At 62.0% G+C, this 112,330-nt stretch carries 118 protein-coding genes, 4 tRNA genes and 1 pseudogene (2 of these 123 only partly in view); 75 read left to right on the forward strand and 48 right to left on the reverse strand.

All coding sequences use genetic code 11. The annotated features are described in order from the left end of the window. Positions 1–520, reverse strand: the 5' portion of a protein-coding gene (locus V8V93_RS17810) for a response regulator (RefSeq protein ID WP_338667988.1). The gene continues 1,793 nt to the left of window position 1, outside the view; 520 of the gene's 2,313 nt are visible here — the first part of the coding sequence; its start codon is at positions 518–520; its stop codon lies beyond the left edge, outside the window. A 197-nt stretch (positions 521–717) separates the two neighbouring features. On the opposite strand from V8V93_RS17810, the gene V8V93_RS17815 reads away from it, so the two are divergent. The 6 genes from V8V93_RS17815 to V8V93_RS17840 all read left to right on the forward strand — a co-directional run bounded on the left by V8V93_RS17815 (position 718) and on the right by V8V93_RS17840 (position 6,359). Next, positions 718–1,941, forward strand: coding sequence for an alginate lyase family protein (locus tag V8V93_RS17815; RefSeq protein WP_338667989.1), 1,224 nt, complete (start codon positions 718–720; stop codon positions 1,939–1,941). Positions 1,942–1,980: 39 nt separating this feature from the next. Next, positions 1,981–3,603: a DNA repair protein RecN gene (locus V8V93_RS17820; RefSeq protein WP_338667990.1), complete on the forward strand. Its 1,623-nt coding sequence runs from the start codon at positions 1,981–1,983 to the stop codon at positions 3,601–3,603. 128 nt (positions 3,604–3,731) lie between these two features. After that, positions 3,732–4,325 (forward strand): MarC family protein, encoded by a 594-nt coding sequence (locus V8V93_RS17825; RefSeq protein ID WP_338667991.1) that lies wholly within the window; start codon positions 3,732–3,734, stop codon positions 4,323–4,325. 104 nt (positions 4,326–4,429) lie between these two features. After that, positions 4,430–5,122, forward strand: coding sequence for a substrate-binding periplasmic protein (locus V8V93_RS17830; protein WP_338667992.1), 693 nt, complete (start codon positions 4,430–4,432; stop codon positions 5,120–5,122). Positions 5,123–5,169: 47 nt separating this feature from the next. After that, positions 5,170–5,931, forward strand: coding sequence for an acyl-[acyl-carrier-protein] thioesterase (locus V8V93_RS17835; RefSeq protein WP_338667993.1), 762 nt, complete (start codon positions 5,170–5,172; stop codon positions 5,929–5,931). Next, positions 5,928–6,359 (forward strand): GNAT family N-acetyltransferase, encoded by a 432-nt coding sequence (locus V8V93_RS17840; RefSeq protein WP_338667994.1) that lies wholly within the window; start codon positions 5,928–5,930, stop codon positions 6,357–6,359. The genes V8V93_RS17835 and V8V93_RS17840 overlap by 4 nt, the downstream gene beginning before the upstream one ends. On the opposite strand, the gene V8V93_RS17845 is transcribed toward V8V93_RS17840, so the two are convergent. The 6 genes from V8V93_RS17845 to V8V93_RS17870 form a co-directional block, all read right to left on the reverse strand. Next, positions 6,349–7,344 (reverse strand): HD-GYP domain-containing protein, encoded by a 996-nt coding sequence (locus tag V8V93_RS17845; RefSeq protein ID WP_338667995.1) that lies wholly within the window; start codon positions 7,342–7,344, stop codon positions 6,349–6,351. The genes V8V93_RS17840 and V8V93_RS17845 overlap by 11 nt on opposite strands. Before the next feature lie 143 nt (positions 7,345–7,487). Beyond that, positions 7,488–8,351 carry a hypothetical protein gene (locus tag V8V93_RS17850; RefSeq protein WP_338667996.1) on the reverse strand — a complete coding sequence of 288 codons (864 nt, stop codon included), beginning with the start codon at positions 8,349–8,351 and terminating at the stop codon, positions 7,488–7,490. Positions 8,352–8,372: 21 nt separating this feature from the next. Further along, positions 8,373–9,332 carry a tetratricopeptide repeat protein gene (locus V8V93_RS17855; protein WP_338667997.1) on the reverse strand — a complete coding sequence of 320 codons (960 nt, stop codon included), beginning with the start codon at positions 9,330–9,332 and terminating at the stop codon, positions 8,373–8,375. 91 nt (positions 9,333–9,423) lie between these two features. Further along, positions 9,424–10,194 (reverse strand): hypothetical protein, encoded by a 771-nt coding sequence (locus tag V8V93_RS17860; protein WP_338667998.1) that lies wholly within the window; start codon positions 10,192–10,194, stop codon positions 9,424–9,426. After that, a complete protein-coding gene (locus V8V93_RS17865) occupies positions 10,178–10,723 on the reverse strand; it encodes a glycogen-binding domain-containing protein (protein ID WP_338667999.1) in 546 nt (181 codons plus the stop codon). The genes V8V93_RS17860 and V8V93_RS17865 overlap by 17 nt, the downstream gene beginning before the upstream one ends. Positions 10,724–10,746: 23 nt before the next feature. Continuing rightward, positions 10,747–11,304, reverse strand: coding sequence for an RNA polymerase sigma factor (locus V8V93_RS17870; RefSeq protein WP_338668000.1), 558 nt, complete (start codon positions 11,302–11,304; stop codon positions 10,747–10,749). 141 nt (positions 11,305–11,445) lie between these two features. Here V8V93_RS17870 and V8V93_RS17875 point away from each other — a divergent pair, with 141 nt between their 5' ends. From V8V93_RS17875 to V8V93_RS17900, 6 genes are read left to right on the forward strand one after another with little or no spacing between them, the layout of a single operon-like run. After that, positions 11,446–11,967: a nitroreductase family protein gene (locus V8V93_RS17875; protein WP_338668001.1), complete on the forward strand. Its 522-nt coding sequence runs from the start codon at positions 11,446–11,448 to the stop codon at positions 11,965–11,967. After that, positions 11,967–12,587 carry an MBL fold metallo-hydrolase gene (locus V8V93_RS17880; protein WP_338668002.1) on the forward strand — a complete coding sequence of 207 codons (621 nt, stop codon included), beginning with the start codon at positions 11,967–11,969 and terminating at the stop codon, positions 12,585–12,587. The genes V8V93_RS17875 and V8V93_RS17880 overlap by 1 nt, the downstream gene beginning before the upstream one ends. Positions 12,588–12,634: 47 nt before the next feature. Next, entirely contained in the window at positions 12,635–12,832 is a 198-nt protein-coding gene (locus V8V93_RS17885) for a hypothetical protein (RefSeq protein ID WP_338668003.1), read from the forward strand. Continuing rightward, on the forward strand, positions 12,833–13,282 hold the full coding sequence (locus V8V93_RS17890) for a flavodoxin family protein (RefSeq protein WP_338668004.1): 450 nt from the start codon (positions 12,833–12,835) through the stop codon (positions 13,280–13,282). Positions 13,283–13,296: 14 nt separating this feature from the next. Continuing rightward, positions 13,297–13,446 carry a hypothetical protein gene (locus V8V93_RS17895; RefSeq protein ID WP_338668005.1) on the forward strand — a complete coding sequence of 50 codons (150 nt, stop codon included), beginning with the start codon at positions 13,297–13,299 and terminating at the stop codon, positions 13,444–13,446. Between the two features lie 4 nt (positions 13,447–13,450). Further along, on the forward strand, positions 13,451–14,176 hold the full coding sequence (locus V8V93_RS17900; RefSeq protein ID WP_338668006.1) for a ComF family protein: 726 nt from the start codon (positions 13,451–13,453) through the stop codon (positions 14,174–14,176). Between the two features lie 21 nt (positions 14,177–14,197). On the opposite strand, the gene V8V93_RS17905 is transcribed toward V8V93_RS17900, so the two are convergent. Further along, positions 14,198–14,596: a hypothetical protein gene (locus V8V93_RS17905; protein ID WP_338668007.1), complete on the reverse strand. Its 399-nt coding sequence runs from the start codon at positions 14,594–14,596 to the stop codon at positions 14,198–14,200. 280 nt (positions 14,597–14,876) lie between these two features. Here V8V93_RS17905 and rplU point away from each other — a divergent pair, with 280 nt between their 5' ends. From rplU to obgE, 3 genes are all read left to right on the forward strand, one after another. Beyond that, on the forward strand, positions 14,877–15,188 hold the full coding sequence (gene rplU / locus V8V93_RS17910) for a 50S ribosomal protein L21 (protein WP_338668008.1): 312 nt from the start codon (positions 14,877–14,879) through the stop codon (positions 15,186–15,188). A gap of 20 nt (positions 15,189–15,208) precedes the next feature. Further along, positions 15,209–15,478 carry a 50S ribosomal protein L27 gene (gene rpmA / locus V8V93_RS17915; protein ID WP_338668009.1) on the forward strand — a complete coding sequence of 90 codons (270 nt, stop codon included), beginning with the start codon at positions 15,209–15,211 and terminating at the stop codon, positions 15,476–15,478. 108 nt (positions 15,479–15,586) lie between these two features. Beyond that, complete coding sequence (gene obgE, locus V8V93_RS17920) at positions 15,587–16,615, forward strand: GTPase ObgE (RefSeq protein ID WP_338668010.1); 1,029 nt, start codon at positions 15,587–15,589, stop codon at positions 16,613–16,615. A 4-nt stretch (positions 16,616–16,619) separates the two neighbouring features. Here the strand turns inward: obgE and V8V93_RS17925 are convergent, their stop codons facing one another. Further along, positions 16,620–16,994, reverse strand: coding sequence for a carboxymuconolactone decarboxylase family protein (locus tag V8V93_RS17925; RefSeq protein ID WP_338668012.1), 375 nt, complete (start codon positions 16,992–16,994; stop codon positions 16,620–16,622). A gap of 90 nt (positions 16,995–17,084) precedes the next feature. Between V8V93_RS17925 and V8V93_RS17930 the strand changes: the two genes are divergently transcribed. Further along, complete coding sequence (locus V8V93_RS17930; RefSeq protein ID WP_338668013.1) at positions 17,085–17,963, forward strand: LysR family transcriptional regulator; 879 nt, start codon at positions 17,085–17,087, stop codon at positions 17,961–17,963. Between the two features lie 95 nt (positions 17,964–18,058). Here V8V93_RS17930 and V8V93_RS17935 read toward each other — a convergent pair whose 3' ends face one another. Further along, the gene (locus V8V93_RS17935; RefSeq protein ID WP_338668014.1) at positions 18,059–19,774 is read right to left on the reverse strand and encodes a hypothetical protein; all 1,716 of its coding nucleotides are present in this window, start codon (positions 19,772–19,774) and stop codon (positions 18,059–18,061) included. A 229-nt stretch (positions 19,775–20,003) separates the two neighbouring features. On the opposite strand from V8V93_RS17935, the gene proB reads away from it, so the two are divergent. From proB to V8V93_RS17950, 3 genes are read left to right on the forward strand one after another with little or no spacing between them, the layout of a single operon-like run. Further along, on the forward strand, positions 20,004–21,164 hold the full coding sequence (gene proB, locus V8V93_RS17940) for a glutamate 5-kinase (RefSeq protein WP_338668015.1): 1,161 nt from the start codon (positions 20,004–20,006) through the stop codon (positions 21,162–21,164). After that, positions 21,164–22,360 (forward strand): MFS transporter, encoded by a 1,197-nt coding sequence (locus V8V93_RS17945; protein WP_338668016.1) that lies wholly within the window; start codon positions 21,164–21,166, stop codon positions 22,358–22,360. The genes proB and V8V93_RS17945 overlap by 1 nt, the downstream gene beginning before the upstream one ends. Before the next feature lie 6 nt (positions 22,361–22,366). Beyond that, positions 22,367–22,513, forward strand: coding sequence for a hypothetical protein (locus tag V8V93_RS17950; protein ID WP_338668018.1), 147 nt, complete (start codon positions 22,367–22,369; stop codon positions 22,511–22,513). Positions 22,514–22,546: 33 nt separating this feature from the next. Here V8V93_RS17950 and V8V93_RS17955 read toward each other — a convergent pair whose 3' ends face one another. After that, positions 22,547–22,891 carry a helix-turn-helix transcriptional regulator gene (locus V8V93_RS17955; protein WP_338668019.1) on the reverse strand — a complete coding sequence of 115 codons (345 nt, stop codon included), beginning with the start codon at positions 22,889–22,891 and terminating at the stop codon, positions 22,547–22,549. 91 nt (positions 22,892–22,982) lie between these two features. Here V8V93_RS17955 and V8V93_RS17960 point away from each other — a divergent pair, with 91 nt between their 5' ends. Beyond that, positions 22,983–23,195: a hypothetical protein gene (locus V8V93_RS17960; RefSeq protein ID WP_338668020.1), complete on the forward strand. Its 213-nt coding sequence runs from the start codon at positions 22,983–22,985 to the stop codon at positions 23,193–23,195. Positions 23,196–23,415: 220 nt separating this feature from the next. Here the strand turns inward: V8V93_RS17960 and V8V93_RS17965 are convergent, their stop codons facing one another. Continuing rightward, entirely contained in the window at positions 23,416–24,267 is an 852-nt protein-coding gene (locus tag V8V93_RS17965; protein WP_338668021.1) for a uridine kinase, read from the reverse strand. A gap of 99 nt (positions 24,268–24,366) precedes the next feature. Continuing rightward, positions 24,367–25,560, reverse strand: coding sequence for a putative sulfate/molybdate transporter (locus tag V8V93_RS17970; protein WP_338668022.1), 1,194 nt, complete (start codon positions 25,558–25,560; stop codon positions 24,367–24,369). Between the two features lie 235 nt (positions 25,561–25,795). Between V8V93_RS17970 and argB the strand changes: the two genes are divergently transcribed. Beyond that, complete coding sequence (gene argB / locus V8V93_RS17975; protein WP_338670204.1) at positions 25,796–26,671, forward strand: acetylglutamate kinase; 876 nt, start codon at positions 25,796–25,798, stop codon at positions 26,669–26,671. Positions 26,672–26,680: 9 nt separating this feature from the next. Then, positions 26,681–27,934 carry a gephyrin-like molybdotransferase Glp gene (gene glp, locus V8V93_RS17980; RefSeq protein ID WP_338668023.1) on the forward strand — a complete coding sequence of 418 codons (1,254 nt, stop codon included), beginning with the start codon at positions 26,681–26,683 and terminating at the stop codon, positions 27,932–27,934. Positions 27,935–27,958: 24 nt separating this feature from the next. On the opposite strand, the gene V8V93_RS17985 is transcribed toward glp, so the two are convergent. The 3 genes from V8V93_RS17985 to V8V93_RS17995 form a co-directional block, all read right to left on the reverse strand. Further along, positions 27,959–28,921 (reverse strand): discoidin domain-containing protein, encoded by a 963-nt coding sequence (locus V8V93_RS17985; protein WP_338668024.1) that lies wholly within the window; start codon positions 28,919–28,921, stop codon positions 27,959–27,961. A gap of 154 nt (positions 28,922–29,075) precedes the next feature. Then, the gene (gene ahcY, locus V8V93_RS17990; RefSeq protein ID WP_338668025.1) at positions 29,076–30,506 is read right to left on the reverse strand and encodes an adenosylhomocysteinase; all 1,431 of its coding nucleotides are present in this window, start codon (positions 30,504–30,506) and stop codon (positions 29,076–29,078) included. Positions 30,507–30,529: 23 nt separating this feature from the next. Continuing rightward, positions 30,530–31,441, reverse strand: a complete 912-nt coding sequence (locus V8V93_RS17995) for an ArsR/SmtB family transcription factor (protein ID WP_338668026.1) — start codon at positions 31,439–31,441, stop codon at positions 30,530–30,532. Between the two features lie 164 nt (positions 31,442–31,605). Here V8V93_RS17995 and V8V93_RS18000 point away from each other — a divergent pair, with 164 nt between their 5' ends. The 7 genes from V8V93_RS18000 to V8V93_RS18030 all read left to right on the forward strand — a co-directional run bounded on the left by V8V93_RS18000 (position 31,606) and on the right by V8V93_RS18030 (position 35,356). Further along, on the forward strand, positions 31,606–32,415 hold the full coding sequence (locus tag V8V93_RS18000; RefSeq protein ID WP_338668027.1) for a PEGA domain-containing protein: 810 nt from the start codon (positions 31,606–31,608) through the stop codon (positions 32,413–32,415). Between the two features lie 523 nt (positions 32,416–32,938). Next, entirely contained in the window at positions 32,939–33,826 is an 888-nt protein-coding gene (locus V8V93_RS18005; protein ID WP_338668028.1) for a universal stress protein, read from the forward strand. Positions 33,827–33,834: 8 nt separating this feature from the next. After that, positions 33,835–34,257 (forward strand): PEGA domain-containing protein, encoded by a 423-nt coding sequence (locus tag V8V93_RS18010; protein WP_338668029.1) that lies wholly within the window; start codon positions 33,835–33,837, stop codon positions 34,255–34,257. A gap of 3 nt (positions 34,258–34,260) precedes the next feature. Next, positions 34,261–34,746 carry a DUF721 domain-containing protein gene (locus tag V8V93_RS18015; RefSeq protein WP_338668030.1) on the forward strand — a complete coding sequence of 162 codons (486 nt, stop codon included), beginning with the start codon at positions 34,261–34,263 and terminating at the stop codon, positions 34,744–34,746. Positions 34,747–34,784: 38 nt separating this feature from the next. Continuing rightward, on the forward strand, positions 34,785–35,135 hold the full coding sequence (locus V8V93_RS18020; RefSeq protein ID WP_338668031.1) for a hypothetical protein: 351 nt from the start codon (positions 34,785–34,787) through the stop codon (positions 35,133–35,135). 59 nt (positions 35,136–35,194) lie between these two features. After that, a tRNA-Gln gene (locus V8V93_RS18025) sits at positions 35,195–35,269 on the forward strand. Positions 35,270–35,278: 9 nt separating this feature from the next. Next, positions 35,279–35,356 (forward strand) — tRNA-Glu (locus tag V8V93_RS18030). 52 nt (positions 35,357–35,408) lie between these two features. Here the strand turns inward: V8V93_RS18030 and V8V93_RS18035 are convergent. The 3 genes from V8V93_RS18035 to V8V93_RS18045 form a co-directional block, all read right to left on the reverse strand. After that, a complete protein-coding gene (locus V8V93_RS18035; protein WP_207264527.1) occupies positions 35,409–36,491 on the reverse strand; it encodes a tyrosine-type recombinase/integrase in 1,083 nt (360 codons plus the stop codon). 39 nt (positions 36,492–36,530) lie between these two features. Continuing rightward, positions 36,531–36,776 (reverse strand): helix-turn-helix domain-containing protein, encoded by a 246-nt coding sequence (locus tag V8V93_RS18040; RefSeq protein ID WP_207264526.1) that lies wholly within the window; start codon positions 36,774–36,776, stop codon positions 36,531–36,533. Between the two features lie 282 nt (positions 36,777–37,058). Beyond that, on the reverse strand, positions 37,059–38,015 hold the full coding sequence (locus tag V8V93_RS18045; RefSeq protein WP_207264525.1) for an integrase domain-containing protein: 957 nt from the start codon (positions 38,013–38,015) through the stop codon (positions 37,059–37,061). Between the two features lie 821 nt (positions 38,016–38,836). On the opposite strand from V8V93_RS18045, the gene V8V93_RS18050 reads away from it, so the two are divergent. Both V8V93_RS18050 and V8V93_RS18055 read left to right on the forward strand, forming a co-directional pair. Beyond that, positions 38,837–39,325 carry a helix-turn-helix domain-containing protein gene (locus V8V93_RS18050; protein WP_207264524.1) on the forward strand — a complete coding sequence of 163 codons (489 nt, stop codon included), beginning with the start codon at positions 38,837–38,839 and terminating at the stop codon, positions 39,323–39,325. Beyond that, complete coding sequence (locus tag V8V93_RS18055; protein ID WP_338668032.1) at positions 39,322–40,050, forward strand: DNA-methyltransferase; 729 nt, start codon at positions 39,322–39,324, stop codon at positions 40,048–40,050. Before V8V93_RS18050 ends, V8V93_RS18055 begins: the two co-directional genes overlap by 4 nt. A 156-nt stretch (positions 40,051–40,206) precedes the next feature. Here the strand turns inward: V8V93_RS18055 and V8V93_RS18060 are convergent, their stop codons facing one another. Continuing rightward, positions 40,207–41,268, reverse strand: a complete 1,062-nt coding sequence (locus V8V93_RS18060) for a TOBE domain-containing protein (protein WP_207264522.1) — start codon at positions 41,266–41,268, stop codon at positions 40,207–40,209. A 188-nt stretch (positions 41,269–41,456) separates the two neighbouring features. Here V8V93_RS18060 and V8V93_RS18065 point away from each other — a divergent pair, with 188 nt between their 5' ends. After that, complete coding sequence (locus tag V8V93_RS18065) at positions 41,457–42,398, forward strand: sulfite exporter TauE/SafE family protein (protein ID WP_207264520.1); 942 nt, start codon at positions 41,457–41,459, stop codon at positions 42,396–42,398. 376 nt (positions 42,399–42,774) lie between these two features. Here the strand turns inward: V8V93_RS18065 and V8V93_RS18070 are convergent, their stop codons facing one another. Then, positions 42,775–43,095, reverse strand: a complete 321-nt coding sequence (locus tag V8V93_RS18070) for a DsrE family protein (protein ID WP_338670205.1) — start codon at positions 43,093–43,095, stop codon at positions 42,775–42,777. A 151-nt stretch (positions 43,096–43,246) separates the two neighbouring features. Between V8V93_RS18070 and V8V93_RS18075 the strand changes: the two genes are divergently transcribed. From V8V93_RS18075 to V8V93_RS18140, 15 genes and pseudogenes are all read left to right on the forward strand, one after another. Continuing rightward, complete coding sequence (locus V8V93_RS18075; RefSeq protein ID WP_207264518.1) at positions 43,247–43,534, forward strand: ArsR/SmtB family transcription factor; 288 nt, start codon at positions 43,247–43,249, stop codon at positions 43,532–43,534. 213 nt (positions 43,535–43,747) lie between these two features. Continuing rightward, complete coding sequence (locus tag V8V93_RS18080; RefSeq protein WP_338668033.1) at positions 43,748–44,509, forward strand: sulfite exporter TauE/SafE family protein; 762 nt, start codon at positions 43,748–43,750, stop codon at positions 44,507–44,509. Between the two features lie 52 nt (positions 44,510–44,561). Continuing rightward, a complete protein-coding gene (locus V8V93_RS18085) occupies positions 44,562–45,542 on the forward strand; it encodes an ABC transporter ATP-binding protein (protein ID WP_338668034.1) in 981 nt (326 codons plus the stop codon). Then, a complete protein-coding gene (locus V8V93_RS18090; protein WP_207264509.1) occupies positions 45,539–46,276 on the forward strand; it encodes an ABC transporter permease in 738 nt (245 codons plus the stop codon). Before V8V93_RS18085 ends, V8V93_RS18090 begins: the two co-directional genes overlap by 4 nt. Further along, positions 46,269–46,817: an RNA polymerase sigma factor gene (locus V8V93_RS18095; RefSeq protein ID WP_207264506.1), complete on the forward strand. Its 549-nt coding sequence runs from the start codon at positions 46,269–46,271 to the stop codon at positions 46,815–46,817. The genes V8V93_RS18090 and V8V93_RS18095 overlap by 8 nt, the downstream gene beginning before the upstream one ends. A gap of 67 nt (positions 46,818–46,884) precedes the next feature. After that, positions 46,885–46,947: pseudogene (locus V8V93_RS19535) on the forward strand (zf-HC2 domain-containing protein); the annotation flags it as partial. Between the two features lie 12 nt (positions 46,948–46,959). Next, positions 46,960–47,358, forward strand: coding sequence for an anti-sigma factor family protein (locus V8V93_RS18100; RefSeq protein WP_338668036.1), 399 nt, complete (start codon positions 46,960–46,962; stop codon positions 47,356–47,358). 3 nt (positions 47,359–47,361) lie between these two features. Further along, the gene (locus V8V93_RS18105) at positions 47,362–47,859 is read left to right on the forward strand and encodes a periplasmic heavy metal sensor (protein WP_207264502.1); all 498 of its coding nucleotides are present in this window, start codon (positions 47,362–47,364) and stop codon (positions 47,857–47,859) included. 47 nt (positions 47,860–47,906) lie between these two features. Continuing rightward, positions 47,907–49,862: an ATP-binding cassette domain-containing protein gene (locus V8V93_RS18110; RefSeq protein WP_338668037.1), complete on the forward strand. Its 1,956-nt coding sequence runs from the start codon at positions 47,907–47,909 to the stop codon at positions 49,860–49,862. Between the two features lie 95 nt (positions 49,863–49,957). After that, complete coding sequence (locus V8V93_RS18115; RefSeq protein ID WP_338668038.1) at positions 49,958–50,632, forward strand: outer membrane lipoprotein-sorting protein; 675 nt, start codon at positions 49,958–49,960, stop codon at positions 50,630–50,632. A gap of 14 nt (positions 50,633–50,646) precedes the next feature. After that, entirely contained in the window at positions 50,647–52,029 is a 1,383-nt protein-coding gene (locus tag V8V93_RS18120) for a hypothetical protein (protein WP_207264476.1), read from the forward strand. Between the two features lie 144 nt (positions 52,030–52,173). Further along, positions 52,174–52,248, forward strand: a tRNA-Glu gene (locus V8V93_RS18125). A 600-nt stretch (positions 52,249–52,848) separates the two neighbouring features. After that, positions 52,849–53,070: a hypothetical protein gene (locus V8V93_RS18130; RefSeq protein ID WP_338668039.1), complete on the forward strand. Its 222-nt coding sequence runs from the start codon at positions 52,849–52,851 to the stop codon at positions 53,068–53,070. 22 nt (positions 53,071–53,092) lie between these two features. Continuing rightward, positions 53,093–56,146 carry a formate dehydrogenase-N subunit alpha gene (fdnG, locus tag V8V93_RS18135; RefSeq protein WP_338668040.1) on the forward strand — a complete coding sequence of 1,018 codons (3,054 nt, stop codon included), beginning with the start codon at positions 53,093–53,095 and terminating at the stop codon, positions 56,144–56,146. 10 nt (positions 56,147–56,156) lie between these two features. Continuing rightward, positions 56,157–56,882 (forward strand): 4Fe-4S dicluster domain-containing protein, encoded by a 726-nt coding sequence (locus V8V93_RS18140; protein ID WP_338668041.1) that lies wholly within the window; start codon positions 56,157–56,159, stop codon positions 56,880–56,882. 248 nt (positions 56,883–57,130) lie between these two features. Here V8V93_RS18140 and V8V93_RS18145 read toward each other — a convergent pair whose 3' ends face one another. From V8V93_RS18145 to V8V93_RS18170, 6 genes are all read right to left on the reverse strand, one after another. Next, positions 57,131–58,522 carry an NAD-dependent succinate-semialdehyde dehydrogenase gene (locus V8V93_RS18145; RefSeq protein WP_338668042.1) on the reverse strand — a complete coding sequence of 464 codons (1,392 nt, stop codon included), beginning with the start codon at positions 58,520–58,522 and terminating at the stop codon, positions 57,131–57,133. A gap of 400 nt (positions 58,523–58,922) precedes the next feature. After that, the gene (locus V8V93_RS18150) at positions 58,923–61,451 is read right to left on the reverse strand and encodes a plasma-membrane proton-efflux P-type ATPase (protein ID WP_338668043.1); all 2,529 of its coding nucleotides are present in this window, start codon (positions 61,449–61,451) and stop codon (positions 58,923–58,925) included. 317 nt (positions 61,452–61,768) lie between these two features. Then, entirely contained in the window at positions 61,769–62,809 is a 1,041-nt protein-coding gene (locus V8V93_RS18155) for an ABC transporter ATP-binding protein (protein ID WP_338668044.1), read from the reverse strand. Next, on the reverse strand, positions 62,796–64,439 hold the full coding sequence (locus V8V93_RS18160; RefSeq protein ID WP_338668046.1) for an ABC transporter permease: 1,644 nt from the start codon (positions 64,437–64,439) through the stop codon (positions 62,796–62,798). Before V8V93_RS18160 ends, V8V93_RS18155 begins: the two co-directional genes overlap by 14 nt. Before the next feature lie 69 nt (positions 64,440–64,508). After that, positions 64,509–65,513, reverse strand: a complete 1,005-nt coding sequence (locus V8V93_RS18165; protein WP_338668047.1) for an ABC transporter substrate-binding protein — start codon at positions 65,511–65,513, stop codon at positions 64,509–64,511. Positions 65,514–65,657: 144 nt separating this feature from the next. Next, a complete protein-coding gene (locus tag V8V93_RS18170; RefSeq protein WP_338668048.1) occupies positions 65,658–65,957 on the reverse strand; it encodes a putative quinol monooxygenase in 300 nt (99 codons plus the stop codon). 400 nt (positions 65,958–66,357) lie between these two features. On the opposite strand from V8V93_RS18170, the gene V8V93_RS18175 reads away from it, so the two are divergent. The 5 genes from V8V93_RS18175 to V8V93_RS18195 all read left to right on the forward strand — a co-directional run bounded on the left by V8V93_RS18175 (position 66,358) and on the right by V8V93_RS18195 (position 69,519). Continuing rightward, on the forward strand, positions 66,358–66,957 hold the full coding sequence (locus V8V93_RS18175) for an RNA polymerase sigma factor (RefSeq protein WP_338668049.1): 600 nt from the start codon (positions 66,358–66,360) through the stop codon (positions 66,955–66,957). Then, entirely contained in the window at positions 66,947–67,258 is a 312-nt protein-coding gene (locus tag V8V93_RS18180) for a hypothetical protein (protein ID WP_338668050.1), read from the forward strand. The genes V8V93_RS18175 and V8V93_RS18180 overlap by 11 nt, the downstream gene beginning before the upstream one ends. 10 nt (positions 67,259–67,268) lie before the next feature. Next, entirely contained in the window at positions 67,269–67,691 is a 423-nt protein-coding gene (locus V8V93_RS18185; RefSeq protein WP_338668051.1) for a hypothetical protein, read from the forward strand. 229 nt (positions 67,692–67,920) lie between these two features. Then, positions 67,921–68,014, forward strand: a tRNA-Sec gene (locus tag V8V93_RS18190). A gap of 134 nt (positions 68,015–68,148) precedes the next feature. After that, positions 68,149–69,519, forward strand: coding sequence for a site-specific integrase (locus V8V93_RS18195; protein ID WP_338668052.1), 1,371 nt, complete (start codon positions 68,149–68,151; stop codon positions 69,517–69,519). Between the two features lie 413 nt (positions 69,520–69,932). On the opposite strand, the gene V8V93_RS18200 is transcribed toward V8V93_RS18195, so the two are convergent. From V8V93_RS18200 to V8V93_RS18265, 14 genes are all read right to left on the reverse strand, one after another. Then, a complete protein-coding gene (locus V8V93_RS18200) occupies positions 69,933–70,352 on the reverse strand; it encodes a hypothetical protein (RefSeq protein WP_338668053.1) in 420 nt (139 codons plus the stop codon). A 60-nt stretch (positions 70,353–70,412) separates the two neighbouring features. Then, positions 70,413–70,910 (reverse strand): BRO-N domain-containing protein, encoded by a 498-nt coding sequence (locus tag V8V93_RS18205; RefSeq protein WP_338668054.1) that lies wholly within the window; start codon positions 70,908–70,910, stop codon positions 70,413–70,415. A 216-nt stretch (positions 70,911–71,126) separates the two neighbouring features. Further along, positions 71,127–71,297: a hypothetical protein gene (locus V8V93_RS18210; RefSeq protein WP_338668055.1), complete on the reverse strand. Its 171-nt coding sequence runs from the start codon at positions 71,295–71,297 to the stop codon at positions 71,127–71,129. Next, positions 71,297–71,476 (reverse strand): hypothetical protein, encoded by a 180-nt coding sequence (locus V8V93_RS18215; RefSeq protein ID WP_338668056.1) that lies wholly within the window; start codon positions 71,474–71,476, stop codon positions 71,297–71,299. The genes V8V93_RS18210 and V8V93_RS18215 overlap by 1 nt, the downstream gene beginning before the upstream one ends. 4 nt (positions 71,477–71,480) lie before the next feature. Then, positions 71,481–71,627: a hypothetical protein gene (locus V8V93_RS18220; RefSeq protein ID WP_338668057.1), complete on the reverse strand. Its 147-nt coding sequence runs from the start codon at positions 71,625–71,627 to the stop codon at positions 71,481–71,483. A gap of 35 nt (positions 71,628–71,662) precedes the next feature. Continuing rightward, positions 71,663–72,430: a phage antirepressor N-terminal domain-containing protein gene (locus V8V93_RS18225; RefSeq protein ID WP_338670206.1), complete on the reverse strand. Its 768-nt coding sequence runs from the start codon at positions 72,428–72,430 to the stop codon at positions 71,663–71,665. Between the two features lie 65 nt (positions 72,431–72,495). Beyond that, the gene (locus V8V93_RS18230; RefSeq protein ID WP_338668058.1) at positions 72,496–72,639 is read right to left on the reverse strand and encodes a BRO family protein; all 144 of its coding nucleotides are present in this window, start codon (positions 72,637–72,639) and stop codon (positions 72,496–72,498) included. A 544-nt stretch (positions 72,640–73,183) separates the two neighbouring features. Continuing rightward, positions 73,184–73,915, reverse strand: a complete 732-nt coding sequence (locus V8V93_RS18235) for a hypothetical protein (RefSeq protein WP_338668059.1) — start codon at positions 73,913–73,915, stop codon at positions 73,184–73,186. 63 nt (positions 73,916–73,978) lie between these two features. After that, the gene (locus V8V93_RS18240) at positions 73,979–74,422 is read right to left on the reverse strand and encodes a hypothetical protein (protein ID WP_338668060.1); all 444 of its coding nucleotides are present in this window, start codon (positions 74,420–74,422) and stop codon (positions 73,979–73,981) included. A gap of 1 nt (position 74,423) precedes the next feature. After that, positions 74,424–74,801, reverse strand: coding sequence for a hypothetical protein (locus tag V8V93_RS18245; RefSeq protein WP_338668061.1), 378 nt, complete (start codon positions 74,799–74,801; stop codon positions 74,424–74,426). Continuing rightward, a complete protein-coding gene (locus V8V93_RS18250) occupies positions 74,752–75,033 on the reverse strand; it encodes a hypothetical protein (RefSeq protein ID WP_319583473.1) in 282 nt (93 codons plus the stop codon). Before V8V93_RS18250 ends, V8V93_RS18245 begins: the two co-directional genes overlap by 50 nt. 206 nt (positions 75,034–75,239) lie before the next feature. Continuing rightward, entirely contained in the window at positions 75,240–75,503 is a 264-nt protein-coding gene (locus V8V93_RS18255; protein ID WP_338668062.1) for a hypothetical protein, read from the reverse strand. 11 nt (positions 75,504–75,514) lie between these two features. Further along, on the reverse strand, positions 75,515–75,742 hold the full coding sequence (locus V8V93_RS18260; RefSeq protein WP_338668063.1) for a hypothetical protein: 228 nt from the start codon (positions 75,740–75,742) through the stop codon (positions 75,515–75,517). 431 nt (positions 75,743–76,173) lie between these two features. Further along, a complete protein-coding gene (locus tag V8V93_RS18265; RefSeq protein ID WP_338668064.1) occupies positions 76,174–76,542 on the reverse strand; it encodes a hypothetical protein in 369 nt (122 codons plus the stop codon). 180 nt (positions 76,543–76,722) lie between these two features. Between V8V93_RS18265 and V8V93_RS18270 the strand changes: the two genes are divergently transcribed. Further along, positions 76,723–77,394 (forward strand): recombinase family protein, encoded by a 672-nt coding sequence (locus V8V93_RS18270; RefSeq protein ID WP_338668065.1) that lies wholly within the window; start codon positions 76,723–76,725, stop codon positions 77,392–77,394. Positions 77,395–77,431: 37 nt separating this feature from the next. Here the strand turns inward: V8V93_RS18270 and V8V93_RS18275 are convergent, their stop codons facing one another. The 5 genes from V8V93_RS18275 to V8V93_RS18295 form a co-directional block, all read right to left on the reverse strand. Continuing rightward, positions 77,432–78,058, reverse strand: coding sequence for a hypothetical protein (locus V8V93_RS18275; protein WP_338668066.1), 627 nt, complete (start codon positions 78,056–78,058; stop codon positions 77,432–77,434). Between the two features lie 44 nt (positions 78,059–78,102). Further along, on the reverse strand, positions 78,103–79,158 hold the full coding sequence (locus V8V93_RS18280) for a hypothetical protein (RefSeq protein ID WP_338668067.1): 1,056 nt from the start codon (positions 79,156–79,158) through the stop codon (positions 78,103–78,105). 613 nt (positions 79,159–79,771) lie between these two features. Further along, entirely contained in the window at positions 79,772–80,479 is a 708-nt protein-coding gene (locus V8V93_RS18285; protein WP_338668068.1) for a hypothetical protein, read from the reverse strand. A gap of 812 nt (positions 80,480–81,291) precedes the next feature. After that, a complete protein-coding gene (locus V8V93_RS18290) occupies positions 81,292–83,415 on the reverse strand; it encodes a Tex family protein (RefSeq protein ID WP_338668069.1) in 2,124 nt (707 codons plus the stop codon). Positions 83,416–83,916: 501 nt separating this feature from the next. Beyond that, the gene (locus V8V93_RS18295) at positions 83,917–84,282 is read right to left on the reverse strand and encodes a CGGC domain-containing protein (protein WP_338668070.1); all 366 of its coding nucleotides are present in this window, start codon (positions 84,280–84,282) and stop codon (positions 83,917–83,919) included. A gap of 397 nt (positions 84,283–84,679) precedes the next feature. Between V8V93_RS18295 and V8V93_RS18300 the strand changes: the two genes are divergently transcribed. The 22 genes from V8V93_RS18300 to V8V93_RS18405 all read left to right on the forward strand — a co-directional run bounded on the left by V8V93_RS18300 (position 84,680) and on the right by V8V93_RS18405 (position 109,819). Further along, positions 84,680–84,868, forward strand: coding sequence for a hypothetical protein (locus V8V93_RS18300; protein WP_319583426.1), 189 nt, complete (start codon positions 84,680–84,682; stop codon positions 84,866–84,868). A gap of 565 nt (positions 84,869–85,433) precedes the next feature. Continuing rightward, positions 85,434–87,014, forward strand: coding sequence for a sulfate respiration complex hexadecaheme cytochrome HmcA (hmcA, locus tag V8V93_RS18305; RefSeq protein ID WP_338668071.1), 1,581 nt, complete (start codon positions 85,434–85,436; stop codon positions 87,012–87,014). A 15-nt stretch (positions 87,015–87,029) separates the two neighbouring features. Next, a complete protein-coding gene (gene hmcB / locus V8V93_RS18310) occupies positions 87,030–88,085 on the forward strand; it encodes a sulfate respiration complex iron-sulfur protein HmcB (protein ID WP_338668072.1) in 1,056 nt (351 codons plus the stop codon). Continuing rightward, positions 88,086–89,261, forward strand: coding sequence for a sulfate respiration complex protein HmcC (hmcC, locus tag V8V93_RS18315; protein WP_338668073.1), 1,176 nt, complete (start codon positions 88,086–88,088; stop codon positions 89,259–89,261). It abuts the gene before it with no gap. A gap of 9 nt (positions 89,262–89,270) precedes the next feature. Next, positions 89,271–89,402 carry a sulfate respiration complex protein HmcD gene (gene hmcD, locus V8V93_RS18320; RefSeq protein ID WP_071544730.1) on the forward strand — a complete coding sequence of 44 codons (132 nt, stop codon included), beginning with the start codon at positions 89,271–89,273 and terminating at the stop codon, positions 89,400–89,402. 54 nt (positions 89,403–89,456) lie between these two features. Further along, the gene (gene hmcE, locus V8V93_RS18325) at positions 89,457–90,134 is read left to right on the forward strand and encodes a sulfate respiration complex protein HmcE (protein ID WP_338668076.1); all 678 of its coding nucleotides are present in this window, start codon (positions 89,457–89,459) and stop codon (positions 90,132–90,134) included. A 33-nt stretch (positions 90,135–90,167) separates the two neighbouring features. Next, entirely contained in the window at positions 90,168–91,559 is a 1,392-nt protein-coding gene (gene hmcF / locus V8V93_RS18330) for a sulfate respiration complex iron-sulfur protein HmcF (protein WP_338668077.1), read from the forward strand. Positions 91,560–91,594: 35 nt separating this feature from the next. Continuing rightward, positions 91,595–92,488 (forward strand): universal stress protein, encoded by an 894-nt coding sequence (locus V8V93_RS18335; RefSeq protein ID WP_338668078.1) that lies wholly within the window; start codon positions 91,595–91,597, stop codon positions 92,486–92,488. 134 nt (positions 92,489–92,622) lie between these two features. After that, positions 92,623–92,976: a DVU0259 family response regulator domain-containing protein gene (gene divK / locus V8V93_RS18340; RefSeq protein WP_338668079.1), complete on the forward strand. Its 354-nt coding sequence runs from the start codon at positions 92,623–92,625 to the stop codon at positions 92,974–92,976. A gap of 144 nt (positions 92,977–93,120) precedes the next feature. Next, entirely contained in the window at positions 93,121–93,477 is a 357-nt protein-coding gene (gene divK / locus V8V93_RS18345) for a DVU0259 family response regulator domain-containing protein (protein WP_071544735.1), read from the forward strand. An 85-nt stretch (positions 93,478–93,562) separates the two neighbouring features. Then, the gene (locus tag V8V93_RS18350; protein WP_338668080.1) at positions 93,563–95,488 is read left to right on the forward strand and encodes a response regulator; all 1,926 of its coding nucleotides are present in this window, start codon (positions 93,563–93,565) and stop codon (positions 95,486–95,488) included. A 132-nt stretch (positions 95,489–95,620) separates the two neighbouring features. Further along, complete coding sequence (locus V8V93_RS18355; RefSeq protein WP_338668081.1) at positions 95,621–96,064, forward strand: RrF2 family transcriptional regulator; 444 nt, start codon at positions 95,621–95,623, stop codon at positions 96,062–96,064. A 36-nt stretch (positions 96,065–96,100) separates the two neighbouring features. Then, positions 96,101–98,365 carry a PAS domain-containing protein gene (locus tag V8V93_RS18360; protein ID WP_338668082.1) on the forward strand — a complete coding sequence of 755 codons (2,265 nt, stop codon included), beginning with the start codon at positions 96,101–96,103 and terminating at the stop codon, positions 98,363–98,365. Between the two features lie 209 nt (positions 98,366–98,574). Next, positions 98,575–99,147, forward strand: a complete 573-nt coding sequence (locus V8V93_RS18365) for a NapC/NirT family cytochrome c (protein WP_338668083.1) — start codon at positions 98,575–98,577, stop codon at positions 99,145–99,147. An 11-nt stretch (positions 99,148–99,158) separates the two neighbouring features. Continuing rightward, the gene (locus tag V8V93_RS18370; RefSeq protein ID WP_338668084.1) at positions 99,159–100,544 is read left to right on the forward strand and encodes a multiheme c-type cytochrome; all 1,386 of its coding nucleotides are present in this window, start codon (positions 99,159–99,161) and stop codon (positions 100,542–100,544) included. Between the two features lie 179 nt (positions 100,545–100,723). Further along, positions 100,724–103,066 carry a diguanylate cyclase gene (locus tag V8V93_RS18375; protein ID WP_338668085.1) on the forward strand — a complete coding sequence of 781 codons (2,343 nt, stop codon included), beginning with the start codon at positions 100,724–100,726 and terminating at the stop codon, positions 103,064–103,066. A 73-nt stretch (positions 103,067–103,139) separates the two neighbouring features. Then, positions 103,140–104,828, forward strand: a complete 1,689-nt coding sequence (locus V8V93_RS18380; RefSeq protein WP_338668086.1) for an FAD-dependent oxidoreductase — start codon at positions 103,140–103,142, stop codon at positions 104,826–104,828. A 309-nt stretch (positions 104,829–105,137) separates the two neighbouring features. Next, positions 105,138–105,731, forward strand: coding sequence for a TetR/AcrR family transcriptional regulator (locus tag V8V93_RS18385; RefSeq protein WP_338668087.1), 594 nt, complete (start codon positions 105,138–105,140; stop codon positions 105,729–105,731). A gap of 44 nt (positions 105,732–105,775) precedes the next feature. Further along, a complete protein-coding gene (locus tag V8V93_RS18390) occupies positions 105,776–106,783 on the forward strand; it encodes a TRAP transporter substrate-binding protein (RefSeq protein WP_338668088.1) in 1,008 nt (335 codons plus the stop codon). A gap of 176 nt (positions 106,784–106,959) precedes the next feature. Further along, a complete protein-coding gene (locus V8V93_RS18395) occupies positions 106,960–107,958 on the forward strand; it encodes a TRAP transporter substrate-binding protein (RefSeq protein WP_338668089.1) in 999 nt (332 codons plus the stop codon). A gap of 59 nt (positions 107,959–108,017) precedes the next feature. Continuing rightward, positions 108,018–108,503, forward strand: coding sequence for a TRAP transporter small permease (locus tag V8V93_RS18400; RefSeq protein WP_338668090.1), 486 nt, complete (start codon positions 108,018–108,020; stop codon positions 108,501–108,503). A 2-nt stretch (positions 108,504–108,505) separates the two neighbouring features. Next, positions 108,506–109,819, forward strand: a complete 1,314-nt coding sequence (locus V8V93_RS18405; protein WP_338668092.1) for a TRAP transporter large permease — start codon at positions 108,506–108,508, stop codon at positions 109,817–109,819. Positions 109,820–109,897: 78 nt separating this feature from the next. On the opposite strand, the gene V8V93_RS18410 is transcribed toward V8V93_RS18405, so the two are convergent. Together V8V93_RS18410 and V8V93_RS18415 are read right to left on the reverse strand one after the other, a co-directional pair. Then, positions 109,898–111,943, reverse strand: a complete 2,046-nt coding sequence (locus tag V8V93_RS18410) for a methyl-accepting chemotaxis protein (RefSeq protein WP_338668093.1) — start codon at positions 111,941–111,943, stop codon at positions 109,898–109,900. 118 nt (positions 111,944–112,061) lie between these two features. Continuing rightward, positions 112,062–112,330, reverse strand: partial view of an acetate--CoA ligase family protein gene (locus V8V93_RS18415; RefSeq protein WP_338668094.1) — the 3' end only. The gene runs 2,146 nt beyond the window's last position; only the last 269 of its 2,415 coding nucleotides appear in the window; its start codon lies beyond the right edge, outside the window; its stop codon occupies positions 112,062–112,064.

Below are 112,330 nucleotides of genomic sequence, written 5' to 3' on the forward strand. Positions count from 1 at the left end.
GGACCAGCCGCTCGGGGTTGGCCTCCGGGCGGACCGAGGCCCAGGTGTGGTATTCGGACCACCGGAAATCCGGGGTGATGGCCGTGATCTGGTCAATGTAGGGATATTGCAGGGCCGTGTTGGCCGCGTCCTGGTAATAGACCCAGACCGTGCCGGGCAGCCGTTCATGCAGCGTGCGCAACAGGTCGCCCATGTTCCGGTGGCAGAAGAGCCGGTACCGGGCGTCCGGGTCGTCGATCCGGTCCGGGGGCCAGGAATAGCTCATCACGCCCTCGGGCAGCCTCCCCTCGCGGAAGGCCTTGAGATTCGGCAGGCTCAGGAAGAACCCGTCCTCGCCCACGGCGAACCCCTCGCGCGCGAGCCAGGCGCTGATCAGGGCCGGGTCGCGCGGCGTGATCTGGAACAGCTCCAGGGTATGGCACGCCAGGTAGTGCAGGGTGTCCTTGACGCGGTCCAGCTCGCAGGCGATGACCCTGGCCACGATCCCCAGCCGCGTCCGTATGCGTTGCAGTTCGAGCATCAACCGTCCCTCCGCGCGGCGGCCCCCCGTCCCTTGCGGCAATCCTCCACGCTGCCTCCAAACTACCCCCGGCCCGGCCCCGGCGACATTATTATTCGGACCGCGCCGCATGCCCCCTTTCCCCCGGAGGCGCGGTAAGGTATACGGAATCATCGTCCGGCATCCGCTCCCCGGTCCGGGCCACACGAGGCAATGCCATGATCCGACGTCCCTTCCCCTGCCGAACCACCCTGCTGGCCGTGCTGCTGGTGTCCTGCCTGACGGCCCCGGCCCTGGCGGGCGTAAACCTGCCGCGGACCATCGTGCTCTCGCCCGAGGCGCTCTACCGTTCTCGGCAGCGGGTCCTGGCCCGCGAAAGGACCGTGCGCGCGGCCATGGCCGCGCTCAAGGCCGATGCGGACGCGGCCATGAAGGTCCCGGTGGAGCCGGTCACCGCCAAGCCGCGAAGCGGTTCGGGCCTGCCGGTCCGGGACTACCGCTCCCTGGCCCCCTACTGGTGGCCCGACCCCGCATCGCGCACCGGACTGCCCTACGTGCGGCGCGACGGCGAGCGCAACCCCGAGGCCGACTCGGAGCGCTATGACCGGGGGCGGCTCACGCGCATGGCCAGGGCGGTGCGCACCCTGGCCCTGGCCTGGTATTTCACCGGCAACGAACTCTATGCGGCCAGGGCCTCGGCCCACGTGCGGGCCTGGTTCTGCGACCCGGCCACGCGCATGGTCCCGAGCCTGGAGCACGCCCAGAGGCGCCCCGGCCACGACCAGGGCAACCGGACCGGGATCATCGAGACCGCGGCGCTCATCCCCGTGTGCGACGCCATCCGGCTCCTAGAGCCGTCCAAGGCCTGGACCCGCGCGGACTCGCGCAGGACGCGGGAGTGGTTCGGCCAATACCTGGGCTGGCTCCTGCGCAGCGAGCACGGCCGGGCCGAAGCCGCCGCCCTCAACAACCACGGCACCTGGTTCGACGCCCAGGTGGCGGCTTTCGCCCTGTTCCGCGAAGACCGGGAACTGGCCCGCGAGGTGGCCGGGCTGGCCGGCAATCGGCGCATCGCCACCCAGATCCTGCCCGACGGGTCCATGCCCCGCGAGCTGGCGCGCACCCGGCCGCGCCACTGCGTCTTCTTCAACCTGGATGCGTTCATGGTCCTCGCCTCGGTGGGGGAGCGGTGCGGCCTGGACCTGTGGCACTGGGCCTCGCCCACGGGCCAGTCCATCCGCAGGGCCCTGGACCGGAACGGGCCGCACCTGGACCCGGCCGACCCCCTGCCCGGAACCCGCGCGGCCGACTTCGACCCCTACCCGTACGTTCCCCTTTTCCGCCGTGCGGCTCTGGTGTATAACGACACACGGTATCTCGACTATTTGGTCCCGCTGGACGAGGAGACCCTCGCCCGCGAGACGTCCTTCATCGCGTACTGACTTTAACTATCGATCCCCGGCCCCCGGAGGCACCACCACATGCTCGAACTGCTGCGCATCCGAAACCTGGCCCTCATAGAGGACGCGGAACTGGAGTTCTCGCCCGGCTTGAACGCCCTGACCGGCGAAACCGGCGCGGGCAAGTCCTTCATCATGCGGGCCGTGGACTTCCTCATGGGCGAGCGCATGGACAAGAAGCTCGTCCGCCCCGGCGCGGACAAGGCCACGGTGGAGGCGCTCTTCGTCCTGCCCGAAGGCGAAACCGTGATCCGGCGCGAACTGTCCGCCGAGACCGGCCGCAGCCGGGTGTACGTCAACGACACCCTGTCCTCCCAGCCGACCATCCGCGACATGGCCGCCCGGCTGGTCATCCACACCTCCCAGCACGGGCAGCAGAAACTGCTCTCCCCGGCCTTCCAGTCCGAGATCCTCGACTCCTTCCTGCCGGACCAGTCGCTGCTGGCCGCACGTAGCGACCAGCTCGCCGTGCTCAACGATGTACTTGAACGCAAACGGCGCCTGTCCGAAAAGTTCGACGATCTGCAAAAACAACGGGAGTTCCTCGAATTCCAGAAAAAGGAAATCGAGACCGTGGACCCGCAGCCGGACGAGGAAAACGAGCTCGAAGAGCGCAAGAAGATCCTCAAGGACCGCGAGCGGGCGGGCGAATGCCTGCAGAACGCCCTGGACATCCTGCACGGCGAGGTCGGCCTGCTCGACGCCATGACGCTCCTCAACCGTGAAATGGAGATCGTCGCCCGACTCTTTCCCGGCTTCGAGGAGGACCGCGAGGCCATCGAGGACCTGCGCATGCGCCTGCACGACATGGACTCCCGGCTGCGGCGCGGCCCCTCGGATTTCGACGACGACGATCCCATGTCGCTGGATGACATCGAGGCGCGGCTGTTCGAACTGGCCAAGCTCAAGCGCAAGCTGCGGCGCGGCCTGGACGAAATCGTTGACATGAAGGCCGAAATCGACGAAAGCCTCTCCTTCCTCGACGCCTGCGCCCTGGACATGAAGAACCTGAGCCGCGAGGAGGACCAGGCGGCCGCCGCCCTCAAACAGACCCTGGCGAGCCTCAACAAGGCCCGCAAGAAAGCCGCCGGGGAGCTGGCCATCCGCATCGTGGACGAGTTGACCGACCTGGGCTTTTCCGAGCACGTCAAGGTCCACTTCGAATTCGACGCGCGCGAGCTCTACCCCGGCTGCGACGACATGCGCGGCCGGCTCATGTGGGTGCCCAACCCGGGCCAGCCGGCCCAGCCGCTCGACAAGATCGCCTCGGGCGGCGAGCTCTCCCGGTTCCTGCTCGCCCTGGTGACCATGCGCGGCCACGGCAACGCGGACGGCGAGGAAAAGGACGCCCGGCCCTCGCTCATCTTCGACGAGGTGGACGCGGGCATCGGCGGCCTGACGCTCAACTCCGTGGGCAGGAAGCTGCGCGCCCTGGCCGACCGCCAGCAGATGCTGCTCATCACCCACTGGCCGCAGCTCGCCCGCATGGCCGACCGCCACTTCCTGATCAAAAAGGAGGTCGTGGACAACGCCACCTATACCCGGTGCGAGCGGCTTGACGCCGATGAAATCAAATGCGAACTGGCCCGCATGGCCGGAGGCGGCGAACAGGGCGCGGCCCTGGCCGAGAAATTATGTAAGTAGGGGATGATGCCTCCGGCGCTGGGGGAAGGGGAGGGAAAACCCTTTGGAAAGGGTTGTTTCCTCCCTTCCCCAGCCCTCCATCCCTCCTTTTCCTAAACTTTTTGGGTGCGTTTCGCGCGGGGGATGTTGTGACCAACCTTTTCATTTCGCTCTACATAAAGTGGTTCTTCCTGTTGACGCCGTTCTTCGTGCTGTCCGTGTTCCTGTCCATGACCGAAGAAATGGACAAGCCGGAGCAGCATCGGCTGGCCATTCGGACGACCATGGCGGTGCTGGTCATTTCACTGGTGCTTTATTTCGCGGGCAATCCGATCTTTTCCACCTTGGGGATCACCCTGGACGGGTTCCGGGTGGGGTCCGGGGCGCTGCTGTTCCTGTCGGCGGTCTCGCTGGTCTCGGGCAAACGGCAGCGGCCCGAGCCGGACGACGATTCCGACGTCGCGGTGGTCCCGCTGGCCATGCCCATCACCGTGGGCCCGGCGACCATCGGTACCCTGCTCATCCTCGGCGCGGAGCTGTCCGGGGCCGAAGAGAAGCTGACCGGTGCGGGCGCCCTGGTCTGCGCCTGCCTGTCCGTGGGCGTCATCCTCTTTTCCGCATCCAGCCTGAAACGGATCATCGGGCGCATGGGCCTCAACGTGCTGACCAAGATCACCGGCCTGGTCCTGTCGGCCATGGCCGCCCAGATCGCGTTCACCGGCATACGCAACTTCCTGTCCTGATACCGGACGGATGCGGACCGATCGGCGCTGACTCCGTGCGCCTTCGCGCCGTCCCGCGCGGGCCCATGGACCTCCGCCCGGAATCGGTGTATGCTTACAATCGCATGCGTATCGTCCTGCTCTGCATAATGGCCCTGCTCCTGGGCTCCCCGGCCCTGGCCGGTGAGTCCCTGGTCCTGGGCTACGGCGGCGGGGCCCTGTCCCTCGGCTCGCTCAAGGTGCTCAAGGAGGCCTATGGCCGAATCGGCGTCCAGGTCCGGGGCAAGCGGCTGCCCGCGGCCCGCTCCCTGGAGATGGCCGAGGACGGCCTGGTGGACGGCGAGGTCAACCGCATCAAGACCATCGAGGAGCAATACCCCCACCTCATACGCATCGACGTGCCCGTCAACCTGCTGGAGGGGGTCGTCCTGACCTGCAACACCCGCATGGAACACGTCTCACCGGAGGCCATCCGCGACCTCCACCTGGGCATCAAGATCGGCAACCGCTACGCCGAGATGCTCACCGACGGCATGCCCAGCGTGACCAAACTGCCCCAGGAGAAGAAGCTGATGGCCCTGCTCCTGGAGGGGCGGCTGGACGCCCTGCTCGTGGACCGGGCATGGGCCGAGGCCGAGATGGCCAAGCCGGGCATGGGCTGCCTGCGCATCAACGAACCGCCCCTGGTGGTCGTCCCGCTCTACCACTACCTGAACCGCCGCCACGCCGCCCTCGCGCCCCTGATCACCGGCGAACTCAGGGCCATGCGCCAGTGCGGGGAGATCGACCGCATCCTGGGCCTGGACAAATCGCCCTGACGCGGCCCCTTTACACCCGGCGCAAACTCCCCTAGAAATTGGTTGCTATGACAACCGAATCCCCCCTGACCTTCGAACACGGCTACGACATCCGCTCCTACGAACCGCGCCCGGACGGCCGCGTGTCCGTGACCGCCATCTGCAACCAGTTGCAGGACGTGGCCTCGCGCCATGCCGACACCCTCGGCTTCGGCCACCGCGACCTGGAACAGAGCGGCCACTTCTGGATCCTGGCCCGTCTGCACCTCATGGTCGACCGGCTGCCCGGCTTCGGCGGGCGGACCGACATCCTGACCTGGCCCTCGGGCAACGAGCGGCTGGTGGCCCTGCGCGACTTCCTGGTCCTCGACCAGGACGGCCCCATGGGCCGGGCGACCACCTCCTGGGTGACCATGAACACCAGGACCCACCGCCCGGACCCGCCCCAGACCGTGCTCCACGAGCGGTTCATCCCGGACCGTGAGCACGCCCTGACCTTTCCCACCAAGGCCGTGACCCGGCTCAAGCAGGGCGAGCACCGCGCGACCATCACGGCCAGGCGTTCGGACATGGACATCAACGGCCATGTGAACAATGTGAAATACCTGGAATACTGCTTCGAGGCCGTGCCCGCCGAGTGGATCGCCGACAACCGCTGCCACGGTGTGGACATCCAATTCCGCAGCGAGTCCTTTCCCGGCGACGAGTTGGTCTCGGAATGCGCCAAGGCCGAACCGGACCAGTCCATGGACACCTTCCTGCACGGCCTGACCCGCGTCTCGGACAACAAGGAGATCGTGCGCATGCGCTCCTGGTGGAAGCGGCCATGACCACGGACATCGTTCTGACCTTCGCGACCGAGGGCATCGACTGGGCGGAGGCCGCGTCCGTCTTCGAACGGGCGCCGCTGGGCACGCGCGAGCCGGACGTCCTGCGCCGGACCTTCGAAAACAGCGACCTGACCTGTTTCGCCTGGGACGGCGCACGGCTGGTGGGCATCGCCCGCGCCCTGAGCGACCTCACGGTCCATTCGGTCATCTACGACCTGTGCATGCTCCCTGAATGCCAGGGCAAGGGGCTGGGAACACGGATGATGGAGGCCATGCTGGAGCGCCTCGGCACGCCGGGAGTGGTTCTGTGGTCCGTGCCGGGCAAGGAGCCGTTTTACGCGCGCCTGGGGTTCAAGCCCATGCTCACGGCCATGGCCCGTTTCGAGGACCCCGAGCGGTCCGCGGCTGGCGGCTACATCAGTCTGTGACGCGCTCGTCCATGACCTTGGCCAGCAGCGCGGTCAGGGCATGGTCGTACCGCTTGCCGTCCCCGGAGAGCAGGCGCACGGCCTCGGCCATATCCCGGGCCGAGCGGTGGGGCCGGTCGCCGACGATGGCCGAAAAGGAGTCGGCCACGGCGCAGAGCCTGCCCATGGTGGTGATGTTCTTGTCGAACCGCCGCGCCGGGTAGCCCGAACCGTCCAGCCGCTCGTGGTGCTGGTCCATGCACTCCAGGATGACCGGGTCCTGTATCTTGAGCCGCCGTACCATGTTCAGCCCGGCCTCGATGTGCCGCTCGATGGACTCCCGGTCCCGCCTGACCAAAAACTGCTCCTTGTCGCGGATGAATTTCGGGACCATGACCATGCCCATATCGTGGAGCAGGAGCCCGAGGATCAGGCTGATGAGCACGGTCTTCTCCACCTTGCCGCCGGTCAGGCGCAGGTACAGGGCCAGGCCGATGAGCATGGTGTTCACCGAGTGCACGGCCAGGTCGTAGTCCCGCTCCAGGGTGTGGGTCAGGAAGGCCACCCGGCTGGGGTCGATCCAGACGTACTCGGCCAGGATGGCGACGTCCTTGCGCAACGCTTCGAAGGTGTCCTCGCGCGGCTGGTTCAGAAAATCCGCCATGCGGTTGCGGAAAGCGATGAAAAATATCTCCGCCACCTCCTGGGGCTGAAACCCCTCCTCCACCAGCAGCAGGCCGAGCTTCCTGCTCAGGTGCTCGGCATATATGCGGTAGTCGTCGCGCAACAGGTAGAGCAGCCCCTCCTCGGCGAAGCGGGCCACCTCGGCCTGCCCCTCGCGGGAGAGCCGCTCCCCGCCGCGCAGGTAGCGGCCGGTGCGGCCCACGGCCGGGTCGAAGACGTAGAGATCCACCGGGGGCCTGAACTTGGGGAAACTCGCCAGGATATTGGGACTGATCTGCAGATAGGTCTCGGAAAGGGAGCCGGGATCGGTGTGTTCAGCCATGCAGTTACCTTGTTTGGGTCCGTCAACGGAAGTTCTATACCCCGATTTTCTCCAGTTTTGAAGGGTTCAAACGCGCCGGAAGGCCAAAAAAAGGCGGGCCCCGGTACCGGGACCCACCGTCATGGCATGGTGCGCACCGAAGGCTACTTGTTGTGCCCCTTGCCGCCCCCGTTGGAATTGCCGGAGCCGCCCTTGCCGTTGCCGTTGCCGTTGCCGCCCCCGTTGGAGTTGCCGGAGTTGCCGCGGCCGGACGAATCATTACCCTTGGAGGAACCGGAATTCTTGGCGCCGCTCTTGGCCTTGTCCGAGGCCCGGCTCAGGCCCACGGCCTTGGAGCCCTTGCCGCCGCTCACGCCCGGGGTCTTGGACACGCCGGTCTTGACGTTGCGGCCGGTGGCCTTGCCCGCCTGGGCGGATACGGAGGCCATGGCCTTGCCCACGCCGCGGCTCTTGGTCTCGGCCCTCGTCCGGTGCTGGAACTGATTCCTGTGCCCGAGGCCGAGGGTGCTCGGGTGCACACCCAGCTCCTGGGCGATGACGCCCCAACCCATGTCCTCGGCGCGCATGGAGGCGATGGTATCCACGGACACGGAGGCGGCATCGGCCACGGCCTGTTCGGCGTCGGCCTGGGCCTTGTCCAGTTCGGCCTGGGCCGCGTCGAGCTGGGCCTGGGCCACGGCCTCGGCGTCCTCGTCCGCGGCGGCCTGGGCATCGGCCACGGCCTGTTCCGCGTCGGCCACCGCCTGTTCGGCATCAGACACGGCCTGTTCGGCGTCGGCCACGGTCTGGGCCGAAGCGGCAGCCGCGGCTTCGGCCAGGGCCTCGGCCTTGGCGGCCTGGGCCGGGCTGGTAAAGGCCGGGGCGTCCGCTTCCGTGTCGCCGGTCACGTCGCCGGTGGCGTCACCGGTGGGGGCATCCGTCTGCGCCATGGCGCGCGGGACCGCGACCACCAGGGCCAGGACCAGAATGGCAAACCAAAAATTCAATCTATTCAGCATGGTATGCATAGCATATTCTCCTAAGTTAGATTACCGAACTTCGGTAATAAAGCTCACCGACTGGTCCAGGGCGAACGTCTTGTCGCCCACCTGGACGTTCTCGGCGGTTCCAAACCAGCTCAGAGGCAGCCTGCTCCGATCGACGTCCGGATGCGCGTTGAGCATATAGTCGCGGATGGCGGCGGCCCGGGCCTTGGCCAAGGGAGCGTTCCCCTTGACGTAGGCGACTATGTCCACCACCAGCCCCTTGTTGACCTGCATCAATGCGCTGAGCACTTCCAACGAAGCCCAGCCGTCGGCATCCAGGACGCTGGTTCCGGGCTTGAACGCCATGCTCAGCAGCGTGACGTTGCGCTTCCCGATAATGAAATTGCGGTAGGTGAAGTCCCCGTGCAGATTGAGTTGCTCCGTGGCCGTCATGGCCATGCTCCCGTCGGGATAATACTCAAGGAACCGCTTCCATGCCGCGATCTCATCGCTTGTCTTGTCAAGTCCCCTCAAGGCCCGCGCCCTGTTGTACAGCGCTTCCGGGTTGTACGGGTCCAGCTTCAGGACCACGTCGTACTGCTTGAGGGCCTGTGCCCACTGTCCCCGGTCCGCGTAGCCGTGTCCCAGGTAGAGGTGGGCGGAAATATGGTTCGGGTCCAGGCTGATGGCCTTTTCGTAGGCCGCCCTTTCCCTGTCGAAATCCATCATGGCCCAGTAGGCCACCCCGGTCCAAAAGACGTAGTCCGCGTCCTCCGGGGAGAGCCGCACGGCCTTCTGCAGATAGGGAAGGCCCTGCTTGGGCTCGTTCAGGGCCAGATAGTACCGGCCCACGTAATACGCCGAGGCAGCGTCGTCGGGGTTTTCCTTGAGCTGCTCGCCCATGACCTTGATCCCTTCCTCGTATTGTTCCTGCTCCAGATAATACGGCCCCAGCACCTTGGCGCAACCCGCCGCGGCGGACAGGACGGACAAGAGCAACAGCAATGCAATGAACTTCTTCACTCAAACGCTCCCATGGGTTTCCGGACCTCTCGGCCCCTCAATGCGATATACCGGGAATATGGACCCAGGGTCACATACAAATCAAGAAATGTTAATGAGAGAGGGTGCGGCCGGTGAGGCTGCGGCTGGTGAAGCCGAGGCGGATGGAGGCGTCGCCCAGAGTCCCGCCGTCGGCCAGCACGGCGGCCGCGCCGGCGGCGATGTCCCGGTCCGGGAGCCCCCGCTGTCGGGCGATGAGCACCAGGCGGATAAAGTAGCGCCACTCCGGGGTCAGGGAGCCCGCGCCGAACCCGGCCTCAAGCACCTTGCGGGTCAGCCCGTAGTCGAACTTGGCCTGGCCCAGGAGGGAGACCATCTCCGCGCCGGTCAGGAAGGCGTCGGCCGGCTGCCCGGAAAACTCGTCGACGTAGGCCTTGACGTCCTCGCGCAGGGCCCCTTTGGACACGCCCTCGCCCAGCGCCACCAGGACGCGGGGGTCGATCTCGGCGCGCGGGCCGGGCAGGAGCTCGGCCACGAAGAGATAGTCGGCGATGCGGGTCTGCAGGGCGCGGACGATGAGCGGCGGCCGGACGCGCTTGGACAGCCCTTCCACCAGCTTGTCTTCCAGGGGGGCCAGGGGGAGCTTGAGGCCGCAGGCCTCGATGAGCGGCTGGAGCAGGCTTGCCCCGTCCGCCTCGGACAGGTCGCCCGCGGCCACGGAGGAGCGGACGCGGTCCACGGTTTCGGAATAGACGCCGCACTCGCGGGCGCGGTCCGCGAGGGTGGAGAGGCTTGCATCCCCGGCTCCTGCCGGGCGTGCCGGGAAGGACAGGCACAGCACCAGCAGGAGGGCCAGGGTCTGGAGGCTATAGCGTCTGTTCATGTTCCCCATTCACGAAAACTATCGAATTCCGGTTGCCGAACCCGTCGTCGCTGGTCATGGGCGCATCGGGATCGGGCACGAGCTGCTTTCCGTTCACCAGGAACAGGTACTCGTGGTCGCCCGGAGGGAGTTGGGCTTCGAGTATCCATGCCTGCGCATCCGGACTGTACCACATGACCGAGCGGTCCGCCCGCCAATTGTTGAAGGACCCGATGACCGAGACCTTGCGGGCGTGCATGCCCGCATCGTGCAGGACGAAGCGCACGGAGGCAAGCCTCGGGCCGTTGTCTTCCAAAGGCCCCCGGGTGGTCACGAAGACCAGGGCCAACAGGGCCACGGCCAGGGTCATGGCCGGAATGGCGGTGATCGGCCGGACGGTCAGGACCCTCGGGCGCAGGAGCCACAGGCGCAACCGCGTCCACAGGGCCGGCCGTTTGGGTTCCAGCCGGGCCATGATCCGATCGGCCAGGTCCGCGGGCGGCTCGACCTCGGGCTCGGTCTGCACGGCGTGGATGATGATATCTTCCATACGCGTCTTGTTTCGTTTTTCCATCATGGGTTGTTTCCCCCGTCGAATTGCTGCCGGACCATGTCCAGCCCTCTGCTCAGGCGCATCTTGGCCGCGCTCACGCCGATCCCCAAGGTCTTGGCGATTTCCTGCATGCTGAAATCGTAGCGGTACCTGAGGAGGAGCGCCTCGCGATATTTCGGGTCGAGGTCCATCACGGCCGCAAAGGCCTTGGCCCCATCGAGCCGGTCGTTCATGACCCGGGACTCGTCCCATCTATCCTGTTCGCGGACCATGACCGAGGCATCCTCCACGAACACGTGCCTGTCCCGGCCCTCCTTGCGGAGCCAATCCCGAGCCACGTTCAGGGCCAGCGTATACAGCCATGGGAAAAACCGCCTGCGCTGGTTGAAGGACTCGAGCTTCTCGTAGGCCCGGACAAAGGCCTCCTGGGCGAGGTCGGCCGAGATGTCCTCGTCGCCCGTCATGCGGAGCATGAGATTGTACACGGGCCGCTGGTACTCGCGTACCAGGGTGCCGTAGAGCTGGACGTCGCCCAGCAATATGGTCCGTACTATTTCCGCTTCGCGTTTATCTTTCATTTCCCTTCCGGCGGGCCCAAAGGGGACCGCAACTCATCTGCAACATACTATACGCATCCGCGCCGGTTCGGGTCACAGCCTCTTGCCCGGAGTTTCGTACTAGGCTATCAATATACATGTATACACAAGGAGAAAACAACCATGGATTCCCGCGACAACCCGGTGCTCCAGGCCATCCGCGAGCGCCGCTCCATCCGCAAGTTCACCGAAGAGCCGGTGGACAAACAGACCCTGACCGCCATCCTCGAAGCCGGGCAGTGGGCCCCCAGCGGCATGAACAACCAGCCCTGGCGCTTCCTGGTCGTCACCCGCGACGACCCGCGCATGGAAAAGCTGGCCGTGTGCACCAAATATACGCCCATCGTCCGCGCCTCGGCGGCCTGCATCTGCGTGTTCCTGGACAAGGGCGCCCTGTACGACGAGATGAAGGACCACCAGGGGGCCGGGGCGTGCCTCCAGAACATGCTCCTGGCCATCCACGCCCTCGGCCTGGGCGCGGTCTGGATCGGCCAGATCGTCAACGACCAGACGGCCGCCCTGTCCGCCCTGGGATTGGACGTGGCCGCCCTTGAACTCCAGGCCGTCCTCGCCCTGGGGCATCCCGACCAGAAAGGCGCCGCCAAGCGCAAACCCCTCTCCGAACTCATGCTGGAGGACTTTTGATGGACATAGCGACCTTCCCGCTGGGCGCCTTGCAGACCAACTGCTACGTCTTGAGCAACGGCCGCGAGGCCGTGGTCGTGGACCCCGGCGGCGACCCCGCGCCGCTGCTGCAACACCTCGAAGCCGAGGGGTTGTCCCTGACCGCCATCCTGAATACGCACCTGCACTTCGACCACACCGCGGGCAACAAGGCGCTCGCCGAGGCCACGGGCGCGCCGATCCTGGCCAACGACGCGGACGGCTACCTCCTGGACACCTGGCTGGGCAGGGGCGGCGAGATGGGCCTGCCGCCGCTCGACCTCTACGAATGGACGAACCTGGAGCCGGGCGAGACGACCTTTGCCGGGGCGCCGTGCACCGTGTTCCACACGCCGGGGCACTCGCCGGGCAGCCTGACCTTCTATTTCCCGGACGCCGGGGCGGCCTTCGTGGGCGACCTGATCTTCTACCGGTCCATCGGGCGCACGGACTTTCCCGGCGGCGACATCGAGGCCCTCAAACGCTCGGTCCGGGAGCACGTCTTCACCCTGCCGCCCGAGACCCGGCTGCTGTCCGGGCACGGCCCGGAGACCACGGTCGCGGACGAGCGCAACCACAACCCGTTTCTCGGGGGATTCTGATCATGAGCGAACCGGTTCGCATCGATATCCGCGACAAATGTTGAGGGGTGGGACTGGAGGTAGGTTGGTACCTCCGTTTCGCCAGGACGGACCGCATCGAGGCCCTGGTCTCCCTCAAGGGGGCGGCCCAGGTGCGTCATGAGGAACACGTCTTTCCGGACTGGGCCTTCGAGATCGAAGAGCGCGAGGACCACGCCCGGGCGGTCATGACCCGCAAGCAACCCGTGTACGACAAGGAGCCCTGAATGGACCACGCCGCCGTCTTCGCCTGTTCCCACCGCCGGGGGGGCAACTCCGACCACGCCGCCGAGCTGTTGGCCGAGGGCGTGCGCCGGGCGGGCGGCGAGGCCGAGGTGCTCCACGTACGCAACTTCGAGGTCATGCACTGCCTGGCCTGCGGCTACTGCGACGCCCCGGAGCGGACCGGGCGCGAACGCTGCGTGCTCGGCCCCACGGACCAGGCCTGGGACCTGTTCGCCCACTGCCTGTCCGCCCGGACCATCCTGTTCGCCTCGCCCATCTACTTCTACCACCTGCCCTCGCGGTTCAAGGCCTGGATCGACCGGGGCCAGCAGTTCTGGCGGGCCCGGCTCTACAGCGAACCGTGGATCGCGGGCCTGCCCAAGCGCACGGCCCACGCGGTGCTCCTGGCGGGCCAGCCCTCGGGCGAGAAGCTCTTTGACGGGCCCGGCTGACGCTCAAGTATTTCGTGCATAATTTCAACATGACCCTGGCCGACCCCCTGGTCTTCCGCGGGGTGGACTCGCGCAGCGACCTGCGGACCAAAAACGATTTCGAGACGCGCATCGCCGAGCTGGGGGCCGTGGCCTGGAAAGCGGCGACGGACCGGGCGGACTGAGCCCGTGTTCCGGCCGGTCCTGACCCTCGCCCGGAGGCTCGGCCTGCGCGCCGGGCGCTGCGCGGTCTGCGGCACGGTGGTGCCCGACGGCGGCAGCCCCCTGTGCGCAGCCTGCGCCGGGGCGCTGCCCCTGCGGACCGGCGGCCTGTGCCCCGCCTGCGGCGAGATGTCCGGCCGGAAGGAGGACCCTCCCTCCCTGTGCCCGGAGTGCCGGGCCGACCCGCCGCCCTGGGACGAGCTCTATTTCCACGGGCAATACGCCGGGGCCATGCGCCGCCTGATCATCGGCTACAAGTTCCACAACCGGTTCGAACGCAGTCGGCTCCTGGGCACGCTCGGGGTGAGCGCCTTCACCGCCCGGCGCGGACGCGTGCCCGACGCGGTGGTCCCGGTGCCCCTGCACGACCGGCGGCTGGTCTGGCGCGGCTTCAACCAGAGCCTGGAGATCGCCCGCGGCCTGGCCCGGCACGTGGACAGCCCCCTGCTGATCCACGGGCTGACGCGCACGCGCAACACCCCGCCCCAGACCCGGTTCGGGCTGAAGGAACGGCAGGCCAACATCAAGGGGGCCTTTGCGGCGGATTCGGCCCTGGTCAAGGGCAGGCGGCTGCTGTTGGTCGACGACGTGTACACCACGGGCTCGACCCTGCGGGAATGTGCCCGGACCCTGAAGCGGGCGGGCTGCGCCGGGGTGGACGTCCTGGTCCTGGCCCGGACCGTGCTGGAGTAGCCCGGCCCGCGGACGTCCCGGCTAGTACCGATATTTCAGGCGCCACCCGAACTCCACGGAGTCGAACGGTTTTTCCGCCTTGAACTTGTTGTAGTAATGGATTTTTTTATTGGTCTTCGCGGTCCGGACCCGAAGTGGAACGGTGGCGACCACCGCATTACCCCTGACCAGCCGGAGCTTCATCCGGGCGTCACGGATCCGGCCCACCCCCTGGAAGAGCGCGTCCCCGCGAATGACGTATGCCCCGTTGATCCTGCGTTCCAGGCGGTACCTATACCGCACCGACGTGCCGTCTCTGAAGCTCTCTTCCCGTGTGTGGATGTCCGGCCCGGTCAGCTCGCCGGTGGGCACCGCCTTGATCCCGCATCCGGCCAGCAACGAACGGCCCGCCAGGAGCAGGACGCTTCGCACCTTCCCCATATAGATAACCCTATGCTTTTCTTGTAGTAAAACAGCAGTAGTGTATACATGTCGACGTGCCGGGACAAGCCTGAACACGCCCCCCGGATTCGAACGGGCTCTGGCAGGGGTACGGCGCCGGTCCCGCACCGGCCGGGACTTGCGGACCAACCCAGAAGGGATGTATTGTCCGGAGCGGGGGAAAAAGGGCAAAAAAAAGCGAAAAAACCGGGTTCGGGGCTTGACTTCCACCGGGGGTTGCGGCTAGGTTGCCTCCTCTTACGAATTGGAGGTTCTAACTATGTTCGCTATTATCGAGACCGGCGGGAAACAATACCGCGTTGAAGAAGGTCTTGAACTCAATGTAGATTTGCTGAAGGCTGATGCCGGCGACGCGCTGAGCATCGATTCCGTTCTCCTGGTCGACAAGGACGGCGACACCAAGATCGGTGCCCCGTACGTCGATGGAGCAAAGGTCGAGTGCGAAGTCCTGGGCCATCTCCGCGGCGACAAGGTCGTGGTCTTCCACAAGCTGTCCAAAAAGGACGCCCGCAAGACCCAGGGTCACCGCCAGGATTACACCAAACTGAAAGTCAATTCCATCACGGCCTAGCGCCTGGAAGGGAGGATAACATGGCTCATAAGAAAGCTGGTGGTAGCTCCAGAAACGGTCGCGACAGCGCCGGTCAGCGGCGTGGCGTGAAGCGCTTTGGCGGTCAGGAAGTGGTTGCCGGCAACATCCTCGTGCGGCAGCTCGGTACCAAATTTCACCCCGGCGACGGCGTCGGCGTGGGCAAGGACTACACCCTGTTCGCCCTGGTCGACGGCGTGGTCAAATTCGAGAAGTTCACCCGCAAGAAGGTCGTCAAGACCCGTGTGAGCGTGACGCCCGCCGAGGCCTAGTTCTCGATTACGCAAGCATAGTTGCCGGGCAGGGAGACGTCATGCTCCCTGCCCGTTTTTTGCGTTGAGGGGACAGCGGCCAACTCGGCGAAAGAGTAGGGAAAGAGCATGAAATTCGTGGATGAAGCGACCATCAAGGTGGCGTCCGGCAAGGGCGGCAACGGCTGCGCCAGCCTGCGGCGCGAGGCCAACGTGCCCAAGGGCGGCCCGGACGGCGGCGACGGCGGCAAGGGCGGCGACGTGATCTTTCGCGGCTCCGGCCGGTTGATGTCGCTCTACGACTTCCGCCTCAAGCGCCACTACACGGCCAGAAACGGCCAGTCCGGCATGGGCCGCGACCGCTACGGCAAGGCCGCCGACGACCTGATCGTCGATCTGCCCGTGGGTACGCTCATCTTCGAGATCATCGAGGAGGAGGACGGGACCGTCCACGAGGAGCTGGTCGCCGACCTGGTGGAGGACGGCACCGAGATCGTCATCTGCAAGGGCGGGGACGGCGGACGCGGCAACCTGCACTTCAAGTCCTCGGTCAACCGCACCCCGCGCTACGCCGAACCCGGCTTTCCGGGTGAGGAGAAGCAGCTCCGGCTGGAACTCAAGATCCTGGCCGACGTGGGGCTGCTCGGCCTGCCTTCGGCGGGCAAGTCCACTTTCATCGCCAAGGTCTCGGCCGCCCGGCCCAAGATCGCGGCCTACCCGTTCACCACGCTGGTGCCCAATCTCGGGGTCATCGAGAACGACGACTTCACCCGCATGGTCATCGCCGACATCCCCGGTCTGATCGAGGGGGCGAGCGAAGGGCGCGGCCTGGGCATCACCTTCCTCAAACACGTGGAGCGGACCCGCTTTCTGGTCCACATCCTGGCCGCCGAGGACGTCAACCGCGACGACCCGGCCGACGGCTACGACCTGCTCAACCAGGAGCTGCGGGAGTACAACGCCGAAATGGCCCTCAAGCCGCAGATCAAGGTCATCAACAAGATCGACACCCTGTCCGAAGAGGAACTGGCCGACATGAAGGCCAAGGTCGCGGCTTCCGGGCAAACGGTCTACTTCATTTCCGCCCTGACCGGCGAGGGCGTGGACGAGCTGCTGGCCGCCATGTGGTCGCAGCTCGCCCAACTCGACGCCGAATAGCCCCCTACTTTCGCTCGGCGAAGACCGCCTTGGCGGCGAAGATCGCGTTCAGCGCTGCCGGGAACCCCGCGTAGACCGCCACCTGCATGAAGGTCTCGACGATCTCCTCGCGCGTCCAGCCCACGTTCAGCGCGCCGTGGATGTGCACCTTGAGCTGCGGCTCGCACGCCCCCTTGGCGGCCAGGGCCGAGATGGTGATCAGCTCCCGATCCTTGAGGCTCAGGCCCGGCCGGGCATAGATGTCCCCGAAGCCGAATTCGAGCATGAGCCGTCCGAAGTCCGGGGCGATGTCCGCCAAGGCCGCCACCACCTTGTCTCCCTGTTCCCCGTCCACGCGGCCGAGCATCTCCAAACCTCGTTCATAGCGTTCGTTGTCCATGACAACCTCCTTTTTCTTGACTATGGCCCCGGAGCCGTGACACGTCCAATATTGCTTTTCACGTGCTGTGATATGGTGTAGATATCAGCTATGAACAGCCGTCAGATGCGCTATTTCCTGGCCGTGGCCGAGACTCTGCACTTCCGCCGGGCAGCCGAATCGCTGCACATGACCCAGCCGCCGTTGTCCATGCAGATCGCAGCCTTCGAAGAGGAATTGGGCGTGGCCCTGTTTGTCCGCGACCGGCGGTCCGTGGTCCTGACCGAGGCGGGCGAGAGCCTGCTCGCGGACGTGCGCCGCATCCTGGGCGAGATGGAGGCGGCCGAACGGCGCGCGAAAGACACGGGATTGGGGCGCGTGGGCAGGCTGCGCGTGGGCTTCATCGGCCCGGCCATCGACGGCCCGCTGGGGGCTGACCTCAAGGCCTTTGGCGAGAGCCACCCCGGCATAACCCTGGAGTTGTCCGAAAAGTCCACGCCGGAGCTGGTGGAGGGAGTGCGCGGAAAGCGGCTGGATGCGGCCGTGGTCCGGCTGTCCGGGCAGAGGCCGGACAGGCTCGAACACCACGTCTACCACCGGGAAACCTATGTCCTGGCCGTACCCGCCGGGCATCGTCTGGCCGGGGTGGCGGCCATTGAGCCGATGATGTTGGACGACGAGCCGCTGATCATGTTCCCCCGCCCCCTGAACCCGGTGTTGTACGACCAGTGGACCGCCCTGCTCTCCGGAGCTGGGGCGCGCCTTCGCGTGGCCCAGGAGGTCCTGACCAAGCACGCCACCGTGGCCCTGGTGGCGGCGGGCCTGGGCGTGTCGCCCGTGCCCCGCTCCACGGCGGACACCGGGCGCAGGGACGTGGCCTTCGTGCCCTTTGCCGCCCGGACGCCGGAGCTCACGTTCCATCTCATCGCCCGCCCCGAGCCTCACGGCGCGGCCCTGAAGACCTTTATCGATCAACTCGTTGGGAAGTAGCCGCGCCCGGCAGGGCACGACCTCGCAGGGGATACCCCCCGAAACGCGGGAAACGGCATACCCACGGATCTGTTCAGGAGCGAAAAACCAATCTATTACAGTCTTTTGATCCCGAAACCGCTGCCCTTGTTGCCCAGGTTTCCGCGGCCGCGCACGTTCCGGTACATCTCGTAGACGCCGTCCATGGTCAGGTCGATCTCCGCGCCCAAGGAGCGCAGGGCGGCGCGCGGGTCCGGGTCGGCCTCGTCTATGCCGCCCTTATAGAACACGTTGGCCCCGTCCGGGCCGCTGTTGTTCAGCCGGTCGTAGTCGACCAGGGTCATGAGGGTGTCCGGGCCGTGCTCGTCGGGCTGGAGGAACTCCCGGGTCTCTTGGGACTCCTTGGCCACAGTCTTGCCGTTTTCGAAAATCTCGGTGGTGTGGGAGGAGCTCTGCAGGACCGCCGGGCGGTCGCCTTCGGTCAGTCCGCCCCCGGTGCGGAAGGGTAGGCGGTCGTCGACACCGCGATTCGGGGCGTTCCGGGCCCGTTGGCTGTCCTGCTTGCGCATGACCATTTCGCCGTCCTCGTAGAGTTCGGTGGTCCAGTCCACGGCAAAGGGCTTATTGCGGTGGCCGTACTCGGCCATGTCGGCGGCAAAGCTGTACTGCCCCTTGGCGGCGGACCGGCCTATCCCCTCAATGAAGAATTCAGGCGCGGAGGAGCTTTCCGCCAGCTTCTTGCCCAGCAGCTCCGGAGCACTCTGCGGCTCGGGAGTGAGATATTCATCGGCGCTCATGCCCAGGAGCTCCAGGACGCTGGGCCGCTTCATGAGGCCCTGCCCATCGAACTCGTCCAAGCGGAAGGAACCGGAGCCGTGCTTGACCAACTCTCCCTCCTTGTACCAGCTGACGTCCACGGTCTGGTACTGCTTGCCGTCCTTGCCGCCCGTCCCGTTCTCCGATTCGTCGGTGACCGTCCCCTCGAACAGGAGATTTCCGTCACGGTCGAACTCCTGGCTGACCACGGAAAGCTGAGCGTCGTGGTAAAGCTCGCGGGTGGACATGGGACCCTGCCCATCCACATACTCGGCGGCGTTACGGTTGGACTGCTGGACGAACTCGCCCGCCTGGTCGATGACGAGGCTCTTGGAGAGCTGCTTGTTGTCGTAGAATTCCTGGATGTCAGCGTGATAGCTCAGGTTGTGCGACTCCACGGTCAGCGCGCGGACCAGACTGTCCGTGTCGTTGCCCATCTTGCCGGTCATGCGCGAAAGGTCGTTGCCGGACAAGCTGATGGTTCCCCCTGCGGGATTCTTGGTACGTAGGAACATCTCGTCGCCCAGGGTACGCTCGATCTGCCCGTTCTTGAACCAGGTGACCGAGCGGTTCATGACCGCGCCGGACCAGCCGTTCTTGGTCTCAAGCCGGGCCATCTCCGCATGGATGGTCTGGGAGACCTTGCCGTTCTTGTCATAGTAGCTGGTGTCGAGCACGGCCCGGCCGTCGGCCATGGTCCCATCCACCGACTTGACCAGCTTGTCCCCGTCGTACTCGCGCACGGTCAGGGTTTCGCCGTCAACGTCGATGATCTCGGTATGCCCGTTCTTGAGGGTGCGTTCGGAGTGGTTAGAGCCGGACAGGCCGTAGGACAACCCCCAGGGCGAGTCCCCGCTCTTGCCGGTGGTTTCCTGGCCGCCCAGGCCTACGGAGTCGGCAACCTCGGCACGGGCCTTACGTCTGGCCTCATCGCTGATGGAAACCACGTCCAACGAGGTGGATGAGCCCGTCTTTCCGGTGGAGTCGGCCCTGTCCCGGTTTACGGAATAAGCCATAGCGGTCGAAGTGCCACTGACTGGATCGATCATGTCTGCTCCTTATCTCGTTCCGGGCGGATACGGCTTGGTTCACTGCATCATATCGGCATCCGCTCATACATCTTTATATCGACCAGACTGTTAAATGACATTTTAATTATGAATAACGCCGGAAGGCTTGAACGATACGGAATCCCGCTCAAGTCCTTTCTTGCAGGCCGGAACCAGTTGGAGTACCGTGCGCCCCATGACGAAATCGCGCATCTCCAGAGACTCCCTGCTCGACAACGTCCGGCGGGTAGTGGTCAAGGTCGGCTCGGCCGTACTGGCCACCCGGGACGGCCTGAACGGCACGGCCATCAACCGGCTGGCGGACCAACTGGCGACATTGTCCGACCGGGGACTGGACGTGGTTCTGGTCTCCTCAGGCGCCGTGGCCGCGGGCAGGCAACGCATCTTCGAGCGGACCCGCAAGAAGCACCGCAACGGCAAGGACATGGTTTCCCGGCAGGCGGCCTCGGCCGTGGGCCAGGGGCGGCTCATGCACGACTACGACGAGGCCTTTGCCCGGCACGGCAAGGTCACGGCCCAGGTCCTGCTGACCCGCAACGGGCTCAAGCTCCGCGACCGCTTCCTGAACGCGCGCAACACCCTGGAGAGGCTCCTGGAATGGGGCGTCATCCCGATCATCAACGAGAACGACACCGTGTCCACGCGGGAACTCGAATTCGGGGACAACGACACCCTGGCCGCCATGTGCCTGGGGCTCATCGGCGCGGACCTGTTCGTCAACCTGACCTCCGCCGACGGGGTCTTCGACAGGAACCCGGACGGCAACCCCGACGCCAGGCCCATCCCGCTCATCGAGGACATCGCGGCCCTGGACCTGGAAACCATGTGCGACGGCAAGACCAACGTGGGCACGGGCGGCATGTATTCCAAGCTGCGCGCAGCCCGGCGGGCGGCCCAGTTGGGCGTACCCACCCTGATCGCCTCGGGCAAGGGCGCGTTCGACATCCCCGCGTCCCTGGACGGCGGCGACACGGGAACGCTCATCCTGCCCGACGACCGCGTGGTCTCCAGCAAGAAATTCTGGCTGGCCTACCGCGACGACCCCTGCGGAGCCATCCTGGTGGACGGCGGCGCGGCCAAGGCCTTGCTGACCAAAGGCACGTCGCTGCTGCCCATCGGCATTACCGGGGTGGAGGGCTGCTTCGGACGCGGTGCGCTCATCTTCATCAAGACCGAGGACGGCGACGAACTCGGCGTGGGCCAGACCAACTACTCGGCCGACGAATTGACGCAGATCAAGGGCAAGCGCACGGACGAACTGGCGGCCATCATCGGCCCCACGGTCTCCGACGAGGCCGTGCACCGCGACAACATGCTCCTGGACGCGGCCATCTGATGCGCAGGCTCTACCTCGACCGCAATCTCCAGTACGTCTTCGGCGTCACGCTCATGGCCGTGCTCGGCGTGTCGTCCATCATCCCGGCCCTGCCGGACATCATGAAGGGCCTGCACTTAAGCCCGGTGCAGATCGGCCTGGTCATCTCCGCCTTTACCCTGCCCGGCGTGCTCTTCTCGCCGCTGGTCGGGATCATGGCCGACCGCGTGGGCCGCAAGGTGCTCCTGGTGCCTTCGCTGTTCGTGTTCAGCGGCTTCGGCTTCGCCTGCTTCTTTGCTCGGACCATGGACCAGCTCCTGATCCTGCGTTTCTTCCAGGGCGTGGGCGCGGCCCCGCTGGGCGTACTCTACTCGACCATGATCGGCGACCTGTACCATGGGGTGGAACGCGGCCAGGCCATGGGCTACAACGCCTCGATCCTGGCCATGGGCACGGCCGGATACCCGGCCATCGGCGGCGTCCTGGCCCTGCTCGGCTGGAACTATCCCTTCCTGTTGCCCTTGCTGGCCGTGCCCCTGGGGCTGGCCATTCTTTTTTTCATGAATACCCCGGAGCCCGACAAGTCCGGCAGCCTCAAGGAATATTTCGCGGAAGCGCTCAGGCGGATGAAAACGCGCGAGGCCATGGCCCTGTTCGCCACCACCCTGCTCACCTTCGTCATCCTGTACGGCCCGCTGATCACCTACCTGCCCATCCTGCTCAGCCACCGCTTCTCGGCCTCGTCCGCGACCATCGGGCTGGTCTTCCTGGCCGCGTCGGGCTTCACCGGGCTGGCCTCGTTCCAGCTCGGCAAACTGACCCAGCGCTTCGGGCAGAAAACCCTGCTCTCGGCCGCAGCCGTGTTCTACGGTCTGTGCATGCTCTTCACCCCGCACGCGCCGTCCCTGCTCCTGACCATCCCGCCGGTCATCTGCTTCGGCCTGGCCCAGGGGCTGAATATCCCCACGGTCATGACCATGCTGACGACCATCGCGCCCATGGAACAACGCGGCGCGTTCATGGCCGCCAACGGACTGCTGCTGCGGCTGGCCCAGACCGTGGCCCCGATGATCATGGGCGGGCTCTACGCCCTGGGCGGCATGAACGCCGTGTTCTGGGGCGGATTCGTCTGCGCCGTGGCCATCCTGATCCTGGCGCGCTTCTACATCGTCAACATCAACCCGACCCCTAATCGGGTGGACCCCGCACACCGATAAGACAGTATGACTACCCTCCGCTCCCGCCTGCAACACAGGCTCAATCCCCTGCATGTCTATTGCAGGCTCCGCTCCCTGGGCATGGCCCATCGGGCAGCCGTCATGGTCTCCAGTTGCTGGGAACGCGCCCTGTACCGGCACATCCTGTCCTGATCCGCCCCGCGACCCGCCGGGGCCGCCCGGCCGCTACGATTCCCTGTACCGCCGGATAAAGGCGTCCAGCCGGTCGCGCTGCTTCTCCATGTGCAGAATCCACGCCTCAAGGACCTCAAGTCCTTCGTCCGTGACCGAATAGACCCGCTTGGCAGGGCCGTCCCCCTCACTGTCCCAACTCGAAACGACCAGCCCGTCCTCGTCCATCTGACGCAGGTGGCGGTAGATCATGCCCGGAGGGGCGTCCCCGCGCAGGAACCCGTAGTCCCCGATGGTCTGGATGAGCTGGTATCCATAGGAAGGCCCGGCCTTGAGGGCCATGAGCAGGGAGGGCTGTACGTAACGCTGCGGCTTGGAGCCGCCCACTTTTTTCGACATGAGTGCAATGTCCTTCTTGACTATAGGTGCTTTAAGGATATATATTCAGTATAGACCAATGTCCATCAGGGCACAACCCAAGGAGGCAATCATGAAGATTTTCGTACGTGAACGCATGCGGTCCGAGGAAGGAACCAAGAAGCCGAGATTTCGCGTGGTCGGCGTGCAGGGCGGCGATCTGAAGATCTACGCCAAGCGCATCCGCAAGTGCGAACTCAACGCTCTGGCCGAGCACACCGGGGCGGAGATCATCTACATCACCCGCGACGGCGAAGGGAGTGAAGGCAAGCGCGCCGCGGCGTGAAGCGGCTTCCGATAACGGGCCACCCGAATCGCTCCAATGCAAGAGAAAAAGCCCCTGGCTCAACACTGAGCCAGGGTTTTTTTGTGCCCCCCGCCCCGCGAAGCGGCAATAAAAAGCTTAGGAAGGATGGGGGGATGGGGGTCCGGGGGTCCGAAGAGGAAAGGGAACCTTTTCTCAAAGGGTTCCCTTTCCCCTTCCCGGCCGCCGGAGGCATCTCTATCTAGTCCTTGTAGATAATCGTGCCTACATGTTCGCCGTCCAGGGCGGCATGAAGGTGCTCGGGGTGGCGCAGGACGTCGATGATCTGGAACGACTTGAGGGTCTTGGCGTTCTTGAGGAAGGTCAGGACCGGGCGTTCGACGATGAGGTCGTCGAGGTCGAGCTTGAGCAACTCGTCCACATGGATCCTGTCGAAGAACTTGAGGCCGTCGCGGCTCTTGGACTTCTTGGGGTCGCTCTCGAACATGCCCTTCTCGTCCTTGAGATAGATGAGCGAGCGGGCGCCGATGTTCTCGGCCAGGAGGAAGGCCCCGGAGTCGGTGCGGTGCGGCGGGATGGAGCCGTGCTCGGCCGGATGCTCGAAAAAGCCGTAAGGCGGGATGCCGGTGGTGATGGGCAGGTAGCCGAGTTGGCAGTACATGTGCAGTTGTTCCAGGTGATCGCCGTGCCCGATCAGTGCGCCGCCGTGCTTGGCCAGCAGGACCGAGAGCATCTCGGCGTTCTGGGCCGAGACCTTGTCGCCGAGCTTGGACAGCACGCCGGTGGGCATGCCCAGGTCCACGCCGATGGAATAGACGTGGCGGGCCCGGGTACCGCCGCCGCACATGAGCAGGATCTTGTGCTTTTCCTTGGCCTTAACCAATTCCTTGAGAATGGGAAACAGCGCCTTGGCCCCGCGATCCATGATGGACTGCCCGCCAATCTTGAGCACGTTCACGTCCGGCTGCATGCGGAAATACTCGCCCGCCTCGGTGCTCCTGAGCACAGCGCGGTCCACCAGGGATTCGCCCATGAGCGGGGTGTCGATATGCAGCCTTCCCTTGGCGTCCTTTTCCTTTATCAGCTTGCCCATGCGGATTTCCTCCCGGTCGGTTCTCGGATTCTCAAGCATTGTACCCGACAAGAAAAAAATGGCAAGCCGATTAGAATTGAGCCGAGTCGAGCATCATGCCTAGATGGAAATCCTGCCCCGGACGATGATCCAGTTCATGCAGATGCCCACGCCGAAGGCCCAGGCCAGGTTGGAAGCCATGGTGATGCCGAGCATGACCATCATGACGAACAGACCGGAGCGGGTCTGGATGTCCTGGATGGTCAGGGCCAGTTGGGCCCCGGCAAAGAAGAGGAGCATGCCGAGCACACCCATGGGCAGCAGGTGCAGGATGTTGATGGCCTGGGAGCCCAGGAGCACGGCCAGGGCCACGAAGAGCACACCGATGATCACGTTGGAGCCCGCCGTGCGCGCCCCGAAGGCGTAGTGCGCGGCCAGGCCGCCCGCGCCGTGACAGACCGGCATGCCGCCCACCAGGGCCGCGAAGACGTTGGCCAACCCCATGGAGACGCACAGGGCGCGGTCCGTGACCCGGCGGCTCTCGTTGCCGAAGTATTCGAAGCTCAGGTCCCGGCTGGCGATGACCGCGTTGCCCATGGTCATGGGAATCTGCGGCGCCACCAGGGCGAGCAGGGCGAAGCTGAAGTCCGGCAAGGTCGGGATGCCGAAGGGCAGGATCTCGGGCAGATGCAGGCCGATCTGGATCTCGGTGAGTTCGCGCCAGGCCCCGAACAGGGTGCCGAAGACCGCCCCGGCCGCGACCACGACCAATCCGGCCGGGAAGCGGTTGCTGCGCAACAGCAGCAGGGCGATGAGCCCGAAGAGCACGCCGGAGACGATGGACATGGACACCGGCCCCAAGGACTGGACCAGCAGGAACGGCTCCGGAACCCCGTCCATGAGCTGGAGCGGGTTCTTGCCCACGATGAGGAAGACGCCCTTGGACAGAAGCAGGATACCGGTGGACAGCTGCACGCCCCGGATGACCGCCTTGGGCACCAGGCGCGCCACCCGGTCCACCAGGCCGGTGGTCCCGAGAAACAGGAGGATTACGGCCAGGAGGATGCCCGAGGCGGTGATCATCTGCGGCGACAGGGCCAGGCCGATGGCGTAGGCCGAGATGACCTTCATGGGCTGTACCGCGATGGGCACCCGGTAGTAAAACCCGGCCAGGAGGTACATGAGTCCCACGGTCAGGAACAGCCCGGTGGCGGACAGCCCGTTGATCATGATCATGCCGAAGGCCAGCGGCAGCAGGGTCCCCAGGTCGCCCATGGAGCCGGCCCATTCCATCCTGTTGAAGCTCAGTCGCATATGGTTATCCTCTGGTTAATTTCCTCGGACTTTAGGAGGATTTAACAGAATCCGGACAATGCCTGCAACAGCAATCTGTTGACTTCGCGGCAATTCCTCGGCTTCGCACCCAAATGCCCCACTCAAGGCCGCAATTGACTTCCTGCCGTATTTCCACGACAATTCGGCCTTATTCCGGCATATTTCCGGCAACCAGGAGCCAGGCATGAAACACGAGTCCATCAGCAAGCGGGACATGAAGCGGTACCAGCTTCAGGCCAAATCCATCATCGAGACCCTGCCGTTCATCACCGAATTCTACGGCAAGACCATCGTCATCAAGTACGGCGGCAACGCCATGATAGACGAGGACCTGAAGCACGCCTTCGCCCTGAACATCCTCCTGCTCAAGTACATAGGCATCAACCCGGTGGTCGTGCACGGCGGCGGCCCGCAGATCGGCAAGATGCTGAAAGCGCTGAATATCGAGTCCCATTTCCGCGAGGGGTACCGGGTCACGGACCAGGCCACCATGGACGTGGTCGAGATGGTCCTGGTCGGCAAGGTCAACAAGGAGATCGTCAACCTGATCAACCTGCACGGCGGCCAGGCCGTGGGGTTGTCCGGCAAGGACGGGCGGCTGATCACCGCCGAACCCAAGGAGCTGGCCGTCGAGAAGAAGGACGCCCCGCCCGAGATCATCGACCTGGGCAAAGTGGGCGAGGTCACCTCGGTCAACACCAAGCTCATCCACTCGCTGCTGAACGACGGGTTCATCCCGGTCATCGCGCCCGTGGGCGTGGACGAGGCGGGCGCGACCTACAACATCAACGCCGACTCCGTGGCCGGGGCCGTGGCCACCGCGCTCGGGGCCAAGCGGCTGTACCTCTTGACCGACGTGCCCGGCCTGCTCGACGCCGAGGGCGAGTTGATAACCTCCCTGACCGCCAAGGAGGCTTTCGAGGCCATCCGCTCGGGCGTGGTCACCGGCGGCATGATCCCGAAGATCACCTGCTGCCTGGAGGCCGTGGCCGGAGTGGAGAAATCGGCCATCATCGACGGCCGGGTCGAGAACTGCATCCTCCTCGAACTGTTCACCAAATCCGGTGTCGGCACCGAGATCATCTACTAGGTCGAAAGCATGGAACACGGATTTTTCACCATCATCGCCCGCTCCGAGTTCGAGACCCTGCTGCGCGGCTTCGCGCCGCTCGGCCCCGAGACCGTGGACCTGGCCGAAGCGGCCGGACGCGTCCTGGCCCAAGGCCTGATCGCGCCGCACGACTGGCCCCTGCTCAACCGCTCCTGCATGGACGGGTTCGCACTCAATGCCCGCGACGCGTTCGGGGCCGGAGAGTCCAACCCCGGCTACCTGGAGTGCGTGGCCGCCCTGCCCATCGACAAATTGCCGGACACCGCCCTGACCCCCGGCGAGTGCGCGCGCATCGCCACCGGCGGCGTGCTGCCCGAGGGCGCGGACGCCGTGGTCATGGTCGAGCACACCCAGGCCATGCAGGACGAGACCGTGGGCGGGACCATCGAGATACGCAAGTCCGTGGCTCCGGGCGAGAACGTCATGCAGCGCGGCGAAGACGCCCGCAAGGATGCCGAAGCCCTGCCCGCCGGGACGGTCCTGCGCCCCCAGGAGATCGGTATGGCCGCGGCCCTGGGCTTCGAGGAACTTTCCCTGCGCAAACGGCCCCGAGTGGGCATCCTGTCCACGGGCGACGAACTGATCGAAGTCGGCCGGACCCCCAGGCCGGGCCAGGTGCGCGACGTAAACACCCACACCGTGGCCGCCCTGGTGGAACAGGCGGGCGGCGTGCCCGCACCCTACGGCATCATCAAGGACGACCTCCAAAGCCTGAGCCGGGCGCTCGAAAAGGCCATCGCCGAAAACGACATGGTCCTGTTGTCCGGGGGCAGCTCCATCGGCGTGCGCGACCTCACGGTCCGGGCCATCGAGGCCATGGAGGACGCGGATATCCTGGCCCACGGGGTGGCCATCAGCCCCGGCAAGCCGACCATCCTCGGCCGCGTGGGCAACAAGCCCGTGCTCGGCCTGCCGGGCCAGGTGACCTCGGCCCTGGTCGTGGTGCACGTCCTGGTCCTGCCGCTGATCCGGCACCTCATGGGCGACGCGCGGGCCTTTTCGCCGACCCGGCGCTGCCTGCGCAAGGCCGAGCTGGCCCGCAACGTGGCCTCCAAGCCGGGCCGCGAGGACTATGTGCGCATCCGCCTGGAGGAGCGCGACGGACACCCCCCCCTGGCCCACCCGGTGCTCGGCAAGTCCGGCCTGCTGCGGACCATGGTCCAGGCCCACGGCCTGGCCGTTATCCCGGCCGAGTCAGAGGGGCTCTACGCCTCGGAGTTGATTGATATTTGGATTGTCTAACAGCTTGATCTAGCTGTTATTCGATTAGAAATCTTCTTCCTGTCCGTCGAGTTCGAGGATCTTCCAGCCTTCGCGCCCCTTCATGAGCACGAAAACCGAATCGTCCTCCAGGCTTTTGTCCAGCTTGCCCACCTGCACGCGGTAGCTCCCGAACACACGGACCTCGGCCACGTCCTTGTCCATGTAGACCAGCTCGAAACCGAGCCCGGACGGGTCCACCTTGGCCGAACGAAACAGCTTGAAGGTCCCGCGCTGGCGCTGAACCTCCTTGAAGACCTCGAACTGGAAGTCGAACCGGTCGCGCACGTGGGGCGCGAACAGCAGATAGAAGTCGTCGTCCAGGGAGGCCTGCCTGACGTAGAAGTCCCGGAGCAGCGCCTTGATCTCCTCGGGCACGGGGTTGATCGTATCCGCGGGCGGCACCTGCGGCACGAACTGCCCGTCCGCCGCGTCCTTGCCGGCGTCCCCGTCTTGCGGTGCGGACATCAGCGTCAGGTACAGCTTGACCTCGGACACGGCCAGCTTCATCCGCGCCAGGGGCACGCCCTCGGGGAACACCGAATCGACCACGATGCGCAGCGACTTGGCAGGCTTGCCGGGGCACTTGATGACCTGCTCGCCCTTCTCGTCGCGCAGCCAGAAGGGAAACTCCGAACCGTCGGGATAGACCACCCGGCCCGACCGGATGCGCCGGAACTTCTCGAACTGTCCTTCGCCCTGGTGCCCGTTGTAGATGCCCAGGCCCGTGATCCGCACCGGCATATCGAAGGAAAACTCCATCCACTGCCCCTCGCCCGAGGAAATGCTCCCCCCGGCCCAGGCCGTGGACGGGTCCCCGTCCATCAGGTTCCCCGGCGCATATTCGAAGGCCAGGTCCACCTTGAAGCTGGACACCCGGACGTTCACGTTCAGGGCCCACGCCGGGCCGGTCCACAGAAGGACAGCCAGCATAAGCGGCAGGATTTCGTACCAGCGGGTGTTCACCATGACGGACTACCTATCACATCAGCCCCCGGCCCGTCCGCATAAACATGGGGGTAAAACGGCACGGCCTGCGAAAGGATTATGGAGGCCCGCCGCGTCACAAAAAAAGGGGAGCCCGAATGGCTCCCCCCTCTTCATTACGGATGCAATCGTTCAACTAGTAGCGGTAGTGGTCGGGCTTGAACGGACCTTCCACGTCCACGCCGATGTAGTCGGCCTGCGCCTTGGTCAGCTTTTCGAGCTTGACGCCGAGGCGGGCCAGGTGGAGGCGGGCCACTTCCTCGTCCAGCTTCTTGGGCAGGATCATGACCTTGGGCTCATAGTCGTTCTTGGCCAGGTCGATCTGGGCCAGGGCCTGGTTGGTGAAGGAGTTGGACATGACGAAGCTCGGGTGGCCGGTGGCGCAGCCGAGGTTGACCAGGCGGCCTTCGGCCAGGACGATGATGGACTTGCCGGACGGCAGGGTCCACTTGTCCACCTGGGGCTTGACCTCCTTGCGCACGCAGCCGGGGGTCTTCTCCAGGTAGACCATCTCGATCTCGGAGTCGAAATGGCCGATGTTGCACAGGATGGCCTCGTCCTTCATGGCCTCCATGTGCTTGCCGGTGACCACGTGGTAGTTGCCGGTGCAGGTGACGAAGATGTCGCCTCGGGAGGCGGCGTCGTCCATGGTGGTCACCTCGTACCCTTCCATGGCGGCCTGCAGGGCGCAGATGGGGTCGACCTCGGTGATCAGCACGCGCGCGCCGAAGCCGCGCATGGACTGGGCGCAGCCCTTGCCCACGTCGCCGTAGCCGACCACGACCACGACCTTGCCCGCGACCATCACGTCGGTGGCGCGCTTGATGCCGTCGGCCAGGGACTCGCGGCAGCCGTACAGGTTGTCGAACTTGGACTTGGTCACCGAGTCGTTGACGTTGATGGCCGGGAAGAGCAGTTCGCCCGCGCGCTGCATCTCGTAGAGGCGATGCACGCCGGTAGTGGTCTCCTCGGACACGCCGCGGACCTTCTTGGAGATCGCGGTCCACTTGGTCGGGTTGGCCTTCACCGAGGCGGCCAGGCGGTCCATGATGATCTGGAACTCGTGGACGTCGTATTCCTTGTCCGCGATGGACGGATCGGCCTCGACCTTGACGCCCTGGTGGATGAGCAGGGTGGCGTCGCCGCCGTCGTCCACGATCAGATCCGGGCCGGAGCCGTCGGGCCAGGTCAGGGCCTGCTCGGTGCACCACCAGTAGTCCTCAAGGGTCTCGCCCTTCCAGGCGAAGACCTTGGCCATGCCGGAGTCGGCAATGGCCGCGGCGGCGTGGTCCTGGGTGGAAAAAATGTTGCAGGACGCCCAGCGGATGTCCGCGCCCAGCGCGTGCAGGCACTTGATGAGCATGGCGGTCTGGATGGTCATGTGCAGGGAGCCCGTGACCTTCAGCCCCTTGAGCGGCTTTTCCTCGCCGTATTTCTCGATGATGGCCATGAGGCCGGGCATCTCTCGCTCGGACAACTGCATCTCCGTGTGGCCCCACTCGGCCAGGGACATGTCGGCCACCTTGCTTTCGCACTTCGGATCGACGGGCATGACGTTCTTGGACATAAATACCTCCAAATAAGGGATTGTTATCGTTTTTCGGCCTCGTAAAGGACCACCACGAGGCCCATGTTGACCGTAAATTCCGTAACCGACCGGATATCGAAGCGGGCCTCCTCCAGCCAGAGGCACATGCTCTCGCGGGGGATGCCGAGGCGGCGGTCGCCGTACTCCGAACGCATGAGCTCGTTCTCGTGCTGGTCGAACTCGGCGATGATCAGCCGTCCGCCGATCTTGAGCACGCGCCCCGCCTCGCGGATGGCGTCCAGCGGCATGGCCAGGTGGTGCAGGACCAGGGACATGACCGTGCAGTCCGCCTCCCAGTCGCGCAGGGGCAGGTGGGTCATCTCGCCGATGCGCAGGCTCATGTGCCCGTCGCCGGAGAACCGTTCCTCGGCCAGTTCCAGCATCTTGGGCGAGTTGTCCACGCCGATGACCGACCGCGACGAACGGGCCAGGATCTCGAGCATGTCGCCCGTGCCGCAGCCGATGTCCGCGGCGCAGTCGCACTCGGGCAGCCTCGCCTGGATCTCGCGGCCCAGGTCCAGGTCGCCCAGAACCTCGGCGGTCATGCGATCCCATTCGGGTGCGATGTCGTCGAAGAACTGGCGGGTGGCCACCGTGCGCTCCAGAATGACCTTCTCGGCCCGGTTGCGGTCCCGCTTGAGCTCGGGCTCGCCGGACATGAGCTCGCGCACGCCGTTCAGGAACGCCCGGCCGGGCCCGTCGTCGCTGGCCCGGTAAAAGGCCCACAGCCCCTCCCGGCGTACGCCCACCAGCCCGGACTCGGACAAAATCTTGAGGTGTCGCGAAATCCGCGACTGCCCCATCTCCATGACCTGGACGATTTCACCCACGTTGAGCTCGTATTCCAGCAGGACATTGACCAGACGCGCCCGAGTTTCATCTGACAACGCTTTGCAATATTTGATTATTTCCATTCGCTTCGCTCTATATCAGGATATCTTGATATACGGAACAACACCTACCTACATAAGAAGCGCCGACCGGTCAAGCCCAGGCAAGGGCGGTATTTTTTCCGATATCTCATTGAACAATGGAATCTTCTTCCGTATAGCCAAGAAAAATTCTGTGAGGAGTACCTATGAAGTCCCTGCATCCGCTTATTTTTTTGGTCTGTATCGTCCTGTCCGCCTGCTCCGCCGCCACCCAGAACATCCCGGTCAGTTCCAATCCCGACGGGGCGCAGGTTCTGGCCGACGGACAGGCCGTGGGCACCACGCCGTGCAACGTCACCCTGGAAAAGACCCAGCCGCACATCCTGACCGTCAAGAAGGACGGCTTCAAGCAGGTGGACGTGCAGATCACCCGCAAATACGACACCGCGGGTGTGACGCGCGACGCCACCCAGTCCGGACTGTGGCAGAGCTCCAACGGGGCCGACGCCGAAGGGGCCGTGGCCAACGCCCTGATGAGCGTCGGGGCCGAAGAGGAGTCCGGCGACGCCTATGTGCTCTCCCCCGCCTCGGTGGTGGTCCGGCTTCAACCCGCCAACGGTCAGGCCGCCCAACCCGTGGCCCAGGCCGACGCGCCCGTGACCATCTCCGCGGACCAGCTCGACCCGGCCGACCAAAAGCGTCTGAAACAGAACCAGGCCGGAAACGTCTCAACCACCGAGCCCGCCTCACTGGGCAGCGCCGTGGCCGATGACCCGGCCAAGGAGGTCGAGGCCGTGCTCGAAGGCGCCGCAGTGGCCGCCCCCACCGTGGGCACGGACAAGAAATGGGACACCAGCCACACCTCCACCAAGCACGAAGGGGACGGCTCGTACACCAAGACCACCACCAGCACCTCGGCCAGCGTCGGCGTTCACGTCAATCCCGTGGAGGCCGGGCTCGAAGCGATCAAGTTCCTCGAAGGCGACGAAGGCTCCGACAGCCAGTCCTCCGAATAGCCGATTCCGTTCAACTCCAGGAAAAAAGGGGCCCGCGCAAGCGAGGCCCTTTTTCGTCTCGGCCTCCGGCGTGCCCTCGCCGGGCGGGCGTCTCCGACGGCTGGGGCGCTGCCCAGACCCCGCCAGGGGAACCCTTTGAAAAGGGTTCCCCCTGGACCCCCTCCCAAACTTTTTGGCGCCGCTTCGCGGGGTGCGTCCGCGATACGCCGCGCCTCTTCCTACACATTGTCTTGCCCGCACATCCCTCGCGTAGAAGCCCCCCCGCCTCGACCCGCCGCACGCGCGCATGCGCATACACAAAGTTTAGGAAGGGAGAGGGGATGGGGGTCCGGGGGAAGGGTTTCCCGCTCCCCTTCCCCCGGCCGCCGGAGGCATCCCCCCCGCCCCTTTTTTTTGCAAACGTTGCGCGGCTTGGATTATGCTTGCCCTGGCCGGAGGATTTTTGCGATAGTATGCTAGGACATTCGCCAAGCCGGTTGGCGAAGCGCTGCTGGAATTCCACCGGCCGGACAAGGAGCAGGACATGTTCAAGAAGATATTGTTGGCGGCGACACCGCAGATTGATACGCAGACCGCGCCCCGGGCGGCCTTTGATCTGGCCCGTTCCCGGAACGCGGAGGTGATTTTGTTCCACAGCCTGCCCCTGGAGCGGGACGCGTGGTGTTCCTTCGACGACCCGGAGGACCGCGACAGGATGCTCGCCTCGACCGAGGCCAGGATCGCGGAATTCTACAAGGACGAGCTCAAGGACATTCCCCATTCCATCCGGGTGGCCACGGGCAGCGCGCACGAACAGATGCTCAAGATCATCCACGCCGAGGGCGTCGACCTCATCGTCATGGGCCACCACACCCAGCCGCCGCACCGGGCGGACCGCATGTGGGGCGTGGTGGACACGACCATCCGCAAGGTCTGCGCCAACGTGTTCTGCCCGGTCATGGTGGTCACCAATCCCGTGCCCGCCGGGGCGGAGATCAAGCGCATCGTCATGGCCACGGACTTTTCCACGCCCTCGGATTCGGCCCTGTGCTACGCGGTGCAGATGGCCGCGTCCTTCGGCGCGCACCTGGACATCTTCCATGTCCTCGACGTGGGCCAGGTCTCGCCCAATCCGGCGTATTACATGCAATCCATGGACGTCTTCATCGACAAGGCCATCGGCCGCATGCGCAGCCGGTACGCCAGGGCGCTGGACGGCATCAGCCATGAATTCCACTGCTGGGAGGGTGTGCCGTACGTGGAGATCCTCAAGCAGGCCCGCTGGCAGGAGGCGGACGTGGTCATCATGGCCCAGTACTCGTCCAGCGAGGACCATGCCAAGCCCTCGGTGGGCTCGACCACCATCCAGGTGGCGCTCTCGCCGGGCTGCCCGGCCGTGCTGGTCAACTACCGCGCCCGCACGTGCATCTAGGAGGAGCCATGGCCCGTTCCATCGCCGTCCTCGCCTGCCTCACCGGCCTGCTGCTGATCGGCGCCTGCGGCGTGCCCAAGCAGAATATCCCGGTGTCCACCGATCCGCTGGGCGCGGCCGTGTACGCGGACGGCGAGAAGGCCTGCGCGTCCACGCCCTGCTCGGTCAGCCTGGACCGCAAGTCCGACCACCTGCTGACCATCGTCAAGGACGGCTACGAGCAGGAGGAGGTCGTGCTGCGCCGCCGGTTCCAGCCCGACAAGGCCATCCGCGACGGGGTCATCTCCGGGATGATCCTGGGCGGCGGTCCGGAGGGCGTGGCCTCGCGGACGGCCAAGGAGGTGGACGAGCAGGAGCGCAGCGGCGAGGCCTACGTGCTCGAACCGTCCATCGTGACCATCAAACTGACGCCCAAGGGCTCGGGAATCTGATTCATGGCCTACAGACGCACTACGGACCGCACCGGACGGCGGCGCAAAGCCCAGCGCGTGGGCGAGGCCCTGCCCGACCTGCTCAAGGGGCTGGACCGGGCGGGCGGCCGCGACCTGGTCCGCTTGTGGCGGTCCTGGGACGAGTTGCTCGGCGACGTGGCCCGCATGGCCCGGCCCCTGGGGCACCGCGGCGGGCGATTGGTCCTGGCTGCGGACGATCCCATCGTCATGCAGGAGGCCCAGTTTCTCGGCCCGATGATCCTGGAACGGGTCAATGGATTTTTGGGTAAGGAAGTCTTTGACAAAGTAGTATTCGAACTGCTAAACGGCAGAGTTCCTTTGGACGGAGAGATCCGGCCGGAGGCTCCTAAGCCTCCGAGGAAACTTAAAAAACCTGAGAAGTTAGGCAGCTTAAATGAAAAGCTGGACCCGGATTCGCCGGTTGGCAGATGTTACCGGGCATACCAGCGCATGTTTGACGACTCATAAACGAATTCCGCCTCAGGGCATTTTTTAAGGAGTACACCATGAGTGAAGAAGTAAAAGAGATTTCCTTTGACGAGCTTGGCCTGACCAAGCCGCTGGAGAAGATGACCGCCAAGGAGTTGCGGGCCCTGTGCATCGACAAGCTCCCCATGATCACCGGCGCTTCCGGCAAGGAAAAGGACGAACTGGTCGCTGAGATCAAGGAAGTCTTCGGTATCGTCGACGAGGAGCAGGTCTCCCCGTACAAGAAGCAGATCCACGAGATCAAGCGGCAGATCCGCGCCCTGCGCGTGCAGAAGAGCGAGACCGAGGGCCGCGCCCAGCGCGACCGCCTGCGCCGCCAGATCACCAAACTGAAGAAGCGCACCCGCCGGCTCGCCCGCGCCGTGTAATTTCTGCAAAAAAGAAGTTGACATAAAGAGGCTCAACCCTTAAATCAACTTCTCGCTGCTGGGCTGTCGTTCAATTGGCAGGACGACGGGTTCTGGCTCCGTTAATCAAGGTTCGAGTCCTTGCAGCCCAGCCAACTTATTGCGTCCCCATCGTCTAGCCTGGTCCAGGACGGCGGCCTTTCACGCCGTTAACAGGGGTTCAAATCCCCTTGGGGACGCCAAGGAAATACAAGGCCTTACGCACACCGCGTAAGGCCTTTTCCTTTCCACGTGTCACCCGCAAGTGTCATTTTTCCGGACTCGGCCTCCGACCGCATCGACCAATGCTGCATCCAGGGCATCCACGGCACCGGTGGTCTTCTTCGTCCGGAGGATGTAGCGCTGGGTCGTGGCGATGGACTTGTGCCGAAGCAGATGCTTCACTTCCATGATGGTCGCACCGTTGTCGATAGCCACTCGGGCCGCCAGGTGACGGATGCCATGAAAGCCGAACGGCTTCACCCCGGCTTCGGCGCACAACCGCTTCAGCCACCGATTGTTCGGGTCCAGAAGACCGTTGAACCGATTGCCGAAGACCAGATCCTCGGCGCCGGACACCAGCTTCCATTCGGCCAGCTTGGCTCGAAGCCCTGCGGACATGGGGAGCTCATCGAATTCCGCGTTTCCGCTTCGCCGCTTCCTTGTCCAGTAGCCGACAAGCCCTGATCCGAAGTCGACCTCGCTCCACTTGAGTTTCCAAAGCTCGCTCCTGCGCGGCGCGGTATGGAAGGCCAGCAACAGCAGTTGCCTACGACGAGGTCCCGCCAGGTGCACCACCTTGCGGAAATCGTCCAGCGGCGGGACGTAGCGCGGGTGGCGATCCTCGGGGAACCTGTCCACATGCTGGAAGGGATTGTCCCTGTCCAGATTGAGGTACTTGATTCCCCACACCCAGGCAGCGGCGAGATTCTTGCGATCCTTGTTCGCCGAATTCCCGGTTACCGTCCTGGAGACCATGGCCAGATGCTCCAGAGCCACGTGAAGACTGATTCGCCCAACCAGCGACCGGTCGTCCCTGAGGAAAGCCCCCAGCCGCTGGAAAGCCAACCGTTTTTCGTTGTAGGTCTTCCGGCACATCGTGGCCTCGACGTGATCGAGGTAACGATTCGCCCATTCCGTCACGGTCAGAGCCCGGCCAATCACATCGGCCTTGGCAGGGTTTCTCTGGTCGGCCACCTTCAATGCCTTGACGGTTTCGCCTTCCCAATCCCCTGCCTGTCTCTTGGTTTCAAAGAACTTCGTGCGCCTGATGATCGGACCATGTGTCGGGGTGAAACGCACCACACCCCTCCACCGTTTTCCTTCCTTGTAGGGCATATTTTCTCCTGCAGGAAAGGTCGCTTACCATCATTGAAGTTACCAAATGCCATGACGATCCGTCAAATCGGACCGGCTTCCGCCTTCGTCCGAGATTGGCGCCTTTTCTGCATGGCCGAGCTGTCCCCTGGCGATGTACGCCTTGAGCAGCTCATGGTGAAATCGGATGCCCCGTTTACCGATCCGAAAAGCCCCCAGCGCGGCAAGCATGGCCGGAGTCCTGACCAGGCTTTCCGAACAATTCAGAATTCGGGCGACATCCTTGACCTTCAATGCGTTCGACATGCGACCTAAACCAAAGGGTTAAACACCTGTCCCGCTGCGGGACTCCCAGCCAACCCTTAAGTCTGATCACACCGGCACCTTTGACCTCAAGGAATCGAGATAGGGTATTTTCACTTTTTTCGATGAGTCGCTCATGAGGGGCGAAAGTCCTCCCCGCCCATCGGCCACAAGCCGACGGGCGGGGAGGACGGTGTTACCTGAAGATGAATCGCTCAGGCGATTCATCTTCAGGTAACCTCACGCCCAAAAAGGGAAGCCCCACCGAAAAGGGCGGGGCTTCTTCTAACGGGAACTGCCAAGGTAGGCATCGGATACGTCACGGCGGCCAGGGGAATGGCCTGCAGTGACTTCGATGTCGTCACGGGCTTCGGCGTCGAGCCGGGGCCATTCGTCCCCAGCCGTGTCCCGCGCGGTCTTTTGGAAGGCTTCCACGGATTCGTGCTGGTTGGGCGGCTGGAAACCCGTGTGCTCGACGTACATGCGATGAAACCGCTCATGACGGTTGCTGTGCAGCGTCCACCCGCTTTCCTTCTTGGTGAAGCCGCAAAGCCTAGCCGCGTAGGACAGCTTTTCCTGCCATTTGTCGCCCATCCCGCTCGGCATGAGATTATGAATCCCCGGCCTGTCGGATTGACTGACGTATGGCAGAGCTCTCTCAAGAGCATCCTGCTGCCGATCGGAGAGATTGTGCAGCGTCCTAGGGCGCCCACCCTTCGAGCCATACTGGATGTGAAGAGTGCGGGCTTCCTTGTCCCAATCGTTGATCAGATCGACTTTCGCCGATTCTTCTCGTCGGAGCCCCAGTTCGTACTGAAGTCGGATCTGAGCGGCACACCGGGGACCGTGCTCATATGAGGATTCAGCTTCCAGTTTGGCGATTGCCCCCAAGACAAATTCAGGGGCAACCGCCTTGCTGTTGGCGTTGGCAATGGTCCCGCGTTTCACGCCGAACACGTCGTTGGTCGGGCTGATGCGGGTGTTGCCGTAAGTTTCGCACAGGTGACGGGCTGCCGAAAAAATTTCAGCTATGCGCCCGTCACCCACGCCCTGTTCTTTCATCTTGGCGGCCACGGCCGCAAAATGCTTGTTGGAAATGTTGGTCCATTTGCGGACTCCAAACCCGGCTTCACGCAACCGGCCTGCGAAGGCTTTGGCATTCTGCCGGATTCTGTGCTGTTTCGAGCGCGGGCCGGACAGGGTTGCCCTGTTCGCGCCCAGTACCAGACTGATGGATTTCATATGGATCTCCTTCCTGAAGTTCGGGGCAGCGCCCCGGGACAAAGCAGATCGGACCTTCCCCGCTTGCCGGGAAATGACCTGCCTATGGCGCGAATGCGCCACACAACAACCGACACGGAACAAATCAATGTCCATTTCCCACAGAAGGAAAAATCCTGAGAATCCATTCAATAAGGGGTGCCACCACGCAAGCTCATTTGTCCTGCGCATAAGCGATGGCCGTGGGGGGAATTACGACAACGGCAGATTTCTAGATACCTGTCGTTTGTCCGGCGGGGTGCTGTGTTTCAGCCTGGCGTTAGGATGTGAAAGTGTGCCGTTTGGAAATGAACGGCAGCGAAGTGTTAGATGTTACGGCGTGTTAGTGCCTACTTAAGCGTTCATCAGTTTAGACTTCGTCAAAACTTATGAACGCGCCTTAGGTGCGTCATACCTCCTTTTGGTGACCAATTTATCCGGTGGATATGCCCTACCATATGACGCCACGAAACCTTCGCGCAAGCTCCGGCGGCACGATTTCTTTCCCTCCCGCCGATTTTCCACGAGCGTGACGCAAGCAGCCGCCGGAGCAAGGCCAGGCCCTTCGGGCACCCGGCGAGCCGGGCGGCCTTGCCCCGACGGCTTTGCTTGCGTCGTGATTACCGCAGGCGACGGCGAGAGGGATGGCGGGTTCGACTCCGGCTCAAGGGATATCCTCAGGTCCCTGCTCACGCATCCACCCCAAAAAAGCAACAAATCCCTTGCTGCTGATTATCAACTTATTTATTAACAGTGTTAAACAACTAGTTGCTTAACACTGTTAACAAGGTGGTTGATTAACCATGGCCGAAGATGACGACGTTGACCTCACCCCTGTGAAGACCCCGGAACAATTGTTGAAAGAAGAAGTCGGGCTTTATCTGAAGATTGTCCGGGAGAATCGGCACAAGCCCCTCAGATGGGTCGCCCAGAAATTGGGGTGCTCCAGCTCGTTCATATCCCAGATCGAAAAGGGGGACGCTTCGATTCCACTGGATCGGGTACTCGACTTCTCCCTTGCCTATGACCTTCCTGTTCCGGAGTTCGTTCGAATCGTTCTCGTCACCATGCACAACGACACGTATAGAGCGCTGATGAGCATACTGGAGAATGACCCGGAAATGGCTAATGCCGCCAACAGTTGCCACACGATTGCAAATCCCAAAGAACGAGCCAAGCGGCGCAAAGCTCTCAACCCTGGGCTGAGTTCAAAATCGCTTCAACGAATGCGGGAATTCATCTTGGAAAACCAAAAGCCGACGTATGGAAAGCCGGTGGCAGGTGATTCGTGATTGATTTACGGAAACAAGACCATCTGGGGGTAACCTCGTCGTCCGAAGACGGCGACATCCACAACGATGATGCGTTCCTTTTTTTGGAGAATTGTCCTTCCCACCGGTACGAGGCCATAATCACCGACCCGCCTTTCGAGATCGGTATCGCCGGCAAGGATTGGGATTGCAAAAAGCTTCGGATCGACGTTCTAGCCTACCAATTCCATCGCGTTCTGAAACCTGGCGGCAATGTCTTTGTGTTCTGCTCGGATTTCCAATTCGGCGATTGGTATCGAGAGCTTTCCCGCTATTTTACCAAGTTGCGCAAATATGCCTGGTGCAAACCGGATTCACGAGGCACCAACAAGGGGATGTTTCAGGAGAGCTTCGAACTCGGGCTGCATGTGTGCTCAGAAAATTCATATTTCGACAAGGAAGGCCGCTATAAAAATTATGTGGTCGCTGGAAAAACATCAGGGAATGAACGGATGATGCCTGACCCCGATGAGGAATGGTCAACCAAGAAGGGCGAAAAGACCCTTCACCCAACGCAAAAAAAATTGTCGGTAATTGAGACTCTGGTTACCGCATTGAGCAAAGAAGACGACACCATTCTTGATCCCTTTGCCGGCACCGGGACGCTTGGGGTCGCAGCCAAAAATTTGGGCAGAAAATTCGAGATGGTCGAGTACGGCTTCCGAAACCACATTGCGGCATGGGACAGGATTCTAGGGGAAGAGTGAGTCCCTTTTGTCTTTACCCGCAAATGCCAATTCAACGTGCGGCGCAACGTCTCTTAAGAGTCCAGTTTATTTTAAGCAGACTTCAAGGGGTGGCTCCCAGAAAAGCCCTTGTAGTCTTGTATAATACAAATCGAGGAAACCATCGGCAGGAGGTCATCAGTCAACGTGAAGCACCACGGCGGAACAATTAAACAATGCCCATGCACAGTCTCCAACATTTAATTCAAAGGGTGAGCTTGGGGAGGAAGTGACAAGGGCGCATATTTCAGTTGTTTCAGAAATCTTGACGATATATTCCGTGTTGACCTCTCCATTGGTTATTCTGGTCACCACTCCCCTGAGTCTGTTTTCCGTGCTGCATTTCGGAGATGCTTCACCGCCATGCAAGATTACCAGCGGAGCCTTTACCTCGGCTGTGATCAATCTGCCTAAGCTCAAGCCAAGCCGCTCCAAACTGTCATTCGTGATTACGGTGATGATGGAGTTCCCTTCTAGGGTTTCCATAACGACGCGTGTTTGTATGTCGCCCCTCAAGATTTCTGACACTTTTCCAAAAAAACTATTTCGTGCGCTTGTTTTGCGGCCGGATTCCTTTTCCAGAAAACGCTGAGCAACAGCTTGAATTTCATCCTTGGAGAACGCGACATAGGACGAGGTGAGATTGGGGGTGGAGTGCCCCAGCATCATCTGCACAGCGGGCAAGGGGATGTTGCTTTGCATCAACTCCACGCCTCTCGCCTTGCGGATGGCTTCCGGACCGCCCAGCCGCTTTGGAAACCCACATTCCAAAGCCCGTTCATAAAATTTGCGCCGAACAAAACCAGGGTCCAAATCAAGCAGTCTTTCTGACTCCTTGTGAGATTTCAAGGTTTCGATCTTCCCCCTGATCTCGTCGGCAAGAGATCGTGAAATATGAACTTCCCTCGGTTCCGCTCTCTCATTCCCATTCGAACGAAAAATCACCAGATGGCGAGCCCAATCGAGATCGGTATGTATGTTGATCGATAATACTTCGCTCAACTTTGCGCCCGTATACCTGACCAGAAGGAAAATGAGCAAAACGCTTAGTCTGGACAAACGAACATCGTCGCGTTTTGATTTTCCAGCCCACTCCCGGAAAGAATCCTCCAATCGATTCAGTTGGGAGTGGCTCAGGCACTCCTCTCCTTCCGCAATGGAAAGAATCCGTCCATCATCACTTCGGTTGAAACCTGTCATTACTAAGAGCCTTTGATTGCTGAGAGTTGCTGCTTGCCCCTGAAAATACCATGGCAGCTTGAAGAAAGCCCGACGATAATCATTCGACCTCGCTCACATTGGTATTGACTTGCCGAAACTTTACTGTCACGAATATAGACACTTCCGTGACTGTTGACAAATGTTATCACAAAAAGGCGGTCGATTCCATGTACTTCCAAACTGCTGATATCGAAGTCGCGCTCTGGATTCCACCTTTTGTGGCGTTCGTCATTTCTTTTTTCACCTCAATGGGCGGCGTTTCCGGTGCCTTTCTGCTCTTGCCGTTTCAGATGTCCTTCATCGGGTATACGAATCCATCCGTCAGCGCCACCAACCAGGTGTTCAATGTCGTTGCCATCCCAAGCGGAGTATATCGTTACTGGCGCGAGGGGCGAATGGTGTGGCCGCTGACATGGATCGTCGTCCTCGGCACGCTGCCAGGTGTCTTTATCGGCGCCATGGTCAGGGTGCATTATTTGCCGGACCCGAAGCATTTCAAGCTGTTTACCGCCTGTGTGCTCCTATATATCGGGTTTAAAATGGTGAGGGACGTGCTGGGGAACTCAAATGGCGGGGCCAAGAGGGAAAGCGAAGCACGCTTTCGGGAAATGGTCAAACGAAACACTAGTCCGAAGGGGGCGGCGCCCGCGCCCGCCACGACAGTCACTTGTTTCAATCTAAAGCGACTCGGGTTCACGTTCTACGGGGAAGCCTATGACGTTTCATTCTGGGGAATTTTTCTTCTCAGTTTCATTGTCGGCATAGTGGGGGGGATTTACGGGATAGGAGGGGGATCAATAATCGCCCCGTTCTTTATTACTTTTTTCGAGCTTCCAGTCTATATCGTCGCAGGTGCCGCACTGATGGGAACCTTTGTCACATCGGTTGCAGGCGTCGCTTTTTACCAAGCCATCGCACCTTTCTACCCAAACCTTTCCGTGGCTCCCGACTGGCTGTTGGGAATACTGTTCGGAGCGGGAGGAATGGCGGGGATGTATCTTGGGGCTCGATGCCAAAAGTTTGTGCCAGCCAAGGCCATCAAGTGGATGCTGTCTGGCGTCATGGTGTTTACTGCGATCAAATACATTCTAAACTTTTTTGGATATTGACCAATATAAACCGGCAATCCGTTTCTCCCCGGGAGGCGATGCTATGTGTACAAAGAGAAACGCTGACGACATTCTCAAGCAAATTGGCGAAAGCCACGATCCCGATCACATTCGGCGGCTTCTTGAAGAAATTAATGCATGCAACAAATGCCCGGAGAACCATCTGTGCCAGGATGGTCAAAAGTCGGATTGCCGTTGTCATCTAAGTTTTCAGATTGAGCTTAAGAATTACATCTATGCGATGACAAACAAAAAGTAGTATAACCTGTTGCGGTAGAACACGATGCAATTAAGTGCCCACCACATTTAAAATGTGAGGGAACTGAATTTTCTGAAACATGGCGACGCCTTTTTCAAGGCTCCTTCTATATTTCATCTAGTAGTTGAGAATCCTGTCTGCCTTTATCATTTCCGCATACAGGAATTTCAGGCTGGACAACTTGACGTATTCGCTTTCATCCACACCGTGGATGCTCAGGCACTTCCCTCAGGCTACCAGCACGCCCTCACTCAGGGCGAACATCTTCGCCTGTTCGGCGATCGGGAATGTATCCGAATCGCCCGCATACAAATCAACGGCGCTGGCGTTCAGGAACAACGTGACGTCCTCGCCCTCATTCAACAGGAAGTTGCCGAAACGGACAGTGTTCCATTTCACTTCCGGGTCGTTGCTGGAAAGAATGATCAAGACTTGTATAGAGACTCCTTCTATTTGACATTGCCTAAGTATAGATTATTTCCATTCCAAGTTGAACAAAAACCTCGGCGAGACCATTGTTGGGAATGGTGGACTTTACACCATTTTTAAATAAGTATATGCATAGATTCTTTATCACATCGAGGAACCAATGGTCAATTTTGAAAAACAAGCCAGTATGTTCAAAGTCCTCTCGGTCGGCACTCGCATACGGATACTGGAGCTGCTGAAAGGCGGCCCTTTGTGCGTAAACGCCTTGGCGAAGAGGCTGGGCGTCACTCCTTCAGCCGTATCCCAGAACCTGCGCATCCTGAGGGATGCGGACCTCGTTGTTGCGGACAAGCAGGGCTATTTCGTGCATTACGGGATTAACCGGCAGACCATGACGGAATTGCGGTCCCTCGCGAACGGGGTGTTCAGCATGCCAAATTTGTTGTGAAATGGTATGAATAGACAGCCTGTGGAGAAACCCGCAACTCGTGCCGAAAGATTGCCTGGGAAGCAATTCGTTCGGGACCCGCAGATATTCCGAAGCCGGCGCGACTCGACTTTTCCCGATCAACAGATTGAAGCGATACACCAGCCAGGGTGGGCGCTCGGAGTCCCCGGCCAGCTGCGAACAATCGCCTGAACACATCGTCAAGGACCGCATATGAGCCTACCCGTTGTCTTGCTTGCAGGCGTATTTTTCATCTCACTCCTGCTGACCATGGTCGGTCTCGGCGGCGGGCTTGTCTTCTCGCCGCTGTTCGTGCTTCTGGGCATGGCGAAGGGCGAGGCGGCCGCCGCATCCCTGTTCCTGAACCTCACGGCTGCGGGATCGGCGGCGTACGCCTATTCGCGAAAGGGGATGGTCGATTTCTCCCTTTCGATCCCGCTGATCCTGTTTTCCGCAGCGGCCGCGCCGATCGGCGCTTACCTGAACACCCGGATCGAAACGAAACCGTTCCTGATGATCATGGCCGTCATTCTCTTTCTGGCGGCGGTGCGCATGCTGTTTTCGCCCAAGGGCGACGACCGGACGGTGGAGCGGGCAAGAACAACCAAAATTATCGGCGGGGCGATTATCGGCGCGGTCATCGGCCTGATGGCCGGGTTGCTGGGAATCGGAGGCGGGGTCTTCATCGTCCCCTTGCTTATCTTCTTCTTGAAAATTCCGACCAAGACGGCTGCCGCTTCATCCACCTTCATCGTCTGCTTTTCCTCACTCACCGGCTTCCTGGGATACGCATCCATGGGGGAGGTCGATTGGTATTTCCTGTTACCTGCGGCGGTGGTCGCCTTTCTCGGCGGTCAGGCCGGAGCGAGGCTGATGAGTACCAGGCTGACGGGCCGGACGGTCAGGCTCCTGTTCAGCCTGCTCCTGTTCGGATTGTGCGCCAAGCTGTTACATCAGGGTTTTTATGGGGTTTGATGAATACGCCGAAACAGATCAAAACAAGAATCGGTTCGGGAGGTCCATCCTGATGATGAACGAAGCAATAGCGGTCGAAGGCCTGAGCAAGCGGTTTGAAGGAGTGCAGGCCGTGGACGGCGTGTCATTCGCCGTGGAGCGGGGAGAGCTGTTCGGATTTCTCGGGCCGAACGGGGCTGGAAAGACCACGACCATCAACATGCTCACCGGGTTGGCCCGCCCGGATTCCGGGAACATTCGACTCTGCGGCGTCGATTGCACCCAAAACCCGAGGGTCGCCCAGCACCTGATCGGCGTTGTCCCCGACGAGAGCAACCTCTACCCCGAGCTGACCGGGTTCGAGAACCTGTGTTTCTGCGCATCGCTGTATGGCATCCGGAAGGACGAGCGCCGGGAGCAGGCAAAGGCGCTGTTGCGCGATTTCGATCTCGTCAAGGCTGCCGACCGAAAGTTCGGCGGGTACTCCAAGGGGATGAAGCGGAAGCTCACCATCGCGGCGGGCATCATCCACCGGCCGGACATCCTGTTTCTCGACGAACCCACCACGGGCATCGACGTGGCCAGCGGACGCCAGATACGCCAGCTCGTGGCCGACCTGCATCAGGCCGGGACGACCATCTTCCTGACCACCCACTACATCGAGGAGGCCGAACGGCTCTGCGACCGCATCGCCTTCATCGTTGCCGGGCGCATCGTCGGCGTTGACTCGGTGGAACACCTGATCCAGCCCCTGCAAGGACGGCATGTCCTCGAAATCACCTGCCAGGAGGCCTTGACGGAAAAGGTTCGTGAAGGGTTGAGCCAGGCCTTCCCCTCGCTGGTTATCTCGCCCCCCGAGCAACAGTCGATCCGTGTGGAATCGGACTCCCCCGTGCATGTGGGGCCGTTGGTGCGCCGAATCGAGGAACAGGGATTCACGGTCACGGAAGCGCGTCGGATACGCCTCTCGCTTGAGGATGTTTTCGTGCAGATAACGGGCATAGAATCCGGTGCCATGCATCACGAGAAGGAGATGAAGGGGGGAAAGAAATGAACAAGCTGATCGCCTTCTGGAATATCTTGGCAAAAGACATGCGCACCTACTATCTGAAACCGCCGAACGTGAGCTGGGGCATCATCTTCCCCCTGGCGTGGACAGCCATGTTCTTCATCCGCTCCGGGAGCGGGCTGGAAAGCATTCCGCAGCTACTCCCCGGCGTGGTGGCCATCTCCATCCTGTTCGGCACCACCTCCATGCTCGCGGTCACGGTGACCTTCGAGAAGAAAAACCGCTCCTTCGAACGGCTGTTGCTGGCACCCATGTCATTTGAGCTCCTGATGCTTGCCAAGACGAGCGGGGCGATCTTTTTCGGCGTGTGCAACGCCTTTGTACCCGTGATCATGGCCCTGTTCCTGACCGACCTCGCCCAGATCGCCTGGGCGCAGTTCATCCCCGCAGTGATCCTCATCGCGGTGGCCTCCACGTTCCAGGGACTGTTCATCGCGGTGGCCGTCAGCGAGGTGTTCGAGGCGCAGACCTTTTCCAACTTCTTCCGTTTTCCCATGATCTTCCTGTGCGGGCTCTTCTTCCCCATCGAGAGGCTGCCCGCCCTGCTCCAGCCCGTGTCCTACGTACTGCCCCTGACTTACGGGGCCGACGTCCTGCATGGTGCTGTCCATGGCGGCCACATTCTGCCATGGTATCTGGACTTGCCTGTACTCGGCCTGTTCTGTGCGGCGCTGTTCTGGGCGAGCCTTCGAAACATCCGGAGGCGGTGGATTGCCTGATAGGTCCCGATCGCAACTCCCGGACGAAGTCCTGTTGGAGGCCTCGGGCAACGGGGACCGGCAGGCCTTCGGGGAACTCGTCCGACGCCACCAGTCCTGGGCCTGGGGCGTTGCCTGCCGTTTTCTCGGCTCCGGGAACGATGCCGAAGACATCGTCCAGGCCGCCTTCATCAGGCTGCTCGGCGCGTCTGGCCGCTATCGCCGTACCGCGCGTTTCAAGACCTTCTTCCACGTCATCATCTCCCGGCTCTGCCTGGATCATGCCAAAAGAAAAAAAACGGAACAGGCGGACGACTATCCGGAATTGGCCGATTCGTCTCCCGGGCAGGAGGAGGCGTTGATAATGAACCAGAACGCGGCCCGCGTGCGCCGGGCATTGGACGCTCTCCCTCCCAGGCCTCGCATGGCCGTCGTGCTTCGGTACTATGAAGGGCTCGGTTATGATGAAATGGCCGTTGTTCTTGAAACGTCACGGAAGGGCGTCGAGCGGCTGCTGTCCAGGGGACGCGAGGCCTTGCGGGATAAACTGGGATCACGATGAACTTTTTTCGGTCTAAGCCGGGGGTTTTCCGGACTTGGATCGTTTAATGGAAATGAGGTCGACACACATGCATTGCCGAAATTGCCATACACGTCTTTCCGCCTACCTGGACGGGGAACTGCCCGAACGGGAGATGCGGGATATGGAACGTCATCTGGACGGGTGTGCGTCATGCCGGGAGCGTCTTGCCGGGTTGGAGGCATTGGATGCGCCTCTTGCTTCCCTGAGCATTCCGGAGATGCCGGGCGATCTGGGATACCGGATCATGGCCCGGGCTTCGCGGGAGTATTTCGACACCCCGAAAAAGGGAGGCTTCCGGGTGATCGCCCGCAGGTGGCTGGGGTCGACGGCCACGGCGTCAGCCTTGGCGGCAGGCCTGCTTCTGGGCGGCCTGCTCGGGTGGAACAGCCACGGCAATCCGGTTTCGGAACGGACTATGATGCAGACGGAGAAAACGGTCTTCGCGTCCCTGAGCGCCGCTCCCGGCGGGTCGATCGAAGCCGCAGTGCTGGCCGGATTCAGCGACGGGGGGAGGTTGTAAACCATGCATTATTTGAAGCGGTCTTTGCTGGCCCTGTCGGTAGGATTGAACGTCGCTTTCATCCTGTTCTGGGGGATGCAGCATTTTTCCGGGCAGAATCAGACACCGCTGGAAAAGTCCCGCCCTTCTGGTGACCAGTTTTTTGCAGCGAGGTATGAAGGCGTGCAGGTGACTCCCGAACAATGGAAGGCACTGGAGCCCTATGCCTTGGCCTTCAAGACCAACACCGACCGCATCCGCCGGGAAACGATGCAGTTGCGAAAGCAGTTGCTTGAGTTGCTGGACAAACCCGTTGCCGATGAAGAGGTGATCCGAGTCATTCAGCAAAAGATTCTTGCGAACCAGGGCGACATGAAAGACGAGGTTCTTCGTCTCCTGCTCCATGAGAAAAGCGTGTTGCGGCCGGATCAGTTTTCCGGGTTGATCCAGGCGATTCGGGATTACGGAGGCCGCAGGCCCGGATTTGGGATAATGACCGGAGGAAAACCGGAACGGGATTAACGGCATGGCCGGGGAATGCCCTTGGGCCATGCATACAGGAGAAAACCATGTCGCTGATCGAACTGAACGGCATTTCGAAAAAATACCTGACGGGGGAGGTCGAAACCGAAGCCCTGAAACAGGTCACCGTCTCTATCGAGAAAGGGAAACTCGTCACGTTCGTCGGGCCTTCGGGCAGCGGCAAGACCACGCTGCTGAACATCATCGGCTGCATGGACAAGCCGTCGTCCGGGGAGGTCCGGGTGACCGGCGCCAGGGTGGACACACTGGGCAAGAAGGAGGCGGCGAATTTTCGCGGCAAGCATCTCGGCTTCATCTTCCAGTCGTTCAATCTCATCCCGGTCCTGAGCGTGTATGAGAACATAGAGTACCCTCTGCTCATGATCACCAGGACTTCGGCGAGCGAACGGCGGGAACGCGTGATGGCCGTTCTGGAGGCCGTCGGCATGACGGACCAGAAGGACAAGCGGCCGGACCAGATTTCGGGCGGACAGAAACAGCGCGTGGCCGTGGCCCGGGCGCTGGTGACCAACCCGGAGGTGGTGCTGGCGGATGAGCCCACCGCCAACCTCGACCATGATACGGCCCACAAGATCATCGATCTGATGAAAAAGATGCGGGACACCTACGGGACCACCTTCGTCTTCTCCACCACGACCCGCGCATCGTCGAACACGCCGATGTGGTGCACGGCATTGAGGACGGCAGGCTGCTTGCCGGAAATCCGCTTATCCAGGGAGGCAACGACCATGCTTAACATATTCAAGATCGCCCTGCGCAATCTGGCGCGCTACAAACGGCGTACCGCCCTCACTTCCCTGCTCATCGTCATCGGCGTGTGCATGGTGGTCATGTTCTCGGGCCTCGCCGGATCGTTCAAGTCCATGATGATCGGCATCATCACGGATTCGGTTATCGGGCACATGCAAATCCATCGCAAAGGCTATTTTTCATCCATCGACACCATGCCCCTCAACCTGAACATGAAGGGGCAGGCGTACAAGAAAATCGCGGAAACCCTCGACGCCACCCCCGGCGTGGAGGCGTATGCGCCCAGGCTGAAGCTCGGCGCGGTCCTCAGCAACTATATGGAAAGCACCAACGTCAGGCTTTCGGCCATCGACCCGAAACGGGAAATGGCCGTCTGCACGGCATTGGCCGGCAGGATGAAGCAGGGAGCCCCCGGCTCCGGCGAAGACCTGCTCGAAAAGGGTCAGGTCGTCATTCCCGAAAAGGTGGCCAAGAGCCTGGGGATGAAGCCCGGCGACTCCGTGGTGCTGGTCGCCACCAACAAGGACGGCTCGGTAAACGGCATGGAATTTCAGCTTGCCGGAATCATCGAAGACCTCATGGGACCGGGCGGAAAAGACGCCTACATGCACATCGAGGACGCCCGCAGCCTCCTGCGCACCGAACCGGGCGAGGTCACCGAGATCGTGGTCAGGGTTTCCAGCTTCAACAAGCTGAAGTCCATCGCCGGGTCGCTCACGGCAACGCTTGGCGGATTCACGAACAAGAAGGGGCAGCCCGCCTTCGAGCTGCACACCTGGGACAAGCTGTCGCCGTTCTCCAATATCGCGAACATGATCGACCTGATGCTGGTCACGGTGAAGATCGTCATGGTCGCCATCGTCCTCATCAGCGTGCTCAACGTGATGCTGATGTCGGTCTTCGAGCGTGTGCGGGAAATCGGGACCATCGCCGCCATGGGAACCTCCCCCGGAACGATCATGTCGCTTTTCGTGGCCGAGGGCGTGCTCCTGGGCGTGCTGGGGACGGCGCTCGGCCTGATCCTGGGCGTGGGCGGTCTGCTGGCCTTCAAGGCGGCTGGAGTGGCCTTCTCCTTCGGGCGGATGGATAACCTAATCGTGCGTCCGGACATCAACCCCGGCGAAATGCTCTTCCTGTCGGCCATCGTCCTGGTGGCCTCCGCCCTGGCGGCGCTGCAACCCGCGTGGAAGGCAAGCCGGATGGAACCCGTCGATGCGCTCGGCCACGTATAACCGCATGAGGATACCGCACATGTACTCTTTGAAATATGTCCTGTTCGTTGCTGCCGTCTGCCTTGTTTTTTGGCGGCGGCAATCAGGCTTCCGCCATGGATGCAGGGGAAGTGCTCCTGGCCGTGGACCGCAACCTGGCCCCGGTCAGCTACGAATCCTACCGCAAGCTCATCAACATCGAGCCGGACGGGAGCAAAAGGGAATATGTCCTCTACACCATCAAGAAAGGCCAGGACATGGTGGCCTCCGTCTTCCTGGAGCCTTCCAGCGACAAGGGGCGCGGGACCTTGCGCCTAGGCGACAACATGTGGCTCCACATTCCGAGCGTGGCCAAACCGGTCAGGATAACCAGCCTCCAATCGGTGACGGGTGGCATCTTCAACAATGCCGATATCATGCGCCTAGACTATAGTGCCGAATATACGCCCGAATCCTTGGAGGAAAGCGGTGACGCCTATTTGCTTCGCCTGAAGGCGAAGACCAACGAGGTTGCCTATGACAGGCTGGAGATGCTGGTGGCCAAGGACCGGTTGGTTCCGACGGAGATCAAGTGTCTCGCGGCGTCCGGGATGCTGATCAAAACCCTGCATTTCAAGAAGATGACCGACTTCGGCGACGGATTCGTCCGCCCGGCCATTGTCGAGACGGACAGCCCGCTCCACAAGGGGTACCTCTCGGTGATGATCTTCGCCCGGATGAAGGCCAGGGACTTCTCGGATGAAGTCTTCACCCTCAACTACCTGCCGCGGATAGAAACCCTTCGTCAGTGATGGCGGGAAGCAGAATGATGAAAGCCGGTACATGGCTCGGGCCGTTCTTCTGCTTGGCGCTCATCCTGGCTGCCTCGGCTTCGGCCCTTGCCCAGGATGAGCCCCTGTACGATGCGGATTTTGATATTCCCGCGATGGAAGAAAAGCTCTTCGAGTTCTGGGGGCAGGCCGAGCTTCGGATGTACGAACGTCTTATGAATAGGAATTCTGCGGTGTACGAGCAACGCTTCTTCGATTCCCCGAAGGACGAACTCCAGGCGGACATGCTGTTCCAGATCAAGCCCGAAATGTCCCTGAAATACGAGACGTTCGGATTCTATGCCCGTCCACGTGCCGACGTCGGGTGGAGCCAGTTGCCCCTGTCGGCGGCCAGCGAGCCTGACGAGCCGTCGGAACGCTTTTTCAAGGAAGACAAGCATTGGGCCGGTCAAGTCATGCTCGAGGAAGGCGTGGCCTCCTGGAGGCCGGACCCCCGGTTCACGCTGGAGGCCGGGAAAAAGGTCCTCAAATGGGGCAAGGGATATGCTTGGAACCCCGTGAGCTTCGCCAGCCGTCCGAAGGATGTGGACGACCCGGACCAGAGCCGCGAGGGCTACGTCATGGGCGTCGCCGATGCGATCTTCAGCTTCGACGGCCCGTTGCAGACATTGGCGTTCACCCCGGTGGTCGTCCCCGTATGGGAGCGGGTGAACACGGGGCTGGCAACGGACGAAAGCGTTCTCTACGGGAGCAAACTCTACTTCCTGCTGGCCGATGTGGACCTAGACGTCATGGCCATGGGCGGCGACCATTACGATACGTCCCTCGGCATCGACTTCGCCACGAATATCACCGACAATTTCGCCATCCACGGCGAAACGGCGGTCCGGTTGGGCCATGAGCAGACTGTTTTCAATAGTGACGGGACCAGCAGCATCCACGAACACGACGCCTGGAGCTTCCTCCTGGGCGCACGCTACCTGACCGAGGACGAGACGACCTATCTCCTTGAATACTATCACAACGGAGAGGGGTATACCGCCTCGCAACTGAAAACCTACTACGATTACGTGCACACGGCCTACGACACCTATCAGGCCACGGGGAACGCCGCCGACCTGAACAAAAGCAAAAAGGTATCGTCCGATTACAACCGGAGCAGCGTCGGGCAGGACTACCTGTATTTCCGAGTCTCCCAAAAGGAGCCTTTCAACATCCTCTATCTGACGACAACGGCGACCGTCATCATGAACCTCGGGGACCGAAGCCTCTCCCTCAACCCCGAAGCGTCCTACATGCTCACGTCCAACTTCGAATTGAGGCCCCGGCTCATCCTGCCGCTCGGTTCCTCCGACACCGAGTTCGGCAACAAGCTCAACGCAGCCAGGGGCGAACTCCGGTGCGTGTACTATTTCTGAGTCGAACACCGAACGATTGGGCGAGCACCAATTCCTCCCGCTTCTCCTTCCGGCAAATTTTGCGTGTCACCCAAGTGTCATTTTCAGCGGCAACTATGGTTTTTGTGGTAAATATGGCGTTTTCAACCCATTGAAATAACGGAAGTAAGCGACCTTCCGGTTGATTGTTTACGGCCTTTCACGCCGTTAACAGGGGTTCAAATCCCCTTGGGGACGCCAAGGAAACCAAAGGCCTTACGCCGCAAGCGTAAGGCCTTTTTCTTTTCACGTATGCGGGCCTCCCGGCCCCTGCTCCCCCACACCGCCTTCCCGCATGTTCGCCGCACGACCCGTCATTATGCCCGTACAGGCATAATTGTGCGAAATCATTGTACTGTTTTGTTCCTTTGCGTCCGCCGCCCCCTCCGCTTAGGTTCATAATGGCGCGGAAGCCCGACCGGACGCTTGCGGAGAATCGGCAGCACCCGTTGCGGGGGTGCGGTCCCTTGCAGGCCGGGTTTCCACCGGGACCGGGAAGGCCTCCCGGAACGGACGCAAGCCGGGGGAAGGCATGCACGAAATCGGAACCATATATCCCGCCGGGCCGGGGCTGTCGGCCCGGCGAGGCTGAGGGAAGCGGCTTGGACACCGGGTCCGGTTCCCCTTGGCCGATGCCTGCGGGGGCATTCTCTAGCCGCCGTACGCCATCGGCTCTCACGAACGGCACCCTGTGCCGCCCCGTCTCCCTTCTCCCCGCCCGCCTCCCAGCCCTGCGCCCTTCACATGCTTCGAGAGCAACCCGCATTTGCGGGATTCGCCATACCGACGATGGAGGAATCGATGTCCGAGTCAACCCGTAACACGCCGCCATCCGGCCCTGTGGCCGCCTGTGTCCCGTTCTCGGGGCTCGGGCAGGCCATGCGGGCGGTCGAGGCCGTAGCCCTGTTCTACGTCCCGCGCTGGGAAGGTGCCCCCGCCGCCATGCGGCTGCGGTCCCTATACGCCGGGGAGTACGGCTACGCCCTGCAATGCCGCCTGTGCCGGGAAACAAGGGCCGGATGACCACCAAACCAAAGGAGTGGATATGAGCGTCAACAGAAGAAGCTTTCTCAAACTGGCCGCAGTGACCGCCGTGTCGTCGGCGTTCGGCGGGCTGGGGTTCGAAACCGTGGCCGAAGCAAAGGCCGTGGACCGGATTGCCATGCTGCAGCCCAAATGGAGCAAGCAGACCACCTCGGTATGCTGTTACTGCGCCGTGGGTTGCGGCCTGATCGTCAACACCGACCTCAAGACCAAGCGGGCCGTCAACGTCGAGGGTGACCCGGACCATCCTATCAACGAAGGCGCGAACTGCGCCAAGGGCGCGGCCATCTGGCAGTTGGCCGAAAACAAGGAACGTCCGCCGCGGCCCATGTACCGCGCCCCCTACTCCTCCGAATGGAAGGAGGTCTCCTGGGACTGGGCGCTGGGCGAGATCGCGAAAAGGGTCAAGAAGACGCGCGACGAAAGCTTCACCGAAAAGAACGCCAAGGGGCAGGTGGTCAACCGCTGCAACGGGCTGGCCTCGGTCGGTTCGGCGGCCATCGACAACGAGGAGTGCTGGACCTTCCAGGCCATGCTCCGCGCGTTGGGCCTGGTCTGGATCGAACATCAGGCGCGCATATGCCACAGCTCCACCGTGGCGGCCCTGGCCGAGAGCTTCGGCCGCGGGGCCATGACCAACCACTGGAACGACATCGCCAACAGCGACGTCATCCTGGTCATGGGCAGCAACGCCGCCGAGAACCATCCCATCTCCTTCAAGTGGGTGACCAAGGCCATGACCAGAGGGGCCAAGCTCATCCACGTGGACCCGCGCTTCACCCGCACCTCGGCCAAGGCCGACCTCTACTGCCAGTTGCGCGCCGGAACCGACATCGCCGTGCTCGGCGGGCTGATCAAGTACATCCTGGACAACGACCTGATCCAGCGCGACTACGTGGTCAGCCACACCAACGCGACCTTCGTCGTGGGCAACGACTTCACCTTCAACGACGGCCTGTTCAGCGGCTACACCAAGAACGGCGACGACGCGGACTATGCCGGTTCGTACGACAAGTCCCAGTGGGCCTTTGAAAAGGACGACAAGGGGCTGCCCAAGAAGGACCCGACCCTCAAGCACCCCCGCTGCGTCTACAACCTGCTCAAGAACCACTACGCGCGGTACGACGTGGACAAGGTGGTCGCCACCTCGGGCATCGACAAGGCGGGCCTGCTCGAATTCTACAAACTCTTCGCGGCCACGGGCAAACCGGAAAAGGCCGGGACGATCATGTACGCCATGGGCTGGACCCAGCACACCGTGGGCACGCAGTACATCCGGACCATGGCCATGGTCCAACTGTTGCTCGGCAACATCGGCGTGGCCGGCGGCGGGGTCAACGCCCTGCGCGGCGAGTCCAACGTCCAGGGCTCCACGGACCACTGCCTGCTGTGGCACATCCTGCCCGGCTACCTGGCCACCCCCAACGCGTCCCTGAACACCTACGAGCAGTACGTCACCACCAAGGCCAAGCCGTATCTGGAGGGGGCCAAGGACCCCAAGAGCGCGGCCTGGTGGCAGTACTATCCCAAGTACATGGCCAGCTTCCTCAAGGCCATGTACCCCGAGGCCTCCCTCGACGACGCCTACACCTGGCTGCCCAAGGCCGAGGACGGGACCACCTACACCTGGCTCCAGCTCTTCGAGCACATGGACAAGAAGGCCTTCACCGGCTTCTTCGCCTGGGGCATGAACCCGGCCTGCGGCGGCGCCAACGCGAGCAAGAACCGCAGGGCCATGGCCAACCTGGACTGGATGGTCAACGTCAACATCTTCGACAACGAGACCGGCTCCTTCTGGCGCGGCCCGGGCATGGACCCCAAGAAGGTCAAGACCGAGGTCTTCTTCCTGCCGTGCTGCGTATCCATCGAGAAGGAAGGGTCGGTGACCAACTCCGGCCGGTGGATGCAGTGGCGCTACCAGGGGCCGACCCCCAGGGGCGAGTCCAAGTCCGACGGCCACATCATGACCGAGCTCTTCGAGGCCATCCGGAAGCTGTACGCGGCGGAAGGCGGGGCCTACCCCGAGCCGATCAAGGGGTTGGGCATTGAGCAGTGGAAGAAGGACGGGCAGTACGACTCCAACAACGTGGCCAAGCTCATCAACGGCTACTTCCTCAAGGATGTGACCATCAAGGGCAAGACCTACAAAAAGGGGACCCTGGTGCCGAGTTTCGCGTTCCTCCAGGACGACGGCTCCACCTCCTCGGGCAACTGGCTGTACTGCAACTCGTACACCGAGAACGGCAACATGGCCGCGCGCCGGAGCACGGAGCAGACCCCGGAGCAGGCCAAGATCGGGCTGTTCCCCAACTGGTCGTGGTGCTGGCCGGTCAACCGGCGGATCATCTACAACCGGGCCTCCTGCGACAACACGGGCAAGCCCTATGCCCCGCAGCGGCCGGTCATCGCCTGGAACGGCAAGAAGTGGATCGGCGACGTGCCCGACGGCGGCTGGGCGCCCGGCACCAAGTACGCCTTCATCATGGAGCCGCACGGCCACGGCCACGTCTTCGGACCGGGCCGGGCGGACGGCCCCTTCCCCGAGCACTACGAGCCCATGGAGACCCTGTTCACGTCGCACGGGTTTTCGAGCCAGTTGAACAACCCGACGGCCCTGCGCTTCACGCACGAGGCCATGGCCGTGGCCGACCCGAAGTACCCGTACGTGGCCACGACCTACCGCGTGACCGACCACTGGCAGACCGGCCTGATGACGCGCCACGTCCCGTGGCTGCTTGAGACCCAGCCGCAGATGTTCGTCGAGATGAGCGAGGAACTGGCCAAGGAGAAGGACATCAAGAACGGCGAAAAGGTCACGGTCGAATCCATCCGGGGCTCGGTCTGGGCCATCGCCATCGTGACCAAGCGGATGCACCCGCTCACGATCATGGGCAAGACCGTGTACCAGATCGGCATGCCGTGGTGCTTCGGTTGGCAGATGCCCCACGACGGCAGCGGGGGCGACTCGTCCAACCTGCTGACCCCGTCGGTCGGCGACCCCAACACCGGCATCCCCGAAACCAAGGTCTTCGTGGCCAACGTCCACAAGATGTAAGGAGAACGCAATGAACGGTAAATCATTCCTGGTCGACCTGACCCGCTGCACCGCATGCCGGGGCTGTCAGGTCGCCTGCAAGCAATGGAAAAAGCTCCCCGCCGAGAAGACCACCAACTGGGGCTCGTACCAGAACCCCAAGGACCTGTCCTCCAAGACCATCCGGCTCGTCCGCTTCTCCGAGATCATGGACAACGGCACCCTGCGCTGGCTGTTCTTCCCGGAACAATGCCGCCACTGCGTGGACGCCCCCTGCTCCACCGTGCCCGACAACCCCAAGGCCATCATCCACGACCCGGAGACCGGAGCCGTGGTCTACACCGAACTGACGGCCAAGGAGGACGGCGAGGCCATCCGCATGGCCTGCCCGTACGACATCCCCAGGATCGACCCCGAGACCAAGGTCGTGAACAAGTGCGACATGTGCATCGACCGCGTCCGGGCGGGCAAGCTCCCGGCCTGCGTCCAGGCCTGTCCCACCGGGACCATGAACTTCGGCGACCGCGAGGACATGCTCAAGCTGGCCCAGGAGCGGCTGTCCGCGGCCAAGAAGAAGTTCCCCAAGGCCGAGCTGGTCGACCCGGACGAGACCCGCGTCATCTTCCTGGCCGCCGTCGACCCGGCGAGCTACTACGAATACCTGTCGTCCGACGCCTCCGACGTCATGCCGGACTCGCTGACCAGGAAGCAGTTCCTGGCCAAGCTCGGCAAGCCGATCCGGAGCATGAACTCCTAGACAACCCCCGTGCCCCGCTCAAGGGGCGTGGACCCTCAGTACCGTCGGCCCGGCCTCACCTGCCGGGCCGACACCTTTTTTGATCCGGAGGGCCAGCCCCAAGCGGCCCCGTTCGCGGGGGTACGGGGGGAGGAGCCTCCCGCCGTGCGCACCGTCCCGGCCGGCCGTGGGGTCCGGCCGCTTCGATCCCGACAAAAAAAGGGCGGCCCCGCGAACGGGACCGCCCTGTGTCGTTACATCGGAATCGGCTAGAACGCGCCGTCGATACCGGTCACGCCGACCACCTTGTGGTTGACGAACTCCTTCAGGCCGAGGTCGAGCAATTCGCGGCCGTAGCCGGAATTGCGGACGCCGCCGAAGGGGATGTCGGCCTTGACCATGGTCGGACGGTTGACGAAGACCATGCCGGTGGAGACCCTGCGGGCCACTTCCTCGCCGTGCTTCAGGTCCGAGGAGAAGACCGAGCCGCCCAGGCCGAACGGGGTGTCGTTGGCGATGGCCACGGCGTCGTCCTCGTCCTTGGCGCGGAAGAGCATGGACACCGGGCCGAAGAACTCCCAGTAGCGGGCCGGGTTGTCCAGCGCCACGTTCTCCAGGATGGTGGGCTGCACGAACGCGCCCGTCTCCGGGACCTTGGGGCCCACTTCGGTGGCCGTGGCCCCGTGCTTCACGGCCTCGGCTATCTTTTCCTTGAGCTGGTCGGCCGCTTCCTGGGAGGACAGCGGAGCCAGAGTGGTCTCGGGATCGAAGGGGTCGCCGGCCTTGAGGCCCTCAACGCCCTTGATGTACTTCTCGCGGTAACGGTCGTACAGCTCGTCCACGATGATCATGCGCTTGGACGAGCAGCAGACCTGCCCGCCGTTCCAGTGGCGGCCGAACACGCCCCACTTCACGGTCTTGTCCAGGTCGGCGTCGGCCAGGACCACGAAGGCGTCGTTGCCGCCCAGCTCCAGGGTGGACTTCTTCAGGGCCTTGGCCGCCTGGGTGGCGACCACCTGGCCCGCCCGCTCGGAGCCGGTCAGGGCCACGCCGCGCACGCGCGGGTCGTTGATGATCAGTTCGAGCTGGTCGCGGGTGGCGTAGAGGTTGGTGAACGCACCGTCCGGCAGTCCGGCCTCGCGCATCAGCTTCTCCGTGGCCGCCGCGGACTGGGGCACGATGGAGGCGTGCTTGAGCAGCAGGGTGTTGCCCGCGGATAGCTGGGGAGCGATGATGCGGGCCACCTGGTAGTACGGGAAGTTCCACGGCTCGATGGCCAGCAGCACACCGAGCGGCTCGGCCAGGAGCATGTACTCGCCTTCGGTGGTCGGGTCCACGTCCAGCTTGCGCGGGGCCATCTGGGTCTCGGCGTGCTTGGCGTAATAGTCGAAGATGTCGGCGGACAGGTCCACCTCGGCCTCGGCCTCGGCCGTGACCTTGCCCATCTCCAGCGTCAGCAGCCGAGCGTACTCGGCCTTGTCCCTGCGCAGGATCTCGGCGGCCTTGTGCATGACGGCGGCGCGCTCGGCAAACGAGCTTTCCCTCCAGGATTCGAAGGCGTTCTGGGCATTGTCCAGGGCCTGGCGGACTTCGTCGTCGGTGGCGAAGTTGAAGGTGGCAACGGTTTCTCCGGAATACGGATTGATGGTGGCGTAACTCATGGTGTGACTCCTTGGGGGCTTGGCGCCCGGTATCGGCAACGTGCCCCGGATTTGCGTGGTTGAGGGAGGCGGGCCGCCCGGCCCGCGTCACCTGTTCAAATCCCGTCGTCGGCACGGTGCCCTGATGCTGTCCGGGCGGTCTGCCCGGGGCGGGTAAACTACATTGCTTGAGGCGGATTCCGCCCGATGCCCGTGGATCGGTGCATTCGGCTTCAGGTATGTAGTTGGCATTAAAAGATACAAGCAACTTGGGACATTAATACCATAATAATAATCATTGTCAATAAGAATTCACCAAATTTTGGACAACTTTTCCACGACCCGGCCGAGGAGGGGACGCCCCGCTCTCCCCCCCCCCCTCGATCAGGTCGCAATGGGCCCGCTCCCGGCCGGTTCCCGGTCAGCGGCCCCGGCGGCCGTCCGGGCAGACCCCGGCGTGCAGGGATTCCCGCACCCGGCACAGGAAGGCCCGGTTGTGCGACGAGCCCTCGCCCATATGGTGGTAGATGGCCATCTTGACGTAGTCGGTCAGGAAGGCCCAGACCAGGGAATAGGCCCAGACCAGCCCGATGGCCGCCCAGTCGATGGGGGCGATGAGCCCGAATCCGTAGGCGGCCAGGAAGGTGCCCAGGAGCTTGGTGCCCACGGCGGACCAGATCATCACCGGCGCGGGATACGGCCGCTTCCAGAAATACCCCCGGCTGCGTGAGACGAACAGGGTCAGGTGCCCGGACACGGCCATCTTCAAGAAGATGTAGGTCTGGACCTCGGCGATGGTCAGGTGCAGCCAGTTCAGTCCCAGATAGAGCATCAGAAAGCTGCCGCACATCCCGGTCACACCCATGGCCACCGAGACCGACAGGACCCGGTGCATGTCCCAGCGGACCGGATTGGGATCCAGCCAGGTGCGGTCGTAGGCGATGGTGATAATCGGCACGTCGTTGAGGAAGGCCAGCAGGATGATCATGATGGCCGTGATCGGGTAGAAATTGAAGACGATCATGGCCACGACCACGAAGATCATGATCCGGATGGTCTCGGTTATGCGGTAGATGGCGTAGCTGTCCATGCGCTCGAAGATCCGCCGAGCCTCCTCCACCGCGTTGATGATCACCGAGATGCCCGGCGCGGTCAGGACCAGGTCCGCGGCCATGCGCGCGGCGTCCGTGGCCCCGCTCACCGCGATGCCCATGTCGGCCTGCTTCAGGGCGGGCGCGTCGTTGACGCCGTCGCCGGTCATGCCCACGATATGGTTACGCGACTGCAACAGCTTGACGATGTTGAACTTGTGCTCCGGGAAGACCTGGGCAAAGCCGTCGGACTGCTCCACCTCCTCGGCGGCCTCCAGGGGCTTGGCTCCGTCCTCGCCGTCCGCCTTGAGCCACTTCCCGGCCACGGCGATGTTCTGCCCCAGGTTGAGCTGCCCGGAGATTTCCTTGGCGATGGCCAGGTTGTCGCCGGTGACCATCTTGACCTCGATGCCGTGCTTCCCGGCCTGTTCGATGGTCTCCCGCGAGTCCTCGCGCGGCGGGTCGAACAAAGGCAGGATGCCCAGGAAACGCCAGTCCCCGCCCGCGTCGCTGCGGGCAACGCCGATGGTCCGGTAGCCCTTGACCGCGAAGCCGTGAGAGGCCTCCTCGGCCTTGGCGCGGACCTCGTCGTCCACCCCGGCCAGGTCCAGGATGACCTGGAGCGCGCCCTTGCTGACCTTGAACTCCGCGCCGTCAGGCCCCTTGACCGAGGCCTCGGTGCGCTTGCCCACCGGGTCGAAGGGGACGAACTTTTCCTGGGTGTAGGTTGCCAGGACGCCCTTGTCCGCGAGCCCGTCCATGACGGCGATGTCGATAGCGTCCTCGTTCTCGGCCTTGGACGCCAGGCTCCCGGCCAGGATGAGCTCGGCCGCGTCCTTGGCCTCGAAGACCACGGGGTCGCCGAGCTTGAGCTTGTTCTGGGTCAGGGTGCCGGTCTTGTCCGAGCAGAGGATGTCCATGCCGGCCATCTCCTCAATGGACTCCAGGCGCGAGACGATGGCCTTGTGCTTGGACAGGGCCAGCGCGCCCACGGCCATGGTCACCGAGAGCACGGCGGGCATGGCCACCGGGATGGAGGCCACGGTCAGGATCAGGGCGAACTGGACCAGCTCCAGGAACGGGGTGCCCCGGAAAAGCTGGACCACGATAAGCACGGCCACCAGGGCCAGGCTGAGAAAGATCAGGTAGTCGCCGATCTTGATGACCGCCTTCTGGAAGTGGGACACGGCCTTGGCGTCGGACACCAGGCGGGCGGTCTTGCCGAAGAAGGTCTCCCCGCCCGTGGCCGTGACCACGGCCTCCATCTCGCCCTGCTTGGCCACGGACCCGGAGTAGGCGAGGTTGCCGAGGCCCTTCTGCACGGGCAGGGACTCGCCGGTCAGGGCAGACTGGTCCACGCTGAGAAAGTCGCCGTCGATCAACCGGCAGTCGGCCGGAATGATGTCGCCCATGCGCAGACGAATGACGTCGCCGGGCACGAGGTCGCGGGCCTCGACGCTCTGCCACTTGCCGTCGCGCAGCACCCGGCCCTTGAGGGCCAGTTTGCTCTTGAGCGCGTCCACGGCGTTGCCGGCCTGGTACTCCTGCCAGAACCCGACCACCGCGTTGAACACGAGCAAGGCCAGGATGATGAAGAAATCGGCCCAGTGGCGCACGGCCAGGGAAAGTATGGCGGCCACCTCGATCATCCAGGGGATCGGCCCCCAGAAATAGCCGAGAAACTTCATCAGGGGGCTGACCTTGTGCTCTTCCAGGGCGTTTGGCCCGTATTTCGCCAGCCGCCTGGCGGCCTCGTCGCCGCTCAATCCCTGCGCGGAACCGTCCAGCTCCTTGAAGACCTCTTCGGGGCTGCGATAATCCTGTTCCTTTCCGTTCGTATCCGTAGTCTGTGTGGTCATGGCGAGTCCTCCGCAACGAAAACATCGGCGTTGAGAGCGTGTTTTGCTGCCGCCCCGTCCGGGAGTACCCGCCCGCGACGCGGGCCGCGGGCTCCTGCCTCCCGGTTCCGGCGAGAGTGCAGCGACAGCGATACCTGCCAAGATAACACAAACGGCGCGTTTTGGGAAAGGGGCAACCGCTTCCAGTCGGTATGTCGAGAGGAAACCGGCGCTGATGCGGCAAGGCCTCCATTTAACGGGCGATCGGCGTCGAGCGCGACACGCGGACAGCGGCCGTCACCCAATCGCCACAATTCCGGGCGCAGGACGGGACGGGGTCAGACCGATTCCGGGAGCAGTTGGGCGCGCACCCGTGCGCCGAGGGCAAGGCGCTGCTCGAAGGCCGGGCAGTGCGCTTCCACCAACGGGAAGGAGGGGGCCGGTTCGAGGCGCAGGAGATAGCGCACGTAGGGGCCCATGAACAGGCTTTCGGCCACGGTGAAGGGACCGTCCTCGTCCGGGAAGGGACGGATGCGCTCCGGGCGCAGGACCAGCAGGCCGCCGCGCCCGGTCCCGGGCATGGGGCCGAAGAGTTCCTCCAGGCGCGCGCCCTGCTCCCCGACAAAGCAGTTGGCGCTGCCTAGGAACCCGGCGGCAAAGGGCGAGGCCGGGTTGCGGTACAGGTCCTCGGGCGCGCCTGCCTGTTCCAGCCGCGCGTCGCGCAGGAGCACGATGCGGTCGGCCAGGGCGAACGCCTCCTCCTTGTCGTGGGTGACGAAGACCGTGGTGATGCCGAGCCGGGCGCGCAGCTCGGCCAACTCGAAGCGCATGGCCTCGCGCAGCCGGGCGTCCAGGTTGGAGAACGGCTCGTCCAGCAGGAGCGCGTCCGGGCCGGTGACCAGGGCGCGGGCCAGGGCCACCCGCTGCTGCTCCCCGCCCGAGAGCTCGTGCACTCGGCGATCGCCGTAGCCTTCCAGCCGGACCATGGACAGGGCGTCGCGGACCGCCTCCCGGATCGCGGCCTCGCGCATCCCTCCCCGGCTGCGTAGGCCGTAGGCCACATTGTCCCGCACGCCCATGTGCGGGAACAAGGCGTAGTTCTGGAAGACGAAGCCGAGGTTGCGCCGTTGCGGCGTGAGCCCGCGCATGTCGCGGCCCCGGATGCGGACGGTCCCCGCGTCCGGTTGCTCCAGCCCGGCGATGAGCCGCAGGGTGGTGGACTTGCCGCACCCGGACGGGCCGAGCAGACAGCACAACTCGCCGGGCGCAAAGCGCACGGTCAGATTTTCCACGGCCGGGACCCCGGCGTAGGTCTTGCTCACGCCGGTCAGCTCGATGTCGGCCCCGGCCGGAGATACAATTGGGTTAGCGGATGTCATGGCGTTTCCCGTTTCGCGTTGCAGCCAGCATGATGAGCGCGGCCCCCGCACCCGCCATAGCCAGCATGAGGGTGGAGAAGGCCGCGGCCTGACCCACTTCGCCCCGGACCACGGCCTCGAACACGTCCACGGACAGAAGGCGTGTGCCCGGCGTGATGATGAAGATGATCGACCCCAAGGCCTGGACCGAGGTGACAAAGGCGTACAGCCCTCCCGCGAGCATGGCCGTGCGCACCGAGGGCAGGATCACTTTGAGAAAGGTGCGCAGCCGTGAGGCCCCCAGGCAGAACGAGGCTTCCTCCTGGGCGCGGTCCTGCCGGGCCAGGACAGAAGCCCCGGCGCGCAGCCCCATGGGCAGCTTGCGGACGACCAGGTTGAGAACCACGATGGCCCAGGTGCCGGTCAGGATGAGCGGCGGACGGTTGAAGGCCAGGGCGTAGCCCACGCCGATGAAGGTGCCGGGCACGGCGAAAGGCAGGGTGGCCAGGACGTCCAGAGCCCGCGCGCCGGGGATGCGTACCCTCTTTATAAGGTAGGCGAGGATCTGCCCGCCCAGGGCGGACACCGCGCCCACGGCCAAGGAAAAGACCAGGGTGTTGCGGGCGCTGGCGAAGCCGCGCGTGAACACGGCCTCGAAATACATGAGCGTGGGCGCGACCCCGGCCCCGGCGTTGCGGGTGAAGGCGGCCAGGAGCACGGCCCCGAGCAGGGCGAGCATGAACAGGGAAAAGAGCAGGCAGCCGAGCCAGACCGCCCGGCCCGGCCAGCCCAGGTCGAGCCGGGCCACCGGGCGCGACTGGTCCATGACCCGATCCCGGCCGAAGCGCGATTCGAGTACGCCGTAGCCCGAATAGGCCAGCAGGCAGAAGGCCAGCAGGACCACGTTCAGGGCCGAGGCCGTGGCCGGGTCGTAGCGCCCGATGAGCTGGGTGTACGAGGCCGAGGCCAGGGTGTCGAAGGGCCCGCCGACCACCAGCGGGGTGCCGAAGTCGGACATGGAGTGCATGAAGTTGAGCAGGAACCCGGCCACGCCCAGCGGCGAGGCCAGGGCCAGGGTGATGGTCCGCAGCACCCGCCACGGCCCGGCCCCCAGGCTCCCGGCGGCCTCCTCCAGGGCCGGGTCGATGGTCCGCAGGGCGGCCAGGGAGAGGAGAAAGGCCGTGGTGGTCTGGTCCACGCTCTGGAGCACGAGCACGCTCTTCCAGCTATACACGTCCCAGGAGATGTGCAGCCACCGATAGGTTATCAGTCCGTTGCGCCCGAAGAGAAAGATGTAGGCGATGGAGGTCACGAAGCCGGGCAGTATGATGGGCAGCAGCGCGGTCGCGGCCATGAGTTTCCGCAACGGCGCGGCGGTCTTGGCCACGACCACGGCCAGGGCCCCGCCCATGAGCGAGGCGAACAGCGACCCGGCCAGGGCCACGCCCAGGCTCGACCCGACCACGGTCCCCAGGCGCGGCCCGGCCCACAGCCGGGCGTAGGCCGAGAGCCCCCATTCCCCGCCGGGGCGCACGCTTTCGAGCAAGACGGTCAGGGCCGGGTAGCCCACCAGCAGGATGAGCACGGCAAAGGCCGCGCAGGAGATCAGGTACCCCCTGTTTCGGAGGGGCGGTGCGCTCGGCTCGGGCATGGCCGGTTCAGTCCTCGGCGGAAGCGGGAACGGGCCTCGGGCTGCCAGCCCGAGGCCCGCGCATCCCTTCTATTGATACTTGGGGAACAGCTTGTTGAACTCGGCGACCACCCGCTCGCGCTCGTTGCCCCAGCGCAGGATGTCGTAGGCCACCAGGTTGAGATCGGACAGCTTGGGCACGCCGGGCAAGGGCTCCACGTCCGTGGTAGGTACCCGAGGCGAGGCCTGCATGAGGACCTTCTGCCCCGCGGGGCTCAGGCACCAGTCCACGAACTTCTTGGCGTTCTCCGGGTGCTTGGCGCCCGCGATGATCGACACCGGCGAGGGCCAGGCCAGGACGCCGTCGGACGGGTAGATCACGGCCAGCGGCGCGTTCGGGTTCTTGCCCGCCAGGATGTGCGGGTCCGGGGCGATGCCCACGGAGAACTCGCCGGACAGGGCCATCTTGCCCGGAGCCGAGCCGCTCTTGGTCAGGAAGGGGATGTTGGCGTAGAGCTTCTCCAGGAACGGCCAGCCCGCCTTCTCCCCCTTCATCTGGAGCACGCCCGAGACCGTGGTGTAGGCCGTGCCCGAGGTGTTCAGGTTGGAGGCAGAGACCTCGTCGCGGTAGTCCGGGGAGGTCAGGGCCGCCCAGGTCATGGGCAGGGCCAACCCCTTGCCGGTCAGCCGGTCGGTGTTGGCCAGGAACCCGACCACCACCAGGGAGACGCCGGTCCAGTAGCCGTCCGGGTCCTTGAAGGCCTTGTCCACGCGGCTCGCGTTGGGGGCCTTGAACGGTGCGGTCAGCCCTTCCTTCTTGGCCTGGATAAAGGCGTCGGACCCGCCGCCGAACCAGACGTCCGCGCCGGGGTTGGCCTTTTCGGCGCGCAGCCGGGTGAGCACCTCGCCCGACGACATGGTCAGGAACTCCACCTTGATGCCGGTGGCCGCCTCGAACTGTTGGGCGATGACCTCGGGGCCGCCGTAGGCCACGTACATGGTCAGCTTCTTTTCCTCGGCCCGGGCCGTGCCCGCCACCAGGCAGACCGCCACGGCCAGGGCCGTGAACCAGCCCGCGTATTTCAGTGTGCGCATTTCGTACTCCAACTCCTTGAGGTTCATACAGGACTTTTCCACCTGTCAGCAGATCCTATAGGAAGTGGGGAGCTCCGAAAAATCGTTAGCAGCTATACACGGCGCTCGACGCATAGACACAAACTATTCGTCGAACAACGCACTCTATCCGGCCGCGTCGACCGCCTCCCAGAGAGTGACCTCGGTGGGGCAGGCCGTCAGGCTTGCCGTGGCCTCGTGCATGGCCGCCATGTGCGGGGCGCGGCTGTGGGCATCCAGATGGGCCGGGCTCTCCCATATCTCATAGAAGAGGAACGCGTCACCGCGGCCCGAGCGGTGCAGGTCGTAGCGCAGGCAGCCGGATTCGGCGCGGACCTCGTCCACCACCTTGCGCAGTTCCTTTTCCAGAAGGGCCTCGCAGCCCTCCTTGGCCACGATCACCGCCGTCACATAGGTCTTTGCCATCTTCTCGACTCCTTATGATTGCGCCGGGTCTCGCCCCGGCGGACCGGGCCAGGGTAGCCCACGCCGGGCGGCCGGGCAACCGGCGGATGAACCTTTTCCGCGCCGGGCTGAAAATCATGTAACCGCAGCAGGACGCGCGGCGATGTTACCACTGTGGGCGGTGCGTTTCCCGCCCCGCGGGTTTCCGGGCGGACCGGTGCCGGACGCGGCGCTCCCTCCCCCGGCCGGAGGCCCCGCTGTTTCGATCCGTCAATCCCAACGGCAAGGGGCACCGTCTCCCGCCCCACCCTGGCAAAGGATCGATCTCCCGGGGCCGCGCTTTGCGCGGCCCCACTTGTGGCCCCGGGCCGCATGAGGCATGCTGCGGACAGTGACGGCACTTCAACGATAACAGGGTCAGATGCCCGTACACCTGGACGACGCAGAGGTCATCGACCGCATCCTCGATGGCGACCGGGACGCATTCGCGCTCCTGCTCAAGCGGCACGAGAGCCATGTCTCCCGGCTGGTATCCGCGCATGTGCCCGCCGACCAGGTGGCCGAGGTGGCGCACGAGGCGTTCATCCGGGCGTACAAAGGGCTGCCGGGCTACCGGCCGGTCAAGCCGTTCCGCAACTGGCTGACCACCGTGACCTTGCGCTGCTGCAAGGACTATTGGCGCAAGGCATACCGGAACAAGGAAGCTCCGGTATGCGACCTGAGCGAGGACGGGCAGCGCTGGCTGGAAACGGCCATGGCCGGGGCCTCGACGGAAGCGTTCGAAACCCTGGTCCGGCGACACGAACTGGGCGAGATACTGAAGGCTGTCCTGGCCAGGCTCTCGCCCCTCGACCGAATGGTCATGACGTTATGCTATCTGGAGGAGCGGCCGACCAGGGAAACGGCGGGAATGCTCGGCATCAGCGTGCCCAACGTCAAAGTGCGCGCCTTCCGGGCCAAACGTAAACTCATCGGTTTTCTCAAACGCTACGGCATCCAAGGAGAGGAGCATGAAGCGTAGACCCACCATCCGGACTTTTCGCACCCTGCTCTCCGGGATTCATGCATCCCGGCCGGGCTGGCAACCCGATCAAACCTGGCGCGACGCCGTCCTGGGCGAGGCGGCCCGGCTGCACGCCTCGGCCATGAGCCCGGGCCTGAACCTGGACCGTCTGGCCCCCCGCTTCACCCTGGCGGCCGCGGCCGTATCCGGGATCAGCCTGCTCACCGCCTTCTGGATCCTCGACGACCTGACCACCCAGATCCTCACGGTCCTGACCAGTCAGGCCCTCCATTTCGGCGCGCCGGGCCTCGGCATATAAGGAGCACCCCATGCGGAATTGGAAGATCTGGACCGCCTTCATGGCGGTGTTCCTGGCAGGTGCCCTGTCCGGCGTGGCCGGAACCGGCCTGTTCCTCCGGCTCCACTTCGCCCCGCCCCGGGACCGCGAGGCATTTCGTGCGCAGATGGCCGAGCGGCTGTCCTCCACCCTGTCCCACGAGTTGGACCTGACCGGCGAGGCGGCCAAGGCCGTGCGGGCCGATGTCGTCGCCACCCTGGACCGCCTCGAGGCGGTGCACGCGGAGCTCCGCCCCAAGGCCCAGGCCATCATTACCGACGGCATCAGGCGGGTGAAGAGCCACCTGACCGAGACCCAGCAGGCCGAGCTCGACGAGTTGATCAAGCGCAACCGGGAGAAGCCCTTCAGCCTCTTCCGCCTGCCGCCCCCGCCTCCGCCGTCCCCGTTTCCATAGGCCGGTGCAAAACCACGCCCAAACACAACTCCCTTGTCGCCCCCGGACAAACTTGATAGGGGTCTGTTTCCAGTAGGCATCTGCCTGGCGGCCCCGGAGAGAACGCGCCCTGCGCCCGCTCCTTCCGGCCCTCCGCAGGCGAGTGGAGGGAGCAGGGACCGCGTATATCCGAACGCCGCCCCTCTCCCCCGCCCAACGCCCCAACCGGCGTGCCTGCGCGACAATTCGAGGAAGCGTTTCGGCACCGGTGTGTCGCTTGGTCTTCAAAACCAATGTGTGGCAGTGATGTCACGGGCAGGTTCGACTCCTGTACGCTTCCGCCAAATTTATCAATAATTTTAAGCACTTACGTGACTTAAACAGGGTCAGCACCCTCGAAATGGTCCATTTTTGCACCGCAAATTTGGACCATTTTTGGTCCACAAGACCATGAGTTTCGACTCAGAGGAGGGTGTAAATGTCCCATCTCATCCAGCACGGCGGGAACTACTTTTTCCGCTACCGCTTCTCCCCCAATCTGGAATCAGTCCTCGGCTTGTCCGTCTTCAAATTGAGTTTGAAAACAGGCAGCAAACGGGATGCCCAACGAAGGGCAAAAAGGCTCAACAAAATGCTTCAAGCTCTGCTTGATCCTGCCCACCCTCCCATGATCTCTGGAGACGATCTGAGGCGAATTCTCACGAACATCATCGATCAAGCTGAGGCAAACACTGCTTCTGGCAAATCGAAAGAGTCACCAGACACATCACCAAAGTTGTCCGACTTGATTACCGAGTACATGGAAACAATGATTTCCAAGAAGACCAGAGGCACCCAAGATAAATACGGATACGCGCTTCAAGAATTCATTGAAACAGTCGGCAACAAGCCAATCAGCTTGATTGGGCACAAGGACGCACGACTCTACGCCGAGACGCTGGGCAAGGTACCGCCAAACTACAGAAAGCACTTCGTTGGCAAGACAATCCGGGAAGTTGCTGCACTCTACCACAAGAGATTTACCTCAGCCCGAACCATCAACGACAAAGTAGGGGTGCTGGGTCGCTTCTTCACTTGGTGCATCAACCAAGGCCACATCGAAACGAATTACGCACAGGGCAAGAAAGTTCAGGGCGGCAAACCGGGATTCTCGACGCATGAGCCGTACACGCTGAACGACCTCCGAGAGATGTTCTCACACTCTCTTTATGTCGATGACAGACAATGGAAAGCTTTCAAGTTCTGGTTGCCACTACTCGGCCTTTTCACAGGCGCAAGGCTCGCTGAACTCTGCCAAGCATACTGCAAGGACATCGTCCAAATCGACGGCATCTGGTGCCTTCATATCCGACCAAGCCAAAAAGACGAAAACACCCGCCTGAAAACACGCAACGCAAACAGGATCGTGCCTCTTCACCCTGTTTTAGTCTCCGATCTCGGCTTTATTGAGTTCGTGAACCAAGTACGGAGGACAAGGGCTAAACGGATATTCCCAGACTGCAAACCGTATCGGGGAAAATACGGCAAAGACGCCTCCGCATGGTTCAATGACCGATTCAAGCCAAAGATCAAAATCACTCCCCCGCGCCCCGGCTTCAAGAAGGATTTCCACTCATTCCGAGTGACCTTCATTAACACCGCAAAACAGGCTGGTGCAGATATTCGCATGATCGAGGAAACGGCCGGGCATTCTGACTCCACAGGCCAGCGACAACAAAGCATGAGCGGCGACTACTACGCTTGTCCCTACAATATACGAACGAGATATGAAGGCGTGATCCTGAAAATCTCGTATGACATCGACTTTGCTCCTCTGGCTAGTAGCCACTGGAGCCTCCGTAAGCGGTGACCGCCTCAGTTGGCGATTGCATATCCACATCAACCTCTACCCAAAGGACTTACTCCGATGAATATCTCTATTCGCATTGAACCGGCTGACTATGTATCTCGTGTTGACTCCGTTCTGCTCGACCAAGAACGCGACCTCTTTTACTGTTCCGAGACCGGCGAAACGATCACCATGAACGATGACGGGCTGACTTGCTCTGTTGTGAAGCACTAGTCCTAATACGTGCCAAAAAGAAACGCCCCGTTAAGGGGCGTTTTTTGTTGTGGCGGTTACCTGTCACTATTCCGCATGGTGGTTGCACTCATTGGGGCATTTCCAGTATCCACTGGGAAGGCGGCACCCATTCGATAGTACATTTAATCCAGTGCATGATACGGGAACGGAGTACCAAGCAAGAGACATGTCGTGACCGCTTATGAATCCGCCCCGGCTTGAGGAACCACCCCCTGTATTGAGGCCGTCACCGGAGCAAAAAGCATCACCATCTCGTCGGTCATCTTGGTGAACCCATTCATGCCCTCCCAGATGTGTACTTTTGAGTGGGCGTCATCGACCGGCTCGAACTCGACACGGATGAAATTGTTTGCGCTCCACCATGCAGTCTTAGTCTGAGGGTCGATGTTCGTAGGCATGGGCCGGAGCGTGTTGAGCGGAGGAACGGCTCCGTCCGCGATCCCGGCCAGAAGCCTATTGTAGGCTTCGTTGTACGGCTCGTCCACAGTCAGGATTCGATACTTGAACGGCTCGGCCTTGAGTTGGTGCGTCGTGATAGTCCCTGCTCCACATGCCGTCATAGAGAGGGCCAAGAGAATGAGTGCGATGATCCGTTTCATGTTAGTCTCCGGTAGTTTTGAATATTTGCTCGATCAGAGTCTCAGCTTGAGCATGATCCTTTAGCTCATTGAGAGTGTCTTGGTCCAGCTACCAAGAATATAGGGAAATTTTGTCAGAGCGGTCTTCCGTGCCTCCAGTGCCGCGATCCGCTCGTCACGCTGCTTGATGGTGTCCTGAGCCAGCAGCACGGCACGGGCCATGATCTCAGCCGGGGTTTCGTCGGCCTTGGCGACCATGTAGCCACCCTTCTTGCGGATGCTGGGCAGGACTTCCGAGGTGATCCACTTCTTGAACGCCTTGGCTTCGGGCTTGCGGGAGCGGAGGATTAGCGAATACAGGCCGGATTCGTTGATGACCTGCATATCCTGCATCCCAGAGGGGGTGTTCACAGTATGAACACCCTTCTCGTCGTCATCGAGACCGGCTACACCACGGCGGCTATTTTTGATCTCCAGAACGTCGCACACATCCTTGGCAACAAACCAAGGCTCGTCGTTCTTGTCCATCAGGGTGCGGAGGTCGTTACCACCCGCATATTTGAAAATAGTCGTTTCCATTTTATTTTCCTTGCTTGTCTTTGCTTGTGAGAGGAGAGCCTTTCTTGAAGGCTCTCCACATTTGGCCGTAGTGCTTGAACGGGTTGTCGTCGTTCCACTTGTCCTGGATGCAGTCCCAGCACTCGCAGAGCAGGTAACCGGCATAAAGGAACGGCAGGACAACCACACCGCCAACACAGGCCAGCCTGAACAGGGTCTTGTTTTTGGGAGGCTGGATCACAGCATCCCGCCCTTTTTGAAGGCCTTCCAGATGTCTTTGTAGACTTCCGTGATCGGCTCACGCTTCCAGAATTCGGAAGCAGCCACACAGAGCCAGTAGATCGGCATGATGATGGCGAGGCCGACGAGTGACAGCCTGAAAGCGCCTTTGTTTTCGGGAAAATCCATTATTCGTCATCCTCCTCTTTGCATCGGGCAACGACCTCGTTGAAAAGGTCTTCAATGAACGGGTCGTTGCTGTCGTAGAGGGCTGACCAAAGTTGGTTCAGTTCCCCATAGCTCTCGACGGTGACGGAGAAGGTGATCGGGGTGAATCCGGCCTTCTCCCTTTCCGATTTGACGATCATTTCGCTACCCCCGCTCCGTTTCTTCTTCGAGCCGCTTGCTGACGTGCTCGAACAGGCCGTCGAGCGTTTCGCACTCGAATTCGTTGAGTTCGGCCCAGAGGTCTTCCAAGTCGCGCAGACTCTCGACGGTGATCGTGAAGGATGTCGGCACGAAACCGACATCCTGTTTCTTGGTGGTGACGTGCATTATGCGGCTTTCTGCTGCTGGGCTTTCCAGTCGTAGGCCAGACGCTCACACAGGGACCGGCCCTTGGCGGTCAGGTAGAAGCTGTGCGGATTCACAGTTCCCACGGGGTTGTGATAGTCCGTGGTCAGGCCTGTGTTCTTGGCATAGTCGGTGGGAAGACTGCGGTTTTCGCCGTAGACATTGCTGGTCTCCAAAACGCCTCCGTCAACCAGCAGAGCAATGAGTGCCTTGCGCCCGACACCGACTTCGCGAGCCACGTTGGTGAGCAGGAACTTCTGGCCCTCTTCGGTGATGCTGTCGTAGGCCTCGACCTTCGGCTTCATGGCCTTGTTGTCGATGACCACGGCCTCCAACTGGACCTGCAACGGGGCCAGGGCCTTCTGGATGGTCTCCTGCATCATCGCCATCATGTCGGTCGGATCGGTGGCCGCACGGGCGTTCTTGCGGAACCACGCATCCAGCACGGCGAAGGCTTCGGTTTGGTACTTAACGAGGGCCGGTTTGATTTCGGGCTTGACCCGGTTGGCGTTGATGCCGAAGAGCCAGCCAGACATCTTGTCGATGTGAAGCATCGTCATCTGGCGATTCGCGCCATTACGCACTACCGTGACGATATCTTCACAACAGGCCGACAACACCTCATCCTCCTTGATCTTTCGGCTCTGGCCTGTCCAACTCACGCCGATAGCCTCGCAAATATGGCGCGGAGACACATACTTCTCGCCATTTTCCAGCACGGCCACCAGAATCGGGGCACCGAAAACCATCACCTCTTCGTGGCGGATCACCGCCGGGACATTATTCTTGGGCTAATTTAAACAGTGGGGTGGGATCAGGGATACAGGTCTGATTCGTTGATGATGGTGGTCGTGGGGTTACCACGATTACCCTGTTTAATAGACAGGGTATTCTTTTCGTCATCATCCAAGTACCTTACGGACTGGGCCTGATCTTTGATGCCCAGAACGTCGCACACATCCTTGGCGACGAACCACGGCTCACCGGCATCGTCCGTCAGGGTGCGGACGCCTGTCGCTCAAATTTCGATTCTAAGGAGTTTTTGGATCTTCGTAGCAGAGATTTATCATGGTCGTGCCACAAGGCCGTTTACGGGGCAATTCTGAGCGAAATCCGGGCATGCTGGCGGCAGCCCTGAATCCATTTTTGTGCGGGATGCTGATATGTGTCTGTTGCTCCTCTCTGGGAGCAACCTATTTGGTAGCTGGGATAATCTGTCTTTTTGCGTGGAAGACTGTTTTGTGTGCTGGGTCTTGTCTGTTTCCTGTTCCCAGAGAAACTGTCGGAGACGAACGGTGCGAAGCACCTTCGGCACGAATGTGCCGAAAAACAGCTTTTAAATACTTCAAACTACCTTTTCCCAGAAAAGGTATCAGAAGCGTCTATTTTCTCTTTATTATTTTTCATTTTAAATGACATTTACTTTGTAATTTACTCTTCAATGTAAAATATAATATAAATATATAATAAATAGACGCTTGTGATACCCTCTCTAGAATGCATCAAAAGCGGTTTCTCACTTTCACAATCCGATCATGGTTCCAGTGTCTCTTGACCGTCGCAATGCCATACCCAGAACGCTCGGCAACCGCCTTCTGCGTTGGCTTGCTTCCCTCCTCAAGGAGAGATTCGACGGCCAATTCCATGTCTGGGATCGTGCCGTGTTCGACTTCGCGTTTCCGTTGCGCCCCTCTGGCCTTCCCTGCCTTGATGACTGACTGCTCTTTGTTGGTCTTGGCGATCTCACAGTACGCCGAAACCAAGTCGCCGGGGTAGAACCCCCTCTGGCTGACACCAAGGACCACGCCATAACCAAGAAGCGGATTCGGGAACCAATCCGACAACCTCTTTGCCCCTGTGAGCCTTCGGAAATGGTCTTGGCACCGCATGTACTGGCTCCAGTGCGCCGAAGCCTCTACAGCCCGATTCTGGGCGATTTCAAGAGGATGCTGATTGGTGATCTCTCCGACGACTTCGCCGCCCCTCGCTTCGACCTCGGCCAGCAGATAAACGAAGTAAACGTCATCACCATTTTGGACTTTGAGAGTTGGTTCCGGGACACAAGGCTGGGTTGGCTGGGCAGATTCGTCGTACACGAGAATGAAAGCCCGATGGACAGGCCCGACGTTGGCTTCCAGTTCCCTCTCCTCGGCAAGCTCCTCGGAGTCAAAGGCATGTTCAAGGGTGGATTGGGTCGCCAGCATGCAAAGTCGCTTCAAGTCATCGTCAGACATCGGGGATTCCTTCAAAAACACCCCAGCATGCACCGAAGCACATGCTGGGGCGGGTGGATTTGGTTAACGAATCGAGGCAGCGTAATGCGCTGCGGCCTGAGCTTCAAGTCTGTCGGCCAACTCAGGGTCGATGCTGCGGATTCGTTTTTGCTCGGTCACGTCCCGATTGATCCACGGATTGCCGCCCCATCCAGTGTCGATCTTCATTCCCTGTGCCTCCATCGCCCTCCGAGCGGCAACGGGGTCTTTCTTGTAGAGTGCGCCGATCTCGGTCATGGACATCTTTTTGGCCTCGGTCGTGGCCTTTTGCTCTTTAACCTGGGCCTCGACCTTCTGGACAGCGTCCACGAGCTTGTCGATGGTCTGGACCTGACGGGAAAGAGAATTCACATCTCCCATGGTCGCCTTGAGATGAATCCGGGTATCGGCTGCATCCAGCTTGATTGTGGAGACTTCGGCGGCGAGCTTGGTGACCATCGCCTTCAATTCAGAAAGTTGCTTTTCCATATTATTTCCCCTCCGGGAAGAGAAGTTTGTATGCCGCCCGATAGACGGCAGAGTGATTACCGCCGAAGCGGCGTTTCAGTGCTTCAATGAGCTTCCCGACTTGGTCGAGGTTCATTGAGGCGGGGACACAAAAAAGGCGAAGTATCCCTGAAAGCAGGAGCACTTCGCCTTGGTTGATCATTTGGATCAACTCGGCTGGATCATCTGGTAGGTCTACTGGTCTCAGGTGGACATCGACAGGGTCGTAGTCTTGCGCGTTCTGGACAAGATCATGGTCAACCGAGACACACTGCCAGACGAACATCGGGGGCTGATTCTTGATTACGAGTTCATTGCAGTCCTTCTGCAATTTCCGCAATTTCATCGTCATTTCCGACATGAGTCTGGCCCTCCTTGAGCATTGCGATTTGGGCTTCCAATTCCTCGATGGAGCGAACAGTCTTGATCTTCTCCATCATCGAGAACATCTCGCGCAGGACGTAGGTGTACTTGCTTCCGTCGTTCACGGGGATTTCGGCATTTCGCATCAGCCTGTAGATTTTCCCGACCTCGGCTGCTACATTATCCAGTGTGGATAGGTCGGGTCTGTAGCGGGTTTTCTTCGTGGGCATTGTGTTTGCTCCTGTGTGCTGGGATGGGGCAAAACCGGGGGTAAGGGGTCAAAAATTTTGGGCGACACGCGGTGCCCTGCTTCCTGCGGCTCCTTACCACGAGGGGGAGTAACGGCGATTGTCTTGCGGTTCTAGGCTTCTCGATCAAGCGAACCATGCACGACCACAGCTACTCTTGCCCCCAGCACTATCTATACTGCTGGTGCCTACTCGGCTTTCCCAAGCAATTCGTTCAGCGACCTCTGAGACCGCTTTCTTTCGGCTTCATGCAGATACGCCCTGACCTGATGTTCGAAGGTTTGGGGGTTATCAATGTAGAAACCAGCCAACCCCTTTTCCCATAGGGGTAACATCTCATTCAGAGCAGCCAGAACAAGGCGGCTAAACGGTGCGCCGGTCTGTTCGGCAACCCTGCTTACCCTGTTGTACATCTGGGTGGGCAAGGTAATGTGTTTGCTCGTACTTTCCATAGGTGATCCTCCTAGTGATCGAGTTTCTCAGCTTGCATGCCGAAGGCCATCGCAGCGACAGCACCTTTGTGCGGGTCGTCTGCTGTGACGGCATCAAGTGTCTTTTTCATGTCGAGAATTGCCAGATTCACAACCGCGTTCTTCGAGACTCCATAAGTCATCGCAAAACCGTCGATAAACTGGATCGTTTCCGGCTTAAGCCGGTACGTCTTGTTCCTTGGCCTGTGTAGACTGTTCATAATACCTCCAGTCAGTTTGCAGAGTGCAATACTCCGAGCCAAATGAAGAAGGGCAGCCCTCTTGTAGGACTGCCCTTTCTCGTACCCGGAGCACCGCATGGAATTTTCGTTTGTTACATAAGCTTTATACTCTTGAGGCCTCCGCTTTTCCACGGGGCGGGAATCACACTGCCCAGATTGTGTTGGCAACCGTGGCTTTGCGAGGCAAAAAAATATTTTCATTTCCCCGGCGATTTGCCCCGTAAAATACTGACTCGACTGGGGCGATCGGAAGGCCGTTTTCGTCTCGGCCACACAATACTACTCGCACCAGCAACAGTTTTTTCCACGGGACAAACACAAAAAAGCCCTAGAACCGTTGCGGCTCTAGGGGAAAAAAATTTGAATTAGGGGGGGGCTTTGCGGCCTCTGGGCGTAGTCACCCAACTCCATCAAGGCTTGTAGGGAATCCCAAAATCAACGGCCAGAGCCTTCTCAATGCTCTTCATATTCGACTGCCGCTTGTCTTCTGCGGTTGCCTCTGGCTGTTGATCGACTACGGAAGCGCCTTCTGTATGAGCCTTGGCTAAGTCCACCGCCTCCCGATATGTCTTTGCGATCATCAGCCGCACGACTTCCGATTGCGATGTATTCGGAGACGCGGCCTTCACCGCCTCCATGATCTGCCGGAACTGCCCTGCCGCCTCACCTCCCAGCGTCACTTTGAGAGTACGCCCACCGGCTTCCTTGATACTCTCGCGATGCTTCTTTTGACGAGCAGCGGCTTTCTGTCTCTGTTCCCGTTTGGTCTGCCTTGCCACTTTGTTCACTCCGTTACGGCTCACGTATTAATTGACATCACGCATCACACAATTACCAGCGTTACGAATCACGGTCAACAATGCGTTACGGATCACGCTTGACAAATACTTCAAACAGAGCTTATCAAATCTCCTAACGAACGTAAGCGAATTTGGTAACAGCCAACAAGGACGATTCCCATGAACGGCAACTTCATATCCTACCTCAGAGTCTCGACGCAAAAGCAAGGTCGCTCAGGTCTGGGCATTGAGGCTCAACGCGAAGCCGTGACCAACTATCTCAACGGAGGCAACTGGGAGCTTCTTGGAGAGTTTGTGGAAGTCGAATCCGGCAAGAAGGCTGACCGCAAGGAGCTTGCCAAGGCTCTTGAGCGTTGCCAGCTCACAGGGGCCACTCTCGTTATCGCCAAGCTCGACCGGCTTTCTCGTGATGCTCACTTTCTGCTCGGCCTTGAAAAGAGCCGTGTGAGCTTTGTCTGCGCCGATATGCCGGATGCGAACAATTTCACCGTAGGCATCATGGCACTCGTCGCCCAGCAGGAACGCGAGATGATCTCCAAACGGACTAGGGAAGCTCTGGCTGCAGCGAAGGCTCGTGGCGTCAAGCTGGGCTGTCCTAACGGGGCTGCTCACCTTCGCCAGTACGGCAATGAGCTTGGGGTGAAGGCAATAAAGGCCAATGCCGATGCACTCGCCGAGTCTCTGCGGGCTACGGTGGAGAAGATCAAAGAAGGTGGGACAACATCTTTTTCTGGGATCGCGAAGGAGTTGAACGCCCAGAAGATCAAAACCGCACGTGGCGGAAAGTGGCACCCTTCCAGCGTAAAGAGGTTGCTGGAGCGACTGGGGTAAGCGTCATTCACAATCTCTCTTTGGAGATGGACAGCAGCTAAACAACAACTTGGAAAGCAGCATCATCAATTTTCATAATCCGTGCTCTTGGGTTCCAATACAGTTTGCCTAGCGTTTTGAGTTCATGCGTCATGATGCTTTCTGGAGATACACTTCTTCCTGTTATACTTGCTATTGCATAATCTCTTTCATCAGCCACAATTGTCCCATATTGAAAAATATCACATGCGTAGTAATGGTGTTCATATCTGCCAAATCCAAATAGACACGATTCGCCAACACTTTGCAGCACAATATCCAAGTCAGAATTGTTCGCTTTCAGCTTACCCGTCCAGTTTCTGGATAAGTAAAGATGGCAACATCTGATAGATATATCTACAAGCTCACCGACTCTACATAGAGAATGCCACTCTTTATGGCACTCGACGTATCTTGAATACTGTTCTCTTTCGTACTTTAAAAAGCCTTCATATCCACCTTTGTCACCAAAATAGTATTGAAACCTTTCGCTTGATGGGTTGTCAGCATCCCAGTATTCAATCTGATTTTCTAGGTAACTTTTCCATGTTTGTGGAGATTGTTCATTGAAACTCTTCAACTTCCATTTACTACCAAGCTCCGTAGACAATTCCTCCCAGACAACTTTTTTTGATTCCAGTGCCATGTCTCCTCCACTGTTGTGCTTTTACTTCACACCCATACGACCAATCACGTGGAATGCGTCTTCTCATGTTCCACTATCGATTCCATTATCCTCCGAAACTTATCTGCAATCTCTGGAATGCAATCATGGTTCTTGGGCATTGTGAAATAGACCATTTGCTCTTCTTCCTTCAGGTGTGCCAACGAGTCGTTTTCGGGGGCATCAGTTACGCATACAACTATCCCGCACCCACCAGCTAGTCGGCGGCACAATGTCTCAGCCAATTTCCCTTGCGTTTTTCCATCATGAATAACCAGTAATCTGCCCGGATAGAGCAGTTTGTATTTTTCGAGGCGGGAATTCATGAGGTCCCATCCTTCTGTCTTGAAGTCATAGTCATTAAGGATAGCGGAGAACGCATCCAGTACACGCCCATGCAACTCATACTCATTCGTATTCAAGTCTGAAAATGACACCAGGTGGTAGGTGATGTTTCGCCACACTTTCCAGCCAATTGCCTCTGGGGTTAACTCATCTTCGGAATAGATCAGGTGAAGAAATCTTGCGCCGATCTGGGACAGGGACTGCTTGCCTTCCGCAGCCTCAAGGATGTGCATATCTATTAATTTTGGCAGGCAGTATGTGTGAGCCGAGACGTTAATAGCGGATGTCCCTTTAACGTCGAAATTGTGATACACATACATTTTTCTCACAGCTTCAATGTCATACGAGGTCAACTCTCGAACCGTCTTTAGTAAATGGAGTTTTTCATTTTTACCAATGTTCTCCGTTGCGAAAGACACGAACATTCTGGAGTAGTAGTCTGCCTTTTCGTCTTCGTCATCTCGGATCATGGACTCTATCAGCCGAGTGTAGTCCTCAATAACCTCTTCATCAAAAGAAATAGGTTCAATGTCATCGCTGAGGAGTCGCTTGGAGAAATCAGTGATCCGCTTTTTTGCTTGTTGGTTCTTCAATTCCGCTGCGCGATCCATGCATATTTGAAGAATCGTATATCCGACAGCCAAGCCCGGCCCCACGCCCGGTATTATCGCCAAAGCACCTGTAGCAACGGTTTCAGCCATTTTGCGAGACATTTGGAGGTTGACAAATTTTTCCATTTACTACCTCACGGCCTTGAGTTGTTCGAAATATCTATTTCAGATAGACGTATAATATGTCCGTCATGATGTTCGATCAAGACCCTTTTCTCTTGGTTTTTGCTATAGCAGAGCGAGCAGTTGCTTCGGTGAGTTGCTGAAAAATAGACCCTCGGACAGCTTCTTTTGGCTCCAGTTGTACTTTGATAAGTATTTTAAACCAAAGAAAAAACCTATTACGGCTCAAGGAGCACGCTTGGAAAACGTGTGCGGGGGAAACTCAGCTGGAGGTTCTAATCCCCTCCTCTCCGCCTAGTTATTCAACCCCCCTCAACCGAGGGGCTCTTCATTTCTGCACCCTCTTTATTTTCGGCATCACCTGCCAGCCCTTACCAGCCCTCGAAAAACTGCACCTTGATTTTGGTCCATTTTTGGTCCATTTTGACCAAAATTCGACGTTTTCCGGCTTTGCAAAAACCGGATCATTTCGTTGGTAACACGGTGGAACAACTGGTGAATCTCACCAATGTGTGGCAGTGATGTCACGGGCAGGTTCGACTCCTGTACGCTTCCGCCAATCGATCACAAGGGCCTGTCATACAGGCCTTTTCCTTTTCAAACCCGCCCAAGGAAATCATCGCACAGCCTTTAGCGCTGAAATTGATTTCATCCGCTCGATAATCAACGGCACTCTTGCCTGGCTAGCAGCGTCACCGGGGAGATGCCCCGGCAACGCATCAAGAAAATCATCGTCACTCAACAAGGTGTCGAATTGGTCTGCAAGATAATATTGCACCTCAATATCAGCTCCGGCCACATCATCCACGATTTCCAAGCGGCCATCGAGAACAGCAATAAAATCTTCCATATCATGACTCGCCATGTAGTCACCGCCACCGCGACCATGAAATGCTTCCAGCTTCGTTGCCAAAAAATAGGCAGGGCTTACGAAACGCAAACGCACCCCATCAATGGAACGTTCATGCGCATACCGAACGGCATTGGGATACCAGCGGTTAGCGAATCCCAGTATTTCTGGTTTTGTTGGCATAACATCAAGAATAATGGGATGATGCCTCCAACGGCAAATAACCTTGGACTCCATATCCTCCATGAAGCCTCTGGCCCTCAACGCATCTTGGAGCCGGTAGAGTTCACCTGTTGTCGTAAGCTCGACTATTACGTCGACGTCTAGCGTCGGTCGCACATTTGGTGTCGCAGGGTCGGTCAACAGGAGGCCTGTGGCGGCTCCACCAACGAAAACACATTGCCCTGCCAAGTCTCCCAGCAAGAGTGCGACCTCGACCACTCGATCGACAGCTTGATATTTATCGCGATTCATCTTTCCGTATTAATTTCAAGAGGATCACTTCCGCAAGCTTCAGGTCGCGCGCCCGCCCAATACGGATGGCATCCAACACTCCCAGAGCATGGTAAAGTCGTTCATCCATGGCAACCATATCGGGAACAGTCTTATATAACGGAGACAATTCCATACCCCGGCACTGCCCCTCGGGATGAGGCCATACAAAGATATCGTCCCCCGACACAGCCAAGTCTTTTCCCAACACAGGAACCGCGTGTGCCGTGGGTATACCACGAGTCACGGGCCCAATTACCGGGGGATATGCATACTTGACCCCATGGATCAAGAACTCCTCCAAGGCCCTGCGGATCGGACGTTTTCTATTGGAATCGAACAACCGGGACTGCACAGCTCTTTTAACCCCAGCGTGGACTTCAGAAGGACTCATATACAATTCGTACGCGAGTCGATTGTAGGACCAGTCATATGGGGTTGGCTGCACTGCCATCTTCACCAAGATTACGACGTCTTGTGGTTTCAACATACCCATTCTTTATTCGCGAATCGCGAATAGCGCAAGGAAAAAGTCGCTCGATTTCAACGGCGGCTTTAGAAAAGGATGGGTAGGTACCGGTCGTGCCGGCCACGGCAGCGCAATAGCGGAAAAATCAACTATGCCGAATTGATGGGGGGAGGCAGCAAAGCGTCCTGCACGACATACTCCTGTACGCTTCCGCCAATCGTCAACCAAAAGAGACAGTCTGGAGACTGTCTCTTTTCTTTTCAAGCAATGGTCCCCGCACCAGGCACGCCTGCGCACGGACCACACGACGTGTCCAACAAAGGGATTATCCATTTTTCATGCTCAACCCGATTCGCCGTCGCTGAACATCCACACTGAGCACGGTAACTTCCACCTCTTTGCCGGCAGCCACGACGTCGGAAGGGTCACGGACAAAACCGTCCGAGAGCTGGCTGATATGCACCAGGCCGTCCTGATGAACACCGATATCGACGAAGGCACCGAACTTGGTGACGTTGGTGACGATGCCGGGCAGCCGCATGCCCTCGTGAAGATCCTTGATGTCGTTCACCCCTTCGGCAAAGGAAAACACGCTGAACTCGGCTCGCGGATCACGGCCGGGCTTGGCCAGCTCACTCATGATGTCTCGAAGGGTCGGCAGGCCGACCTCATCGGAAACATAGGACTTGATGTCCACACGGGTTCGGGAGTCCTCATCCGTAACCAGTTCGGAAACAGAGCACCCCGCGTCCCTGGCCATCTTTTTCACCAGATCATATCGCTCGGGGTGGACGGCACTGCCGTCGAGAATCTCCTTGCCCTTGACACGGAGGAAGCCGGCGGCCTGCTCAAAGGCTTTGGGGCCAAGCCGAGGCACTTTGAGCAACTCGCGCCGTGACGAAAACGATCCATTTCCCTCTCGGTAAGCCACGATATTCTCAGCCAATACCGGTCCAAGACCAGAGACATGGGTGAGCAGCTCGACGCTGGCGGTGTTAAGGTCTATGCCGACCGAGTTGACGCACCGCTCCACAACGTCGTCAAGTCCCTTTTTCAAAGCGGTCTGATCGACGTCGTGCTGGTACTGTCCCACCCCGATCGATTTGGGATCAATCTTGACCAGTTCGGCCAGCGGGTCCATGAGCCTGCGGCCGATGGAAACGGAGCCGCGCACCGTGAGATCAAGATCCGGGAACTCACGCCTGGCCACTTCGGAGGCCGAGTAGATGGAGGCGCCGGACTCGTTGACCAAGACGATGGGAATACCAAGACCAAGCCCACGCACGAAGGCCTCGGTCTCGCGTCCTGCCGTGCCGTTGCCTATCGCTATGGCTTCGACGTCATATCGTGAACAAAGATTGCCGAGTATGTGCGCCGCGTCGGTCTGCTGTTTCCTTGAGCCGGTCGGATAGATCGTGGTATGATCCTGAAGTGCGCCCTGGGCGTCGAGAACGGTAAGCTTGGCACCCGTTCGGAAGCCGGGATCAAGAGCCAGTACACGCTTCTGGCCAAGAGGCGCCGCAAGCAACAACTCGCGCAAGTTCGAGGCAAATACGCCAATGGCCTCGGCATCCGCCCGCTTCTTGATTTCTGCACGGACCTCGTTTTCAATGGAGGGGCGCAGAAGGCGTTTGTAGCAGTCTTCAAGGGCCCGTTCGACCTCCTGGGCATCGGGGCCGGAACCGTGGACCAGATCACGAACCAGCAGACCCACGCCTTCCTCATCCGCCGGTCGCAAGGAGAGCCGGAGAACCTTTTCCTTCTCTCCCCGGAACATGGCCAAGGCCCGATGTCCCGGGACACGCACAAGCGGCTCATCCCACTCGAACCAATCCCGGAACTTCTGCCCTTCTTCCATCATCTTCTTGATGACCTTAGATTGGAAGCGGCCACGCTTCACGAACAGGACGCGGAGGGCTCCACGTATCTTGGATTGCTCGCTGACATCTTCCGCGATGATGTCCCGTGCGCCGGCAAGGGCGGTCTCGACGTCGGGGACACCCTTGTCAGCGTCAACAAAGCATTTCGCCTCCAATTGGGGGGTAACGCCCACCTGCTTGAAGATCAACTTCGCCAAAGGAGCCAGGCCGCGTTCCTTGGCAATGCTCGCGCGTGTCTGCCGTTTGGGGCGGTGCGGAAGATAGAGATCCTCAAGGATCGTCTTGTCCCTGGCGTTCTCGATGGCGATTTTGAGTTCATCAGTGAGAAGATCGCGTTCGGCCAAGGAGGAAAGGATGGCGTCGCGGCGCTTATCCAGTTCGGCCAACTCGGTGAGCCGGTCACGGACTTTGCCTACGGCCACTTCGTCCATGCTGCCCGTGGCTTCCTTGCGATAGCGAGAGATGAAAGGAACCGTGGCCCCTTCGTCGAGGAGCGAGGCCACGGCCTTTACATGCTTGTCGGAGAGCGCCAGTTCTTGCGAGATGCGCTGGATATGTTTGGCATTCAAGCTTTTATTCCTGTTTTTTTAAATAGATGACTGATTGTCTCTTCACCTGGGCAGGGTCCATGCCCAACGAATCGGCACACTCTCTATCACGGCCTCCTTGTCTGCGCCACCGTCCAGGGGGCTTCCCGTATATTGCCCTCCATACCACCCTGACCGTTTCCGTCCCGGATTCTGAATCGCCCTTGCCAAGCGGACGATTTTGGTCATCCCGGCCGTGGCGGCACGAACGGGGAACAAGAAAAATCATCCACGACAAATGAATGAGAGACAACCTCGGAAGCACACCCTCCACCGGCTCCCGTACGCTTCCGCCGATCGATCACAAGGCAAAGTGCGAACAAGCGCCTGCCCGTCAAGAGAAGGACAGACGCCCGTGCGCAGGCCCGGACCCGTTGCGCGGCATCGGGCCTGGGGACGGCGGCGGTCGGGCCGGGTTCCGGCGGCCAGGGAGGTGGTCCCTCCCCCCGACCGCCGTTCGGATTTGAAATGGCTTGGGCCCGCTCAGGCCCAGATCTTCTCGGGCATGTAGGGGTGGGTGCCTTCGATGACCGGCAGGCCGGACTTGGCCTGTATCTTGGTGATGACGTCGTCGGCGTGCGTACAGTGGTCGGACAGGCACGGGCCGATGTGGATGACGGTGGGCTGCTCCTTCAGGGGCACGTTCCAGAGCTTGACCTGGGCCAGCCGCTGGACGATGGACGCGCCGGGGCACCCGCCGCAGTTGAGGATGCCCAGGACCTCGGCCTCCTGGTCCTTGTAGCGCTCGAACTGGCCTTCGCGCCGGTTGAAGGCCACCAGGCAGCGGGAACAGCCGATGCAGACGTCGTCCATGGTATTGCGGCATCCGATGATGAGAATCTTTTCCATGCGAACCTCCTGTGGGTAGTTGTCCCTCCTCATTGTTTCATTTGAACGATTGCGTCAATATTCATACTGCATCGGGAATAAATACCGGCCCCAGAAGTCCGAAAACGGGTGACTGCGGGGGCATGGATGACGTATAAAAACGAGTCTCCCGAAGACAGGCCCGGCCACCTTCGCCGGGCTCCGCGCTTCCGTTGCGCCCTTCTCATGGCGATCGGCTGCCTCTTTGGCGAGCGAATCTGCACACCTCGTCGGAGATGTGCAAAAACGGGTAGTTTTTTTTCGACTTCGGCAATGATGAAAATATGTTGCACAAGCTTGAAAGGAGCCCAAAGTTGTGGTGGACTGCCTAGCATGTCGGTGCTAGGTTTCATCCCCCGGCAAGATTGGAGGTCTTTCGATGTTCAGTTTATTCACCAATTATAAAAAAGCGGCCATGAAATTTCTCTCCCAACACCAGGTTGGTCAACGGCTCTTCTCCACCGGGGACGGTGGTCGAAAAATGCGCTTCCTGCGTGAAAAGGGCTATGTGGTCTCCGAGCGCGTCTCGGAAAACCGCTGGGTCCACGAAATCGTGAAAAAGCCCTAGCCCCGCTCCCCCCTCCGGCCGGCGGAGCCGACCCCGCGGCCGGCCCCGTCTTCTTCCTTTCCCGCACCGCCCCACGGCGACCGGACACTCCCTTCCCACGGAAGGGACTCTTCTCCTTCGTCCCCGTTTCCGATCCGGTACTCCACTTTTTTCCGTGCCGGTATCGGGCATGTGAATTTTCTCGCAAACCCTTTGCCCGCCCTGGCCTCGGCGCCTGTCCTGAGAATGATTTTCAAATAACCTACTCAGCCGGTTCCCAATCTATTTCATATAGTTGTATCAAAATTAAGAACAGTTCCCACCTCGCATTTTCTGCTTGACGTATCCCTGACATCTAACATACCGGGCAGGTAGGTATTAAAACCTCGTGGTTGAGTAGGTATTTTAACCCACCCAACCGGGAGGAGTTTAAGACCGGATTTTCGCGCGGCGGGAGATGCCGCGCTTGGGGGGCCGGAGGTTTCCGGAAACGGGACCAGGGGAACGGGCCGAAAGGCCGGTTCATTGCCATCAACGCTTTTGAGAAAGGGATCGACACATGGCAAACGGTAAACGGATACTGCGATTGACTGCCATCGTGATCGCGCTGGCCGGGGTGCTCGGCTTCCAGTTGGAAGCCATGGGCATGTTCGACACGGCGAACGAGGCCGCCGGGAAACCGGACGTGATCATGATCGACACCATCGCCAAGCTGGAGTCACTCGAACAACCGGCGGTCGTGTTCCGCCACGACCTGCACACCAAGGCCCTGAAGGATCAGGGCATGAGCTGCGCATCCTGCCACAAGAAGGACGCCAAGGGGAACCTGACCCTGGCCTTCGACCGGCTGGAGGGCGAGGACCGGGCCGGGTTGTCCGCGTCCGGGCTCAAGGACATGTATCACGACAACTGCATCTCTTGCCACGTCAAGAGCGAGGAGAAGGGCTTCAAGACCGGTCCCAAAACCGGCGAATGCCGCAGTTGCCACCAGGAACGGCCCGAAGCGGCCGACCGCGTCCCGGCGGGTATGGACAACATGCTCCACTTCGTCCACTGGGACTCCAAGGTCATCCCGTCCGATCCGGGCAAGGAGACCAACTGCGGCGCCTGCCACAAGAAGGCCGGCGAAGAGGACAGTTGGCGCTTCTCGGAAGCGGCCAAGACCGAGCCCCTCAAGGACGTCTTTCACAGCCAGTGCGTGACCTGCCATGAGAGCCTGATCGAGAAGAAGGCCGACCGCTCCGGCCCGGTGCAGTGCGCCGGTTGCCACGGCGAAAAGGAAACCGCCGAGCGCGCGGTGGAGCTGGCCAAGAACCTGAAGGCCATGGGCGGCACCTTGCCGCGCCTGCCGCGCAAGCAGCCCGACGCCGTGCTCCTGGCCCCCGAGGCCAAGCCCGGCGCCGCCGACCTGAAGCCCACGGGCATGGCCCCGGTGGCCTTCGACCACAAGCTGCACGAGGCCCAGGCCGATTCCTGCCTGACCTGCCACAAGGACGGCGTCAACGCCAAGCTGGACGCCTCCTATGAGGCCCTGCACGACGTGAGCGACCCGGCCACCTGCGTGGGCTGCCATGCCCAGGCCCAGAAGAAGCCCCAGTGTGCCGGCTGCCACGAGGCCCGCCCGGCCGCCAAGGTCCTGTCCAAGGACTCCTGCGCCACCTGCCACAACGTCGGCGTCGGCGAGAAGTCCGGCATGATGTCCATGATGGCCACCGCGCCCGCGGACCCGGTCACCATGAGCAAGGAAGAAAAGCAGGCCGAGGCCGCCAGGGTCATCGCGGCCCGTCCCCGGACCCAGGCCATGGTCCCGGAAAAGGACATCCCCGAGTTCGTGACCATCGGCGCGCTGGCCGACCAGTACCGACCGAGCAAGATGCCCCACCGCAAGATCGTCATGAGCCTGTACAAGGGCATGCAGGGCGACAAGCTGGCCGCGACCTTCCACGCGACCCCCGAGGCCGTGTGCGCAGGTTGCCACCACAACGCCCCTGCCACCCTGACGCCGCCCAAGTGCGCCTCCTGCCACGGCAAGCCCTTCGAGACCGAAGGCAGGCCGGGGCTCAAGGCCGCCTACCACGGCCAGTGCATGACGTGTCACAAGGAAATGAAGCTCGAAAAGCCCGCCGCCACCAACTGCGTCGCGTGCCACGAGAAGAAAACCAACTAGCCGAAGGAGACATTGATGTTACGCAGAACCTTCCTCGGATTGTTGGGTGCCGCGGGCGCGAGCGCAGCGCTGGCCAAGCCGACCCAGGCCGGAAACAAGCACTTCGGCCCGCACCCCGACACCCACGGCGTGCTCTTTGACGCGACCCGCTGCATCGGCTGCCGCCAGTGCGAGCTGGCCTGCAACGAGGTCAACGAGCTGCCCGCACCCGATAAGCCGTTCGACGATCTGACCGTGCTCGACACCGAGCGCCGGACCGACGAAAAGACCTTTACCGTGGTCAACAAGTACCAGACCTCCCTGGGTCCGGTCTTCCGCAAGAACCAGTGCAACCACTGCCTGGAGCCGGCCTGCGCCTCGGCCTGCTTCGTGCGGGCCTTCAAGAAGCAGCCCAACGGCGCGGTGACCTACGACGCCTCCGTGTGCGTCGGCTGCCGCTACTGCATGGTGGCCTGCCCGTTCTCGATCCCGGCCTACGAATACAACGAACCGCTGACCCCCCGGGTCCGCAAGTGCACCATGTGCTACCCCCGCCTTGTCGAGGGCAAGCTCCCCGGCTGTGTGGAGCGCTGTCCCAAGGAGGCGTTGACCTTCGGCCTGCGGGCGGACCTCATCCAGATCGCCCGCAAGCGCATCGAGACCTACCCCGACCGCTACGTGGACCACATCTACGGCGAGCACGAGATGGGCGGTACCAGCTGGATGTACCTGTCCGGCGTGCCCTTTACCGAGCTCGGCATGCGCGAGGACCTCGGCACCAGTTCGGCCCCTGAACTGACCGCCGGACCCCTGGCCGCCGTGCCCATGGTGGTCGGCCTGTGGCCCGTGCTGCTGGGCGGCATCTACGCCGTCAGCAAGCGCAACGCCAAGGTCGCCAACGACGAGCGCGTCAAGGCCGTCAAGGACGCCCTGACCAAGGCGGGCGAAGAGGCCGAGAAGAAACTCCACCAGGAGCTGGGCAAGGCCGAGCAGGCCAGCCAGCGGCGCATCGAGGTCGAAGTCAAGAAGGCCGTCGAAGAGGCGCTCGCTCCCAAGGAAGAGGACGCCGGAAGCAACGAGGAGGAGTCCTAGATGTCTGTCGAAACCACTGCGGTCGCGAAGAAGTCCCTCTTCACGCCGTTCAATCTTATCGCAACGGTCATTCTCATCGCCGGGCTGGTGGTCACGGTGATGCGCTTCACTAGCGGCCTGGGGGCCGTCACCAACCTGGACCAGAACAACCCGTGGGGGATCTGGATCGGCTTCGACCTGATGTGCGGCGTCGCCCTGGCCGCGGGCGGGTACACCACCTCCGCCGCCTGCTACCTCTTCGGACTGAAAAAATACCACGCCGGGGTCCGCCCGGCCATCCTGACCGCCTTTCTGGGCTACGCCCTGGTGGTCTTCGCCCTGGGCTACGACGTCGGCCGTCCCTGGCGGCTGCCCTACCCCATCTTCGTCCAGCAGGGCACCACGTCCCTGCTCTTCGAGGTGGGCCTGTGCGTCATGCTCTACCTGACCGTGCTGTTCATCGAGTTCACGCCCGCCCTGTTCGAGTGGCTGGGTATGAAGAAGATCCGCAACATCGTGGTCAAGATGACCCTGGCCCTGACCATCCTGGGCGTGGTCCTGTCCACGCTGCACCAGTCTTCCCTGGGCGCGCTGTTCACCATCGCCCCCTCGAAGCTGCACCCGCTGTGGTACTCCCAGTATCTCCCGGTGTTCTTCTTCGTGTCGAGCATCTGCGCGGGCATGTCCATGGTCATCTTCGAGGGCACCCTCTCCCACAAGCCCATGCACCACTTGATGGACAAGGAGTACCTGGACAACCACGACGGCCTGATCCTGGGTTTCGGCAAGGCCGCTTCCCTCGTGCTGTTCGGGTACTTCGCCATCAAGCTCATCGGCCTGGCCTACGACAACAACTGGCATTACCTGACCACCGGCTACGGCGCCTGGTACCTGGTCGAGATGCTCGGTTTCGTGGCCCTGCCGTCCTTCCTGTACGCCGTGGGCGTGCGGGACAAGAATCTGACCGTGATCCGCTGGGCCGCCGGACTGACCGTGCTCGGCATCATCGTCAACCGGTTCAACATCTCCATGGTCGCCTTCAACTGGCAGCTCCCGGCCGCGCAGCGGTACTTCCCGAGCTGGGGCGAGATCACCATCTCCCTGTTCGTGGTGACCATCGGCGTGCTGGTCTTCCGGTTCATCTGCACCCGGATGCCCATCTTCTACGAGCATCCCGACTACAAGGGCGAACACTAGGAGGTTGCCATGGAATTCTACACGCTCCAAGACTACTACACGTTCACCAAGGGGACCATCTACCTGATCATGGGCGGCATCCTCGTGGCGGCGACCCTGTACTGGCGCTTCCTGATGGGCGGCAACAAGAAGGACGACTAGCCGCTAAGGCCATCGTTTAAAAATTAACGATATGACTATCAAGGAGAAGCGGAAATGTACGATTTCCTGACCGGGCCCATGCTCTGGCTGACGTTTGCCGTCAGCTTCGGCGGCCTGCTCGTTCGCGCCGTGATGTATGTCAAGGGCCTCAGTTGGCAGCTCGACCGCGTGGCGTACCGTCCCAATATGAAATACGGCATCCGGGGGGGCATCCGCTCCATCGTGGCCTTCATCATCCCGTTCAAGGCCCGGCTGTGGCAGACCCGCCCCGGCTTCACCCTCATCTTCTTCGCCTTCCACATCGGGCTGCTGGTCACCCCGATCTTCCTGGCGGCACACAACGTGATGCTCCAGAACGCCTTCGGGTTCAGCCTGCCCGCCCTGCCCACCGGGGTGGCCGACGGCCTGGCCTGGATCTGCCTGGTGGGCGGCCTGTTCCTGATCCTCAGGCGCATCGCTTTCCCCGAGGTGCGGATCATCACCACCTTCTACGACTACCTGCTGCTGGTCATCTCGGTGATGCCGTTCATCACCGGCCTGATCGCCCGGTACGAGATGGGGGACTACAACTTCTGGCTGGCCGCCCACATCCTGAGCGGCGAAATCTGGCTCCTGGCCCTGCCCTTCACCAAGCTCAGCCACGTGGTGCTGTTCTTCATGTCCCGCATGCAGTTGGGCATGGACTACGGCATCAAGCGCGGCGGCATGAAGGGCACGGACATGGCCTGGTAACCGGGCTTTAGCCTTACATTACGGAGAACCGAAATGCCTGAAGGAAAATTCTGCAACAAGACGCCCATCAACACCGAGGAACAGCTCAAGGCGACCCTCGGCGACAAGGGCGGCAAGCAATACTACGAAGAGATGAACCAACTGGACGTGGACTCGGACAAGCTCTGGGCCTCCATCCAGAAGACCATGAAGTCCAGGACCAAGACCTGGCTCGAAATCTGTGCCCACTGCGGCCTGTGCGCAGAAAGCTGCTTCCTGTACCAGGTCAACGGCCGGGTGCCCGAACAGGTCCCGTCCTACAAGATCCAGTCCACCCTCGGGGTGATGGTCAAGAAAAAGGGCAAGGTCGACAACGCGTTCATGCAGATGTGCATGGAGACCGCCTGGTCCAAGTGCACCTGCTGCAACCGCTGCGGCATGTACTGCCCCCTCGGCATCGACATGGGCGTGATGTTCAGCTACCTGCGCGGCCTGCTCTACTCCCAGGGCTTCGTGCCGTGGGAGCTCAAGATCGGCTCCGGCATGCACCGCGTGTACCGCGCCCAGATGGACGTGACCACCGAAGACTGGGTCGAGACCTGCGAGTGGATGGCCGAGGAAAACGAAGAGGACTGGCCGGGTCTGGAAATCCCCGTGGACAAGGTCGGCGCGGACATCATGTACACCTGCAACGCCCGCGAGCCCAAGCACTACCCCGAGGACATCGCCGAAGCGGCCATCCTCTTCCACGTGGCGGGCGAGAACTGGACCGTGCCCTCCGAGGGCTGGGAGCAGACCTCCCTGTCCATGTTCGCCGGCGACTGGGAGTGCTGCAAGGACAACGTCCTGAACGTCTACGCCGCCCTGGAGCGCCTCAAGCCCAAGCGGGCCATCGGCACCGAATGCGGCCACGCGCACCGCGCCACGGTCATCGAGGGCCCCTACTGGGCGGGCCGTCCCGACGGACAGCCCCCGGTCCCCTACATCCACTACGTGGAGTGGCTGGCCGAGGCCCTGCGTACCGGCAAGCTCAAGATCGACCCGACCAAGCGGATCAAGGAACCGGTCACCCTGCAGGACTCCTGCAACTACGTGCGCAACCAGGGGCTGAAGGACGTCACCCGCGAGATCCTGAGCTACATCGTGGAGCCCGGTTACTTCGTGGAGATGGCCCCAAACAAGGAGCACAACTACTGCTGCGGCGGCGGTGGCGGATTCAACGGCATCGGCAAGTACCGCGAGCAGCGCAACGTGGCCCTGCGCAAGAAGATGGAGCAGATCCTCGACACCGGCTGCAAGCTGGTCATCGCGCCCTGCCACAACTGCTGGGACGCCATCCGCGACCTGGAGGAAGAGTACAAGATCGGCATCCGCTGGTCCTTCCTCAAGCCCCTGGTCATCGGCATGCTCGACGTGCCCAAGCACCTGCTCCCCCCCGAGGAATAGACCGGAGACCGTGTAACCAAAGGACGAGGTGATCTATGTTCAAGAAGATTCTACTGGCGACCAGCGGTGCTCCGTCCACCTTCGGCGCCGCGCGGGTGGCCTTCGACATGGCCAAACGTTACGGGGCCGAGGTGGTGGTGTTCAACGTCATGGGCGTGCCCACCAAGGCCTTTTCCCAGGTGGTCAACGACGTGCGCACCGGCGAGGAGATCGAGGTCGACGACGAATACCGCGCCTGGGTGGAGGAGGAACTCAAATCCACCTTCGAGAAGCAGATCGAGTCGGTCGAGTACGCCAAGATCGTGACCACCACGGGCGTGCCCAGCCGCGAGATCCTGCGCGCCGCGCGGGCCGAGGACGCGGACCTGATCGTCATGGGCGCGAGCTCCGGCGATTCGTCCGCCTACCGCAAGGGCTACCCCGGCTCCACGCTCCAGCGCGTGGCCAAGGCTGCCCGCTGCCCGGTCATGACCGTGCACCGCGAGACCGCCTCCTACTGGGGCGGGTTCGGCAACATCGTGTTCGCCACCGACTTCTCCAAGCAGGCGGAGAACGCCTTCAAGTTCGCCCTCAATTCGGCCAAGGAACTGGGCTGCGACCTGACCCTGTTCCATGCCCTGGACATCAGCGGCAAGGTCCTGGACCAGAACGACATCGAGGACAAGCTCATCGCGGCCAGGGCCCGCATCCGCGAGACCTACGGCCCGCTCATGGGCGACTTCAAGGACTTCGACATCGAGGTCTGGGAGGGCGTGCCCTACGTGGAAATCGTCAAAATCGCCCGCGAGCGGTCCGCCGACCTGATCGTCCTGGCGCACCACTCCCGCGAGCTCGACCCGGAGCTGGCGTCCATCGGGTCCACCCTGGAGCAGGTCATCCTGCGCGCCGGGTGCCCGGTGGTCAGCGTGAGCAAGCCGGACAAGGTCTAGAAAAGAAGAGCGGCGCGCCCGGTGTGTGCCGGGCGCGCCTTGAAAAATATAAATGCCGCAGCCGGCCTTGGCGGGAGCGACTGCGGCAAATCAAGAATCAAGCGAATTGATTCGTGAGTACCAGGAGGAACGTTATGTCCAAGAAGATTCTCATCGTCGACGACGACCAGGAAATCCGTTCGTATCTGTCCGAACTGCTCGGCGACAACGGGTATGAAACCGTGACCGCCAATGACGGCGCCGAGGCCGTGGATATCGCCAAGAGCGAAAAGCCCGACCTGATCACGCTGGACCTGGAAATGCCCAATGAGTGGGGTCCGAGGTTCTACCGCAAGATCAGCCAGGACGATGCGCTCAAGCGCACTCCGGTGGTGGTCATCAGCGGGCTCAACGCGATCCAGTACGCTATTCCCAAGGCGATCGCAAGTCTTACCAAGCCTTTTGAACCCACGCAGTTGCTGAAGATCGTCAAGGACGCCATCGGCTAGCGGCCCCACGGGTTGGTTTTTTGCCGGCCCGCGGATCGGCGTCGATCCGCGGGCCCGATTTTCCGACTTGAACTCGCGCGCGGGTTGAGTATACGTTGCAGGCGTTGCGGGGCACCCCCCGCCACTTGAAACCAGGTTGAGCTCATGCCAAAGAAAATCATGGTGGTGGACGACGATCCGGACATCGTCGATTACCTCATCAGCGTATTCGAAGACCACGGGTACGACACCTGCCGCGCTTCCGACGGGATTTCCGCCTATGAGGTGGCCATGGCCGAAAAGCCGGACCTCATTACGCTGGACATCGAAATGCCCCACGAATGGGGACCGCGTTTCTACCGTCGGCTTACCAGTGAGAAGGAGTTCTCCGACATTCCGGTGATCGTCATCAGCGGGCTGTCGGGTATCCATCTGGCCATTCGGCGGGCCGTGGCGACCATCAAGAAGCCCTTTGACCCGGCGGATGTGATCCAGATCGTACGAGAGGCACTGGGCGAATAGCCCGGTCCGCAATCCTGGACTGAGGAGAGAGAGCCCGCTGGAAAGCGCCCGGGCGGCCGGCGGCAAGACTCTCCCGGAGGGTGAGATGGATTTCAAACGACTGTTGCTCGTGGATGACGAGGAAGGCGTCCGCCGGTTCCTCGGCCTCTCGCTGATGGACCTGGGCTACGAAGTGCAAACCGCCGCCAACGGCCAGGAGGCCCTGGAGGTCTTCGACGCCTTCCGGCCCAACATCGTCTTCACCGACATCAAGATGCCCGTCATGGACGGCATCGACCTGCTCCGGGCCATCAAGGAGCGCTCCCCGGATACCGAGGTGGTCATGATCACCGGCCACGGGGACATGGACCTGGCCATCGAATCCCTCAAGTTCGACGCCTCGGACTTCATCACCAAGCCGATCAACAACGATGTCCTGGAGGTCTCGCTCGAACGCGCCCGCGAACGCTACAGCATGAAGCTGCAACTGCGGGAGTACACCGAAAACCTGGAGAAACTGGTCGAGGAAAAGACCGACCGCATCGTCGAACTGGAACGCCAGAACGCCGCCTGCCAGGTGGTCCAGGGGCTGTCCTCGGCCCTGTCCGACGCGGCGCAAGAGGTCGAGACCGGGTACGGGGTGTTCAACGAACTGCCCTGCCTGGTGTCCATCCACAACCGCTACCTCGAAATCGTGGCCCACAACCGTCTGTTCGAGGAGCGCCTCGGCAACCAGGTGGGCAACAACAGCTTCGACATCTACTCCGACCGCACCTCGCCGGGCAACGCCTGCCCGGTGCAACGCACCTTCGAGACGGGCAAGGGCCAGCGCAGCAAGGAAAATTTCCTGACCAAGGACGGCGAGGAGATCCCGGTCACGGTCTACACCGCGCCCCTGCCCAACAAGGACGGCGAGATCGAACTGGTCCTGGACATCTCCGTGGACATGACCGAGCTCAAGCGCCTCCAGGACGAACTCTACACCACCCAGTACAAATACCAGCGCCTGTTCGACGAGGCCCCCTGCTATATCACCGTGCAGGACGCGGACCTGAACATCGTCGAGGCCAACCGGCTGTTCAAGCGGGATTTCGGCGAGGTCGAGGGGCACTTCTGCTTCGAGGCCTACAAGCACCGCAGCGAGCCCTGCGAGGGGTGCCTGGTGGACAAGACCCTGCTGGACGGCGAATCCCGCCAGCGGGAGACCGTGGTGACCACCCTGACCGGCGAGCAGAAGCACATGCTCGTCCAGGCCGCGCCCCTGCACGACGCCTCGGGCCGCATCTTCCAGGCCATGGAATTGTCCACGGACATCACCGAGATCCGCAAGCTCCAGGACCACCTGACCTCGCTGGGCATTATGCTCGGGTCCATGTCCCACGGCGTCAAGGGCATGCTGACCTCGCTGGACGGCGGCATCTACCGGCTGGAATCGGGCCTGAAAAAGGGCGACCACGAGCGCGTGGAAGCGGCCACCAAGACCCTCAAATCCATGATCGGCCGGGTCAAGAAGATGGTCCTGGACATCCTCTACTACGCCAAGTCCCGCGAGCTCGAAACCGAGGCCGTGGACGCGTCCAAATTCCTCACGGACACGGCGGACGTGGGCGCGGCGCGGGCGGCGGCAAACAAGGTGGAATTCGTCCGCGACATCCCGGACGATCTGGGGACCATGCAGGCCGACACCGCGGCCTTGTCCGCGGCCCTGGTCAACTTCCTGGAAAACGGCGTGGATGCCTGCGAAGGCAGGGAGGACGGCCGCCTGACCCTGTCGGCCGAACGCACGGCCGCCGGATTGGTCATCACCGTGTCGGACAACGGCATGGGCATGGACCACGAGACGCGGGACAAAATCTTCACCCTGTTCTTCTCGTCCAAGGGCAAGCGGGGCACGGGCATCGGGCTGTTCATCTCCAACCAGACCATCGAGCAGCACGGCGGGTCCATCCGGGTGAAGTCCGCCCCGCACCAGGGCTCGACCTTCGTCATCACCCTGCCCGACCGGGCCGGGCGGCCGGGAGCCGGGCAATAGTGGGCCGGCAACGGCCACGGGCCGGGGAAGCCGGTCCGGATACGGCCGTCGATTGATTGTCGCGCTGTTTTTCCCTATGCTTGCGGGACACGCGCCGGGCGCCCACCATTTTCACCGCCGGGGACAAAGACCATGAAACTGACCACACGCAGCCGATACGGCACCCGTTTGCTCCTGGACATCGCCCTGCACTCCAAGAACGGCAGCCCGGTCCCGAGCAAGGATACCGCCGAGCGCGAGAAGCTGTCCCTGAAGTACCTCGAAAAACTGATCAAGATGCTCAAGCAGGCGGGCTACGTGAAAGGCAAGCGCGGGCCCAACGGCGGCAACATCCTGGTCCGCGAGCCCGAAGACATCTCCATCGGCGAGGTGGCCCGCATCCTGGACGGCGAGGAGCAGGTCCTGGGCTGCGAGGGCGACCCGTCCACCTGCCCGCGCGCGGCCGTCTGCCTCAAGCGCTCCATCTGGGACGACGCCTCCCTGGCCATGTACAAGATGCTCGACTCCTATTCCCTGGCCGACCTGATGAAGGACGCCTACCTGTGTCCCGAGAATCCGCCCAAGAGCGACGGCTAGCCCGACCTGCCCAGCCGCCCAGAGGAAGGTGAGAAGGTGCTGAAGCGCTTCCGCGAGAGCCTGATCGCGAAGATGATCCTGTCGGGCGGGGTGACGCTCATCCTGTGCATCTTCCTGTGGACCGGGTTCAACGTCTATTACTTCAAGAACAATGTGGTCTCCAACGTCATGTCCGACATCGAGATGGTCTCGGACACGATCATGCTCGCCCTGCACTACGCCATGATGCTCGACAATGAAGAGGACATCAAAGAGAACATCAACAACATCGCCAAGCAGGAAGAGATCGAGAACATCCGGGTCTACAACAAGGAGGGGCGCATCGTCTTCTCCAACATCCCGGGCGAGATCGGCACGGTCATCGGCCAGGAGACCCCGGCCTGCCGGGCCTGCCACCAATACACGCCGCCGCCCCCGGCCCTGCCCCTGTCCAAGCGCACCCGGATGATCGAATCGAACGGCCGCCAGCTCATGGCCATCATGACCCCCATCGCCAACTCCGAGGGGTGCTCGCCCGGCCCCTGCCACGTCCACTCCAAGGACGAACAGGTCCTCGGCCTGCTGGACGTGACCGTGAACATGGACGCCAAGAACGCCATGATCCGGATGTTCGAGCGGGCCAACATGGGCATCTCCGTGGTCGTGTTCGCGGCCACCTTCCTGGCCCTGTTCGCCTTCACCTACCGGTTCATCTTCCGGCCCATAAAGCGGCTGATCACCGCCACGCGCGGCATCAGCGGCGAGGCCGACTACACGGACATCGACATCGAGCAGGTGGATGAGATCGGCACCCTGGGCCAGGCCTTCAACATGATGGGCCGCCGTGTGGCCGACAAGCACCGCGAACTGCTCGACCAGCGCGAGGAATACCGCAACCTGTTCGACAACGTGCCCTGCCTGGTCTCGGTGGTCGACACCGACTACCGGGTCATCCGCCACAACTCGGCCTACGAGCGGCACTTCGGCCTGCCCGACGGCAAGCGGTGCTGGCAGGTGAACAAGGGGCGCCTGGAAAAATGCGAGGTCTGCCCCGTGGACCGGACCCTGCGCGACGGCAAGTCGCATATGTCCGAGGAGTCGGGCATGTCCAAGGACGGCCACCCGATCCACTGGATCGTGTACACCTCCCCGGTGCGCAACGAGAAGGGCGAAGTGGTGGCCGCCATGGAGATGATGGTCGACATCACCCACCGCCGGGAGTTGGAATCCAAGCTGGCCGCGTCCGAGCACCGCTACCACGCCATCTTCGACTCCATCCCCAACGCGGTCTTCGTCCTGGACCGCAACACGCTGGAGATCCTGAACTGCAACGAGTCCTCCCAGGAAATGTACGGCTGGGGCCAGCTCGAAATGCGCGGCCGCTCCTTCATGGACTTCTTCCGCGAAGACGAAGCCGGGGACTGGGAAGAGGCCGTGCGCTGCCAGTCCGAGATCGAACTGTGCACCCACGTGGACAAGTCCGGCAGGCCGTTCTTCGTATTCCTGAACATCTCGCCCGCCCGGTTCGAGGGGCGCGGCACGCTCATCGTCACCTGCACGGATGTAACCCGCAAGATCGAGGTCGAGCAGCAGCTCATCCAGGCCAGCAAGATGACCACGCTGGGCGAGATGAGCACGGGCGTGGCCCACGAGTTGAACCAGCCCCTGACCATCCTCCAGGCCATCTCCAACCTGCTCACGCACCGGGCCGAAAACGGCACCGAGATATCGCCGGAGATCATGCGCGAGATGGCCGAGGGCATCTCCACCCACGTGGACCGGGCGGCCAAGATCATCGAGCACATGCGCGAGTTCGGGCGCAAGTCCGACCTGCGGACCATGCCGGTGCAGATCAACGAGGTCCTGGAGCGCGGCTTCGAATTCTTCAGCCAGCAGTTGCAGGTGCACAACATCCGGGTGGTCTGGGAACTGGAGGAGAGCCTGCCCCTGATCATGGCCGACTCCAACCGGCTGGAGCAGGTGGTCATCAACCTCCTGCTCAACGCCCGGGACGCCATCGAGGACCGCTGGAAGGACGACAAGGCGGGCGCGGACAAGCGCATCCTGCTCCAGTCCTTCAGCACGCCCGAGCGCATCGTCTTCCGCATCTGCGACACGGGCGCGGGCATCCCCCCGGCCATCCGCGAACGGCTGTTCGAGCCCTTCTTCACCACCAAGATCGTGGGCAAGGGCACCGGGCTCGGCCTGTCCATCTCCTACGGCATCGTCACCGACTACGGCGGGAAGATCCGGGCCACCACCTGGGAGGAGGGCGGCGCCTGCTTCGAGATATCCTTCCCCAGGGCGGAGTGCGAACTGTAGACGAACTCTGACGCAAGATCGGCCGGGAATCGCTTCCCGGCCTTTTTTTCGCCCGATCTCCCGCCTCCGGTGCTCGATTTTGCGGCAAATGGCAAAAAATAATGTTCCGCCCTGCCCTTTTTCCTCTTTTTCTGCTAACGGATTGTAAAACCCCATCTCCGTGGACCGGGGGCAATGGTCCGGGGGCGGGGGAACAACCAGGAGGAGGTATGCAGCGAACAACCAAGTCGGTTCTGTTGGTCCTGCTCGGCATTCTGATCGCCTTTCCGATCTTCAGCATGACCTATTACACCATGGTCAGGACTTCGACCCCGGAGTTCTGCGGGTCGTGCCATGAAATCCGCCCGGCCGTCCTGGCCTGGGAGAGTTCGACGCACCACAACAACGCCCAGGGATTCGTGGCCGACTGCATGGACTGCCATCTGCCCGCGCCCCAGGACACCGTCGACTTCTTCTTCACCAAGACCATGCACGGGGCCAAGGACGTCTTCTCCCACTTCACGGGCGGGGACGAGAGGTACGACAGGGCGGTCATGCGCGAGCATGTCTGGGCCACCATGAAGAACGACCAGTGCATGAAGTGCCACCGGAACATCCTGCACATGCCGGGCAAGAGCGGGGCCATGCTGGCCCACCGCCGGGTGCTCTATGCGGGAGGCGGCAGCGAGTACCGCTGCACCGACTGCCACCGGCATCTGGTCCACAACGACAGGCAATTCTACGAGTACAAGCAGTTCGACGCCCCCTACCGGGCCAGCGGGCTGCCCAATCTGGGTATCTAGGAGGTTGGTTTATGTATCGCAAAGTGACGTTCACCCTTGCCGCCGCGTTTGCCGTCATCGCCCTGACCGCGATTGCCGCGGGCGCGCAGAATTTCCCCAAGGTCCGCGAACTGCGCATGGACCGCGCCACGCCGCCCCAGGGCACGGCCTGCATCGAGTGCCACAAGCAGGAGACCCCCGGCATCTTCGCCGACTGGGCCATGAGCCGCCACGCCTCGGCGGGCATCACCTGCCTGGACTGCCACCAGGCCCAGCCCGGCGAAGGGGACATCACCACAAGCCATGAGAAGTACTATTCCATGGGCAACCTGCCCATGGGCGAGAAGCAGTACTACGTGCCCGTGGCCTCGGCGGTCACGCCCAAGGACTGTTCCCGCTGCCACCCGGACGAGGCCAAGCAGTATTCCAAGAGCAAGCACGCCAACACGCTGGAGATCATCTGGAAGATCGACCCCTGGCTCAACGGCGGCATGAACTCCGAAAACGAACGCAAGACCGGCTGCTTCTACTGCCACGGCACCGTGCTCAAGATGAAGGACGGTTCGCTCGACAAGGACACCTGGCCCAACGTGGGAGTCGGCCGCCTGAACATGGACGGCTCGCTCGGCTCCTGCACCAGTTGCCACACCCGGCACCGCTTCGCGGTCATGGAAGCGCGCAAGCCCGAAACCTGCGGCCAGTGCCACCTGGGACCGGACCATCCACAGATCGAAATCTACAATGAATCCAAGCACGGCGACATCTACCAGGCCTTCAAGCAGGAGTACAACTTCAACTCCGCACCCGGCGCCTGGACCCCCGGCGTGGACTACCGCGCCCCGACCTGCGCCTCCTGCCACATGTCTGGCTCGGGCAACGTGGCCACCACCCACGACGTGACCGAGCGGATTTCCTGGGAGACCCAGGCCCCGCTGACCATCCGTCCGTCCGAGTTCAAGCCGCTGCCCGCGGCCACGGACTGGAAGGTGGAGCGCGACAAGATGAAGAACATCTGCAGCCAGTGCCACGGCCAGGCCTGGATCGACGATTTCTACAACCAGCTCGACACCTCGGTGAAGGAGTACAACGAGGTCTACTTCAAGCCCGCCAAGAAGGTCCTGGACGAACTCTATGCAAAGGGACTGCTCGACAAGACCAAGTACTTCGACGAGCACCTTGAGGTGACGTTCTACGAACTCTGGCACCACGAAGGCCGCCGGGCCCGCATGGGCACGGCCATGATGGCCCCGGACTACGCCTGGTGGCACGGCTTCTACGAGTGCAAGCACCACTACAACCAGTTCATGGAGGAGGCCCGCCACCTCATCGACACCAACACCAAGGCCTACCGCTATCCCGACTTCCCCAACGCCACGGGCAGCACCACCCGCCCGGAGCAGATCTTCGGCAAGAAGTAGGCGCATATCCGGCTAACCGGTACGGGGGGCGTTCGCGCCCCCCTTTTCATTGCCGGCCCGTCCTGAGCCGAACGTACATGCATTGACCTTCCGCAAAAAAAACGCGATATTAATAATCAGAATGGAGCACGCCCCCCTTTGCACGATAGGGCGGGCGCCCCCCGGACGGGAGACACGGAATGAGCGAAGCATCCCAGCGCAAACGGCTTGAAGAAGCGCGGCAGCGCATCGAGGAACTCGAAGAGGCCCTTGATCAGGCCGCCAGGGCGACCTGCGAGGACCGTTACCACATGGTCTTCGAGAACGCTCCAGGCGGCATGGCCATCATCACGGAGGGTGGCCGCATCCTCCTGTCCAACGCCGAGGCCAAGCGGTTCCTCGGCCTGTCCGGCGAAGGCGACGAGCACAACGCCGAGGATTTCTACGTCGACGTAGAGGATCGCAACCGGCTCCTGGCCATGATCCGGGAGAATCGGCACATCCGAAACTTTCCCGTGCTCATGCACCGCGCCGACGGCACCTCCATGTGGGCCAGTCTGAGCGCCCGATCCATCGACTACGGCGGAGAGCCGGCCAACCTTATCTCCTTCACGGACATCACCGAGCACCGCCGTGCCCTGCGGCGGCTGGAGCTCGACGAGATCCGCTTCGAGCGTCTCTACGCCCTGTCCGAGATGACCCAGCATTCCGAGAAGGAGATCCTCGACTTCGCCCTGGAGGCCATCACCGAGGTGACCGGCAGCGAAATCGGCTACATCTACCGGATCAGCGACGACCAGACCGAGTTGATCCTGCACGCCTGGTCCGAGAGCGTCATGACGCAGTGCGACATCGAGAACGTCCCGAACGTCTACCAAGTCTGCGAGACCGGACTCTGGGGCGAACCCATCCGCAAGGGCAAGCCGGTCATCACCAACGACTACGCGAACCTGGACGGCAAGAAGGGCTGCCCCGAGGGACACATCCCGGTGCGCAACCACCTGGGGGTGCCGGTCTTCGACGAGAGCCGCGTGGTCTTCCTGGCCGGGGTGGGCAACAAGCCCGAGGACTACACCGAGGACGACGTCCGCCACATGGAGCTGATCATGAACGGCACCTGGCGCATCATCCAGCGGCGCCGGTCCAGGGAGGAGCTCGCCGCGGCCCATGCCGAGCTCGAGGAAAAGGTCCGGCGGCGCACGAACCGGCTCCAGCAGGTCAACCGCGAACTGGCCGGGCTCAATCTCAAACTGATGACCAAGGACCAGGAGCGAGAACAGGCCCGCATGGAACTGTTGCGCTACCAGCGGATCATCGAGACCAATCCGGACCTCATCTCCCTGATCGACAGCGAGTACCGCTACGTCATCGTCAATGAGTCCTACACCCACATTTTCGGCCTCAAGCGGGAGGCCATCGTGGGCCAGCCCGTGGGCATCCTCTTCGGCTCCGAGGCCTTCGAGGAACAGTTCCGGCCCGCCATCGACCGCGCCCTGGGCGGCGAAACCCTGACCGAAGCCACCTGGCTGCCCCTGCCCGACGCGGGCAAGCGGTACATGTCCATCACCTACCAGCCGGTCCGGGTCCAGGGCGACGGACACGACTACGTATCCTTCGAGGCCCGGGACATGACCGACCTCAAGCGCAGCGAGGAGGACCTCAAGGCCATCGCCGAGCGGCTGGACCTGGCCACGGATGCCGCGCACCTCGGCATATGGGAATGGGACCTGCGCACCGACGACCTGCTCTGGGACCACAAGATGTTCGACCTCTACAAGGCCGAGCCCCGGCCCTCCAAGGAGCTGTTCGACTTCTGGCGCAGTTGCGTCCATCCGGACGACCTGGCCGCCACCGAACAGAAGCTGGCCCGGTCCATCGAGACCAAGGAACCGCTCTACCTGGAGTTCCGCATCGTCCGCTCCGACGGGGCCACCCGGCACATCCGCCTCGAAGGGCTGGTCCAGGTGGACGACAAGGGCATGCCCACACGCCTCATCGGCATCAGCATGGACGTCACCGAGCAGCGCAAGATGGAGGACGAACTGCGCACCCTGGCCTCCACCGACCCCCTGACCGGGGCGAGCAACCGCCGCCAGTTCATGTCGCGCCTGAGCGAAGAGTTCGAACGCTGCAAGCGGTACAACACCTCCCTGGTCCTGCTCTCCCTGGACATCGACCACTTCAAGCGCATCAACGACACCTTCGGCCACCCGGCCGGGGACGACGTGCTCAAGGAGCTGGTCGCCCTGTGCAAGTCCACCCTGCGCACCACCGACCTCTTCGGCCGCGTGGGCGGCGAGGAGTTCCAGGCAGCCCTGACCCAGACCCGCATCGGCGCGGGCGAGAACACCGCCGAGAGGCTGCGCCGCCGCGTGGCGCGGTGCGAGGTCAAGACCCACGGACAGGTCATCACCTTCACCATCAGCATCGGCGTGACCGCCCTGGCCCCGGACGACAAATCCATCGAAGGGCTGCTCAAGCGGGCCGACGACGCCCTGTACCAGGCCAAGCGCAACGGCCGAAACCGGGTCATGGTCCTCTGATCCCCTTGACTCCCCGCGCCCATCTCCCTACCCTTTTCGATAACGAATACTGCGACCACTGCGAGGTTCCCTCATGTCCCTATTCAAGAAAGACAAGAAAGAAGAAGACTGGTTTCTGCCCGAAGACGTCCGCAAACAACTGACCGAGACCTTTCGGGCCCTCAAGGAGCCCGTGCACCTCGAGCTCTTCGCCCAGTCCGGCGTCAACGACGAATTCGCCGACTACACCGCCACGTTCTGCGCCGACCTGGCCCGGCTCGACGACAAGATCACCTTCAAACGATTCGACATCGCGTCCGACCGGGCCAAGGCACTTGGCGTGACCGCCTCGCCCACCCTGTGCATCAACCCCGACGACTACCACATCCGGTTCCTGGGCGCGCCGCTGGGCGAGGAAGGCAAGTCCTTCATCACCTCCATCGTGCTCGTCTCCCTGCGCATGAACGGGCTGTCCGAGGCCTCCCTCTCTCTGCTCGACCCTCTGGACGAGGAACGGCTGGTCCAGGTCTTCGTCTCCCCCTCCTGCCCCTACTGCCCCGGCCAGGTCATGCACGCCGTGAAGTCCGCCATCGCCCGGCCCGGACTGGTCAAGGCCGAGTGCGTGGAGATGAACGAGAACCGGGAACTGACCGAAAAACACGACGTCGGCTCCGTGCCGCACACCATCTTCAACGGGGGCACGCACGACGCCCTGGGCCTCATGCCCGAGGAACGCTTCGTGGTCGAGATGGTCTATCTCAAGTCCGCCGAGGAGCTCCTCGAAGAGGGCAAGCTGCCCGGCGTGGAGGGATTGCAGACCGCCACCGGCTACGGGACCATCGAGCCCGGCGCGGTGGATCTGGTCATCATCGGCGCGGGCCCGGCCGGGCTGACCGCGGGCATCTATGCCGTGCGCGCCGGACTCAAGACCGTGGTCCTGGAGAAGTCCATCGTCGGCGGCCAGGTGTCCCTGACCCCGGTGGTCGAGAACTACCCCGGCTTCACCGCCGTGCCCGGCAAGCAGCTCATGGACATCATGAGCGAACACGCCCGCCAGTACGTGCCCGTGCACGAGGGCGAGGGCGTGGAATCCATCCAGGTGGGCGACGCTGCCAAGGACGAGCCCATCGTGGTGACCACGGCCAGGGGCGAGTACCCGGCCAAGGCGGTCATCCTGGCCACCGGCGCGAGCTACCGCAAGCTCGGCATCCCCGGCGAGGAGACCTATTTCGGGCGCGGGGTCAACTACTGCGCCTCCTGCGACGGCTACCTCTACAAAGGCAAGTCCGTGGCCATCGTCGGCGGCGGCAACACCGCCCTGACCGACGCCCTGCACCTCAAGAACCTCGGCGTGAACGTGACCATCATCCACCGCCGCGATGAGTTCCGCGCCCAAAAGTCGTTGGCCGACTCGGTGGAGCGCGAAGGCATCCCGGTGCTCTGGAACACCGTGGTCGAGTCCATCGAGGGCGACGGCAAGAAGGCCACCTCGCTCAAGCTGCGCAACGTCAAGGACGACGCGCAGACCGAACTGCCCCTGGACGGCGTGTTCATGGCCATCGGCCAGAAGGCCGCCACCGAACTGGCCAAGGCCATGGGCGTGAAGCTGAACGGGGACGGCTACGTCGAGGCGGGCCCGGACAAGCGCACCAACGTGCCGCGCGTCTACGCCTGCGGCGACCTGACCGGCGGCCTGCAACAAATCGTCACCGCCATCGGCGAAGGCTCGGTGGCCGCCATGTCCGCGTTTGAAGACATCTCCCACCCCTACTGGAAAGAATAGCCATTGAAGAGCGGGGAAGGGGAAGGAAAACCTTGCGAGAAAGGTTCTTTCCTTCCCCTTCCCCGGACTCCATCCCGATCCTTCTCCAAAGCTTTTTATAGCCGCTTCGCTGGGTGGTCCGTGCTGCGCGCCTGACCGCTTTCGAGCAGGCTTTTGCCTCTGTTTCCCCAAAACGGGCTTGACTCCACAGGGGCCCCCTGCTACCCCTGAGTTCTCCGCTGTGACCATCGGTCACTTTCTGACCGTGAGTCGCAAAACGACCGTAGGTCACAATAAAAACCGTACGATTCCGGGGAACAAGGACAGGATATGGCGACCAAACAGCAGGAGAAATCCCAACAGACCATGCGGGAGCTCATGGGTTCGGCCATCGAGCTGTTCGGCACCAAGGGATTTTCCTCCACCTCGGTGGCCGAGATCACCGAGCACGCGGGCTACGCCAAGGGGAGCTTCTACCGCCACTGGAACTCCAAGGACGAGCTGTTCCTCCAGATCGTGGAGCAGAAATTCAAGGAGTACCGGGCCACCCGGCACGACCGCGTGCAGCGGGCCGCCGACCTGCGCGAGGCCATGGACATCATCTGGGATTTCCTGGAAACCATCGTGGCGGACCGCAACTGGTCGGCCATCTTCCTGGAGTTTACCATCCACGCGGCCACCAACGAGTCCCTGCGCCGCCTCCTGAACCAGTCCGACTACCGCCTCTCCGACCGGGTCTTCGCCGACCTGGTCCGCGACCACGTGACCAGCGACTTCCCCCCCGAGAAGATCGGGGCCCTGAACACCGCCCTGTTCGAGGGCTTTCTCATCCACCGCGCGCTCGGCACCGAGACCCTCTCCCTTGCGGAGGTGCGCGAGGCGGCCATCGACCTGGCCGTGAAGAACGGAACCAAGCGGGACTGAGCCCCGCTGCGACCATATCACATCATCAACAAGCGAGATGCCCCATGCGTAAGATCCTGCTGACCCTGACCGCCCTGGCCCTGATCGCCGCCGGACTGGCCTCCCCGGCCTGCGCCGAGTCCGTGCGCCTGACCTATTCCAGCTTCTTCCCCCCCACGCACATCCAGTCCAAGCTGGCCCAGCAGTGGTGCAACGAGGTGGAGAAACGCACGGGCAAGGCGGTCATCATCGACTTCTACCCCGGCGGGACCCTGAGCCCGGCCAAGCAGTGCTACGACGGCGTGGTCGAGGGCATCTCCGACATCGGACAAAGCGCCCTGGCCTACTCGCGCGGCCGCTTCCCGGTCATGGCCGCCGTGGACCTGCCCATGGGCTACCAGAGCGGCGTCCAGGCCACGGCCGTGGCCAACGCGGTCTACGGCAAGTTCAAGCCCGCCGAATTCGACGACGTGGAGCCCATGTACTTCCACGCCCACGGCCCCGGCCTGCTCTTCACCGTGGAGAAGCCGGTCCACACCCTGGCCGACCTCAAGGGCCTCAAGATCCGCTCCACCGGCAACTCCGCCAAGCTCATCGAGGCCCTGGGCGGCACCCCGGTGGCCCAGCCCATGCCTGCCGCCTACCAGTCCCTGCAAAAGGGCGTGGTGGACGGTTCGGTCCACCCCATGGAGTCCAACAAGGGCTGGAAGCTCGGTGAAGTGGTCAAACACTGCACCCAGTCCCAGTGCGTGGGCTACACCACCACCTTCTTCATCGTCATGAACAAGGACAAGTGGAACGAGATCTCGCCCGAAAACCAAAAGATCATCGAGCAGATCAACCGGGAATGGTCGGTCAAGCACGGCCAGGCCTGGGACGCCTCGGACGCCGAGGGCAGGAAGTTCCTGGCCTCCAAGGGCGGCGACTTCATCGATCTCGAACCCGCCGAGGCCGAGCGCTGGGTGCAGGCCGCCCAGCCCGTGCTGAATGGTTACGCCGAGGGCGAGGGCAAGGCCGTGGACGGACAGGCCGTGGTCGAATTCATCAAGGCCGAAATGACCAAGACCCCGTAGGCCGTGACGGCGCAACGGCTGCTCTGCGGACAGCGCCCCGGTTCCAAGCGGCAATACGGAACCGGGGCCGCACTGCGGAGGCGGTTTTTCGCGGGCAGGGCCCGGGGCATTCCATATACAAGGGGGGAGACTGCGGACTCCTCCTCGGACCCCATGCAACCATCCGGAGGGAGACAATGAAAAAACTTTTAACCACGGTCCTGGCCGTCGGACTGCTCTGCGCCGGACTGACCGGCCAGGCGCGGGCCGAGGTCAAGCTGACCTACTCCAACTTCTTCCCGCCCACCAACCACCAGTCCCGACTGGCCGAGGCGTGGTGCAAGGAAGTGGCGAAACGCACCGGCGGCAAGGTCGTCGTCGAGTACTACCCCGGCGGAACCCTGTCCAAGGCCGCCCAGTGCTACGACGGCGTGGTCGAGGGCATCTCCGACGTCGGGCTGTCTTGCCTGGCCTACTCGCGAGGCCGCTTCCCGGTCATGGCCGCGGTGGACCTCCCGCTCGGCTACACCAGCGCGGCCCAGGCCACGGCCACGGCCAACGCGGTCTACGAGCACTTCAGGCCCGAAGAACTCGCCGACGTGGAGCCCATGTATTTCAACGCCCACGGGCCCGGCCTGCTGTTCACCGTGAACAGGCCGGTCAGGAACCTCGACGACATGAAGGGCGAGAAGATCCGGGCCACCGGCAACTCCGCCAAGCTGGTCGGGGCGCTGGGCGGCACCCCGGTGGCCAAGCCCATGCCCGAGAACTACCAGCTCCTGCAAAAGGGCGTGGTCGACGGCTCCATGCACCCCATCGAATCCAACAGGTCCTTCAAGCTGGGCGAGGTCTGCAAGTTCGGCACGGACTCCTACTCCGTGGCCTACACCACCGTCTTCTTCATCGTCATGAACAAGGACAAGTGGGCCCAGATCGACCCCGAGTCACAGAAGATCATCCGTGAAATCAACCGGGAATGGACGGCCAGGCACGCCGCGGCCTGGGACGAGGCCGACGCCGACGGACGGCGGTTCTTCCTGGACCAGGGCGGCGAGATCGTCCAACTGAGCCCCGAGGAATCGGCGGCCTGGGCCGAGGCGGCCCGGCCCGTGCTGGACGACTACGTGGCCGAGGTGGCCGGGAAGGGCCTTGACGGCAAGGCCATCCTGGAATTCACGCGGTCCACCCTGAAATAACCGTTTGCAAGACGGGGCGGGACAGGGTTCCCGCCCCGCACCATGTTCAAGGATACACAATGGAAACGACAAAGCGGCCGCTCCAAATCGCCGAAAAAATCATGCGCGTCATAGCGGCCGCCTGCCTGGTGGGCATGGCGGCCATGACCGGCGCGGACGTGTTCCTGCGCGGAGCGTTCAACACCCCCATCTTCGGCTGCGAGGAGATCGTGGCCATCCTCGGCGTGGTCGCCGTGGGCTTCGCCCTGCCCTACGCCCACTACCAGAAGAGCCACATCGGCGTGGAGATCCTGGTCCGCCGACTGCCCAAGCGGGTCCGCGACGCCGTGGGTCTGGTCACCAACATGGCCACCCTGGCCCTGGTCTCGATCATCACCTGGCGCATGTTCCTCTACGCCGGGACCCTGGCCGAGTCCGGCGAGGTCTCCATGAACCTGGAGCTGCCCGAGTACTACGTGGTCTACGTCCTGTCCTTCGGCTTCTTCGTCTACGCCCTCTGCCTGCTGGCGGACGTCGTCAAATTCTTCGGGAAACGGGAGGCCTAGCCATGGATCCGACCACCGCCGGAATCATCGGCATCGGCATCATGGTCCTGCTCTTCATGACCCGGATGCCCGTGGCCTTCGTCATGATGCTCGTGGGATTCGTCGGCTTCTCGCTGCTGACCTCCTGGAAGGGCGGGCTCAACCTCATGAGCCGAAACATCTACGACGCCTTTGCCTCCTACGAGCTGTCGACCATCCCGCTGTTCATCCTCATGGGCCAGATCGCCTTCAACTGCGGCATCTCCCGGCGGCTCTACCAGACCGCCTACCGCTTCCTGGGCAACACCCGCGGCGGGCTGGCCATGGCCACGGTCTCGGCCTGCACCGCATTCGGCGCGGTCTGCGGGTCCAGCCCGGCCACGGCCGCGACCATGTCCACGGTCGGCATCCCGGAGATGAAGCGCTACGGCTACGCCAACTCCCTGGCGGCCGCCTCGGTGGCTTCGGGCGGGGGGCTGGGCATGATCATGCCGCCCTCGGTGGTCCTGATCATCTACGGCGTACTGACCGAACAATCCATCGGCGCGCTCTTCGTGTCCGGCATCCTCCCGGCCATCCTGCTGACCATCCTGTTCATCGTCGGCATCGACATCCAGTGCAGGATCAACCCGGCGCTCGGCCCCAAGGGCGACACCTTCACCTGGTCCGAAAAGTTCCGGTCCCTGGCCAACCTCATCGACACCCTGCTCATCTTCGCCCTGGTCATCGGCGGCCTGTTCTGGGGGCTGTTCACCCCCACCGAGGCGGCGAGCATCGGGGTCATCGGCGTGCTCGCCCTGGCCGTGATCAAACGCCAACTCTCCTGGCAGGCCTTCGTCAACTCGCTGTACGAGACCCTGCGGACCTCGTGCATGGTCCTGGTGCTCATCGCGGGCGCGGTGGTCTTCGGCAAGTTCCTGGCCGTGACCCGCATCCCCTTCGACATCGCCAACTGGGTGTCCGCCTTCGACATGCCGCCGTTCGCCATCATGGGCACGATCATCCTGATCTACTTCATCGGCGGCTGCTTCATGGACTCGCTGGCGTTGATCATGCTGACCATCCCGGTCTTTTACCCGGTGGTCACGAACATGGGCTTCGATCCCATCTGGTTCGGCATCATCATCGTCCTGGTCACCGAAATGGGAGTCATCACCCCGCCCGTGGGCATCAACGTCTACGTGGTCTACGGCATGTGCCGGAAGATCGCCCCGGACGTGACGCTGGAGGACGTCTTCAAGGGCATCCTGCCGTTTATGCTCTCCATCGTCATCGGCATCGCGCTGCTCTTCATCTTCCCGCAGATCATCCTGTTCCTGCCGGGTCTGATGTACTGACCCGGCCGCCCGACCTGCACGCCAAAAAGGCCCCGGGCTCGGTCCGGGGCCTTTTTCGTATCCGCCGCCGGGCGTGGATCAGTAGCGTTCGAGGCCGTCATCCTCCTCGCTCTCCTCCGCCGGAGGCAGCGCGTCGGGACGGAAGCACAAATCCGAAGCCCAGCCCTGCCCGCAGTTGAAGTAGGCCATCATCTGCTGGAGGGACTCACCCTGACCGGCGAGTTCCTCCGAAGTGGCGGCCACTTCCTCTGCGGCCGAGGCGTTCCCCTGGGTGGCGCTCGCCACCTGGTTCACGGCCGTGCCGATCTGCTTGATGACCAGATCCTGCTCCTCGCAGGAGGCGCGGATCCGGGACATCAGCTCCGACGTCCTCTCGATCTCCGGAACGAGTTCCTCCAGCATGTGCACGGCCTCGTCCGAGGCCATGGCCGTGGACTCGGAGAGCTGGCTGATCTCGCCTGCGGCGTTGCCGCTGCGCTCGGCCAGTTTGCGGACCTCGGCGGCGACCACGGCGAACCCCTTGCCGTGCTCCCCGGCCCGGGCCGCCTCGATGGCCGCATTGAGCGCCAGCAGGTTGGTCTGCCGGGCGATCTCCTCGATGATCGAAATCTTCTCGGCGATCTCCTTCATGGAGCCCACCGCCAGGGTCACGGACTCGCCGCTCCTGGACGCCTTGTCGGCCACCGTGGCCGCGATGCCGGCGGTCTCCCTGCTGTGGCCCGCGTTGCTTGAGATGGAGCGGGCGATCTCGGAGATGGACGAGGACAACTCCTCGGTACCGGCCGCCTGCTCGGTGGCGCTCTGGGACAGGGTCTCGGCCGTGGCGGACAGCTCTTCGCTGCCCGAGGCCACGTTCTGCACCGCCCCGTTGACCCCGAAGACCACGTCGCGCAGCCGGACGATCATGTCGCCCATGGCTTCGAGCATGCGCCCGATCTCGTCCCTTCCCGGCACCAGCACGTCCCTGCTCAGGTCGCCACCGGCCATGGCCATGGCCACCTCGAGGGCCTGGTTCACCGGCCTGGTGATCATCCTCGCCAGGAACCAGCCGATAGACAGCGCCAGGAGCATGGACAGGCCGATGCCGATGATGACGGCCAGCTCCGAGTGGGCCATGTCGTTCTCCATGTCCACGTCGGCATCGTGCCCGATCGTCTCCAGGGATGCCATCAACGCCCCGCCCAACTGATCGGCCCTGGTGTCCGAAAGATCGATCTCTCGCATCAGCCGCCCGTACTCGGCCTGGGCGGCCATGACCTGCTTGGCCACGGTGCTGAATTCCTTGTCGTGGATCCGGGCCAGTTGCTTGATCCGCTCGATCAACTCCTGGTCCTTCATGGCGACCACGATCTGGCCCTTGATGCTGCCGCCTTCGAGCAGCGTCTTGATCTGCCGGTCGAAACCCCGGACGCTGGCCTCGTACTCCTTTTCCAGGGCGGCTTCACGCTCGGCGGAACCGGGCTGGATATATTCCTCGAGAACGACACGGGACTGTCCGATGGTGGCCTTGATTTCCATCGCCATGTCCGCCCAGGAGATCTCCTGCGAAAGGATGTCGAAGGCGTCTGCCCCGGCCGTGATCCGCCGGTCTATGCGCTGGTCCACGGCCTTTTCGAACGCATCCAGGGCCTTGGCTACCGACTCGTGGGCTCCCTCCATGGCCTTCATGACCTCGGCCCGCCGTTTCAACGCCCTGAAGCCGGCCTGCTTGAGTTCGAAAGTCTGGCGGATGGCGGGAATGAATTCGTCCTTGTGCCGGGCCCGGACCTGAAGGGTCAACTCCCTGATGGCGGGGTTTCTCGCGGCCCTGATCTCGGCCCGTTCGTCGGAAACGCCCTCCTGGACGCCGGCGGCATAGAACTCGAAATCGGCGGCGACCTTCTCATGGTCGGCCCAGTTCTCATTCAGGGTCTTCTCGTCCGGGGAATCGAGGAACTCCATGACCATCTGCATGTCCGCGCGCACTGCGTACTTCATCTCGAGTGCGGCATCCACGATATGACCCGACGCGATCATGTCGTTCTGAGCCACCTTGACGTAGACGCCGGTGACCAGGAAGAGCACGACGATGATCAAGAACCCGCCAATGATCTTTGTCCCGATGGGGACATCCGCTAACCTCATTCCACCCTCCGTATCTTTCCGAGCAATCCAATGGGAAGGGAGACTTCACCTATTGTCAGGACATTAGGGGAATGTGGCGAATATTTATATTATAAAGCTATGGGGCGTTCGGACCGGCTCAGCGCGCACGGATGCGGGCCGCGTTGAGTCGGCCGTCCATGTACTGGGCCAGGGCGGCCACGGCCTGGTCCGAGGTGCGGAAGGTGCACAATCCCGCCTCCTTGAGCCGGTCCACCAGGGGATCGTACTGGCGGCCGCCGTCAACCACGCCGATGACCGGGGTGTCGAGCAGGGGCAACAGGTCGGACAGGAGCGCGGCGATGGAGCGCTCGTCATCCATGGTCATGGGCGTGTCCGGATCGGCCAGGGTGCGCATGACCGGGGACA

This window comes from Pseudodesulfovibrio sp. 5S69 (genome assembly GCF_037094465.1).
Taxonomy (GTDB): Bacteria; Desulfobacterota; Desulfovibrionia; order Desulfovibrionales; family Desulfovibrionaceae; genus Pseudodesulfovibrio; species Pseudodesulfovibrio methanolicus.

Excerpts from the sequence above, each read along its gene's own strand:
- V8V93_RS17815 (WP_338667989.1), top strand. The coding sequence starts at position 718 with ATGATCCGACGTCCCTTCCCCTGCCGAACCACCCTGCTGGCCGTGCTG.
- V8V93_RS17820 (WP_338667990.1), top strand. The coding sequence starts at position 1,981 with ATGCTCGAACTGCTGCGCATCCGAAACCTGGCCCTCATAGAGGACGCG.
- V8V93_RS17830 (WP_338667992.1), top strand. The coding sequence starts at position 4,430 with ATGCGTATCGTCCTGCTCTGCATAATGGCCCTGCTCCTGGGCTCCCCG.
- V8V93_RS17835 (WP_338667993.1), top strand. The coding sequence starts at position 5,170 with ATGACAACCGAATCCCCCCTGACCTTCGAACACGGCTACGACATCCGC.
- V8V93_RS17840 (WP_338667994.1), top strand. The coding sequence starts at position 5,928 with ATGACCACGGACATCGTTCTGACCTTCGCGACCGAGGGCATCGACTGG.
- V8V93_RS17845 (WP_338667995.1), bottom strand. The coding sequence starts at position 7,344 with ATGGCTGAACACACCGATCCCGGCTCCCTTTCCGAGACCTATCTGCAG.
- V8V93_RS17850 (WP_338667996.1), bottom strand. The coding sequence starts at position 8,351 with ATGCATACCATGCTGAATAGATTGAATTTTTGGTTTGCCATTCTGGTC.
- V8V93_RS17860 (WP_338667998.1), bottom strand. The coding sequence starts at position 10,194 with ATGAACAGACGCTATAGCCTCCAGACCCTGGCCCTCCTGCTGGTGCTG.
- V8V93_RS17865 (WP_338667999.1), bottom strand. The coding sequence starts at position 10,723 with ATGGAAGATATCATCATCCACGCCGTGCAGACCGAGCCCGAGGTCGAG.
- V8V93_RS17870 (WP_338668000.1), bottom strand. The coding sequence starts at position 11,304 with ATGAAAGATAAACGCGAAGCGGAAATAGTACGGACCATATTGCTGGGC.
- V8V93_RS17875 (WP_338668001.1), top strand. The coding sequence starts at position 11,446 with ATGGATTCCCGCGACAACCCGGTGCTCCAGGCCATCCGCGAGCGCCGC.
- V8V93_RS17880 (WP_338668002.1), top strand. The coding sequence starts at position 11,967 with ATGGACATAGCGACCTTCCCGCTGGGCGCCTTGCAGACCAACTGCTAC.
- V8V93_RS17890 (WP_338668004.1), top strand. The coding sequence starts at position 12,833 with ATGGACCACGCCGCCGTCTTCGCCTGTTCCCACCGCCGGGGGGGCAAC.
- V8V93_RS17905 (WP_338668007.1), bottom strand. The coding sequence starts at position 14,596 with ATGGGGAAGGTGCGAAGCGTCCTGCTCCTGGCGGGCCGTTCGTTGCTG.
- rplU (WP_338668008.1), top strand. The coding sequence starts at position 14,877 with ATGTTCGCTATTATCGAGACCGGCGGGAAACAATACCGCGTTGAAGAA.
- rpmA (WP_338668009.1), top strand. The coding sequence starts at position 15,209 with ATGGCTCATAAGAAAGCTGGTGGTAGCTCCAGAAACGGTCGCGACAGC.
- obgE (WP_338668010.1), top strand. The coding sequence starts at position 15,587 with ATGAAATTCGTGGATGAAGCGACCATCAAGGTGGCGTCCGGCAAGGGC.
- V8V93_RS17925 (WP_338668012.1), bottom strand. The coding sequence starts at position 16,994 with ATGGACAACGAACGCTATGAACGAGGTTTGGAGATGCTCGGCCGCGTG.
- V8V93_RS17930 (WP_338668013.1), top strand. The coding sequence starts at position 17,085 with ATGAACAGCCGTCAGATGCGCTATTTCCTGGCCGTGGCCGAGACTCTG.
- V8V93_RS17935 (WP_338668014.1), bottom strand. The coding sequence starts at position 19,774 with ATGGCTTATTCCGTAAACCGGGACAGGGCCGACTCCACCGGAAAGACG.
- proB (WP_338668015.1), top strand. The coding sequence starts at position 20,004 with ATGACGAAATCGCGCATCTCCAGAGACTCCCTGCTCGACAACGTCCGG.
- V8V93_RS17945 (WP_338668016.1), top strand. The coding sequence starts at position 21,164 with ATGCGCAGGCTCTACCTCGACCGCAATCTCCAGTACGTCTTCGGCGTC.
- V8V93_RS17950 (WP_338668018.1), top strand. The coding sequence starts at position 22,367 with ATGACTACCCTCCGCTCCCGCCTGCAACACAGGCTCAATCCCCTGCAT.
- V8V93_RS17955 (WP_338668019.1), bottom strand. The coding sequence starts at position 22,891 with ATGTCGAAAAAAGTGGGCGGCTCCAAGCCGCAGCGTTACGTACAGCCC.
- V8V93_RS17960 (WP_338668020.1), top strand. The coding sequence starts at position 22,983 with ATGAAGATTTTCGTACGTGAACGCATGCGGTCCGAGGAAGGAACCAAG.
- V8V93_RS17965 (WP_338668021.1), bottom strand. The coding sequence starts at position 24,267 with ATGGGCAAGCTGATAAAGGAAAAGGACGCCAAGGGAAGGCTGCATATC.
- V8V93_RS17970 (WP_338668022.1), bottom strand. The coding sequence starts at position 25,560 with ATGCGACTGAGCTTCAACAGGATGGAATGGGCCGGCTCCATGGGCGAC.
- argB (WP_338670204.1), top strand. The coding sequence starts at position 25,796 with ATGAAGCGGTACCAGCTTCAGGCCAAATCCATCATCGAGACCCTGCCG.
- glp (WP_338668023.1), top strand. The coding sequence starts at position 26,681 with ATGGAACACGGATTTTTCACCATCATCGCCCGCTCCGAGTTCGAGACC.
- V8V93_RS17985 (WP_338668024.1), bottom strand. The coding sequence starts at position 28,921 with ATGGTGAACACCCGCTGGTACGAAATCCTGCCGCTTATGCTGGCTGTC.
- ahcY (WP_338668025.1), bottom strand. The coding sequence starts at position 30,506 with ATGTCCAAGAACGTCATGCCCGTCGATCCGAAGTGCGAAAGCAAGGTG.
- V8V93_RS17995 (WP_338668026.1), bottom strand. The coding sequence starts at position 31,441 with ATGGAAATAATCAAATATTGCAAAGCGTTGTCAGATGAAACTCGGGCG.
- V8V93_RS18000 (WP_338668027.1), top strand. The coding sequence starts at position 31,606 with ATGAAGTCCCTGCATCCGCTTATTTTTTTGGTCTGTATCGTCCTGTCC.
- V8V93_RS18005 (WP_338668028.1), top strand. The coding sequence starts at position 32,939 with ATGTTCAAGAAGATATTGTTGGCGGCGACACCGCAGATTGATACGCAG.
- V8V93_RS18010 (WP_338668029.1), top strand. The coding sequence starts at position 33,835 with ATGGCCCGTTCCATCGCCGTCCTCGCCTGCCTCACCGGCCTGCTGCTG.
- V8V93_RS18015 (WP_338668030.1), top strand. The coding sequence starts at position 34,261 with ATGGCCTACAGACGCACTACGGACCGCACCGGACGGCGGCGCAAAGCC.
- V8V93_RS18020 (WP_338668031.1), top strand. The coding sequence starts at position 34,785 with ATGAGTGAAGAAGTAAAAGAGATTTCCTTTGACGAGCTTGGCCTGACC.
- V8V93_RS18035 (WP_207264527.1), bottom strand. The coding sequence starts at position 36,491 with ATGCCCTACAAGGAAGGAAAACGGTGGAGGGGTGTGGTGCGTTTCACC.
- V8V93_RS18040 (WP_207264526.1), bottom strand. The coding sequence starts at position 36,776 with ATGTCGAACGCATTGAAGGTCAAGGATGTCGCCCGAATTCTGAATTGT.
- V8V93_RS18045 (WP_207264525.1), bottom strand. The coding sequence starts at position 38,015 with ATGAAATCCATCAGTCTGGTACTGGGCGCGAACAGGGCAACCCTGTCC.
- V8V93_RS18050 (WP_207264524.1), top strand. The coding sequence starts at position 38,837 with ATGGCCGAAGATGACGACGTTGACCTCACCCCTGTGAAGACCCCGGAA.
- V8V93_RS18060 (WP_207264522.1), bottom strand. The coding sequence starts at position 41,268 with ATGACAGGTTTCAACCGAAGTGATGATGGACGGATTCTTTCCATTGCG.
- V8V93_RS18065 (WP_207264520.1), top strand. The coding sequence starts at position 41,457 with ATGTACTTCCAAACTGCTGATATCGAAGTCGCGCTCTGGATTCCACCT.
- V8V93_RS18075 (WP_207264518.1), top strand. The coding sequence starts at position 43,247 with ATGGTCAATTTTGAAAAACAAGCCAGTATGTTCAAAGTCCTCTCGGTC.
- V8V93_RS18080 (WP_338668033.1), top strand. The coding sequence starts at position 43,748 with ATGAGCCTACCCGTTGTCTTGCTTGCAGGCGTATTTTTCATCTCACTC.
- V8V93_RS18085 (WP_338668034.1), top strand. The coding sequence starts at position 44,562 with ATGATGAACGAAGCAATAGCGGTCGAAGGCCTGAGCAAGCGGTTTGAA.
- V8V93_RS18090 (WP_207264509.1), top strand. The coding sequence starts at position 45,539 with ATGAACAAGCTGATCGCCTTCTGGAATATCTTGGCAAAAGACATGCGC.
- V8V93_RS18100 (WP_338668036.1), top strand. The coding sequence starts at position 46,960 with ATGGAACGTCATCTGGACGGGTGTGCGTCATGCCGGGAGCGTCTTGCC.
- V8V93_RS18105 (WP_207264502.1), top strand. The coding sequence starts at position 47,362 with ATGCATTATTTGAAGCGGTCTTTGCTGGCCCTGTCGGTAGGATTGAAC.
- V8V93_RS18110 (WP_338668037.1), top strand. The coding sequence starts at position 47,907 with ATGTCGCTGATCGAACTGAACGGCATTTCGAAAAAATACCTGACGGGG.
- V8V93_RS18115 (WP_338668038.1), top strand. The coding sequence starts at position 49,958 with ATGGATGCAGGGGAAGTGCTCCTGGCCGTGGACCGCAACCTGGCCCCG.
- V8V93_RS18120 (WP_207264476.1), top strand. The coding sequence starts at position 50,647 with ATGATGAAAGCCGGTACATGGCTCGGGCCGTTCTTCTGCTTGGCGCTC.
- V8V93_RS18130 (WP_338668039.1), top strand. The coding sequence starts at position 52,849 with ATGTCCGAGTCAACCCGTAACACGCCGCCATCCGGCCCTGTGGCCGCC.
- fdnG (WP_338668040.1), top strand. The coding sequence starts at position 53,093 with ATGAGCGTCAACAGAAGAAGCTTTCTCAAACTGGCCGCAGTGACCGCC.
- V8V93_RS18140 (WP_338668041.1), top strand. The coding sequence starts at position 56,157 with ATGAACGGTAAATCATTCCTGGTCGACCTGACCCGCTGCACCGCATGC.
- V8V93_RS18145 (WP_338668042.1), bottom strand. The coding sequence starts at position 58,522 with ATGAGTTACGCCACCATCAATCCGTATTCCGGAGAAACCGTTGCCACC.
- V8V93_RS18150 (WP_338668043.1), bottom strand. The coding sequence starts at position 61,451 with ATGACCACACAGACTACGGATACGAACGGAAAGGAACAGGATTATCGC.
- V8V93_RS18155 (WP_338668044.1), bottom strand. The coding sequence starts at position 62,809 with ATGACATCCGCTAACCCAATTGTATCTCCGGCCGGGGCCGACATCGAG.
- V8V93_RS18160 (WP_338668046.1), bottom strand. The coding sequence starts at position 64,439 with ATGCCCGAGCCGAGCGCACCGCCCCTCCGAAACAGGGGGTACCTGATC.
- V8V93_RS18165 (WP_338668047.1), bottom strand. The coding sequence starts at position 65,513 with ATGCGCACACTGAAATACGCGGGCTGGTTCACGGCCCTGGCCGTGGCG.
- V8V93_RS18170 (WP_338668048.1), bottom strand. The coding sequence starts at position 65,957 with ATGGCAAAGACCTATGTGACGGCGGTGATCGTGGCCAAGGAGGGCTGC.
- V8V93_RS18175 (WP_338668049.1), top strand. The coding sequence starts at position 66,358 with ATGCCCGTACACCTGGACGACGCAGAGGTCATCGACCGCATCCTCGAT.
- V8V93_RS18180 (WP_338668050.1), top strand. The coding sequence starts at position 66,947 with ATGAAGCGTAGACCCACCATCCGGACTTTTCGCACCCTGCTCTCCGGG.
- V8V93_RS18185 (WP_338668051.1), top strand. The coding sequence starts at position 67,269 with ATGCGGAATTGGAAGATCTGGACCGCCTTCATGGCGGTGTTCCTGGCA.
- V8V93_RS18195 (WP_338668052.1), top strand. The coding sequence starts at position 68,149 with ATGTCCCATCTCATCCAGCACGGCGGGAACTACTTTTTCCGCTACCGC.
- V8V93_RS18200 (WP_338668053.1), bottom strand. The coding sequence starts at position 70,352 with ATGAAACGGATCATCGCACTCATTCTCTTGGCCCTCTCTATGACGGCA.
- V8V93_RS18205 (WP_338668054.1), bottom strand. The coding sequence starts at position 70,910 with ATGGAAACGACTATTTTCAAATATGCGGGTGGTAACGACCTCCGCACC.
- V8V93_RS18210 (WP_338668055.1), bottom strand. The coding sequence starts at position 71,297 with ATGGATTTTCCCGAAAACAAAGGCGCTTTCAGGCTGTCACTCGTCGGC.
- V8V93_RS18215 (WP_338668056.1), bottom strand. The coding sequence starts at position 71,476 with ATGATCGTCAAATCGGAAAGGGAGAAGGCCGGATTCACCCCGATCACC.
- V8V93_RS18225 (WP_338670206.1), bottom strand. The coding sequence starts at position 72,430 with ATGGTTTTCGGTGCCCCGATTCTGGTGGCCGTGCTGGAAAATGGCGAG.
- V8V93_RS18235 (WP_338668059.1), bottom strand. The coding sequence starts at position 73,915 with ATGTCTGACGATGACTTGAAGCGACTTTGCATGCTGGCGACCCAATCC.
- V8V93_RS18240 (WP_338668060.1), bottom strand. The coding sequence starts at position 74,422 with ATGGAAAAGCAACTTTCTGAATTGAAGGCGATGGTCACCAAGCTCGCC.
- V8V93_RS18245 (WP_338668061.1), bottom strand. The coding sequence starts at position 74,801 with ATGTCGGAAATGACGATGAAATTGCGGAAATTGCAGAAGGACTGCAAT.
- V8V93_RS18250 (WP_319583473.1), bottom strand. The coding sequence starts at position 75,033 with ATGCCCACGAAGAAAACCCGCTACAGACCCGACCTATCCACACTGGAT.
- V8V93_RS18255 (WP_338668062.1), bottom strand. The coding sequence starts at position 75,503 with ATGGAAAGTACGAGCAAACACATTACCTTGCCCACCCAGATGTACAAC.
- V8V93_RS18260 (WP_338668063.1), bottom strand. The coding sequence starts at position 75,742 with ATGAACAGTCTACACAGGCCAAGGAACAAGACGTACCGGCTTAAGCCG.
- V8V93_RS18270 (WP_338668065.1), top strand. The coding sequence starts at position 76,723 with ATGAACGGCAACTTCATATCCTACCTCAGAGTCTCGACGCAAAAGCAA.
- V8V93_RS18275 (WP_338668066.1), bottom strand. The coding sequence starts at position 78,058 with ATGGCACTGGAATCAAAAAAAGTTGTCTGGGAGGAATTGTCTACGGAG.
- V8V93_RS18280 (WP_338668067.1), bottom strand. The coding sequence starts at position 79,158 with ATGGAAAAATTTGTCAACCTCCAAATGTCTCGCAAAATGGCTGAAACC.
- V8V93_RS18285 (WP_338668068.1), bottom strand. The coding sequence starts at position 80,479 with ATGAATCGCGATAAATATCAAGCTGTCGATCGAGTGGTCGAGGTCGCA.
- V8V93_RS18295 (WP_338668070.1), bottom strand. The coding sequence starts at position 84,282 with ATGGAAAAGATTCTCATCATCGGATGCCGCAATACCATGGACGACGTC.
- V8V93_RS18300 (WP_319583426.1), top strand. The coding sequence starts at position 84,680 with ATGTTCAGTTTATTCACCAATTATAAAAAAGCGGCCATGAAATTTCTC.
- hmcB (WP_338668072.1), top strand. The coding sequence starts at position 87,030 with ATGTTACGCAGAACCTTCCTCGGATTGTTGGGTGCCGCGGGCGCGAGC.
- hmcC (WP_338668073.1), top strand. The coding sequence starts at position 88,086 with ATGTCTGTCGAAACCACTGCGGTCGCGAAGAAGTCCCTCTTCACGCCG.
- hmcD (WP_071544730.1), top strand. The coding sequence starts at position 89,271 with ATGGAATTCTACACGCTCCAAGACTACTACACGTTCACCAAGGGGACC.
- hmcE (WP_338668076.1), top strand. The coding sequence starts at position 89,457 with ATGTACGATTTCCTGACCGGGCCCATGCTCTGGCTGACGTTTGCCGTC.
- hmcF (WP_338668077.1), top strand. The coding sequence starts at position 90,168 with ATGCCTGAAGGAAAATTCTGCAACAAGACGCCCATCAACACCGAGGAA.
- V8V93_RS18335 (WP_338668078.1), top strand. The coding sequence starts at position 91,595 with ATGTTCAAGAAGATTCTACTGGCGACCAGCGGTGCTCCGTCCACCTTC.
- divK (WP_338668079.1), top strand. The coding sequence starts at position 92,623 with ATGTCCAAGAAGATTCTCATCGTCGACGACGACCAGGAAATCCGTTCG.
- divK (WP_071544735.1), top strand. The coding sequence starts at position 93,121 with ATGCCAAAGAAAATCATGGTGGTGGACGACGATCCGGACATCGTCGAT.
- V8V93_RS18350 (WP_338668080.1), top strand. The coding sequence starts at position 93,563 with ATGGATTTCAAACGACTGTTGCTCGTGGATGACGAGGAAGGCGTCCGC.
- V8V93_RS18355 (WP_338668081.1), top strand. The coding sequence starts at position 95,621 with ATGAAACTGACCACACGCAGCCGATACGGCACCCGTTTGCTCCTGGAC.
- V8V93_RS18365 (WP_338668083.1), top strand. The coding sequence starts at position 98,575 with ATGCAGCGAACAACCAAGTCGGTTCTGTTGGTCCTGCTCGGCATTCTG.
- V8V93_RS18370 (WP_338668084.1), top strand. The coding sequence starts at position 99,159 with ATGTATCGCAAAGTGACGTTCACCCTTGCCGCCGCGTTTGCCGTCATC.
- V8V93_RS18375 (WP_338668085.1), top strand. The coding sequence starts at position 100,724 with ATGAGCGAAGCATCCCAGCGCAAACGGCTTGAAGAAGCGCGGCAGCGC.
- V8V93_RS18380 (WP_338668086.1), top strand. The coding sequence starts at position 103,140 with ATGTCCCTATTCAAGAAAGACAAGAAAGAAGAAGACTGGTTTCTGCCC.
- V8V93_RS18385 (WP_338668087.1), top strand. The coding sequence starts at position 105,138 with ATGGCGACCAAACAGCAGGAGAAATCCCAACAGACCATGCGGGAGCTC.
- V8V93_RS18390 (WP_338668088.1), top strand. The coding sequence starts at position 105,776 with ATGCGTAAGATCCTGCTGACCCTGACCGCCCTGGCCCTGATCGCCGCC.
- V8V93_RS18395 (WP_338668089.1), top strand. The coding sequence starts at position 106,960 with ATGAAAAAACTTTTAACCACGGTCCTGGCCGTCGGACTGCTCTGCGCC.
- V8V93_RS18400 (WP_338668090.1), top strand. The coding sequence starts at position 108,018 with ATGGAAACGACAAAGCGGCCGCTCCAAATCGCCGAAAAAATCATGCGC.
- V8V93_RS18405 (WP_338668092.1), top strand. The coding sequence starts at position 108,506 with ATGGATCCGACCACCGCCGGAATCATCGGCATCGGCATCATGGTCCTG.
- V8V93_RS18410 (WP_338668093.1), bottom strand. The coding sequence starts at position 111,943 with ATGAGGTTAGCGGATGTCCCCATCGGGACAAAGATCATTGGCGGGTTC.